The following is a 115343-nucleotide window of genomic DNA, read 5'->3' as shown; positions in this document are numbered from 1 at the left end:
GTTAAATATAGATATTTTTCATTCTTTAGACGTAGCTACTAGTGGCTAAAATTACATCTTTACAGAAACTCATTATTTGCAAATAAAAATATGCAGAAAAACAGTTATTTGATAAATTTATGTATTGTTTTTAGAAAAATCAACTTCTAGATAGATGTGAAAACTGAGGACATTACTGCTTGATAATTTCTTATACCCAGTTGCATTATCACAGCTAACTGTTCAGATATTGCTTAAAGATTCTTGTTTCCAGTTATACATTTTAATTTTGAAAATAAAATTTAGAAGATTCTAAGACGTTTTTTAATAAATTTAAGCTAATTAAAGCTATGAATTGATTGCTAATACAATTCGCTATGATGATACACTTAAGATTTTTAAACGTGGACGCGCAACGGTGAAACAGTCCTGTAGGCGGGTTTCCTGCCGTAGGGAACTGTTGTTAGTGTAGCGTTAGCGAGCTTGCGTCTCGCAGAGAGCGTCTCTCTTTGGGAGAAGGGGAGACGCTAGCGCCTGCCGTAGGATGCCCGTTCGCCTTGGTCTCCTTTAGAAGAAGGGCTGTAGGGAGAAGGACGCATTCGCGTTGGCGTAGCCTCTCGTAGAGAAGCGTCTGTCTGCGACACACTGCGCGAACGAAGAGAAGGACACAAAGGAAGAAGGAGCAATTATTAAGTGCAAGCTTATGGAAAATGGGTATAAGATAGTAAAATACCTAAGAAGCAAAATTTAGGATTATGTAATAAATAGGTATAGTTTTTCGAGTTAAACCAAAAATGTATTTAATCTATAAATTCATTTTTGCAAATAAACTATTACCCATGAATAAATTTTTACCTTGGAGATTTATAGTAGTCAATAAAATATGGTTAAAGTAATATATATGAAATTTATGTGCAACTTTAATAATTAACTATGGCTAGATGAGATATTAATAGATAAGAGTTTTTTAGTTATGTGAGTGATAGCATCAGCGTACCCATATGGGGAAGCAAGCTACGCAAAGCTTCTCTACAAGAAGCTTAACGAAGTTATCGCCCACCCAAAGACCTAAGACGAAATGAAACTACAGCGATTCATGCTTTCATTACCAAGCTTTGATAACCAACGGCTGATTTTTCATGCAGCTCGTCAGACTCTTCGTAAAGCTGAAATGGCCCGCCTTGTGGTGCATGAATGGCTCAATTATCATGATTTTGAGCTAGAAGAGTGGAAAACCAAAACAGCATCTGAGCTTGGGATTAGTACTAGTGAATTTGAGCGAAAGCTATTAGCTGCTGCTCAACGTCAAGGAATTATGAGGAAAGTAGACGATGAACCTGATTTAGAACCAAACTTTGTAGAAGTTCCTAATGTAGATTCTGATTCTTGTAGTCAATTACAATCTATAAATGAGCAAACATCAATTTAAAATTTTGAATTTGCGTTAACTTGCAAATTCATGCTCAATCAGCATTCTACCTAGCCAGACATATCTAGTTGCATATAAGTTGCTTATCAATTGCGATGAACCAATTATCAGTCTAATATAAGCACAAATGGCAATCTTATAGGATGAGTAGAAGTTGGATAACTTTTCTGGATGAAATTATCCAAGCTGAAGCCACTCAAGAGTCTATATTGTAGGCTTTGAACCCTTCATAACTTATTTGTCAAGAAAAATATTCATTCTAAAATCTGATTTTAAGTTTCCTTAATTATAGAGAAACTGAATCTTTCAACATATCTACATGGTACTAGCAAAATAGTGAAGATGAAGTCATGGCTGCTTCTAAATTTGAAGCTGTCTTGGCACAGTTGCAAGACGAAGTAAGCAATTGTGAAAAGGCTCTTTTAAAGCTCATACAGGTGAAAAAAAATATGCTTGGAAATGTACCCCAAACTAGCAAAATAAAGGCGAAACGTCAGCAAACAGATATTGCCATTATTGGGATGGCCTCAATATTCCCCCAATCTAAAAATTTGCAGGAATACTGGGAAAAAATTATTCACAAAGTTGATTGTATTACAGATATTCCTGCTTCACATTGGAATGTAGAAGATTACTACGATCCCAATCCCAAAGCAGCAGACAAAACCTACTGCAAACGGGGGGGATTTCTCCCCGAAATTGATTTTAACCCGATGGAATTTGGGATGCCGCCCAATATTCTAGAAGTCACAGATATTTCACAGTTGCTAGGTCTAGTTGTTGCTAAAGCAGCAATGGAAGATGCAGGCTACGGCGAATCTGGGCAGTTTAATCATGATCGCACTGGTGTAGTTTTGGGTGTAGCTTTAGGAAACCAGTTGGCTGTTCCATTGGGTGCGAGATTGCAGTATCCAGTTTGGGAAAAAGCTCTCAAAAGTAGTGGCTTATCCGATGAAGATACGCAAAAAATCATTGAGAAAATCAAAAGTGCATATGTGCAGTGGGAAGAAAACGCCTTCCCTGGAATGTTAGCTAACGTAGTTGCTGGACGCATCGCTAACCGCCTAGATTTTGGTGGGATCAACTGTGTCGTAGATGCCGCTTGTGCTAGTTCTTTGGGTGCGCTAAAAATGGCAATTAGCGAACTAGTTGAGCATCGAGCCGATATGATGCTCACTGGTGGAGTTGATACCGACAACTCGGTTTTTGCCTATATGTGTTTCAGCAAAACTCCGGCTGTCTCGCAAAGCCAGAACGTCAAACCATTCGATATCGGCTCTGATGGGATTATGCTGGGTGAAGGTGTCGGGATGCTAGTGCTGAAGCGCCTTGAGGATGCCAAGCGAGACAATGACCGAATTTATGCAGTCATCAAAGGCATAGGCGCTTCCAGTGATGGTCGTTATAAAAGCATTTATGCACCGCGTCCAGAAGGTCAAGTCAAAGCCTTGCGTCGTGCTTATGAAGATGCCGGAATTTCCCCTGAGAGTGTCGGCTTAATTGAAGCACACGGCACAGGAACTATGGTCGGAGATCCAGCCGAATTCGCATCTATTAAAGAAGTTTTTGGCGAAAATAATCCCAAAAAACAACATATCGCCCTCGGCACTGTCAAATCACAGATTGGACATACAAAAGCTGCTGCGGGTGCGGCAAGTTTGATCAAAACAGCTTTAGCTTTGCACCACAAAGTATTACCACCCACAATTAATATCACTAAACCGCACCCTAAACTAAATATTGATAGCTCGCCGTTTTATTTAAATACGGAAACAAGACCTTGGATTAGCAGCGATGCTCAGCCAAGACGTGCTGGAGTGAGTGCTTTTGGCTTTGGTGGCACAAATTATCACGTTGTTTTAGAAGAATACCAAAGCGATCGCCCAGCGTCACAAAACCTTGCTTATCGTTTACATAACAGTCCGCAGTCGGTGCTGCTATTTGCTTCAACACCAGAGCAGTTGTTGTCTCGTTGTCAACAAACCCAACTGAAATTGCGATCTGATGCTGGAAACCAGCATTATACAGAACTGATTGCGGCATCTAAATCTTTAGAAGTTCCGCTCACTAATGCCAGAGTTGGCTTTGTTGCCGAGTCTCTCGCCCAGGCTTGCGACTTCTTGCAGATAACTATTGATTGGTTAACAAACAAGCCACAAACAGAATCCTGGGAGCATCCCCAAGGGGTTTACTACCGTAAAACTGGGATGGCGACACAGGGAAAAGTAGTGGCTTTGTTCTCTGGGCAAGGTTCACAGTATTTGGAAATGGGTCGGGAAATCGTAATTAATTTCCCTGAGTTGCGGCAGACTTATGCTCAGATGGACAGCCTTTTTCACGAAGATGGATTGCAACCAGTGTCAGAGGTTGTTTTTCCTACTCCTATGTTCGAGGCAGAGCAAAAAGCTGCTCAGATAGAAGCATTGCAGCGTACAGAATATGCACAACCCGCGATTGGGGCTTTTAGCGCAGGTTTGTACAAGATATTGCAACAAGCTGGGTTTAAGCCAGATTTTGTTGCTGGACATAGTTTTGGAGAACTAACGGCTTTGTGGGCTGCGGGTGTTTTGAGTGAAGAAGATTACTTTTTCTTGGTGAAAGCTAGGGGTCAAGCTATGGCTGCACCACAAGACCCCCAGTTTGATGCAGGAGCGATGCTGGCGGTGAAAGGAGATGTCAATCAGGTTGCAGAACTAATCAAGAATTTCCCGCTAGTCACCATTGCTAATTTGAATTCTCATCATCAGGTGGTGCTGGCTGGGACAAAAGCTGAAATTGCCAAGGTGCAAGAAGCTCTCAGAGCGACAGATTTTTCTACCGTCTTATTAGGAGTTTCCGCAGCTTTTCACACTCCACTAGTGGCTCATGCACAGAAACCCTTTACCAAAGCAATTGAGCAAATTACATTCAAAAAACCACAAATCCCGGTTTACACCAATGTCACAGGGAAACGTTACTCAGATGAGCCGCAAGTTATTCTAAAAATCCTTAAAGAACATCTGATAAATCAGGTGCTGTTTAAGCAGGAGATTGAAAATATTTATGCTGAAGGCGGTCATTGCTTTATTGAATTTGGGCCGCGAAATATTCTTACCAGCTTAGTAAAAGATATCCTAAGCGATCGCCCCCATATAGCAGTAGCATTAAATGCTAGTCATTCCAAGAGTAGCGATCGCACTCTGCGAGAAGCTGTTATGCAGTTACGTGTCGCTGGTTTGCCTTTACAAAATTTAGACCCTTACCAGCTCGAACAAAAAATCCCAACAACTTCGGCTAATAAGGTCTTAAATGTCCGCTTAGATAGCACTAACTATGTTTCGCAAAAAACGAAACAAGCCTTTGAAACAGCGCTGCAAAATGGGCATCAAGTGAAATTGGCTCCTACCGACGCCAATCAACTAGCAACAGCGAATATTTTAAGCACACCAGTTGCTACAACTCTCAATGGTCAAGGAAATCACTCGCTCTCCAACTCATCCGACCAACTAGCAGAGAAGCCAGTAACTAACGGTCAAGTCATCTCTATCAAGGACTTACCATCAGATGGGCTGGATCTCAAGCCAGTGCAACCAAGCCTAGAACCGCCTGTGAATTATCAACGAGCTATAGACAGCTTAGAGTACACCCTTATAGAATTCAATCGCCATCAACGTGATATTTTGCAGGTTCATGAACAATCTTTGAAGCATCAAACGGAATATACCAAAACCTTTTTCCAACTGATGCAGCAACAGCATTTGTTGTGGGGAAATGTTAAATTCACTGAACAACAAGCTGAAACTCAGCAACTTGCACTTTCTAGCTCAGAGCGCAGCATGATGCGACTCCACGATCATCAAGCTGAAACCCTCCGCATCCATGAGGAATATCTGAACTATCAGCAGGGATACACTCATAACTTTTTCCAATTGCTCCAGCAACAGTATGAGCAGTTGATCGCTGAGGATGTGACCAAACACCAAGTTATGTGGGGAGCAGAGCAAAGCGATCGCTCTATTATGGTAAAAGCGGTATCGGTTGCTGTACCTCACAAAGAATTAGCCACAGACTCTGAGCCAGCTTCAACTAATGGTCATGGTACAAATAGTAACGCGAATCATCAAGCAAAACTATTGCAGGATATAATTGCGCCCATCAAAGCAGGGGAGCAGGCGACCACCGAGCGTAGCCGAGGTGGAGCAGAGAGCAGGGAAGCAAGAGAAGAAATTATTTCCCCATCCCCCTCATCTCCTCCAGTTCATTCCATTGATAAAGCTACCCTGAGTCAAACTCTACTGAGCATCGTGACTGATAAGACAGGCTATCCAGTGGAGATGCTGGAGCTAGACATGGATATGGAGGCCGACTTAGGTATTGACTCGATCAAACGTGTGGAAATCTTAGGAGCATTACAAGAAATATATCCCGATTTACCGAAGCCGAATATGGAAGAACTGGGAGAACTACGCACCATTGGGCAAGTTGTGGAATATCTGCAATCTCGAACTTCGCCAAATCTCTCCGTAGAAGTTAAAATTTCTGCCGTTCAGGAACTGCAAACTGAGAACAGAGAACTGAAAGAAGAATCTACCCAGTCTCTAGTCCTCACTGTCCAATCCTCAGTTACCAGCCCTCAGTCCCCAGTCTCCAGTCCCCATTACCCCTTATCCCCAAAGGGGGCCCCACCTTCCCCAGTCCCCAATCCCCAATCTCCAGTCAGCGAAATTGTTCCATTCAATACAGCACCAGAACTAATAGCAAGTAATGAATTCGCTGACTTGAGCCAAATCTTGTTAACCATTACCAGTGAGAAAACAGGCTACCCAATAGAGATGCTGGAACTGGAAATGGACATGGAAGCAGACTTAGGGATTGACTCGATCAAACGGGTGGAAATTTTGGGAGCAATGCAAGAAATGTATCCCAATTTGCCTAAACCGAATGTGGAAGAACTGGGCGAACTACGCACTATTGGTCAAATAGTCGAGTATCTTCAACAGTTAGTTGGAGGTGAAAAAAAAAAGTTTCAGTCTGAGTTTGACCAACTACCCTTAATAGATACGAATATTCCACGGCGTACCGTCAAACTCAAAACTCTACCACGACCAGATTATTTGGATTTCACTTTACCAGAGGGACACATCGGTTTAATCACCGATGATGGTTCCCTCGCTACTTCTAAATTGGCTCATTCTCTGCTCGAACAAGGTTGGAAAGTGGTGGTTTTAAGTTTCCCCCAATCGCTTATCCCCCAACGATCGGCTTTAACCGCAGGCGTAACTCGTGTGACACTAGCAAACTTGAGTGAAGAACATCTCCAAGAACAACTGCAAGCGATCGCAACTAACTACGGAAAAATTGGGGCTTTCATTCATCTACATCCTGTATTTGCGACAAATGACAACGCCCCGGTTTCTTATCTTGAACAAGAAAAGGCGATTGTTAAACAAGTATTTTTGATGGCAAAACATCTCAAACCATCTTTGAATGAAGCAGCGCGTCATGGACGTAGTTGTTTCTGCACAGTCGCCCATCTTGATGGAGCCTTTGGGTTAGATTATAAAGTCAATTTTGGTGCGATCGCTGCTGGTCTATTTGGTTTGACTAAGACTCTGAGATGGGAATGGCCAAAAGTATTTTCTCGTGCGATCGACCTCAGTCCAGCTATTAATGCCAAACAGTCAGTAGAGCATATCGTTGCTGAACTTCACGACCCCAATCTTTACATTGGCGAAGTTGCTTACGGTTCACAAGGAAGAGTCACCCTTATCGCCAATTAATTTCTTCTCTCTGCGCTCTCTGCGTCTTGGCGGTTGAAAAAACGAACCGCCAAGGCACAGAGAAGCCAGTGCGTTGCGGGGATTCCCCCCGTTGTAGCAACTGGCGCGACACAGAGAAAGACAGGAAATAAATAATTTGATTCTGCAAGTTTTTCCCGAGGATTTATGACAGCAATAGCCCCAATTCGTCCATCATCTGTGTTTGTTGTAAGTGGCGGTGCTAAAGGAATTACGGCTGATTGCGCTATTAAATTAGCACAGCAACAACCTTGCAAATTCATTCTTCTTGGTCGTTCTGAACTTCTAGAAACCGAACCAGATTTTGCTCAAAATTGTTTTGAAGAATCAGCATTAAAAAAATGCATCATGGAGAATCTTCTTGCTCAGGGTGAGAAGCCCACACCCATGAATGTACAAAAGATATATAACAAAATTAACTCTAATCGCGAAATTAAAAAAACTCTCTCTTCGATACAACAAACAGGAGCGACAGCAGAATATATTAGTGTCGATGTCACAGATACACAGGTACTACAAGAAAAACTTGCTGCTGCTGTCAACCGTCTAGGCACAATTACCGGAATCATCCACGGTGCTGGGAATTTAGCCGATAAATTAATTGAAAAGAAAACTGAGCAAGATTTTGAAAAAGTCTACACAGCAAAAGTTCAGGGTTTAGAAAACCTACTTAATTGTGTTAACGCTAATCAACTTGAGCATTTAGTTTTGTTCTCTTCAGTCACAGGATTTTATGGAAATATTGGACAGACTGATTATGCAGTAGCTAACGAAATTCTCAACAAGTCAGCGCATTTAATTAAACAAAACTATCCTGCTTGTCATGTAGTGGCAATTAATTGGGGCGCTTGGGATAGTGGAATGGTTTCATCAGAACTCAAAAAAGCTTTTGCTGAGCGAGGAATTGAAGTTATTCCTGTAGAAGCTGGGACACAAATGCTAGTTAATGAACTGCATCCTACACATCATGAAACTACACAAGTTGTTATTGGTAGCCCAATTATTGCTCCTGCTGTACCTTTAGACTCAGAGTTGCAAAATTATCGTATTAGTCGTTGCATAACACTAGAAGAAAATCCATTTTTATACGATCATATGATTGCTGGTTATCCAGTATTACCAGCTACCTGTGCTATGTCCTGGATAATTAATGCCTGTGAAGAACTTTATCCTGGCTATAGATGTTTTGTTTCTAAAGATTTCCAAGTATTAAAGGGAATTATTTTTAATGAAACTTTAGCAAAAGAATATATCTTAGAATTGCAAGAAGTATCTAAAACTAATTCCGATTCTGTCGAATTTCAAGCTACAATTTTGAGTAATAATCCTGAAGGGAAAACCTATTATCATTTCCGCGCCCTGACTAAACTGGTTCGAGAAATACCAGCAAATCCTATTTATGAATCAGTGAATCTTGCTGAAGATAACATTATCACCACTATCGGCGAAGGCTTTTATAAAAGTGGAGATTCTTCATTATTTCATGGGCCAGCATTTCAGCAAATTAGAAAAGTCTTAAATATTAGCCCCGAAAAAATTACTGTCGAATGTTTTTGGAAACAAATCACAGACCAGCAACAAGGACAGTTTCCTGTCAAATGGCACAATCCTTATACAACTGACTTAAGTACCCAATCTTTATGGATTTGGTTGAGCCATTTTCATCAGCAAGTTTGTTTACCTGGAAAATTGACAATATCTGAACAGTTTGCAGTTACTCCATGTAATGAACCTTTTTATGTTTCTTGCGAAATCACTGGCAAAACAGAAACTAGTGTGACTGCAAATTTTATTCTCCACAATCGTCAAGGAAAAGTATATACACGCATCTTACAAGCTAAGGCAGTCGTGTTACCTATAGAATCCTTAAGGCAAAAGTAATGACTCTTGAAAATTACTTGTTATTTAGGAGTACTATTGTAATTATAAATCACTGGTAATAACCTTTCTTCCCCCTCTCTCCTCTGTGTTCTCTGCGCCTCTGCGGTTCATTCAATAAAAATATTTTTCACAAAATAAACAACCACCTTTTATAAAGATATAAGCAGTGGAAAAAATAGCAATTATCGGATTATCCTGCCTCTTTCCTGATGCTAATAACCCGGAAGAGTTTTGGCATAACCTTACAGAACAAAGAGACTCAATATCATCTGTTAGTGTTGATGAGATGGGAGTAAATCCCAGAAATTTTTACAATGCTGCGAAAGGTCAACCAGAAACAATTTATTCCCTAAAGGGAGGATTCATTCGTAACTTTCATTTTGATGCTAGCGAATATAATTTACCATCAGATTTAGCAGAAAGCTTGGATAATACGTTTAAGTGGTCGCTGTATGCAGCTAAACAAGCAATTGTGCAGAGTGGCTATTGGGGAAATCAAAATATTCTCTCCAAATGTGGTGTAATTTTAGGTAATCTGTCGTTCCCGACAAAAGCCTCTAATCAATTGTTTGCACCAATTTATCAACAAACTATTGAACCTGCGATCGCCGAACTTTTACAGCAAGAAAACTTTCGTTTAGGAGCTTTCCCATCAGCGGCGAAACCCTCCCCATATAATGCAATGATCTCAGGCTTTCCAGCAGCATTAATTGCTAAATCTCTATCTTTATCTAGTACCCACTTTTGTATAGATGCTGCCTGCTCATCATCTTTTTATGCTATTAAATTGGCATCTCATTATTTGCGATCGCACAAGGCTGATTTAATGTTAGCTGGTGCAATCAGTTGTTCAGAACCATTATTTTTACGAATGTTATTTTCTGGTATTCAAGGTTATCCAGAAAATGGTATTAGTTGTCCCTTAGATAAATCATCTAGAGGATTAATTACAGCAGAAGGTGTAGGAATGGTATTGCTAAAACGATATAGTGATGCCATCAGAGATGGTGATAAAATCTTAGCAACTATCTGTGGTAATGGACTCTCAAATGATGGTAAAGGTAAGCACTTGCTTAGTCCTAGCTCTCAGGGACAAATTTTAGCATTTGAGAGAGCTTATGCTGAGGCACAACTAAGTCCTAAAGCAATTGATTATCTGGAGTGCCACGCTACAGGTACTCTACTAGGAGATACTACAGAATTTAACTCAATCGAAACTTTTTTTGGTCAACATCAAACATCACCTTTGGTAGGTTCTGCTAAAGCAAATGTTGGCCATTTACTTGTTGCTGCGGGCATGGTGAGTTTAACGAAGGCAGTTTTAAGTATGTCTCATGGTTTTATTCCAGCAACTATAAATGTTACTGAACCTCTCGGTTCTGAAAATAGTGTAATTTCCGCCAAAAATATTGTGAGAAATACCACGGCATGGCCAAACAAGATTGGTAATAAATACGCAGCTTTAAGTGCTTTTGGTTTTGGTGGAACTAACTCTCATTTGATTCTTGAACAAGGGGAAACTTTAAAATGATTCTTGAACAAGAAACCATCAGCGAAATAGCTGAAACGGTGCAATCAGCCAAAATTGCTATTGTCGGCATGGATGCCTTTTTTGGTGAATGTAATGGCTTAGATGCCTTTGAACGTAGCGTTTATAATGCTAAACAGCATTTTATTCCCTTACCGCCCCAAAGATGGCACGGAATAGAAGCGCAAGAGAACTTACTTAAAAAGTATGGGTTAACAGATGGAAAACCACCTGTGGGGGCATACATTACAGATTTTGAAATTGATACTTTAGCTTACAAAATTCCCCCGAACGAACTAGAAAAGCTCAACCCACAACAACTGTTACTGCTGAAGGTTTGCGATCGCGCCCTTAAAGATGCGAATATGAAACAAGGGGGCAATGTCGCTGTTATTATTGCCGCCGAAGCAGAACTGGCTGTACATCAGCTACAGCAAAGATGGAATTTATCTTGGCAGATTCAGGATGGTCTCAAGGCTGCGGAAATTGGCTTGTCTGGTGAGAAAGTTACTCAATTGGAAACCATTGTCAAAGATAGTGTCCATCATCAAGTAGATGTTGCTGAATATTTGAGTTACATCGGCAATATCATGGCGAGTCGGATTTCTGCGCTATGGAATTTCACGGGGCCAGCATTCACCATCACGGCGGTAGAAACTTCAGCTTTCAAAGCTTTAGAAGTTGCCCAAATGCTACTGACGACTGGGGAAGTGGATGCTGTAGTTATTGGTGCTGTTGATTTGGCAGGTGGGGTGGAAAATGTCTTGCTGCGAAGCCAATTTGCCAAAATTAACACTGGTATTCATACCTTAAGTTATGACCAGAAGGTTAATGGCTGGATGGTTGGCGAAGGCGCAGGTGCAATCGTCTTGAAGCGTCACGAAATCACCCGACAAAATAATGAACGCATCTATGCAGTTATTGATGCCATTAGTTTCGGGCAGAGTTATTCAAATTCTATAGATGCGGAAACTATTAACCAAACCTGTAATCAAGCTTTCCAGATGGCAGGTGTTCAACCCACAGAGGTTAACTATCTAGAGGTTTCTGGTAGTGGCATTCCTCAAGAAGACGAAGCCGAAATTACAGGTTTACTCCAGGCTTATCCAGGCGGCACAAATGACCTTAACTGTGCGCTTGGCAGTGTCAAAGCTAATATCGGTCATACTTATGTAGCTTCAGGAATCGCCAGCCTGATTAAAACCGCGCTGTGTCTCTATTACAGATATATTCCTGCCACCCCCAATTGGTCTAGCATCAAAACTCCAGAAGTTTGGCAAGCCAGTCCTTTCTACGTTCCTACAGAATCAAGACCTTGGTTTCTCAACAAAGATGGTACACGCAGAGTCGCAGCAATTAATGGTATCGGGTGTGATGGAACTTCTGCCCATTTAATATTATCAGAAGAATCCAACCAACAAGAGCGCAGCAGCACATATTTAGAGCAAATTCCATTTTATCTTTTTCCACTCGCAGCAAACGCTAGCACAGATTTACTCAAGGCTTTAGAGAATCTTCAATTAACTATCGAAAATAGTGACTCTTTATTAGTTACTACTAGTCAAACCTTAGCTAGTTTTGAGAAAGTTTCAGCAGCAAAGTATGCTATAGCAATTATAGGACGCAACAAAAAAGAATTGCTCAAAGAAATCGAATCTGCTCGCAAGGGCGTGAATAAAGCTTTTGAGGATGGCACAGATTGGCTAACACCTTTAGGTAGTTATTTTACTGCTAAACCACTAGGAAAAACAGGCGAAATTGCTTTCGTTTATCCAGCAGCCGTCAATTCTTATATTGGTATTGGTCGCAATCTTTTCCGCCTATTTCCCAAACTCCATGATGATGTAATTATCAAAAGTCTTTATAAACGCGCTGCCGATGTTGTTAAACTGGTGTTTCCTAGAAGCTTGAATAAGTTTTCAACGAAGCAACTGGAAACACTCGAAAAGCAATTGTTAGATGATTCTTTGGTAATGTTTGAAACAGAAATGATCTGTGCCAGAATCATTACGACAATTGTTCAAGATTATTTCCGTATTCAACCAAAATACGTGTTTGGCTATAGCCTTGGTGAAACTAGCATGATGGTTGCTCAAGGAATTTGGAGTAATTTTCATCAAGGAAGTAATGCCTTTAACTCATCACCTCTTTTTAAAGACAGATTATCTGGTTCTAAAAGTGCTGTATTAGAATATTGGGGATTACCAAAAACATCTGCATCAATAAACGATAATTTTTGGATTACCTATGTTCTCATGGCTAATCTATCTCAGGTTAGAGAATGTATTAAACATGAGCAACGCGTTTATTTAACTCAGATTAATACACCAGAAGAAGTATTAATTGCTGGAGAACCAGCAGCTTGTGAACGAGTAATTAAAACTTTAGGTTGTAATGCTTTTCCGGCTCCCTTCGACCATGTAATCCATTGTGAGGCGATGCAATCGGAGTATGAGGAATTGGTAAAACTACACTCTTTACCAAGCCAAAATAGTCCAGATACTGTTTTTTATTCAGCTGGTAATTATCTACCTATTACACTCGATAGTAGCGAAATAGCTCGCAGTGTGAGCAAAGGGTTATGCCAACAACTAGATTTTTCTCGATTAGTTAATCGTGTCTACGATGATGGGGCAAGAATATTTATTGAAGCAGGGGCTGGCAGTGTTTGCTCTCGATGGATTGATAAAAATCTAGAAAATAAAGAACACATTACAGTATCACTTAATCGTAGAGGTGTAGACGACCATACTTCTATTATTAAAGCCCTTGCTAAACTAGTTAGCCATCGAGTTAGTTTAGATTTATCGCCATTGTATAGTGTTGCACAAGAAATTAGCAATCAAAATAAATCAACTATTAAAACAGTTAACTTAGGTAGAAAATCAATTATTGATAATATTTTGAGTACCGAAAATCGGAAAATTTTTCAAGATTCAGTAGGGGATTTGAGAGGCGATCGCTCCAATAATAAGTATGAAAATATCGCTAATGTTCCAGAAATTAAAATCATAGATTTTCTGAATAATCCTGATCAGAATGAGCAGCCAAAAATTAATTTTTATAATCAGCCACAAGAAAACACTATGAAAAATATTGTTGATAGTAACGAAGTTAAAGAACAATTACAATCTTCTGAATCAGATGCAACACAACAGCAAATTTCTCAATCAATTTCGTATCCTGTTACTATACCTCAATCTTTAGTAAATCCAGTTATATCGCCTAATCTACTTAAGACTCAATGTCAAAGGTTGAGCGCCAACAATTCTAGTATTACTAAAGCCCACGCTAATTTATTAGAAGCAAGACAAGAATCTAACAAGCAAATAAGCCAAATCATTCAATTACAACTAACTTATATCCAACATTTGCTCAATCAATAGACATCTAATAAAATTTACTTCTTCTTCTCTGTGTCTCTGCGCCTCTGCGTGAAAATAATCCAAATTTAACTACCATGACAACTGTAAATACTTTAATAAGTAAACACGATAATGGTCTGAAATTTTCTACCCATTTCTATAGTCAAAGCCAACTTTGGAAAGGTGATTTAGATTCTATAGCTTTTGAGCAAAAAGCCATTAAGAATAAATTTTTGATATTAACTCAACCTTGTTACATCGTTAAAGTTGGCGGAAAAATTGGTGTAACTAATGACGGTTATTTATCACCTATTAAAAATGGGACAACAGCAGAAGTAGAACTGCTGACATTTGTGCCACCAATTAGCATTCAACAACTAGGAGACCCCAATTTTCTCTCTTTTCATGGAGTGAAATATGCGTATGCTACTGGTGCAATGGCAGCTGGTATTGCTTCTGAAGAAATGGTAATTGCACTCGGTAAAGCCCAAATTTTGAGTTCTTTTGGTGCTGGTGGTTTAAGTCTAGACCGTTTGGAAGCCGCTATTAACCGCATTCAACAAGCCCTTCCTCAAGGCCCTTATGCTTTTAATTTAATTCACAGTCCCAGTGAACCAGCAATTGAGCGCCGTGCTGTAGATTTATACTTGAAATATCAAGTCAGAACCGTAGAAGCTTCAGCATTTCTCGACTTAACACCGAACATTGTTTATTATCGTGTTGCTGGGCTTGGTTTAAATGACGCCAATCAAATTGAAATCAAAAATAAAGTCATTGCCAAAATTTCTCGTCGAGAAGTCGCTACGAAATTTTTACAACCAGCACCAGAGAGAATTCTTAAAGAACTTGTTGAAAAAGGCTTAATTACTGAGTTACAAGCTAATATTGCCGCTCAAGTGCCGATGGCTGATGATATTACCGTCGAAGCTGATTCTGGCGGTCATACAGATAACCGTCCCCTGGTTTGTCTGTTACCTTCTATTATTAGTTTGCGGGATGAAATTCAAGCCAAATATCAATACGAAACACCGATTAGAGTTGGAGTAGCTGGGGGAATAGCCACACCACAATCAGCCTTAGCTGCTTTTATGATGGGTGCTGCTTATGTAGTGACAGGCTCGATTAATCAATCATGTGTTGAATCTGGAACTTCTCAATATACGAAACAATTGCTAGCTCAAGCCGACATGACTGATGTGATGATGGCTCCCGCAGCAGATATGTTTGAGATGGGAGTAAAACTTCAAGTACTAAAAAAAGGCACTCTGTTTCCTCTACGAGCGCAAAAATTGTTTGAGTTATATAAAACCTATAACTCAATTGAAGAAATTCCTACCCAGGAAATAGAAAAATTAGAAAAGCAAATTTTTAGAAATAGTCTAGAAGCGGTTTGGCAAGAAACAACTAATTATTTGTCGCAGCGTAATCCCGATAAATTACTCAAAGCAACTAACAATTCTAAATTAAAAATGGCTTTAATTTTTCGTTGGTATTTGGGATTATCTTCTCGCTGGTCTAACTCAGGCGAAAAAGGCCGAGAAATTGATTATCAAATTTGGTGTGGCCCTGCAATAGGAAGCTTCAATGATTGGGTAAGAGATTCTGACTTATTTGACCCAAATAATCGCAGAGTCGTTGATGTTGCTCACCATATTATGACTGGAGCCGCATTTTTATACCGCATACAAAGTTTAAAAACACAAGGACTTCAAGCTTCAGATGATTACAATCGCTATTCACCAGTAATTTCTCCTAATTTGTTGAATAATGATTGAGTATTTATAACCTACATTACGCAGGTAAATTCAATTCAGAAAAATCCTGATTTTGATGAAAAAACCTGTAGACATATAAGTTGTGAATCTATTTACTTCTTAAAAATGTGGGTTATAGATTAATAATTCTATTGTTTAAATAAAAAATACTAATGATGATTAACAATAGAAAACTCAGTCGTATTGAGCAGGCTATGGAAACCTTAAATAGCCGTGCTACAACTTGGAATATATTGACTATTAGCCGTATCAATGGGCCACTAAGTAAGGAAATGGTTAGACAGGCTTTAGACATAGTTCAATGTCGACAGCCCCGTCTTAATTATCGGATTATTCGCTCTATGAATAGTCTCTACTTTCAAGCCCAAGGGACAGCAAAAATTAGCTTACGTGTTGTAAATAAATTAGAAGAGGAGCAATGGCAAGAAGTAGTTTCTGAAGAGATGAATGAAGAAATCGATAGTAGTAAAGGGTTATTGCGAGTCGTACTTGTTCCTATCTTAAATAAAAGTAATTTAAGTTACTTGATTACAACAGTACACCATGCGATCGCTGATGGTCTATCATGCATTCAACTTCACTCAGAAATCTTAACCTATTGTCATAAAATTGAAGATGGTGAAATAATTACCCCAGTTACTAGCTTACCTTTGCTTCCATCCAGCGAAGAACTGCTGCCTAAATGGACAAAGGGTTTAAGAGGTAGTATAAGTAGCATAATGTTTTTGTTGAGGCTATCGTTTCAGAGAATTTGGTATCGACCAAAAACATTAGGTTTTGAAAAATACGCACCTATTGTCAAGCGTCGCTCTGATATTATTCATAGACAAATTAGCCAAGAGTTAACCCAAAAGTTTGTCAATCTTTGTCGTCAAGAAAAGACCACAGTTAACAGTGCTTTATGTGCAGCAATGATGTTTACAGTAGCACGAAAAATAATTAAAAATAATACAAAAAGCATACCAGTTAGCTGTTTAACATATCTTGATTTAAGGAGACATATTAAACCTCGAATCAGTGACGAAGAAATGGCTGTATTAGCTTCGTCTCTTATGGGATTTTATACTATAGAGCGAGATACTTCTTTTTGGGAATTAGCCCGACAGGTGAAACAAAAGCTGGAAGCTAGTATTAAGCACGGCGATTTATTTAAGGTAATGTTAATTGCTAACCATCTTATCAATTATTGTTTCATTCAACCCAAGGAAGTAGCTGCTACAGTATCCCTTTCCAATCTTGGCAAAGTAAACATCCCCAAAACTTATGGTGTATTTGAACTAGAAGAAATCAGTTTTGCTGCTTCGCATTCTTTATATGCTGGTATGTTCGTTACCCATGCCTCAACTTTTCAAGGAAAAATGCTGTTAAATTTCGTATTTTCTCAGCCTTCAATTAGTCAAAATACTATGGAGATTCTTATAACCGATTTCCTATCTTGTATTTTCGAAGTTTGCAATTTAGATGGCAATCCTTATTTTACTTAAAATAGGTGTGTTTATTACTCTCCAGAATTATCAATAGTTGGTATTTATTACTAAACCTCTTGTGTTAAAAGACATATTTTTATCTAGAACATAAGTAAAAAATTAGTAATACAATTTCACTCATTTCAGTATAGTTCAATCTCTTTTCATCCAGTTCAGAGGTTTATAAATGAGTCAACCTACTTATAATTCAACAAAGAAGGCATACACAGCAAAAGAAATTCAGGTTTGGTTAAGTACTCAAATTTCTGAGATGCTGGGAATTACACTCAATGAAATAGATGTCACAGCACCTTTAGATAGCTACGGCTTGGATTCAGCCCAGGGGATGCTCCTAGCTTCTAAAGCAAGTAAATTATTAGGATTTAAATTGTCTCCCTTACTGTTATGGCATTACCCTACAATTGAATTACTTTCCCAGCGGTTAGCTGAAGAATCTCAAAATTCTGATTTAGAAATATTTGAAATTTAGAAGCTATTTATTAACAAAATATTTATAAGGCTGTCTCGTAGTAGAAAGCAATTTAAGATAGCCAAAATAAATATTTTTACAGGAATACACAATTTATCTCGGTGCATTACGCAGTTTATATCGCTTTTGATTTGTATAAGTTGGTGGACATATTATTGCTGTCTCTCTACAGCCAAGCTGTGTTTTATCAAATTTAAGATTGCTGTAAAAATTTACTAAATTCAATATCTATTGACTCGAACATTTCGTTGCAGAGTAATTGCATAAATCCAGATATCGCAACATTTAAACTATCTATTGGCAAATTGCAAAAACTATGGAAACAACTGAGATTTTAGCAAATCTTAGACAACAAGGTGTAGAAATTTGGGTGGAAAATGAAACATTAAATATTCGTTCACCTAAAGGAGTGCTAACACCAGATATACAGACACAAATTGCAGCAAATAAACCTGAAATTTTGGCATTTTTGCGCGATCGCCATCTGGCTGATTCTTCTATTATGCCATTTGCTCAGGGTTTAAGTTTGCCAACGATTGGTCGGTTAATTGGAGAAGTCGACGCAGACTTCAATCAAGAATTCAAGCAACCGATTATAGACGCGAGACTAATGGCCCAAAGGTTAATGGTTACTTTTAGACCTCTACCCAAAGGATACAAAAATACAGAGATAATCAAGTTTAGAGATGAGCTAGAAAATAAGTTGCAAGGATATAAAGTGAAAGTTATACCTTGGGAACAAGCCACAATAGACTTCCACTATGAAATCAAAATACCGGGTATAAACTGGAAAAAGAGTATTAAAACTAAAGTAGTTCAAACTGGAATTAATGCTGTCATTGATGTCGATAGACCGCCTTCTTTAAGAAGTGTAGCAGAAACATTTACCGCCGAGAAATTGTATCAATTATATTCTCGTTTTGTTTTGAAAAATCGAAAAATGTCGGTTTCAGGAATTGGTCGATTAATCGGTTGGGCTGAAGAATGTGCAGCTAAATATGTTGAAGATCCAACTAATACTCAAATAATTGTACTCACAGATTTAGAGCAGAATTTTGTTGATTCAAAAACTTCATACCAACAGAAAATTAAAATTGGCTTAAATACTCTTGTCAGGACATTTTCAGAAATTGTAATTGGGGTTTCTGCTTCCAAATTTTCTATTTTAAATATGAATTTGTCTGATTCACTTTTCTCTAGGGATGAAATAGACAATTTTGTCTTAAAATCGCTTATTCCTAAAGTTTATGTTCCTATATTACCTTTGCCGTTAAGCAAATTTAAATTAGAAAAGTTTCACCCTCCTGAATCAACTTATGCCAAAAAGTTAGTTAGCTTAAGTAAGCAGCTAGCAGATACAAATCTTTTTCCGCCTGGCTCTAAGCTAACTGAAGTGATTAAAAGACAATCCCATAGAGATATTGTTAACATCATCGTTAATGGTAGAACTGGCGTTTCTTACGGCTTTGTAGCTTATGCCGAGCCACCATCTTATATTGGTGAAATTGAAATAAACGAACACGAGTGGCAAAACCTATCATCAGTTACCGGATTCAGTATTAATGAAGTCCGTCAGAATGCGATAGGGAGACGCTATTTAAAAACTCTAATAGGAGCAGAATATAAATACAAGCAAATTCCTGATATTTGGATTTTAAGCGCTCGTTCTGGCTCAAATAAAATTAATTTGAACCTTGAAAGTGACATCTTGAGAATTGGTTTAACAGATAGGTTATTACTACAGTTACCGCAGGAAATTGATCCACAAGTAGTAGATATAAAACCTTCTTATGATGTCTATGTAATGGTTGCTATTAGTCTAGCTGCTGCTTTGTACACGCCAGAATTAATTAAAGATGGTGCGCCAATTATTCATTTCCACGGCTACCCAGCATTTGAGTGGTTTAAACCTAATGAATACTGCGTTGGAGTAGATAACCCCTCAGTACCTTGTGGAACCTATGAATCAGGAGTATTCAACTTTCTGGGTATTGCTAGCTTGGCAAGTCAACAGATGAAAAATCAGGCGTTAATTAGTTTGGTAGAACCAGATCATGGCACAAATTTCATAGCCCATGATTTGGAGTATCTAGTCAAAAGATTGAAGACTGGTTGTGCAGAGGGACAAATTGAATTAGGTGGAAAACATTTTGCTTCTCTAAAAGCGAAGCTAGGCGAATACGGAATTGACAGCAGAATCCAGCAGTCTTCACCAAAAAGCTAAATTCAGAATTTTCCCTTCTTTTTCAACAAAGCTTTTTACTTACAGCACACTAACAAACTTAGTCTCTAATTGTTATGAACCTATCTGAAAAAAGGCTTCTGATATCGGGAATCGGTGGCCCTATCGGCTTGCGGGCTGCTGAGTTAGCTATAGCCAAAGGCATCAAAGTTCGTGGTTTAGAACGTTCCGCAGATAAAGCCGAAGCAGCGCAGAATTTGGGTGCTGAGGTAATTTTAGGCAGTATCACCGACTCTGCTATTGCCCAAAAGGCTTGTCAGGGAGTGGACATTGTTTTACATACAGCAGCAGTTGCCAAAGAAACTGGGTCACTCAAGTATTTTCGTGAGATAAATGTTGGTGGCACGGTCAACATAGCTAAAGCTGCCAAGAGTGCTGGTGTAAAAACCTTAGTTCATCTTTCAAGCGTTTTAGTGTATGGCTTTAAATATCCCGATCGCGTCACAGAATCTGGCCCCCTCTCTGGCGAAAATAATCCCTTTTGCCAGTCAACAATAGAAGCTGAAACAGCACTATTTCAACTGAATTCCCCACCAGATTTTGGCATTGTGATCATTAGATCAGGAGATGTTTATGGCCCAGGGTGCATCCCTTGGATAGTGCGACCGCTGCTGTTGATGCGCCAAGGATTATTTGCTTATGCTAACGATGGTCGTGGAGTGATCAATCATCTATATATAGATAACTTAATTGATGCGATCTTTCTGGCGATCGCCAAACAAACATACGGTGAAATCTTTAATATCACCGATGGCGAAGAAACTTCGTGGAAAGAGTATTTTACACGTCTTGCCGAAATTGGCGATGCACCAGAGCCGATTTCTCTACCAGCGAGTGTCCTTAAATCTGTACTTTGGCAGCAAAATTTAGCCAATAAGCTTTTAGGTAAGAAAAACGCTATTCTCCCTGAGTCAATAGATTTTGTGACTCGCCCTTACGCTTATTCTATTGCCAAAGCCCAAAGCATATTAAGTTATCAGCCAAAAATCAACCTAGAAGAGGGAATGCGACGCACACAGGAATGGTTGGAACAAACTAATATCCAAGAGTTGATTGAGCAATGAAATTAGACATTGCTGGTTAGAAGTTGTCTCTCCAGCAGCGACTTGGGGAGCCGCAACTGAAAGGTTAGAAAACTTGAAAATAAATTAAGAGCGTCTACTATGACTCATTTTGGGGTTCTCTGTTTGGCATCAGCTGGTCACCTTAACCCAATGACCACGTTGGCTCGTGAACTACAACAGCGCGGACATCGTGTAACTTTATTTGGAGTTCCTGATGTTCGACCTCAAGCACTAATAGCAGGAATAGAATTTTGGCCGATTGGCGAGTCTGAGTTTCCGGCGGGAAGTATGCCCCAATTGTTTGCACAATTGGGTAAGTTGAGCGGATTACCTGCAATGCGTTACACCGTCAATTGGTTCAAGCAGGTATCTACTATGACTTTCCGAGATGTCCCACCAGCAATTAAGGCGGCTGGTGTAGAAGCATTACTCATTGATCAAGCGGTCGTCGGTGCAGGGAGTATTGCAGATTTCTTAGATATTCCCTTCGTCAGTGTTTGCAATGCCCTAATGTTCAATCAAGAAGAAGGTGTTCCGCCCTTTGTCACACCCTGGAACTATAATCCATCACTATGGGCGTTACTACGCAACCGAGTCGGATACTCTGTATTCAATCGCATCCTGCAACCAATCCGCAAAGTAGTAGAAGAATTTCGCCAAATCAAAAATTTGCCTGCATATACCAGCTATGATGATGTCTACTCGAAGCTGGCTCAAGTAAGTCAGCAACCGCGCGAGTTTGAGTTTCCCCGCCGCGATTTGCCCCAGTCATTTCATTTCACTAGCCCTTTTATTGATGCAGCTTGTCGAGAACCTGTATTTTTCCCTTTTGAAAAGTTGACAGGGCAACCACTGATTTACGCTTCGATGGGAACATTACAAAATCGCCAACAACATATTTTCCGCTGTATTGCTGAAGCTTGTGTGGGGTTGGATGCCCAATTGATAATTTCTCTAGGTGGCGCTCTTAATCCAGAATCTCTGTTAAAAATGCCAGGAACGCCTTTGCTCGTTTCTCATGCACCCCAACTAGAATTACTTAAAAAAGCCACTCTGACTATTACTCATGCCGGACTAAATACCGCCCTAGAATCTCTCAGCAATGGTGTGCCAATGGTTGCCATTCCCATTACCAATGATCAGCCAGCTGTAGCAGCCCGCATTTCTTGGATTGGTGCGGGAGAAGTTTTGCAGCCATCAAGCTTAAGTGTTCCTAAATTAAGAGCAGCTATCAAGCGAGTATTGAGTAAAGTTTCTTACAAAAACAATGCAATTCGGTTACAAGAAGCTATTCATCTAACCAAAGGAGTTAGCAAGGCTGCTGATATTATTGAACAGGCCATAACTACTGGAAAACCTGTCTTGGCTCAACGATATCTTCAGCAGGCAGTTTTGTCTTCAAATAATAAAGCTTTTGCAAAAGTCGATTAATAAGCTCAACAGCATTCAAGTTGCATCTGTTTACAAGTAACCGAATTTAAGACGAACCATGAAAGACAAACATAATCTTCTCCAAAATCTATTGGGCAAGAGTAACTCTATTGCATTGAGCGAAGATTTAGAGAACCTTCCTTTCACATGGGAACGCCTAATTCCCAAACAGTTAGCCAATGATTCAGCAAGCCAAAAGCTTTTTGATATTCATTCGCGACGCTACGAGATTGCCGCGCGTTACGTAAAAGGTAAACGGGTTTTGGATATCGCCTGCGGTACAGGATACGGCAGCCAAATACTTTGTCGCGCAGGTGCTTCTGCTGTTGTAGGGGTCGATATCTCCCCTACTACTGTGCAGTACGCTAAGAAGCATTACCAAGAGCCTAATGTGCAGTTCGTCCACGCCGATGCTGAACAGTTTGAGTGGCCAGATTTGTTCGACGTTATTGTTTCCTTTGAAACGATAGAACACGTTCCCCATCCCGATAAGTTACTCGCTCGCCTCCGTAGCCTGCTGGCTGTTGGGGGCGATTTGCTGCTGTCAGTACCACTGGGTGAAACCCGACATCTTGACCCCTACCATCTCCATGCTTTTAGTCAGGAGGATGTATTTGCATTACTGAAGACAGCTGGCTTTGTGGTAGACCAATATCATTGTGATAATTTTCAATTAACTCGAAGTGATCTTCTTCACTGGAGAGAACTTTATCCAGCAGCCAGACCATCTCTACGCGAGCAGTTTTTCACTCGTAGGGGATGGCATATCCTACGTGACTTTCTTTTTAAAGGCGCTATTAATGTGCCTGAGTTAATGATTGCTGTCCGATAAATAGTTAGACATAGCAGTTTTCAAACCAGCTTAAATAATTCATAACTATCAATTTCTCATGAAAAGAGAAGTTAACATCCAGGAGACAGAATATTCTGTTTCCTGAATTTTGTTTTCAAAATGTACTATGGCAATAAGTTGCATATAGCTTGCAATTGAGTATTTCATTAATGTAATATGAACACAAATCTCATGAAATAGAAAATTACTAGCGTTATCAAATAGCTAATGCTATTTAATTACTACTCCAACGTTATTAAAAAAGTGCGCCTTAAAATAATGTGAGAAAAGCACTTTTAGAAATACAAGAGGTATTTATTTGGAATCAATATCAACGCAGGGCAAACGCATCTAAAGTATAAGAATCCTTTAATAGCAAGGGTTTCGGCGTTTTTTAATTTAGCCTATTTTTTCATCAAGATCCATGCCCAGCAAAGGTTTCAGAAATACCGTGCGTTCGCCCTGAATATCAACGTCTCTTCATGGTACTTTCAATACTATTTACAAACCATTGCAATTAGGGAAAGCGCTAACCTCTTACAAATTCCTGTTCTATGCGATTTTCGGTTATTGGCTGAGTTTGCGAACTGATATGGCGATCGCATTCCATAAAAGCTGAATTTTAAATTAGAACTACTCTATTATTTGTGTTTTTGTGGTTTTAACAACCAAAGCGATCGCCTTGACGTCTCGCAGAGACTGAAGGTGGTAGCAAAGGCGATCGCTTCGTAAAATCTGTTTAACAGATAGCTCAAAAACTATGATGCATTTACCCAAAAATCTGCCGTGTTAATTTTACCATTGCGATTGAACTGCACCCAAATTTTATATGTTCCTGGCTGAGGAAAGTTTGTCACAAACTGCACTTGTCCATCTGGGGTATTTTTTACAGCATGAGCGTGGATATAATCAGATACTAGTATTGGAAATGAGCTTTTAATAATAACTAAATGCCCTTTCTCTCCTAAGTAGGGTTGTAAATCTTTAATCGGCTGATTATTAGCATTATCTTTTAAATCAAATATTAAAGACACTTCCTTACCAGCCTTAATAGTTGGTTCAGAAGACTTGAAATTTACTTTAGTATTAGAGACTATCTTACTATTATCAAATTTTTCTAAATTTTTAGGTAGTGGAACTGAACCAGGAATTGTCAGTTTCATTAATGACACTGATTCATTTTGTCCTGATGGTTTATAATCGCTGATAAGTGTATAGTTGCCAACACTGGGAAAAGTAGCATTCACTTCAAATCGTCCATTACCTTTGTAGATAGGATGAATGTGATCAAAAGATTGTAAATCATCTCTAACTACAATTAAATGCATCAGATTTTCCTGAAAAGTGTCAAAATTATTGATATTCTTGCCGCTAGAGTCTTGGATATCAATCACTAAAGAAACAGGCTGATTAGGAGTAATATTTTTAGAAGTAGTTAATTTAGCCTGGGTAGCAGTTTTTGAGTTATCTTCCTGATGTGGATTTTCTGTTGAATGTTCATGAGGAGTCTGAGTCAACTCACTACTAGAAACCTGTGCTTCACCAGATTTCGGAACTGAGGAGCAACTTGAAGTAAAAAATAAACTAGCTACTACAATAATTTCTGTAAAATATCGCTTCATGATTTGCTTCTTATTCAATATCAATCTCCGCTTCAATTAAGATTAAATGTTTAATTTTGCCACTGTAAGTTAAAAAAGCACAGTTATTTTATACTGGAAAGTTATGATTGCCGGAAGCCGACGCTCACAACTTTCTGTTGTGTTTTAGTGGCTTTGTGATTTTAGCCAGACACGCCTAAACTAACGTCTAATATCCAATATTCCTTGATCAGCATCTAAAGTTACTTCTATACCAACTGGTAAGGCTGCATTTGGGGCATCGTGACCAAAAGGTAAGTTAGAGACTATGGGAATTCCTAAATCACCTAAGCGATCGCGCAAAACTTCTTCTATGCTAAAGCTAGGCACGTTAGGCGGCGCTTCACAGCGAGTAAAGCCCCCCAAAGCAATCCCACGAACTTTTGCCAGTACACCACTTAAACGCCACTGTGTCAGCATTCGGTCAATGCGGTAGGGGGCTTCTGTGACATCTTCAAGTGCTAGAATCACACCATCAAGATTTGGGAAGATTGGTGTACTTAAAAGATGAGTTGCTACTGTCAAATTACCTGGTAACAAAATTCCTGTAACAACGCCACCGCCCCAACCACAGCCATTGAGAGGTTTGAGGGGACGACCTTCGAGCCAATTGAACAATCGCTCAATTGACCAATCTGGCTCATCTGCAAACGTGGTCAGTACGGGGCCATGTACGCTAGAAATTCCTACTGTATAGAGGCTCCAGAGAATAGCGGTGATATCAGAAAAGCCAATTAGCCACTTTGGTGTTGCCGAGTTTTGTTGCCAATGCCAATTTTCTAAAATGCGGGTACTGCCAAAACCACCTCTAGCAGAGAGAATACCGCGACAATCGGGATCATTCCATGCTGCTGCTAATTGATTACGGCGGTTTTCATCTGTCCCAGCTAAGTACCCCCATTTATCATCTATCTTAGGGAAGATTTCTATTTTATAGCCACGCGATCGCCAAATTTCTAAACTCCGCCCAAACGCCTCTAATTCTCGTAAAGCACCACTAGGGGCAATAACTCGTAGTAGGTCTCCAGGTTTGAGGGGTGCTGGCAGGATTTTAGATTTCATCAATGATCCGTTAGTCGTAAAAGTTACAAATAGAGATTTTTAATCATAATCTACGACTATAGCGGTTCTTGATTACCTGCGATATATTCTTAGTTTGAAAATTGGGCATGGGGCATTGGCCATTGGGTATTGGACATTAAATTATTCTTCCCCGACTCCCTCATTTCCTCACTTTCCCAGATTGCACGGAATCCCAAATTAAATCAAGGTTTGCTTGGGCTTTTTTCAGTGCTGTTTCTGGAGATGCACCTAACATAGTGGCTTCAATAGCACGACCAAGACTGTCAGACAAGCGGCTATAGCCAGGAATTATTGGTCGAGAACCTGATACAGATATTTGGTCAAGAAATACTTTCAAGACAGGTTTTTGCTTAATAAATTCTTGGTAAGCTTGACTTTGGGCTGATTGGAGGTTGACTGGTAAAAAACCTGTTCCGATACTCCATTCTGTTTGGAATTCTTCACTTAAAACATATTCCAAAAATTTGAGTGCGGCTTGCTCTCTTGCTGGTGTGGTCTTCATCAAATACAGATTTCCAGTGGCTGTAACTGTAGCGTGCTGCACATTTGCAGGTATGGGAAATACTTGATAATCAACGTTGGACTTCATTATATAAGTCCAAGGGCCTGTAATCTGCATAGCAACCCGACCTGCTATAAAAGCATCTTCTTCATAACCCCGTTCTGGAGCAGAAAGAGTTGCTGAACCATCTTTTATTAGGTCTTGCCAAAATTTTAAGGCTGCGATCGCTCCCGGATTCGTCAAATTTGGGCGATTATTTGTGACAACTTCTCCCCCAGCGCTTAATAAAAAGGGAAACCAACTAAAGACAGTCCATTCTTCCTTACCTAAAGGCAGCAAAATTCCGTATTGTTCTGGTCGATTGTCGCCATTACGATCTATGGTCAATTTTTTAGCGACTTGTCTTAACTCTTCCCAAGTCTTCGGAGTTTGGGTAATTCCTGCAGCTTGGAAAAGCTTAGGTCGGTAAAAAATGCCCACATTGCTTGTGTAGAGTGGGATTGACCAAAGGTGAGCGTTTAATTCTAATTGCTCCCAGATGTTGGGACTAATTTCCGACTTCAAGGGCAATTTATCTAACCATTCTTCTAGAGGTAGAATGGCTCCTAGTTCTACAAACTGACCTGTCATTTGAGGATCAAATGACAGAATATCTGGAGGTGCATTGCCGACAACTGCTGTTAAAATTTTCGGCAGTTGAGGTTGACCTATAAAGATAGATTCAACCTGGATATCAGTATGAGTCTGATTAAATTTATCTACTAGTTTTTCAAACACATCCCGATTAGCAGGAGGATTAATTGATTGCCATAGGCTCAGATGAATTACTCTATCATTCTTCTGTGCTGTTATCTGACAACCAGATAAAAGTATGAGACATATACTAATAACAATTCCCAGAACTGAAAGCCGCCAAGCAAAAGTCTTAATCTGAGATTGGAAAAGTGTAAGGTTCATACTAAATAGTTAGCCAACTGCGTCAAATCCTTCGTGAAGTAATTTCAACTGATTGTACTTTCTTGACTATTACTAGTATTTTCAATTTTAAAAGTACAAAGTTGACTCTGCTTATCATACAAACAAGCATCTTCGTGATAAGGGGTAGTTAAAACTAGTTCAACACCAGTTAAATTAAAAGGCTCTTTATCTAAAAAAACTCCAGAATTATATAGCAATCTAATATCAGCCCCCGTTGTTATATCTAGGTTTGGTATACAATTTAATTTATTAACTGGATGGCTTTCGGTAATAAATACATATTTATATTGAGAGACTTTATCTAAAATTCTCTTAACATCTTGATTAGATAAATGCTGTAAAACTTGGCGTATTAAACATATATTTCCTTGCGGTAAATCTTCCTCTATAAGATTAAGAGATACAAAATTTATATCTTTATTAGCATATTTTCTTTGGTGATTTTCTATTAATTCTGGTACTATATCTACACCTGTATATTGATATTTAATTTCAGAGGCTGCTAGTTTTTGTAAGAGTTGCTGCCCAACTCGAAAATCACCACATCCCAAATCTACAATTTTAATATCTTCCACGCTATTTTTCGCCACAAAATCGGCAATAAATTCACAATAAGCACGAGATAAAGTATTATCTGAACCTTTGCCTGAGTAAAATTCTCCTAAACTTCCGCCCCAGACATTATTAGCGTATACTGCCGAAAATATATCAGATGTTGAGATTTGATGAGATTGTTGCATAGCTAAGTAATAAAAATTTATCTAATACTTTCAAATAAATCTACAATGAGTATTCACTTTTGTCTAGTAACTTTTTAGTATTTTGACTACAAAGGCACATTTGCAGAAGAAGTTAGAATCTCCTGCAAAGAGGGATTGTGACCTGCTACTGCTGATTATAGCCTTATTGCAGAGAAGGGTAGACTCCTAAATTGAAAATTTTGTATCGCGCAAAACTTCACTTTATCTGATATTCTTCACTAAGCAACAGTAAGTTGCAATTTCCTAGAACTTTACCCGCAAGAATAAGGTTTACAACCTTGTATTTTTCCTATATAAACAAATAAATCAACTTTATGACTAAAATATCAGTCCCACCTTTTTTAAGCAGTCATTGGAAAGATTCATTTAGCTTAAAACAGCATCTACAGGAATTTTTACATCTAGATTCCAAAACACTCGATATCAAGTTAGAAACTGGTCAGCAAAAAATGGCCAATTTAGCTCACAAAGATTTTGATTGGTCAAAAGCTGCTGCTTTTTATCGAGATAAAGTAGGAGAACTTTATTTATTTGAATTGGGAGCGTGGCATTTAGCAAGTTATGACTATATTGAAAATACGGTGCTATTGATTATAGATCATGCTCAAGGACAAGTGTTAGATTTTGGTGGTGGTATTGGAACTCATACAATTGCTGCTGCCCTTTGTCCTCAAGTTGAACAAGTGATCTACTGTGATATTAATCCTATTAGTCGTGAATTTGTTCAATATCGAGCCAAACAATTAGGATTGAGCAAAAAAATTATTGTTTGTGAGCAGATACCTCCAGAAGAGACTTTTGATACCATTGTGTCCTTTGATGTTTTAGAACATTTACCAGATCCTAGCCAGCAATTGTTAGAATTCCATGAAATTCTCAAACCTGAAGGTAAAATAATTCTCAATTGGCATTTCTTTAAAGGTGTTAATCAAGAGTATCCCTTTCATATAGATGATCCTCAAGTAGTTAACACCTTCTTCAATACAATTCAAAGTAACTTCTTAGAAATTTTTCATCCCTATCACATTACAGCTCGTTGCTACCGTAAATGGATTTGAATTTAAATGTCTAAAATTTTGTAGAACCAATTTTCAAAGCGATCGCCAAGCGCTTTGAGAGAAAATTCTGTTTCTGCTTGCTGGCGACAGGCGTATCGGTCAATTTTATCAAGGCGAGCGATCGCAGCTATCAAACCAGCAACACTATCGGGTTCTACCAAAAAGCCAGTTTTACCATCTTGAATAATTTCCGATGGCCCACCCCGACGATAAGAAATTACTGGTACTCCACAAGCCAGACTTTCAATTGCCACATTTCCAAATGCTTCCACCCAATGAGGTGTCATCAATAGCGCCCGACACTGACGCAATACCTCTTGCATTTGATTTGTTGATAAAAATCCCAGGTATTCTAAAGGTGCATTTGGGTAATCTCGGTTAATTTTTTGCCAGTATAAATCATCCTGGATTTTCCCCATAATCTTCAGGGGAACATTTGTAATTTGTGAAGCTGCTACCGCATCCTCTAAACCTTTTTCTGGCGCAATTCTACCTACCCAGGCTAATTGTTGCTTTGGTTTGCTGCAAAAATCATATAATGATACGTCAATGCCGTTACTTAAAAGAGGATACTGCTGTTCAAGAGCAAAAGTAGCGGCTTGTGCTTGAGTATGGAAACCAATTGTCCTAGGAAATTGCTTTGCTACTTGTTTGATAATTTGGTCTAGGGGATTATTTAGTGAACCCATGCTAACTAAATGAGCGATCGCACAGTCAAAGAAAGGTGCCAGGTAGAACGGTAGCCAATCGTAAGCAAAGTTGACAATCAAATCATAGTCACCCTGAACCTGACGAGCATAATCCCACATATTCGCCAGCAAAGAATTTTCTGGCATAGTAACGGGGGCTGTGCGTTCTTGAGTTTGGGCAATAATTTGTAAATTGCCAGGAATTTGCACTAGGGGCAGATCATTCCAGGTAGAACCTACGGGGGCGACAATTTGGAGTTGATGACTCCGCCGAATCATTTCTTGGGCAATATTATATAGAGTTAATTCCACACCGCCACCGATTCCACTACCAAGGGGGCCAACGGGAGTAGAAACAAAAAGTAATTTCAGAGTTTTGACAGAAACAGTCATCCGCAGGCAATATGAACAGTTAATTTATCTAAGTAAATCTTAAACTGTAGGAGAGGATTTACATCTGGCATTTGTAGCTGCTAATTGTCTGGCTGTCGATGCTTTTTATGAACAAGCTCGCTTTAGGAGATCAAGACGATGGCAAGCCTAGATTACGTCCACATTACCACCGTAATTATTATGCGGCTTTTGTAGTTGATTATGACGGGTATCGCATAGAAGCCGTTTGTCACGAACCAACATAAGCTTATCTTCGCTTCAATGTTATTTGGATTCTAATCTACTTAAGGTAGTATCTTTATCTTGCCAAGCCATATAGCACGAGTCCTACAACTCTTGAGATTTCCCTTGTGATAGAGGCTTTTTAATTCACTAAAATACAGACTTACTGTAACAAACCTTCTTGAACAATCATAGGTAATTCTGCTTTCACAGACTCTTCGCAACAACAACCTGCAACTCCATCCGTTGGTTTGAAATCAGGTAGAGTTAATAGAGATGCTTTGGAAAACAAAGGGCATGAGGGCAATTGCCATTGTACAGTTGATATATTCAAATCTTTGATTAATCCAGTATTGATATCTAGTACCCAGCCATGAACTGTAGGTGCATTTTGGTTATGCAATGCTTTACGCATAATGGAAGTTTGATACAGATTTTTAACCTGTGCCAAAACATTAATTTCTGCTAGACGATTCAAACGTTCTTTTCTTGTTGGCAAAGCATCAATTTCATCTTGTTTTTGAAAATAGAGTTCTCGAATTGGATTCACCCAGTTATCAATAATTCCGGTTGTAATCCCTTCTAAAGCCGCCTTAATTCCACCGCAATCATAGTGTCCACAAACAATAATGTGTTTAATATGGAGATGAGCAATTGCGTATTCTAAAACGGCTAAAAAGTTAATATCTGTTAGAGAAACTTGATTAGCAATATTACGATGTACAAACAACTCTCCGGGTTCTGTGCGGGTAAAATTTGTTAAGGGCAGACGACTATCAGAACATCCAATGTAAAGAAAAGGTGGTTTTTGTCCGTGGGCCAACTTTTCAAAGTAAGTTGGGTCTATAGCTAGTTTTTCGGCAACCCAAGCCTGATTATTTTCCAGGACTTCGTTAATGGTGTGATATTTCATGAATATTTGAGAGAATCGCCTGTAATAAGTATTTTATATAATTTATATTTGTAAAAGTTTAATTTTTTAATATAATCTTCAGCTAGAAAAATTTGCATTGTAAAAATCAACTCATACTCACAACAGATTAGTATGACAAGGCAAAAGTAAAAATAAAGGACACTCTTTTTATAAGCATTTGATTATTTTGTTACCAATGTGTCGAGAAAATGAATAATTTTACTGTTGTTTAAGTGCTTAAAAGTTCATCTCTTAGTCACCCTTACTTACAATTTTTTTCGCTAACCATCTTGACAAATCCTGTTTGAGATGGAATGAAACAGCCCTGCCTTTATAAGGGGAGATTAAGGGGGGTAATTCAACTTGCCAAGGGAAGACTACAGAAGGGTCTTTTTATATGCATCTTCATACATAATTGGGATAAAACCGATAGTACTAAAAACTCTATGGTCAGAAGATTAAAATTTAGCGTGTTGCTGCTGGCAGTTGTAGGAAATATAGCTTGGTTATCTAACGCTAAAGCCGATTTTAACGGCAAATTAACTATAGAAATAGATGGATTGAAAAATAAACAAGGACAAGTCTGCGTTAGTATTTTTGCTAACAGTCAAGGGTTTCCCAATAATCGTGATCGCGTTTTACAAAGGCAGTGTACTAAGATTGCCGAAATTCCCTTGCAGATTAGCTTTGAGAACTTAAAAGCAGGTAATTACGCTGTTGCTGTAATCCACGATCAGAATAATGACCGTACCCTTAATCGTAATGACCTTGGTATGCCGACTGAAGGTTTTGGCTTTTCCCAAAACCCAGAAATTCGCACCAGTGCGCCCAAATTCGGCGAAGCAGCATTTTTAGTAGCAGGGCCGAACACCAATATCAAAATTCAGTTGAAATATTTTTAGACTTATTAAGAATTCAGGAGTCAGGAGTAGAGACGCGATTATACTCTTACGAGAAGCCGCTCTTCGAGGGTCTACGCGTCTCTACAGGAGTCAGAAGAAAATTCTGAATTCTGGATACTGAATTCTCAATTTTGTACCCTGATTTCTTCTTCAATGTTGTGAATCTTTATGCGAAGCTTCTGGTAAACTCTGTTGTTCGCCCAAGCTACGCATTCGATTCATTTGAGTCAAAGCATACCTCGCTGTTGCCTGCACTTCGGCATCAGGGTCTTCTAGGGCATGGCGCAACATCTGAGCCATTTGATTCATCATGTCATAAATACGAGTCAGGTCACGAATCGCATTTTGACGCACTTGTGGGCTTTCATCTTGCATTGAGATTGCTAAAGCACGGTTCATAGGTTTGAGTGTACGGCCACCAATTTCCGCCAAAGCAGCCAAAATTAGGCTGGTTTGTTGAGAATCTGCGTTAACCATCAACTCAACTAGTGGTTGAATTGCCCGTGAGTCTCCCTGTTGACCCAAATCCCAAATAGCCTTGCGCCGTTTTGTCGAATCGTTACTGTGTAAGTCTTTGATCAATTCATCAACAATATTGATTTTAGCCAGTCGCGAAGTTGTTGCTGGTGGTAGCAATTTCGCACTAGGTAGTGGTATAAATCTTTGTGAACTGGTTACAGATGTAGGATTGTAGTGTCCATTTCGTGTGTTGTCTAATTCAGATAACTGCCGCGTATCTGGGACTTTGTTAACTTCACCCAAAGTTTCAGTTTCTAAAGTTGGGGACTCTTGTTCTTTTTTCACCTGACCAAAGCGTCTAATCAGGTAAAGGATGGCCCCAACACTTCCCAAAAAGCCAAGTCCCAATAATGACCACCAAATGAAACCTCTCTCGGTTGGCTGAGGTTTAAGAGTTGGCTGAGGAGTTGGGGAAAAGGCAACAACCCCAGAAGTGACGACTGGAGATGGAATAATCGAAGAGGTGACAGACTGATTTTTGACTGCAAAAGCCGCTTGCAGACTCCGTTGAGTTGCGACATCAGCAATACCATCTACTCTTTTTAAAGCCTTTGCTTTCTGGAATTTAGCTACAGCAATTCGTGTACTTGCTCTGTACCGTCCATTCACCACACCATTAAAGTATCCTAACTTCTTTAATTGGGTTTGCAAAGACTGTACACCTGCCCCTTTACTACCAGTTTTAAGCACAACAGGAGATTTAGAACTGGCTTGCCCAACTACGATTTGAGATGCTGGGGTAGGTGTGGCTGTACTTGCACGATTTGGGTAAAAACCCAGGCAAGAGAAACAGGTAAATATCAAGATTGAGGAATGGCGTAGCCTCATATTTGGAAGTTGCAGCCTGAACGTACTTTTTAAGTCATGGATATAACAATAACTGTAAGTGGTCTAAATGTTAACTTCTAACGTGACAAAAAAAATCCTGTCAGTAGAGACGCGATTAATCGCGTCCGTCTGTACAAGAGTTTTCCAGATTAGGGCGAAATTTCTGGTTCAGATTCTCTGACAGTTAGTGATACGGGATTTAGCTTCTTGGCTGATGCTTCTAAAATTGGTTGCTGATGTGTAGGAGATTTTTCGTTGATAGTAACTGTATTATTTTGCCCAGCTAAGATATCGCGTTGATTAATAAGATAAATACTGATTAAAGTCAAGGATACTCCTACCCACTGCAAAGGGCTAAGAACTTCTGAGAGGAAGAGATTGCCAAACAGTAGGGCAAAGATGGGGGTGAGGAAGGTGAGGGAACTTAAGCTAGTGAGACTGCCGCTAGAAGCAAAGTAGAAAAATAACCCATAGGCGATCGCGCTGCCAAATACGGTAGCATAACTCAAAGACACCCAATCAGATATTGCTAAATTCTGCCACTGCTGGGACTCTACAACTGATGAAATTCCCCACAATGGCAACCCACCTATAATCATGTGCCATCCCGTAGCAGTTACCGGGTCGGTATATCGACACACATACCGAATCAACACTGTTCCCACTGCCATTGATAGTGCCGCTAACAGCATTAACCACTCGCCACTAGCAAACAAATCTTGCCAGTTACCAAGTGTGATATTTGCACCTGAACCTAGCAAATTGAAAATCCACTCATCCGGCAAGCCAATTAAACTAATACCTGTCACTCCCAGTCCTAGCCCCAGCCATCCCCAAAAACCAATGTGTTCTTGGAATAACCACAACGACAACAAAGCAACAGCTAAGGGTTGTGAATCAATCATCACAGAACCCAACCCAGCAGTAGTTCTAACTAATCCTTCTGCCAAAAAACCTTGAAACAGCGTTCCATCTACCAAGGCAAATAAGCTAATCCATAGCCAGGCAGCCCAACCCTTGGGCTGGGGTCTACCCATGAATGCTGCTACGATTAAAATTAACACCCCAGCTGGTAGCAAACGCACACCTGCCATGAATAGAGGTGTGGTGTGAGGTATCACTCCTTTCATCGCCACCATCGCCGTCCCCCACAGGAAAAACGGGGCGATTAGCAGTAGAAAGGCAAAGGGCATTTGAGAGACACTGAGTTTCGGCTGCATGGGCTTGCTGATGCCTTTGTTTAACAAGTGCAAATATTGCTTTACCCAATTTTACCGAATTATGTCGTTTTGTGAAGGCAAGAGTACTCAGATGTAGCTGAGTTTACCTATGGCTGTGCAAGCTTATTTTAGTGACGCAATTAGTAACAATGTGTCAAAATATATACTTAGATATTATTCTATCAATTATTTATACGTATTTTTTATATTAGTGGTTATGTAAATGTTTTTTTTGAGGGCAAAATCAAGAAGCTCATTATTACTTATAGTACTGTGTGCATTTGGTATATCATTATTACTTGCATTAATTCATATTACATTGACAGGAAATCCTGTTCTTACCATAGTAGGGTTAACTTTCTTTTTTTCAGGCATATTTTTACATTTTAGGAATCAAAATGCAGTTAAAATTCAACCTATATTACCCCCAATAAAGGAAATAACCCCAACAACGAATAATCAAAGAACAATTGATACAAAGGGTGGTGATTATAATGAAAGTGTTGGAAGGGATTATATTAGAGGAGATTATATTGGGCGTGATTCTATAAGTAAAAATATTCAAAATATTACTATTGGAAATAAAGAAGTAGAAGTTAACCCTAATAATATTGTTGAGACATTTGATAAATTCAGGGATATTTTGACGCAAAGTATAACTCAAAGCTCAAATGCATTAGAAGCAATATCTGAGTTTGCAAAAGAATTGACTGAAGAATTACGCAACCATCCAGAAGTAAAAGTATATTTTGGTGTGGATGAAAATATTAGCGTACAAGAATTAGTAAACCAAATTTTCATATATTTATTTACTAAAGCTTATGACCAAATTAACGAAATTAATCAAATTACTCGAATTGCCCAACACGACCAAAATCAAAAAATAAATATTGCCAATGGTTCAGAATTTATAGAACATTTTGAATATCGTGGAAATAATGAATATGATATTTTCTACAGAGGATATACTATTCATTTATTTCAAGAAAAACTTAAACGGTGGCTTTATAGAATTAAAAGAAGTGATTCATCTATTTTTGTTGAACACAGTAAACATTCACGTAATATATACTTTGCGATTGGAAGAGCTATTGACCAAATAGATAATGAAATTGACATGAATTGGAAAAATAGTATAAATAATCTTGAGTAAATTAGTTTAACTACTAAATAGTTAATTAATCCATATTACTGGAAGTTGCCCACCTTTATTATTGCCTTCGCAGGTTATAGCAGTGTTGCAAGTCTGCACCTATTGCTACAAGTCATAATATCTCGACTTAGGAAAACGTAAAAAAGTTTGTATTAGCAAGAGAAATAATCTACGTAAAAGTAACTACAATATACGAAACCACTTTTTCTAGGGTAATAAACTTATGACAGGCGATCGCACCATTAATACTGGCGGCGGCAACTACAACGAAAATATTGGGCGCGATTACATCCAAGGTAATTACTACGCCGCAGGACAACCGCAAAGCCTAATCCAAGCCGCAGCCGAAATACAAGCGTTGCTCAAACAACTAGAGACTAGCTATCCTGCCGACACACCAGCAAGAGATATGGTAGTGGCAACAGAAGTAGTTAAGCGCATCGAAAGCGACCCAACTTGGAAACAGCGAGTTATAGCTGCTGTTAAAGAAGGGGGGTTGGCGGCATTTGAAAAAGCGATTGATAATCCGGCGGGGGCATTTATTACTGGAGCGATTAAAGGCTGGCAGGAAGTGAAAAATGTCTAATGAGTTGATTACCACGCTTGCAAACAGATAGATATGACCATGACAGAACCGCAAACGCCAGAAGCGAAAGATATACAAACGAGCGGTGGTAATTACAATGAGTGGATTGGGAAGCACTATATTCATGCAGAAACAGTACATCTCTATGAAACTGCTGTTAACCCAAGCACTCCATATTAAGATACTGTCCAATCTTCTAGTTGCAAATTAGGAACTTTTTCAAAATCCTTGCGGTTACGTGTAACTAAAATAGCATTCATTGAAAGCGCGATCGCCGCGATACGTAAATCTTGTGTACCAATACGGATTCTTTTACCAATCAAGTCTTCGTAATAATTGAAAGCATCACGGTTCAATTCAAGTATTTTGACATTTTTAAAAAAGTCTAAATTAGCTTGTAGATTCGCATAAGCTAATATCAATTTATCAGATGAGGAAGCCTGTTTAATAATTTTAAACCTCCCTCGCAGTTGTTCTTCGGCTGTAATTATTGTTATGGCAATATCTTCAGCATTGGCTGTATTGACACGCTGTGTTATGCTTGGATGCCGCCGTTGAAAAAGTGAGACACAATCAGTATCAAGTATCCACAAACTCACTTAGTTTGATCCTCTGCATCAAATTGCTGATAATATTCCTCCATTTCTGTATCTAGTTCACGACGATAGGCTTCTATATGTTCCTGCACCTCATCAAATTGCGGATCATCCTTAAACATACCCGCAAATTTCATCCAAGGATGTTCGGTTTTAGGAGGTTCCATTTCCAAAGTAACTATTTCCGCTTTCTCCAAACGTGCTTGCAAACGCTGAATTAGCGTTTTTATGGCTTCTTCTTTAGTAGCACCGGAACTTTGAAAATCTGCTAAACCTAACAAGGTTGCTTTAACTGTGCCATCTGGTTCATTTTCAATCAGTACTTCGTAAGTTAGCTTAGGAGTCTTCTTAGGAGGAACTGTCAAAAAGCCTAAATTCATAATATTATTTGTCTCAAGTATTGATATTGATCATAACTCCCAAAGGTAGTTAAATCCAAGCTATCAGTAGGTGCGTTAACTAAATAACGCACCTTAATTTTTAGGCAAAAGTAGCAACTGTAGATTTTTCTAAATTTGCTACTAATTTCACACCAAACTCCGCCTCAAATACTATTTTGTTGTAATCCAAACTCCAGAGTTCTAAAGCACAATCGTCATCAGATTGAGATGGAAAAATTAATAAATTGACCTTTTGAAACTCTGGATAATACTCACATTGCACTTGGGCGATCGCACCAATCTGTCGTCTATCTAATGCCACAGCCAATCTTAAGATAGCGCTCAATTGACTGACCATTTGCCGATGGTGTTTCGTTAACAAATTCTGATAGGTTTCATGTTTTTTCTTGGGTGGTGATTTGCGATGATAACGGGCTAAATTGGCAATGATTTCTATCTCGGTTTCGGTATAACCAAGTAATTCACCATTACGAATTAAATAGTAAGAGTGCTTGTGATGAGATGAATGGCTAACATAATGACCGCAATTATGTAGTATTGCAGCTGCCCATAGTAATTGCCGCTCGTCTGCTCCCCAGTGGTGTAAGGTACCTTGCGTTTGGTCAAATAAACTATGGGCAAATGCTGCCACGCGATCGCTATGCTCTAAATTAATGTGGTACTTGTTAGCAAGTTTTATGACATTTCGCTCGCGTACTGAACTTTGATAGCGCAGTTTATCTTCAATTAAACCGTGGGTAAGCATCCAGTCTACAATCACACCTTCCCGGAGAGAACGCTCACATACTGTCACTGACTCAGCACCCAAAAGGGTCATTGCTTCCTGTAAAATTACTGCACCAGCGAGTATCACTTCAGCCCGCCTATCTGGCATTCCAGGTATTGCAGCCCTTTCTGAGTGACTCAACTTCCGCAAACGAGTTACTAGTTCCCGTACATCTTTGACGTTAAGCTGGTAACCATTAAGAGTAGAAGGGATAACACCTGACTTTTCTCGTGCATGAACCATCGCTAAGGTTTCAATCGTGCCAGATGTACCTACCAAACGGGGAGATTCACCAAATTGGAGGTTTGTCAGCACTTCATCTACAGAACGTTCTAAAATCCCCCTTGCATAGGCTTGCAGATACTGAAATTCAGAATTGCTGATGGGGTCAGTGTGAATTAACTCGCTAGTTAATCGGACTGCACCGATTTTGGTACTGGTGAGAGTACGCGGTTCATGACTATCGCCCAAAATTAATTCTGTGGAACCGCCGCCGATATCAATAATCATGTGGGGCTGGTTATTAAATTCCATCCCCGACAGCACACCTAAGTAGATTCGTCGCGCTTCTTCTTGACCAGAAATCAAGTCCACACTTAAACCTAACTCCGCTTCTACCTTGTGCAGAAAATCTTTGCCATTAGGGGCTTCCCGCACGGCACTAGTTGCCACTGCAACGATAGTTTCAACGTTTAAAGTTTTGGCAACTTCTTGGAAGCGTCCCAAGGCAGCGATCGCTTTTTCAATGATCTCTGGTTTCAGATTCCCTATAGCAATATCGCGATCGCCCAATCTCACAGTTTCTTTTTCTCTGGCGATAATGCTAAAAGCTGGTAGTGTCGGGTCAATCTTTACTACTACCATGTGCAATGAATTTGTTCCCAAGTCAATGGCAGCAATAATCCTGTGTTGCTCAACTGCTGGAGTTGGAACGCTCTCCCAGCTAGCTGAAACTAAATTCAGCATCTAGTTTTCTCTCTTTAAGAAGGATGGTAAAAATCGGGATACTCGGCACTGGTATGATGCACAACACTCGTATTCTCAGGTTAATCTGATGGCGATGCTACCTGAGATAGAAATACTTACCCTGCTGCTGACAACTAAAGTGCTGATTTTAGATGTATATAAAATCAGCACTTTATATTCTAATTTTACAAATCGCAATTAAAGATATTCTATATATGTAAAGATGCGCTAATTCATCTAACTAAAGTAAAGTTCTTGATTTTTTCTTAATTTTTATGTGGAGAACGCCAGAACGCAACCAGGAACCTGTTTGGCTCGTGATTATCCGGCTTTTGCGGTGGCATAAACCAGAAGGACGGTTAATTTTAATGATTCCTGCCCTTTGGGCTGTGTTTCTGGCAGCCGCTGGTAAGCCACCTTTACCCTTGGTCGGTGTCATCGTCTTGGGTACTCTCGCCACGAGTGCAGCAGGGTGTGTTGTCAATGATTTGTGGGATAGGAATATTGATCCAGAAGTGGAGAGAACACGCGATCGCCCTCTCGCATCCCGTGCTTTATCTGTGAAAGTTGGTATTGTTGTCGCTGTAGTAGCAATGGCTTGTGCTGCGGTTCTGGCTTTTTATCTTAATCCCCTCAGCTTTTGGTTATGTGTGGCAGCAGTACCTGTAATTTTGCTTTATCCAGGTGCAAAGCGGGTGTTTCCAGTGCCGCAATTGGTGCTTTCAATTGCTTGGGGTTTTGGTGTGTTGATTAGCTGGAGTGCAGTAACGCAAACCATTTCCCTACCAACTTGGATACTTTGGGGCGCAACTGTACTGTGGACATTGGGATTTGATACGCTTTACGCCATGAGCGACAAGGAAGATGACCGACGGATTGGCGTTAATTCTAGCGCTCTATTTTTTGGTAATTACGCCCCCACTGCTATTGGAATTTTCTTTGCTGGCACAATTCTATTACTGGTTTGGCTGGGCGTTTCTATCCACCTTCACCTTGCCTTCTGGATTAGCTTAGTACTTGCTACTGCTGGCTGGGTTTGGCAGTACTTGCGATTAAGACAGCAAGACTTACCTAACCCTGTTTATGGTGAGATGTTCCGGCAAAATGTCTGGATTGGTTTTATATTACTTGCGGGGATGATTGTCGGATCTTTTTAAGAGGATGTTTGAAAAGTCATGATTGATGTATCAAATATTTTTTACCCCACCCTAACCCTCACGCCACTTGCTCCACTTGGGGAAACCCCAAGACCGCAGTGGCTCCCCTTATAAAGGGGAGGGAACTGGATCTTTCGGTTTCCCCCCTTTACAAACGCGATCGCTACTCCTGCTGATTGGATTTATCTCAGAGGGAACTGGATTTTTCGGTTTCCCCCCTTTACAAGGGGGGATTAAGGGGGGTAATTAAAATCACAGCCAACCACTTGTAAAACATTCTCTAAGATGCGATCGCCTACTTTTCATGCTCTGAATTCATCAAGCACCTGTGTTGTAGCCTGATGGGTAGAAATAATGGCGATCATTTATTTAACTTAAATTCATATTCAGCAAGCAAAAAGGTATATTACTTTCTCAAAAGTTCATATTCAATAAGCAATATGCTTGATTGCTTACTCAAAAGCCTTGATTGCTTTCTCAAAATGTCTGATTGCTTTCTCATTTCGGTAGATTCAGCAAGTAAAAAGGCATATTGCTTACTCAAAATGCCTGATTACTTTCTCATTTCAGTATATCGCGTACTCATTTCAGTAGATTCAGCAAGCAAAAAAGCTTATTGCTTTCTCATTTCAGTATATCGGGTATTCATTTTGGTGTTTTCCGCAAGCATTTAGATTTATGGCTTTCTCAAACCCCAGTTTGCTTTTCTCTTTAAGTAATTCACGCATTCATTCAGGTGTAAGTTTGAGCCGAAAGCTGGCGTTCTGTTCATTCAGCAAGAATCTTTCAACGGCTTACTAGTGACTCTGCTGGCTCGTTGGTTAAATATTTTAAATATTCAGGTTCGCCAAGGTATTAAAGCCATGAACCAAACATTGCAAACTAAAGCTGAACACATTACTCAAACTACGACAAACGCATATTAGCAAAGTGGTCGAGTAGCAAACGGTGGATAAACCGATAACGGCCACCGACTTGTTGAATTAAGCGACGCTCTGCTGCACGGTTGAGAAATTTAGCATAGTTCCAAGGTATGTAGCCACTGCGCCAAAGTACCAAACGTAGGGAAACGTGCTGTATACAGGCTAATCCCCCACCGGATAATAATGCAATAATAAAAGTAAGACTTTGCGACAAATTTAAAATTAAAGTAACGTCATTAAGTTTAAGAAAATTAAGTAAAAAGGGTTGCAACCAAAGTTGGCTAGAGAAAAAGAGAATATTAAATATAACTGTGATGAAAAGCGTGTTCCTGAACGACGCCCAAATACCTTGATTGGGTGTAAATTTAGTTTTTAAATCAGCCTTTAGTCCCTCAACTAGCCCATAAGTCAGCCCATAAATCAGCCCTAAAATCAGCCCTAAAATCAGCCCTAAAATCGGCCTATAAATCAGCTCATAAATCAGCCCAGAACTCAGCCCTAAAATCAGCCCTAAAATCAAATTTTTGATAAAAGTATTAATTCCTATTTTTGTCACCGACAATTGAATTGCTTCGACTGATTGAATGGAATAATTCCCAGAACTCAGCCCAAAAATCATCCCAAAAATCAGCCCAAAAATCAGCCCAAAAATCATCCCAAAAATCAGCCCAGAACTCAGCCCAGAACTCAGCCCAAAAATCATCCCTAAAATCATCCCAAAAATCATCCCTAAACCCAGCCCTAAAATAAATTTATACAACCACCTTTGCTGACGATTTTGTAACCAATCTGGCTGCATATTCTCAATCAAAAACTCCGTCTGCGTTCCTCTCAATCGCTTTCCTAAAAATGCTAAAAAATGTATATTTTTCTTTCGCTGCGGTTCTCCCTTCCCCACAGGCAGCAAATTAAACCTACGCTCGATATAAGCATCAAATAAATCTTGCTTTGTCTGTATTGCCCTTCCTTGATACGCAATCACCATCATTGAGAGTAATAATGGTGTCCTTGCTAATTCCAAAAATTCCGCGTTTATCTGAATTTCTTGCCATAAATCAGGTCTATTCAACTGATTTAAATAATCTTGAATCTGTCTGTCCGACAACTGCTGCAAACAAACCGCACCATGTAACAGTGTAAGCTGTTCTTCTCCTGCGTGATATTCCTCTTCCCGACAGCAAACAACCAAATCCCGCTTTGCATCCTCACCCAAATATTGATTAATTGCTTTGATGCACTTTTTCTGTCGTTCTAACCCCAACTCATCCAACCCATCCAACAACGGCAAAATATCACCCCGTTCCAACCAAAATCGGCTGATTCTAGGTGTTACATTATATTCTTCCTTGAGTTGAATAATTAACCAATCTAGAATTTTGACGTTATCATCTCGCCATGCCGAAAGTTCAAAGATAAAAGGCATTGGGGCTGTATCATCTCGCTTTGCTGTTTCCAATAATTCCTCTGCCAAATTTAGCAGTGTCGTAGTTTTCCCGCCTCCTGGCTGTCCTAAAATTAATAGCCTGCCACCGATATCTATTCGCTGTAACATTTCCACCATGCGATTGATTTGCTGAGGTGGACTTGTATTCTGGTTTGCAGAGATTGTATACAAGGGTTGCAGTGGGTTTCGTCCGACTCTTTGCGGTTGCTCTTGTTTGTCTAGCTCAATCATCAGCGACAAATGCAGAGAATCTTGCGATCGCTTTTTAACCTTTGTTTCTTCTGCTTCCAGTAGTCGCGGTCTTAAAGTTGGGTCAATTTGTTCTGGTACGTCTTCTGGCTGCTGATATATTCCCCATATCATTAACAGCGTCATAATAATCACAGCACCAAAAATTAATAAACCTTTATGTGGGAAATCTGGAATTCCAGGTAATTGGTTAATTAAATAAGCGATTACATTTGCGGCAATCAGACTAAAAATGGAAAAAAATATCCGATTTTTGGACAGCTTGTTCATGCAGGGGATTTGAAAGCAAAGACTACTTAGATTGATTATCCCTATGTTTGAGTATTACTGCTGACAGCCTTGGCGAATAGAATTTGTGGCTATACAAACAAAGCCCACCTTTGTGGGCTAAAAGAAAATCAAACTTTTTATATAACCCACGCAAGCACAGAGAAGTCTGAGCGGAGCGGAAATTTCCTGGTTATGGTGAGTTGTCCTTGACCATCTTTCCAAGTCCTTAATGAAAATCTATTTCATTAACTGAAAATTTAGTGTAAGCTGTTGTCTAAGTTTATTGAGTTTAATTCTCAACAAGTAAGAACTAAATCACAACTTCCACAAGTCCGCTATCAGTAGAGCAAGACCTTACTGATGCGCCTTGGTAGGCGGGTAATGCTTGCCTCACCAACTTGGCGCTCACTCAAAAGCGATTAGTAGTTAGTCAAATTTACTGACTAATAATCGTTAATCCAGATGCTAATGATTTTTACCAAGTAATTGTCATGTCTCAGAAATCAAATGCCCTGTGGTTAAATACAAGTCCTAGTTTGCAATACTTTGCTGAACCGTTGTTGTTTGAAATGTCTCACTCAGTGAGAATGAAACAGTGGGAATATTGTCAAGACCAAGATGAGTCAAGTTCTCTAGATATAGCTGTTCTCCGACTCCATAATTATCTCCAATCGTGCGATCGCACAGTTCACCTAATTGGTCATGGCACTGGAGGATTACTAGGGCTACTCTATGCTCGTCGATATCCAAGAAAAATCAAGTCTTTAACGCTGTTAGGCGTGGGTTTTGATGCAGCCGTTGATTGGCAATCACATTACTATATGCATTGCCAGCACTTAAGTCGTCAAAAAACTCTGACGACGATGGTTTACAACCTGTTTGGCTATCACGATGAACGAACTATCAACCGTTTAGTAAAGCTGTTGAAACGTGACTTAGATTGTTCTCTCTCTCCAAACTCTCTGTTTCAACGTTTGCGTATACCTCCAAGTTCAGTCCCAGTACCTTTAATGGTTTGTGGTGGCTTGAACGACATTATTGTCGAACATGATGCATTGCAAGGATGGGAACCGTATTTGAAAAAAGGCGATCGCTTATGGTCGTGTCCAGAAGGAGGACATTTTTTTCACTTCTTCCAGCCTCAGCTAGTAGGAGAACAAATTCTTAACTTTTGGGAATCTTTACAGCCCTCAAATTCAGTTTTTTCTGCTCTTAAACTTGAAAGCAGAATAAAGGCGTCAGAAGTCAGGATTCAGAAATGACAATAAATTGAGGATAAATAATGTTGCAAATCTTTGTCAGTGAAATTATCAAGCGAAGCGCATTTTCTATAGCAACACAGATAGTTTTATGATTGAACCAGCAAATCACTGTATCTTTAAAACTTCTGAATTAGCTTTACAATAATTTTACAATAAACCCGTATTTTCCCGGTGTACACGAAGTTTTCGAGAATATCTATTGAAGTAGCTTCGCAACACTACGAATTTAGTTTAGTAGTTGGGTATATGACTATGAAATTCAGATTCACCCAACTCGATGAAGCGATCGCATTTTGTCAAAGTCGCCATGATATTTCTATTTTCTCTTGGTAGCCTTGGTATTATCGGGGGAAGTTTTTTTCTAAGAAAAGCTTTTAGCAGTACCAGTGAGTCAGAAATCATAACTGATACATCACGCTATCAAGAAATCCGTAATCAGCTATGGGGTAATAATGACGACATTAAATATTTTCCTCATGAGATTCCTGCTGATGCTAAGAATGTCCATATCGCTTACTCTCCGGGATTATTACAAGGAGGTAGTTATTTTCAAGCTAGGCTAAAAGAGCCACCAGAAAAGATCCAAAAATTACTTACACAATATAGAAATATTGCCAAGCACAAATATATAGGTGGTGACACTAACGACCATATAAACCTACCAAATGGTGTGCCAACAACTTTTTTTTACACCAGTGACTCTGCTGTTGAATCTTTTCCAGCTACCTATGAAATATTAGTATTGAATGCACAAGATAGAGGTAGTGCAGGATTTAAGTGGAATCATGGTGATAGCTATGGAGTAGCAATTGATAAATCAGCTTCAGAAATTATCTATTGGGGTGAAAAATGGTAGAGACGCGCCATAAAACGTCTCTACTAAAATTTTGACTGCTATGAGAAAAATTATTATTGGGGTGATGGGGTCTGGAGAGAAAGCAACAGCAAATGATTTGCAAAATGCCTATGAACTCGGCCAAATTATTGCTAAACAGGGATGGGTTCTACTCACAGGTGGGAGAAATGTGGGAGTGATGGATGCAGCAAGTAAAGGTGCAAAATCTGGTGATGGTTTAACTATTGGAATTCTTCCTAATAATAATCGAGATGGAATTTCTCAAGCAGTGGATATTGCTATTTTCACAGATATGGGAAATGCGAGAAACAATCTTAATGTTCTCAGCAGTAATGTGGTAATCGCCTGCGGGATGGGTACAGGAACTGCTTCAGAAATTGCCTTAGCTTTGAAAGGAAATAAGCCCGTAATTCTGTTGACTAACGATGAAGAAAGCAAAATTTTTTTCAAAAAGCTGTCGCCAGAAAATGTTTACATTGTAGAGACTGTGGAAGATGCGATCGCCACTGTCAAAACAGTTTTATAAATGAAACAGCTTTACAAAAATAAATTAAATTTAATAAAAAAACATTCTCTGTTAGAAAAGTCTTTGGTAGTAGAAGTGGTTAACCTATGATTTATTGAAATTAATATAGTTAAAACAGCTTTCCCTCTTCCGGTAGAACTGTCATTAAGTAGTCTAGAGTATTTAATTATAAAAGGAACTACACAGTTTATATGTAAACGTGAGAGGAGCTAGCTTATATATTATGTATATACAGAAAACACAACTTAGAGAAGAACGAGTATTAGAAGGGTTACAGATACTTGTTGCTGACAACCAGCCAGATGATCTAGAGTTGCTGACTTTTATTCTTGAAGAAGATGGGGCTTCTGTTGTCTCAGTGGCTTCTTTATATGAAGCGATAGAGGCCTTATCATATCAAACCTTAAATATTATATTCGCTAGTATTAATTTGCTGAAAAATTCTACGCTGCTAGCAAAAGTAAAAGCTCAAGCGCTGGAAACAGGGAAAGAAATTTTGACAGTTGCAGTATTGGATACAAATAGATGCACTTACCCTAAAACATTTTTAGAGATGGGTTGTCAAACATATATATCCACGCCGCTTGACCCCACCGAAGTTGTAAGCTTAGCTGCCGCTTTTACGCAACGGTTATAAGAAACTACTTGGTTCTTTCAGTATTTTTACTATTTAATAGTAAAGCTTGTAACTATAGCAAGTCAGCAGAAACAGAGATAAACGCTGGATTATACCTTAATTATCGGCACTGAGTACTCAAATTAAGATATTGCGAGTAAATGCAACGGTAGTAATCGCCAAGCGATCGCCTTGCTAGGGGCAAGGAGACAGGGGAGCAGGGAGCAGGTGAAGCAGGGGAAGCAGGGGAGAAATAACTTACCTTGACTCTTGGCTCTTATACCAATTCACGAAAATCTTGATAGATATACATTTCTTTTAGGGACACGGCATTGCCGTGTCCCTACCAAAGTATTTGTATCATTCTTCAAGTGAAATGGTATTAGCTCTGGATTCCTGACTCAGCACTCTTAATGCCCAATGCTCAATCCCCAGTCCCCAATCCCCACAGTGCATTACTAAAAACCGTTACACTTCATTGCAAATTAAGAAGATAGACTGAACAACATGATAAGTAGTAATGATGTGAAGAAACAGCAGAGCATTAGCAAAGGAGAACATAGTGGCAATGGAATCAAATTTCTTAACGGGCGCAGTTGTACCAAATGAAGATTTCAGCGAATATGTTGCCCACCTGCAACTTCATATGACCTTACAAGCTCGTAATCTGGTTCCAACCCTGAAGCAGACTCATCAAGATAGTCGCCAGCAATTACTCCATCAGACCCAAGCCAATTTTGAAAAGCTAGTTTCTCGGCAAGGGTCACAATCTATATAAAATTTAAACAAAATTAAAATAAGATAGAAGCAGATATTGTTGGGTAAACGCCAGTGGTGTTCTCACAAGGTCTGCTTTTTCTGCGTTTTTATAAGTATATTAGTTACGAAAATCACTCTTTTGGCGCAATAGCCGGAAGCGGAAAGCCGTTAAGATTATTGCAGCAGTATCTCACCGAGAGCAATTTAGTTAAGGCGAAATGGCGGCTCGAATCAAAATGACCTCAATACTTCCCCGAAATCTCAGCGTTGTCATCCGACCAGTCCAATACCGGGATCTGGACGGAATTGAGCGCTTAACTCAAGAGTCATTCGCAACCCTAACTCACAAGGGATCAGGTTTTGCCATACGCCAAATGCAATGGTTACGCCGTTGGTATGGATTACTCAAATTTTTGAGTTGGTTTCCTAATCCGCTACAGTACCGCTTTTGCGGCTATGTAGCAGAGCAAGGACGGATGCTGCTGGGGATGATTCAGGTGTCACCGTTTAACCGAACACGCAGCACTTGGCGAATTGATCGAGTGATGCTAGAGCAGGGTGCAGATAAGCAGGGAATCGGCTCGCAACTTTTGCGCCATTGTTTTGAATCGATTCTGGAAGCTCGCACCTGGTTACTGGAAGTCAACGTCAATGACAAAGAGGCGCTGGCGCTGTACCGACAAAATGGATTTCAACGTTTGGCGGAAATGACATATTGGGAAATTGAAGCGGAATTACTGGCTGAGTTGGCACAAGGAGAGCCAGACTTACCCAATCTCTTACCAGTGAGTAACGCCGATGCCCAGCTACTATATCAACTAGATACGGCATCAATGCCACCTTTAGTCCGTCAGGTTTTTGATCGCAACACTCGCGATTTCAAAACGAGTTTGTTTGGCGTGTTAACTGATGCCGTCAAGCAGTGGGTAACCAAAACAGAAATAGTGAGTGGCTACGTGTTTGAACCCCAACGTAAAGCAGCGATCGGTCATTTTCAAGTGCAACTTGATCGCAAAGGTGAAGTTCCCCATGTAGCAACGCTGACGGTTCATCCAGCTTACACTTGGCTGTATCCAGAATTACTGTCTCAGTTGGCTCGCATTGCTCAAGATTTTCCGCAGCAGGGTTTGCAACTAGCGTCTTCAGACTATCAGCCAGAACGAGAAGAGTATTTAGAGCGAATTGGGGCAAAACGTATAGAACATACGCTAATCATGTCTCGTTCGGTATGGCACAAGCTACGGGAGTCGAAATTCGTCTCTTTAGAAGGAATTCAGTGGACTGATATGCTGCAAGGTCTACAACCAGCACGTAAACCAGTACCAGGTGGAATGTCATGGTTACAACCAGGAAAATCGCCATCAGATAGACCATTGCCAGCCAAGTCAGAACCTCTGAACTTTTCGGGAAAAAACACAAGTATGGAAGCATCTTGCCAGCCAGAGTCAGCAGATGCAGAGCAGGAGAAGTAGGTGTTACCCCAAGAACAGCAAAAGTCGTTTATCTCAGCATTGGGTTTAGATTTGGGTCGCAAGCGGATTGGTGTAGCAGGATGCGATCGCACGGGTTTGATTGCCACAGGCATCACTACAGTTGAGCGCACATCTTTTGACCAAGATGTTGAACAAATACGACAAATAGTTAATGAACGCGAAGTGCAAATCTTGATTATTGGCTTACCTTATTCAATGGATGGCTCCCTGGGATTTCAGGCACGTCAAACCCAAAAGTTTGCTACAAGACTTGCTAAAGCGCTGAAACTGCCTCTGGAATATGTGGATGAGCGATTAACTTCATTTCAGGCAGAACAACTGCTAATAGCTGAGAATCGTTCTCCATCACGCAATAAAGGTCTGATTGACCGAAAAGCAGCCTCTTTGATTTTGCAACAATGGTTGGATATTAGACGTGCCGGTTCACACCCTAGCGTAGTAGCTGTTGAGTATTGATACCTTTTTACATGATATTCTGAAAACGATTACCCAGCAGTTGTAGCTACGTTTCAAGCTATTTGGTTGACATTTTCTGTCATTCAACAGTTAAACGATTACCACATTTGCTGACATTTATTAAAGTTTTACAACTCGGCTATGTTTTCCTCTGAATTTCCTGAAGAAAATGATAACGCTCATGCGGGTTCCATCACTTTAACCGATGAAAAGGGGCGATCGCTCGAATGTTATATCGAGCATTCCCTTGAGGTAGATGGGCAAGAATATGTTTTACTTCTTCCTGTAGACTCACCTGTAGAGATTTTTGCTTGGCAAGGTGAGGAAGAAGAAGAAGAAGCTCTGCTAGTAGAAGATGATGCCGTCATTGATCAACTTTTTACCACAGCCCAAGCTGTACTATCTGAGCAAAACCTGATTCTAAAAAATACAGCTTATGCTCTGACGGTTGCGGGTGATTTACCACCAGTTGAAGAGTCAGAACTTTTTACCTTAGAAATCGAAGACGACGAGGCAGATTTAGAGCCAGAGCAACTACAGCTACTCTCTAGCTTCTATCACGAAGATCAGGAGTATGCAATTTATACGCCTCTTGATCCACTGTTGTTTTTTGCACGAATAACAAAAGCAGGTACACCTGAATTACTTTCACCAGAAGAGTTTCGTAAAGTTCAACCGCTGTTAGAGGAACATCTCTTTAATGAAGTTGAATAAAATTAAAAATTCGTCTTGAAAAGTTTGCTCAACGGGGGAAACCCCCGCACGCAACTTTTCGCAAAATTAAAAATAAAAATGTAACATTTTAAAATTTTTAATTGGGAATTTTTAATTATAATCGTAATCTACCTAAACCTCTTGCCGATAGCCAAGAGGTTATAACATACAACGCTTCATAGAATGTAGAAGTGGTGGAACTTTGGGGTGCTGAAAATGAGTTATAGAACTTGAAGTTGAGTAAATTGAAGAAGTCATTCAACACCCGCATTGATAAAGAAATAGATTTATATGCCAATGTAGAACCTTTACAGCCAAGCGAGAAACTCACAAATACTTAACAAGAAACTGTGGAACTAGTACCGCTACGCGGAATTCGTAATTACGAATTACGTTTTCACAAAGGTTTCAGGCATTTTCAATTGATGGTTTTTTTACGCCGTGCTGAACTAGCTTTAGCAATTAATACTGAAAAAGCTCGTTCAGAAATGATTATTACACCAATATTGTTGGAAGTTAAACGTAGGGGAAGTTATCCAATTAGTTTATTTTCGGTAACAGATTTTAATGTAGATGTAGAAAAAGGACTAAAGTACAATTATTTCATCTACAAGAAAGAAACAAAGCTAGTAAAATTTATGGCGCGGTAACAACCGGGGATATTTGGAAGTTTTTGAAGTTAGAAGAAAATTACGTATATTATTGATTTGAATAACTATTACATTAAAACGATAGACAAAAATTTAGGTATTTTATCTCAAAGTGTTCGGCGAGATAAGGGAGAATAACTAATAACTAATGCTTCATACTTAATGCCCCTTGCCCAATACCCAAAGCTCAATTACTGCTGACTATGACTTGGAACAATATCTTACAGCCTGACTTGATTTTAGAAGGTTCAGTGTTGAACCTAACGCCAGACATTATCCAAAAATATGGGCTGAAGGGGCTGGTTTTAGATGTAGATGAAACCTTAGTACCTTTTACAGTGGGAGTTGCTTCCCCAGAATTACAACAGTGGGTGGAGCAAATTCGTGCCTGTGTTGCACTGTGCTTGGTGAGTAATAACCTAAGCGAAGCACGAATTGGTGGAATTGCCCGCTCTCTTAACCTGCCTTACTACTTGGGTGCAGCCAAGCCCTCGCGGCGCAAAATCAGAGCAGCACTTACAGCCATGAATTTACCAGTGCATCAAGTGGGGATGGTAGGCGATCGCTTATTTACTGATGTCATCGCAGGTAATCGCTTGGGAATGTTTACAATCCTTGTAGAACCGATTGTCCATCCAGACGCTGCTCTCCGTTCTCATCCAATACGCAACTTTGAAGTCTGGATATCCGAAATTTTAGGAGCCTCTATTACTCCTAAAAAAACAAAAATTCACAAACCTTGACAAATCATCAGGAAAGTAAATCTAAAGAAATGATTAAAAAAACTTACCCAAGCGAAAAAATCGGGGATTATAAGTGTTAATAACATGGGGTCAGCAAAAAAAGACCTTAACTCATAACAGATAAATATAAACCCGTAAAGCGTCAGCCTTCACTTATAGAGGGACTGGCGCTTTACAAATTGAGTTAGGAGTTAGAAGTTATGAGTTATGAATTCAATTTAACTCCTAACTCCTAATTCATAACTTCTAGCTTTTTAGATGCCCAAAACAATTGTTGTTAAAATCGGTACTTCTAGCCTGACTCAACCAGAAACAGGACAATTAGCACTGTCTACCATTGCTACTTTAGTGGAAACACTTTGTTATTTAAGACGCCAGGGGCATCGAGTGATTTTGGTTTCCTCTGGTGCTGTGGGGGTAGGTTGTGCGCGGTTGGGTCTAACCGAACGCCCCAAAGCGATCGCGCTCAAACAGGCAGTCGCAGCAGTTGGACAAGGCAGATTAATGCGCGTATATGATGATTTATTTACTACCTTACAACAGCCAATTGCTCAAGTATTGCTAACTCGCAGCGACTTGGTACAACGCAGCCGCTATCTCAATGTTTACAACACCTTTCGGGAACTCCTGGGATTGGGGGTAATTCCCGTAGTGAATGAAAATGATACGGTAGCAGTTGAAGAATTGAAATTTGGTGATAATGATACCCTTTCGGCATTGGTTGCCAGTTTAGTAGAAGCAGATTGGCTATTTTTGCTCACAGATGTAGATAGATTGTACTCAGCAGATCCGCGTTCTGTACCGGATGCCCAACCGATCGCTTTGGTTAGTAGTATTAAAGAATTAGCTCAATTGCAGATACAAACAGGCTCTCAAGGCTCTCAATGGGGTACTGGTGGGATGGTGACCAAAATTTCTGCGGCGAGAATTGCGATCGCGGCTGGTGTGCGGACTGTAATTACCCAAGGGCGATTTCCGCGCAATATAGAAAAAATTATCCAAGGTGAACCTATAGGTACACACTTTGAGGCGCAACCAGAACCGACTTCTGCCCGTAAACGTTGGATAGCTTACGGTCTTGTACCAGCTGGTAAATTATATTTGGATGAAGGTGCGATCGCGGCAATTTCTCTAGCGGGAAAATCCTTATTGGCGGCTGGAATTAAAGCAGTAGAAGGAGACTTTGACACACAAGATGCTGTGCAATTGTGTGATATCAAGGGTGAAGAAATCGCCAGAGGAGTTGTAAATTACAGCAGCGATGAACTGCAAAAAATTCGCGGGCGTCATTCGCGAGAAATTCCTACAATTCTAGGTTATGACGGTGCTGAAACCGTAATTCATCGGGATAATTTAGTTTTGATTTAGTAAAGTTATAGCAATTGCCAGGCACATGAAATACACCCCACCCGCGCTGTCGCGCACCCTCCCCAAAGCATCGGCTACCGTGTATACACAAATCAAATTACCCCCCTTAATCCCCCCGATGCATTGGTGGGAAACAAGAAATCTAGTTCCCTCCCCTTTGCAAGGGGAGGGTTAGGGTGGGGTAAAAACTTGGTTAATCAGCTATTTTAGACTTGTGTATACACCGTAGCTTACCAAGGGTAGCCACTGCGTTGGGCGGGCAATGCCGACTCTATAAACTACCAAAATCGCTATTTCACTGTACCAGTACAAAATTGTAGCCAGTACTAGAAGAACAAGATTGGCTTGATTCACAAGGCTCAACTTTGACTAAAAAGACTCCACCCTGGCGTTGACCTGATGGCGAAAACTGAATTTTTCCGGTTGCTCCTGTTGCTGAAAAATTAGGATTGGACAACGCTTTTTGCAAACTCTGGCGGGTGATACCCTCTTTTAAGCCAGCAATAATTACTTGCATAGCATCATAAGCGATCGCAGTTCGTGGACTTACCTGTCCGCCCCAAAGTTTAATAGCTTTATCACCAAAAGAATTGTTTCCACCAGCATTATTATTAGCATTCTGATGCCAAGGTACAGGCAGTACTATCCCTTTGACATCTCCTTGCCCAAACTTTAAAAGTTTTTCGCCATACATCTGTTGGGAACCAAAAAGAGCAAGCCTACCTTTATTTTCTCTAGCCACATCGATAGCTGCATCGATTTTGTCTGGTCTAGGATTTAATAGTAAGGCTTCTGCACCATCAGTTATGGCTTTAGTGATAAAATCACTGGCTCTAAAATTTTGAGCTGATAAATTGCATTCTGTGTCCGTAACTTTGCCACCAGCTTTAGCAATGAAATCAGCGTATTGTTTTTTAATTGCCTGACTTCTTTCTGCTTGTGCCGAATCTAAGCAAATAGCGACATTTGTTCGCCGTTCTTTTTTAACGATATATTCGGCAATAGCTTGAGTAAAGTTGTCACGATCTGGACTTGCATAAAATACGTATCTTGTCTGTCCAGATTGTGTTTGGTCTTGTCGAGATTGCGTTGTTGGACTTCCAGGAGAAATCCTGACCAAACCCTTATCGTTATAAATTTTTTCGTCGCGGCCAAATCCTACGACTGCTACAAGGCTAGAGTCTTTAACAAATTGATCATCTAGCTCTTTTATCTTGTCAAATTTATCAACACTGGCAATTTGAATTGCCAACGGTAAACCCTTGATTCCACCACTATTATTAACTTCATCTTGAGCTTGCGCCACTCCGCGTAAAAGCTCTTTCGCCTCATTTAAAGTCAGACCAATTGGTGCTATAACCGCAACTTTTAAAACTTGCGATTTAGCAATTTTGGCGTTATTCAAATAAATTAATGATTCTGGGTCATTACGATTGCTTTGCAGAGATGATTGAAATTTAGTGACAGCAGTGGCAAAATCATTAGATGCAAAAGCTTGTACTCCTGCTTCTTTATCAGCAGTTTTATCTGCCGTCACTAAAATTTTTGCACCTAAACTGACTCCTTCCGGAAAAGGGGAATTTGGTAGTAAAGGTGAAGGTGGGTCATACATTGCATTTTTTGAAATACTCGATGAAAATCTCCCTACTATAAATAAAATACCTGCTACCATTACTCCTGCTATACCCAGAGAAACAAGTAACCTAATATTTTCTTTTTTATTATTCATAAATTATTACCCAAATTAACTAAATTAATTCTTGAATTTAAATACCCGTCTTGATTAATCAAAAGTATTGCGAAATTAATTTGTTCATTAGTTGAGAAATACCCAAAATAATAAATGATAGTAAGCCAGCAAGAATGACTAGCAATACGACAATCAGTATTCCATTGGGGCCTGATTGCAGAGGATTAGCAATTCGGAGATTTTGGAATACAACTACAATGAAGATGTTTGTAATTACGGCAATAATAAATAAATAAATTTTTTCAAACAACGAGCGAGATTGACTAAAGAGCAACACCCCTAAAATTATTAGCCATAATCCAGAGCTAAGCCAGATCGTGCTGATAAAACTTAAAAGAGCGATCGCCACGAATGAACTACCAGAACCAGCGATTATTGCTCCGGGTAATAATTCTTTAATGGAGAATGGCGGTATGTATACAGTCGCTTGCTGGTTAGCAGTATGTTGGTTTTTCACCTGTTGTGGTGAAGCCTGCTCTTTGCCCTTACCTGAAGGCTGAGTTTGTGGCTGTGGTGCCGAGATGTAATGAGGTGAAATTATTGTGGGAGGTACACTCATCTGTGAAGGCAGAGAGTTTAAGTCTTGTAATACTGCTTGCACTGACTGATAACGCTGTTCATGGGTTTCTACCAAAAACTTATCAATAATCAGCCCTAATTCCTCACTTATCTCTTGTGACAAATGCTGTCGCCAATTAGAAGTCCAGCTATAGCCTTGTTTCATCCACAGTTGTGAGGGAGCAACATTTGTCAGCATATGAAAGCAAGTTATTCCCAAACTGTAGATATCGCTGGCTGGATAAGCTTCACCTACCTGAATTTGCTCAATTGGTGCATATCCCAAAGAACCGATGATTGTTCCTGGTGAACCGTTTACTGATTCTGTCTTTTGCTTTGCAACACCAAAATCAATTAGCACCAACTTACCATCATATTGACGGCGAACGATATTTTCTGGCTTAATATCTCGATGAATCACCTGTTGTTGATGTATTGCCCCAAGTACAGGTAACAAATCATTCAAAAGTTGACGAATCTTTATTTCATCAAACATCCCTTGCTGGTTTAATTCCTGCAAAAGATTTTGCCCTTCAATAAACTCCTGCACTAAATACAGATAGTCATCTTCTTTAAAGTAGGCATACAAAGTGGGAATTTGATCATGTTTCCCTAGTTCTTGGAGGCGTTTTGCTTCTCTCTCAAACAACTCAGTCGCTTTTTTCTGTGCCTCACTACCACGACCATTATAAAATTGAGAACGTACAAGCTGCTTGACAACGCATTGTTCATTCAGCTTGTCTATATCCTCTGCAATATAGGTGCAAGCAAATCCCCCTCTTCCAAGTGGTTTGATAATGCGGTAACGATTTCGTAGTAGTGATACCAACCCTGTCCCGCAACTTAGACAGAAGTTTGCCTCATCAGGATTTTGAGGATTAGCGCAATCGGGATTGAGGCAGCAGATCATATAATTATCGCTGTCATTTTAATTGTTATTAAAATATACCTCAAATTCAATAGAACTACTATGAAAATAAGGAGCTACTGTGTATTTTTAAGAAAATTTACCAAACTCCGCCAAATCTTTGTGCTTTTGTAATGGGTAGTCCGCTCAAGTCGGGAAACCTGCCCTGGTCTTATTGGTTCTTTCTCCAAAATCTCTCTAGCATTTTGTGTCATATAAGATCCTGCTATCAAACGTTCGACATCGCTAGTTTCGTTCCGCCAAAATCGAGAGCTAAAATCAATGTCATAGTTTTTATATTCTTCCCATACTACCACAACGTCTAGTTTCTTTCTCTAGAAAGATGTTTGCGATCGCCATAAATTCAACACTAAAGAAAGCTGTACTATTTAGAAATTCATGACTACCGATCCAGATCCATTTTTCGATTTAACTGAGGCTAAAGAACCTCCTCGCTCTCTTGATATTGAGCATGAAGCGGCTCCTATTGAACCAAAAGAAGTTAGCAGAGATGTCCAGCCAGACCCTCTTCCTGGTGATTTTAACAGCCAAGAGGAAAGCACAGAGGATATTGAAAATAGTCCAATAATTACTGCCAATCTTTCGGCTGGCTAGCTATTTGAAACCTCAATTATGAACATTGTTGGCTCAGTCAGGGCAAACACATCTGAATTTTTCCAAAATATAACTACTACAAGTACGGGAATCTAAAATTTAGATAAGTTAGCCCTGCTGAATTATTTAGGAAATAAGACTATGCCTAAAATAGTAGATGTCGATTTTAATTCTGTTGATGTAGAGTTATTTCTGCAAGAGATGACTACAACGCAAATAGATACTGTAGTTGGTGGTTGTTGGCAAGCTAAAAAACCTAATCCTTGTGTTTGTGTAGTCATTATTCAGGGAGGTATAAATAATGTAAAAAATACCTATAAAGCTCCAGGTGCAATCGAAGGTAAGAATGTTAACAGCGTAAACAATTCTGGAAAAATTTACATTAATGGAAGAGAGATAAAATCAAAGTCATAGCTTTTTAATCGCCTCTTTTTGAGCCAAGTATGTCGTCAATAAACTGTTGCAATTTCTCATAATGTGAGCCTTTCCAATAAATGCGATCGCAATCTGGACAGCGGTTAAAATTATCAACCTGCTGCACATTTTTTGGCAGTTTTTCAATAATAGATTGCTTATCTACAGATTCTAATAATCCGTTGCATCGTAAACAACGTTGAAAAGGTGATACTAATTTAAATAAGTCAAAGCGTTGCAGTATTTCCAAGGTTTGTTGCTGAGGGTTAGTATTTCTTACATAATATCCATGTATCACCAAACTACGCATCAACAAACCTTTATCACGCGTCAAGAGAATCCGTTCTTGGCAAGAGGAAATATTTGCTAATTCTTCATCTTTGTAATCATTGCGGTATAGAGTATCAAAGCCTAAAAGTCGTAAAGATGTTGCTAGCTTACCTAAGTGAATATCTAAAACAAACCGGATAACACTAAGCGATTTTGGTAGAACAGAAACACTTGCTGTATTAATCTCCCTAGCAGAAATTGGATAAACATCAATATTATCTCTATCCTGGACAATATAAGAAAAATTTACATATTTTCCATTAACTTTTATACAATCAACTTCAGGATGAGGGACGCCCAAGGCCTCAATCATGTCTTTAATTGAGGCTCTCTCACCAAAAAAATGAGCTATTTTTATTTGCTTTTGATGCCGTGGTAAAAAATAATTCAATTCTGCATAGAAGCTAAAATATGCAACAGCCATAGTATAAATCTTTAGATTACTTAGGGCTTATTCTTTTGTTTCCCCTTCTTCATAATCAGGAGAACTTGCCTGAACTGCTTGTAATAAATTATTACAATTGCGAAAGTTTATCTTTAGTATTGAAAGTATAAATGCTCATTTTAGTTAGACTCATCTAGCATAGAATACTTGCTAGCCTTTATTTAACTAGCTTACAGGAATTCATAACTTGTATTAAGCTTCACAAAATTTATCGAATACTTGCATTTGTTATTGAGTTTAGTTACAATTAAGCTAAATAACTTAAATGTGATTGATAAGAAGTTAGATTAGGTAGTAGAGCAAATACTAAATTTGCCAGTGCTGATGTATGTAACACCACCTAATCTTGAATGTTAGCTTCTTAATCTAGGCTGTAAGAGTAAATTAACCATTTACTCTTAATTCGGCTATTCTTATTTTTTTCTAAAATTATTGAGAAATATTTGCAATATGTATAGATTGATAGATACATTAAAGGCAGATAGTGTGAAAGAATTCAGGAAATGGTTTGCTAATGCGATCGCTATTGATCAAGTGTTCCTGAATTTAGCTTTAATGCATACCTTGCAAAGGTGGCGTAGAAGTATGCTTTTATGCGTAAAGACAGGATCTGTCGCTAGCAATGCAATTCAAGATAACTTCAGCAAAACTTTAAATAAGTACCTTGCTGTTTGCAATATTTGCCATTGTAATATTAGCCACACGGTTACTAGAGAGAGATTGACTATCGGATACTCTTAAGCGATCACTCAGATGTTGCTAAAAAGTTTTCCTTTTTTGAAGAAGGCTACGCAACATCGCTCAGAGTTGAACATATTTGATTTTTACCAGGAAACTTAGTTGAGAAAAGCTGAGTTTCAGCGAGTAAAAATTTCTGAATAACCAAGCCATCGCGGATACAGAATCAAGGTTGTTGATACGGAAAAATCTCTCTTTGGGTTATTGCACCCTATTATAGAGAGTTTATTAACCGGAAATAAGTTTCCTGAAAAGGATGTTATAAAGTGGCTACTTGGCTTTAAATAGTAAATGCATATTGTTCTTTTTTAGCTTCTAAAGTTCAAGAGATTGTCGCCAAGAATACAATTTTAGGTTGTGCCTATCCTTTGTCCATAAAATAAATTAATGAGTACAGTTTGATGGATACTTTTTTTTGTTCTGACTATTCACGCCAAACAGGAGAAGATATTATTGGTAGCGCGACCAATTATCAAACTTATGTTTTAGTTGAGTGTCCTCCACCTTGGATGTCAGAAGCCTTTAATTCCAAATGGGTTCCAAGGAATTTGAGGATTTTAGTAGAGGAAGTGAAGCGTGCTAAGTTACCGATTAGATTCCTCTTAATTGCTAATGATTCATCGCATAAAGTAGACGATACAACTGTTTTAATTTATCAAAGACAGGAGGGGTTGAGTAATGGATATCGCAAGCAAGAGTTTAAACTGGCAAATATTGAGCAAGTAGCAGCAGTTGTCCAAAAATGGTTATCGGGTATAAGTTCTGCCTCAGAAGTTAACACTAGTGAGACTAGAGATATTTTAGTTTGTACTCATGGTAGCCATGACAAGTGTTGTGCTAAATATGGAAATCCCTTTTACTTCAACGCTATCGCTACTATTTCTGATTTGTACTTAGATAATGTGCGAATTTGGAAGTCAAGTCACTTTGGTGGACATCGTTTTGCACCAACAATTATAGACTTGCCAGAAGGAAGATATTACGGTGTTCTTGAGCAAGATTCCTTGAAAGCGATTTTGACTCGAACTGGCGACATTCAATGCTTAAATAAAATCTATAGAGGCTGGGGAATTCTGCCTACCGCGCTTCAAATTTTGGAAAGAGAACTAATCCTTCGCCACGGATGGGATTGGTTTAACTACAAAGTTGCAGGCAAAATCCTAGAGCAAAGTTTAGATAATAATACAATTTTAGCTGAGCTAACTTTTGAAAATACTTCTGGTTCTGTCTACACTTACCAAGCTAAGCTTGTAAAAGATAAATGCCAGAGTCAACGAGTCAAAAGTTCTTGCCATGCTACACAAGAATTAGAAGTAATTAAATATGCTGTTGCTAGTCTTGGGGTTACCTCTAGCAAGTTAGTAACTTATAGTGTGTAAAAATCTGGTTTTTATATCTATACAGTTTAGTTAAGATTCAAAATCAAAATTTTATGTAACGTGAATTCAACAGAATTCGACAGATTTAATGTACCTTAACGCAAATTTGACAAACCTCTCCCTGCCTTGAACTAAAGTTCAAGTCTGTCCCTCTCCGACTCGGAGAGGGACGGTTTTGCGTAGTAAAATCTCTTAATTTTGTAAGCAAAATGTCTGTTTGTCTTCTCAAACCCCAGTTTGCGTTCTCATTTTGCTTAAATGCTTTCTCAAACTGGGGTTTGCTTACTCATTTCAGTAGATTCAGCAAGCATTTATAGATATTGCTTTCTCAAACTGGGGTTTGCTTACTCATTTCAGTAAATTCAGCAAGCATTTACAGATATTGCTTTCTCAAACTGGGGTTTGCTTTCTCATTTCAGTAGATTCCGTAAGCATTTTGGTATTTTCCGCAAGCAAAAAGGCATATTGCTTGTGTCTCTACTAACGTATTTGGATTATTCTGAAAGTTACATGGTATAAGATACCATTTGCTTTTACTTTCTCTGCGATCGCTCTCACTAAGATTGAGTGTAATGAAGAGCAAATGCTCTTGCAGCTGGTGTCAACCAGTAGGTGTTTTTCTTCCAAGATGAAATTTTGTCGCTCAAAAGCTTATTCTGTCTGGCTTTGAACTCTGTTTTATCAATCTTGAGGTTGACACCCAACCTGCTAACCCTTGCTGGAACTGCTTTTACAATGATTAATCCTTCTCGGTGTCTTGACAACCAAACGCCGAAAAGCTATCTTAGTTTCGGGTTGACACTTTTGAACCTTGAAAACCAAATATATCAACGCTTCTACACCCCAGCAGTTTAAATTCATCAAAATCCCTATTAGGGATTGAAACGCTGGAACACCTATATAAAGAGCCTAGCGCACCGTTTAAATTCATCAAAATCCCTATTAGGGATTGAAACCTTGGGGGAACATTGACATTCATAACTGTTTGTTATACAAGGTTTAAATTCATCAAAATCCCTATTAGGGATTGAAACTTGTTAACCACTCACCTTCCATCTTTGCAAATGGGTTTAAATTCATCAAAATCCCTATTAGGGATTGAAACTAGAACCAAAATTGATAGTAGCAGCTTGATGAAGGTTTAAATTCATCAAAATCCCTATTAGGGATTGAAACCTTTTTTTATGTAGCATCTACCAAAGCAATTATAGTTTAAATTCATCAAAATCCCTATTAGGGATTGAAACAATTCTGGATACTCACTGACTTTCATAAGAATGAAGTTTAAATTCATCAAAATCCCTATTAGGGATTGAAACAAGTTCCAGTATTTCTTCAATGGAGTCTTTCGCGTTTAAATTCATCAAAATCCCTATTAGGGATTGAAACGTGATTGATTCAACAACTACCCCGGACACAGTTTATGTTTAAATTCATCAAAATCCCTATTAGGGATTGAAACATTCCTGATATCTTCGGGGTTGCGATTGCCAGCGTTTAAATTCATCAAAATCCCTATTAGGGATTGAAACATGCGATCGCCTTTATCCTCACGAAAAATTCAAGGTTTAAATTCATCAAAATCCCTATTAGGGATTGAAACTCACCGCCCATTTCTTTCTCACTTGGCATCCCTCAACTCACGTTTAAATTCATCAAAATCCCTATTAGGGATTGAAACCACGAAGGATTAGAATACTGCCTTAAGGTTAGGATCGGTTTAAATTCATCAAAATCCCTATTAGGGATTGAAACGGGCCACTTGGACTTGAGTTGGGAACAACTAGCGTTTAAATTCATCAAAATCCCTATTAGGGATTGAAACTTGGAGGGACACACCGCAGTAGAAGCGGCTAAACTGTTTAAATTCATCAAAATCCCTATTAGGGATTGAAACTAGGCAGAGTAATCGTGCTATTTGCGTTTGAGGGAAGTTTAAATTCATCAAAATCCTTATTAGCTTTAATTTAGTAGTGGCGTGTCAAGGCTAAAATAATGCAATAAATAATTGCGGAAAACCCTATTTTTAATGCAAAATACGAGTTTTATAATGCACTGTTTTAGCTGTGCCACGCCACTACTGGTGCTAACATTACACACAACTAATCGAATTATCCAAAATCTTAGAAAACCTCACCTGTCCTTACAGATATGCCCTGCTTCGTAATCAGAGAGACAGGTTCTGCTACGCAAAACCAGAGTGAGATTTTGATTTATGGGTTTTAGGGTAAATATCAAGATTAAGCCATATTTAGCACTTTTCGCAGCAGTACTTGGTCTTCTAACTTGGCTTTTAAACGACCATTTTCGACATCTCGAATCCAGCTTTGGCTTTTACCTGTAAGCTTTGCTAATTCTCTTTGGGAAAGATTCAAATTTTTTCGCGCTTGCAAAATCTGTTCACCCAGCAAGTCGCCTGTAATTTTAGACTTCCTTCTGCTTTGAACAGTTCGCCGCTGTTTCTTTTCCGATTCTGAAATTTGCTGTTCCCATTCTGCTGGCAGTTCAAAGGCCAAAATCCGTGCATTCATTAGCAGATTCCACTTGCCACGGGGGCCTGCATCTGTGAGGCGAGTTTCACCACCACCATCATTAGTCCAAAATTCTAATGCTTCATCTGGATCTTCAGGTAAATCTACTAACTTTGCCCACAAAGGTTGAATTTCTGGCGGATAGGTAATTGGATCGAAAATTGGTTTCATTCCGTAGTGGTTGAGAACTTCTAAATCGCTTTCAAAAGTTCGCAACAAACGCTTGCGTTCATCTCGTTGTCTGGAAGCAAGAGCCACTTTTTCTTCACCGTAAGCAACACGTAGTAAGGTAGGAACAGTGATGCGTTGTTCTTTACCCATTTTGGTTTTAAACAGTAACCAGAGCATTAGTCTTACTGCTCCTTCGTGTTGCTGCCAAATACTCATAACTGTGGTTAACAGTGTTTTAGGTAAGCTGCCGTATTGATAGAATGCGGTTCGCTCTTTACACGCTTGTTTGTTTAAGAAATACTGCGCCCATATGCCGGCTTTTACTTTAAAAGTTAGTCCTACGAGATATTTGCATCCGAGATTGTCTTCTTGAAAGTGGTGTTGAACATCTACCAAGTGCCATAAGCGACTACCTGTAACTGAAAATCCCTTGACTCGGCCTTGTTGAGGCCAGTTAATAGAAATGAGTAGAGAGCAAGCTTGCTGAACGATATTTTTCATTAAAGTCAGCTTGGCAGGTTTGTTCAAGTCTTTGCGTTTCTCCAACCCTAGATATTTCTCAATTTGCCGCTCATCGATGGTAAACTCTTGCTCCCAAGGTTGGTCTAAGGCTGTAGCGTAAGCTGCAAAAATCAGATGGATGCAAGCAGCTTTAATATCTAGTCCTTCTATTGCTGTTAAATCTGTTGCCCGATCGCTCACTTTAAATGGATCTTGGATATGAAAGGCGATCGCACCCCGACCTTGATTAACTTGTCGCCCATAACATAAGTAGCCCTCTTCATCAGTTTCCCAATGTAAAGAAGTTCGTTGCGCTAGTACATTACAAGCTTCCCAAATGACAATTGCCGAAGCAAATGGGTTATTCTTTCCATTAGAAAACAAATCCAAACTGGTAGCATCTCTCGGTTCAACTTTGCATCTACCTTTTTTCGCCTGCCAAGGAATAGGAGAATTAGTTGGACAAGCTATTACACATTGTGGTTCTGAGTAATAACCCTCGCAATTGTTACAAAGATGAGGGTCGATCCAGTATTCATTGTTTTCTATTTTGATTGCACCCGTAGGACATTGGGGACGGCAATTGTCACATCCAACGCAACTGTTGTTAGGAATTGTATAAGGCATAAGGCTGCTTCCCACCTAATCGTTGAGATGTCTGGCTCAGGTCTCCCCTGGATGTGTCCTGTTTATTCATGAATCGCTACCAAATTATTTGTTAGGCAAGAATAATCTTTTCCTACCCCACTAACTCCCCACATCCTTATTCTGACTTCGCATCCAATTGGAGGTTATTTAAGGCTTTTTACTGAGCCTATTATTACTTATTTATTTAATAAATATTTCATAAAGACATTAATAAGTTTGTTCACAATGAGCCTAGAACTACTTCTTAACATTTATTTCAAATAGGTACTTTGTGAACATTTCATTATTACCTGAGAAACCTTAGCCAAAGACTTTTTACTAACCATTTACCCCTACTATGAATAGCTTACAGCGAATTTATTAATAATTTTAATATTTAACTGATATTAACATTCTGCTATAAAGGTTACATTTCTTTTCGTGAATCAACTATCCTTGATTATGTAAGTTAAGACGAAAATAAAATGTTTTTTTCGCCAGTATTTACATAGATATTTAAATGGGAACTTAATCGATAATTATTGCCTTAAAAAATACATAACGCAGAGATGAAAATGTAATAAATAAACATAAAAATATGTATATAAAAATACGGTTTTAGATACATTTATTTGCTGAAAACTAGGAAGATTTGCGAAATAGTCTCATTATCTGATAGTTCTTGAATTACAAATCCTATTAGTAGGGAGGTAGAGCTAGTCAGCTTAAGCCCTGGCGAATGGAATTCGCGGCTATACAAACCAAGCCCTTTCGGGTTCGGGGGTGACGCTCCTAACGTCGCTAACGCTACGCTATCGCAAGACGCTCCTTTGTCGCTAACGCTGCGCTAACGACGGAAACCGCCAACTCTTGGAGACGCTCCGCGTATCGCTAAAGCGAAAGCTCCGCTAACGCATAGCATCTCCGATATGAGAAGGCGCTAGCCTCTCACGAGTGGGAGAAGACTGCGACCCCCTCACCGCCTACGCGGACTAATGGAAAATTAAGGGTTTGAAACCCACGGAGGTGGGTTTTGTATTTCGACCCCGCTCAACACAAGTTTGTGTAGACGCGGTTTCTAACCGCCCATTTCGCTGTGCGTCTCTACAGTAAACCGATGTTACACCCAATTAAAAACTGCTATGAGATATTAATTCACAGAATTTTTTTGATAGACAATGCTGTGACATGTGCCAGAAAAACACTGTAATCAACATCTATTTATCATATCTATTGCTAGTAAGTTTCATTTATTAAATCTAAACTAAAAAGCAAGAGAAACTTGTGCTTAAAGTTATTAAAGTTTGATGAGAAAAAGTTCATTTTTTATTAGCAAAACTAAAAATTATTAGGTTAATATGATGATTAATGTACAAACAGATTACTAGGCAAAAGCGGCGAGGATTTATTCATGGCACAACTAACAGGATTGACTTACGGTGGTAAAACTTGGACACCTAAATTTGCTCAAGTAATTGATAAAGACAAATGTATCGGCTGTGGCAGATGTGTTAAAGTATGCGGCTATAATGTATTGGATCTGAAAGCACTGAACGAAGAAGGCGAATTTGTTGAAGATGAAGATGATGAAGAAATTGAACGGAAAGTAATGACAGTTGCTTATCCAGAAAATTGCATCGGTTGTGAAGCTTGTTCTCGGATTTGTCCCAAGAACTGCTATACCCATGCTGTATTAAACAATTAAGGTTCTTGAAGCTAGTCAAAATTGTTGTTTGTTCTGGAGGTTCTGTTCTTAGAAAGCGCGATGTACCAAGCAAGGTAAATAGAGGGGAATACTAAATATTTACCGTAACTAAGCAAAAAGTTCACAGTAAACAAATCCGTAAATCGTCAATTGTTAGTTATTAACAAATTTAAACTTGCTGCTAATACAGCCTAATCAAAATTAGGACTAACAGTATCCTCTAAGAACAATTAGCTTTTCTGTTACCAGAGGGGCTGCATTTGTCATCGGAGTTGAAATATAATTTACTATTTTTTGGGGGAAAGATATGAAAAAATCTGGAAGTTTCCCCCATTTTTTTGTGAGTGCGCGTTAGAAAGTTAATAAGTGAAAAAAAGGGATTGGGGACTAGGGACTGGGGACTGGGTACTAGGAAATGTGAACTAAAGATAAATCTTCAACCCAAATATCCAATTCCCAGTACCCAATCACCAGTACCCAATCCCCAGTACCCGATCATCAATTCCCAGTACTTTAAAGACGTTTTACAGAGCAGGTACTATGTATGCAACAAATTCCTGTTTCACTATGGACTCTGGTTGCTGGGATAGTAGTTACAGCTATCAGTGTTTGGATTGGTCATAATCACACTCTACTTCCAGAACAAGCATCACTACAAGCGCCTTTGGTAGATGAATTTTTCAATATCATGTTTACCATTGCGATCGCTCTCTTTTTGGTAGTAGAAGGAACGATTGTGGTTTTTTTGATCAAGTATCGTCACCGTCCGGGAGATGATACCGATGGTGCGCGAGTCGAGGGTAATGTTCCTTTAGAAATCTTTTGGACAGCAATCCCAACATTAATTGTCCTGTGCTTAGGCATTTACAGCGTAGATGTTTTCAACCAAATGGGAGGCTTTGAGCCAGCAGGACATCCTCATTCTTCGGCTCATGCTTCTCATATGAGTGGGAGTGCGATCGCAGCTACTCTAGATGATGCCTCCCAAGCAACAACCGCACCAACAATCGCCCCAACAATTGGAATCGGTGCATCTCCCAAAACCCTAAACAAACCAGCGGACTTGGTTGTGAATGTCAAAGGGATACAGTTTGCTTGGTTATTCGACTATCCTGAAAGTGGCATTTCCTCTGGAGAATTACACGTTCCAGTCGGTGCTGATGTCCAGCTCAACCTTTCAGCACAGGATGTCATTCACTCGTTTTGGGTTCCCCAATTTCGATTAAAGCAAGATGCGCTTCCTGGTATTCCTACAGAACTGCGATTTGTCGCTACTAAACCAGGTACATATCCCGTAGTTTGTGCTGAACTATGCGGTGGTTATCACGGTTCCATGCGGACACAAGTAGTTGTCCATACGCCAGAAGAATATAAAAGCTGGCTGACAGAAAACCAAATTGCTCAAAAGGAAAACTTGCAACAAGTTGTTGCAATTAACCCAGCCAACTTATCTACATCAGAGTTTCTCGCTCCCCACGTTCATGATATGGGGATTAGTGCAGCAACTGTTGAGTCATTAGTCATTGGTCAGGAGAGACGCGATTAATCGCGTCTGTACAAGAATCAAGAGTCAAATTTAATTACTTTGCTGGCTCTAGACTCCGCATAGCGGTAAAAAATTATGACACAGGTAGAATTTCCCCGGAATACGCCACCAGAAAAAGATAAACCGGAAACTCTGGTAGTTGCCCACACTTCCCATCCCCCTGCGTGGAAATGGTACGACTACTTTACATTTAATATTGACCACAAAGTTATTGGTATTCAATACCTAGTAACGGCGTTTGTGTTCTATTTAATCGGTGGATTGATGGCGATCGCTATTCGTGCCGAACTAGCAACACCAGATGCAGATGTATTAGATCCGAATCTATACAACGCTTTCATGACTAATCACGGGACGATCATGATCTTCCTGTGGATTGTTCCGAGTGCGATTGGTGGATTCGGTAACTATCTAGTGCCGTTGATGGTTGGTGCTAGGGATATGGCTTTCCCGAAGCTGAATGCGATCGCCTTTTGGTTAAATCCACCAGCTGGATTACTGATATTAGGTAGTTTCATTTTTGGTGGTTCACAATCAGGTTGGACAGCTTATCCACCTTTGAGTATAGTTACAGCGCCCATCGCGCAAACTATGTGGATACTTGCGATCGTTTTGGTGGGAACTTCTTCAATTTTGGGTTCACTGAACTTTGTGATCACCATCTTGATGATGAAGGTTCCCAGTATGAAATGGGATCAAGTACCCTTATTCTGCTGGGCAATCTTAGCAACCTCCATCCTAGCGCTGCTTTCCACACCTGTATTAGCAGCGGGTTTAGTTCTGCTGTTGTTTGACATCAACTTTGGCACTTCTTTCTTTAAACCAGACGCAGGCGGTAACGTTGTTATTTACCAACACTTGTTCTGGTTCTATTCTCACCCGGCAGTATATTTAATGATTCTGCCCATCTTCGGCATTATGTCCGAAGTAATTCCCGTTCACGCCCGTAAGCCCATTTTCGGATATAAAGCGATCGCTTATTCCAGTGTGGCAATTTGCGTTGTCGGTTTGTTCGTCTGGGTACACCATATGTTTACCAGCGGCACACCCGGTTGGATGCGGATGTTCTTCACTATCTCAACCTTAATCGTTGCTGTGCCTACTGGCGTCAAGATTTTCGGTTGGGTTGCTACTCTTTGGGGTGGTAAAATTCGCTTCACCAGCGCCATGCTGTTCGCTATTGGCTTGTTATCCATGTTCGTCATGGGCGGCTTAAGCGGCGTGACGATGGGAACAGCACCCTTTGATATGCATGTCCATGACACATATTATGTAGTCGGACACTTCCACTACGTCTTATTTGGTGGTTCCGTGTTTGGTATCTACGCAGGTATTTACCACTGGTTCCCCAAAATGACCGGACGCAAGCTGAACGAAACCTGGGGACGGATTCACTTTGTCCTCACCTTCATCGGTACTAATCTGACCTTTTTACCGATGCACGAGTTGGGTTTGCAAGGAATGCCGCGGCGCGTAGCCATGTATGACCCCCAATTCATCGACCTGAATCAGCTTTGTACCTTTGGTTCATTTGTTTTAGGGATATCAGTAATTCCCTTTGCCATCAACATCATTTACAGTTGGAGCAAAGGAACTTTGGCGGGCGATAATCCTTGGCGTGCTTTGACTCTAGAATGGACAACCAGTTCACCACCTTCAATTGAGAACTGGGAAGTTTTACCTGTTGTCACTCATGGCCCTTATGACTACGGTCAGGATGTGGAACTACAGCCAGCAGTAGCCACACCAGAAGTTAGTGCCTAGATAGGACGAGACGTTGCATCGCAACGTCTCTACCTGACATTTATTCATCAGGTCAACAGTATGACTATAGCGACGACTACTACAGAACATCACGAAGAACATCATCCAGATTTAAGAGTCTGGGGATTGTTGACATTCCTCGCTTCTGAATCCCTAATGTTTGGCGGATTTTTTGCCACTTATTTGTTCTTTCGAGGTACTACAGAAGTGTGGCCTCCAGAAGGAACTGAAGTTGAACTATTATTGCCAACAATTAACACCATCATTCTGGTATCCAGTAGTTTCGTGATTCACTGGGGTGATACCGCGATTAAAAAGAATGATGTCAAGGGAATGCAAAAGTGGTACATCGTTACCGCCATCATGGGTGTAATTTTCTTGCTGGGTCAGGCTTATGAGTACGCAAGTTTAGGATATGGTCTGACTACCAATGTTTTCGCTAACTGCTTTTATATCATGACTGGCTTCCACGGTTTACACGTTCTTGTGGGAGTGTTATTGATATTAAGTGTAGTATGGCGATCGCGTCGTCCTGGTCAATATTCTGCAACCAATCATACTTTCATCGAAATGGCAGAAATTTACTGGCACTTCGTAGATATCATCTGGATTGTTCTCTTCACTTTGGTGTATATTCTTACGTTGTTTTAGGGAATTGGGGACTGGTGACCGGGGACTGGTGACTAGGTATTAGGGAAAGGGAAAGAGCTAAAGCAAAAATTATCTCTTTAACCTTATTCCCTTCTTTCCCAGTACCCAATCGCTAGTCCCTAGTCCCCAATCCTCAAGGAAATAATTATGCAAGCTGATACTAATCGATTCTCGTGGTTTGAAGTTCCAGATGATATCAAAAAGTTATTAATATTGGCAGCACAAACCTGGGAAAACACCTCTGAATCAGAAAAGTATATTCAAGAAGCTTTAGCTAAAACTGGGGAAAATACCGATGTTTTGGTAGCAGCATATAGATTTTTCTATTATAAAAATAATTATGTTCTAGCATTGCAAACAACAGATAAGTTATTAGATAAAATTAAAGAAGCAGAAAAATTTCCTGATGATTGGGATGAGCTTCAACCTATATTAGTCAATCGGCAAGAAGACCCCCAAATCAGATTGTACTTGAATGCCTATGCTGCTTCTGGATTGGTACTAGCAAAGTTAGGAGCGATAGAGCAAGCTACAAAAATAAGTGCCAGAGTCAAAGAAATTGCCCAAAACAATGACTTTGGAGCGGGATTTTTGCTGGATATTTTGACTCGTCCAGCGGAAGAAGATGATTAATTAACAATCAACAAGCAAGGAAGTTTGAATAGTCATGAGTAATTGGTTATCTAGTGCATCATATTCTTTTCGCTCACTGGGATTAACTACTGATCCTAATAATGTTATTTCCCCAGTGCTCACCGTACCTTCTCTACCTGCTTCCACAACTATACCTACCATTTATCCGCCAATAATTATCTTACCTTCATCTTCTTCACTGTCCTTTTAAAGGTTATGAAAGGTAAGGACTGGCTACTAACTGGAGACGGAGACTATCAAGCCTGTAAATCTGTAAGAGCGTGGGATTTGCTGCGGGAGAATTATCGCTTTTATCGGTTTTTAACTGAACTGGAAGATGTTCTCAATAATGCAGATGATGAATCCAGCCGTCTTCCAGATATTCGGATGCTCGTCAGGCGTTTAATTACGAATTCCTACTGGGTACGAAGTCAATATTTAGAGCCTTCTGCCAAAACAGGAACTTCGGTTCTACTCCTATACGATGAATTAGGTTTTCCCTTGACAGTGCAAACAGTAACATTTGCACCAGGAACCCTGTCAAATATTCATAATCATGGGACATGGGGAGTTGTAGCGGTGTTAAAAGGTCAAGAAAAAAACACTGTTTGGCGACGCACCCACAGCCCAGAATTTGAGGACAAAATTGAACCATCAGGAGAGATAACACTATTTCCAGGAGATATTATGAGTTTTACTCCTGGTGCAATTCATAGTGTGCAAGCAGTGGGTGATGAACCTACTGTGACTTTTAATATTTATGGCGAAACTGATCCAAAAGAGCGATTTGAATTTGATTCAGTTACCCATAGTTCTAGGAATTTCTAGTAGGGACGCATAGCTGTGCGCCCCTACAAACGACACTAGGAGGCAGTTGAATGGCAAGAGTAATTTTCTATAGTAAACCGGGCTGTAAAGGTGGTATTAAACAAAAAGTATTGCTCACAGCAGCCGGTCATGAAGTGGTAGCACACAGCCTATTATCAGAACCTTGGACAGTTGAACGGTTGCGCTCATTTTTTGGCGATCGCCCCGTAACCGAGTGGTTTAATCCTTCTGCACCCAAGGTAAAATCTGGTGAGGTGGTTCCTGAAAAACTGGATGAACAAACTGCCTTGTTGCTAATGTTGCAAGACCCTTTGTTAATTCGTCGTCCTTTGATTGAAGTAGGCGATCACCGCGAAGTAGGTTTTGATACTGAAAAGCTTGATGCTTGGATTGGCTTAAAGCCTGTAGATGAATCCTTACGAGCAATCAGCGAAAGCCTGATGAGCCAAGACTTGCAAGGTTGCTCTCACGGTCATGGTCATCACGAACATGATCATGAACACCACCAAAAAGGTGGCTGTAAGAATCATTAATTTATACCAATTAAATTAATGATTGCAACAAATCCTTTGCTAGAGACGCGATAAATCGCGTCTCTACAATGGTTTATTTAACGCACGCCAGCAGTTTCTAGTGTCAAATCTTGAAACATGGGTGTGCTGAGGTAACGTTCGCCAAAGGAAGGCTGAATCATCACGATTAAACGTCCGGCATTTTCTGGACGTTTACCTACTTGAATGGCGGCAGATAAAGCAGCGCCAGAGGATATCCCAGATAATAATCCTTCTTCTTTTGCCAGGCGTCGTCCAAGTGCGATCGCTTGTTCATCGCTGACTCTAATCACTTCATCAACTAGTTCTAGACGCAGCACATCTGGGACAAATCCGGCTCCAATGCCTTGGATTTTATGTGGCCCGGCTTCACCACCAGAGAGTACTGGACTGTTGCTGGGTTCAACTGCGATCGCTTGAAAACTTCTTTTGCGTTGCTTGAGTACTTCGGCAATCCCGGTAATTGTCCCGCCAGTACCTACCCCAGCAATCACAATATCCACTTCGCCATCAGTATCCGTCCAAATTTCTTCGGCGGTAGTGTCGCGATGAATTTTGGGATTAGCTGGGTTGCGAAACTGTTGCAGCATATAAGCATTAGGAGTGCTAGCTACAATTTCTTCGGCTTTGCGAATTGCCCCGCGCATCCCCTCAGTCCCTGGTGTTAACTCTAGAGATGCACCATAAGCTCTCAGCATAGCTCGCCGTTCTTGACTCATCGTCTCCGGCATTGTCAAAATCAAACGGTAGCCACGCGCCGCTGCTACCATCGCTAGCGCAATTCCAGTATTGCCTGAAGTTGGCTCTACTAAGATCGTTTTCCCTGGCTCAATTGAACCCTCTGCTTCTGCTGAGAGTACCATGCTTACCCCAATGCGGTCTTTAACCGAAGCCGCTGGGTTCATGCCTTCTAGTTTGACAACTATCCTCGCCACTACTCCCTCAGCTTGAGGAATCTTGTTTAGCTGAACTAAAGGAGTTCGTCCAATCAGTTCTGTGATATCTTTAGCAATTCGCATGAATTAACTCCTAGAATTCTAAATCTTATGGAGGGTATTTACTTATAACAATAAGCTTTTGTTGATTTACTTTGCAGTTTCGTACAAGTTGGCGCATAAACTATATATTTTAACTAAATCACCCTATTTAGATGTTTAAGAAGAACTTTTGTGATATGTTCTCTATGCTTACTTGCTCCAGCCTGGAGTTAGCTTAACCATACTCAGATTTTACCATTCCCCAGCATCAAGGAACTGGCATTAGCAGAGAACGAGTGTCACCCATAGGGCTTTTCGTAGACATCGCTTTTTCGGCTGAGATGATATTGCCCAGACGGTTCCTTACTAACCAAGGATTGTAGAAAACAACCTGGATGATGGGCAAAATTTTTAACATTACTTTTAATATTTCGTATTTAGTCAGGAAAAGCAAATTTATTGAAATAACTTTAATGGTTTTTATTGATTATTAGATGTATATTTGCCAAAAGAGACAAATTTATTTTTTGAGTACAAACTTTTTTGCTAAATAATTGAGCGAAAAAACACTCCTATGTCAATGGCTGCATTACTTTAAAGCTGAGTACTCCAAATACTAGAACCCTACTCCATAAATACTAGAACCCCACCCTAAAAATACTAGTACCCATACCCCAAGAAATTTTTATAATACTTATCAGGTAAGAGTTTCAGGCTTTGAGTACTCTTGTAATATATTTAATAATCTTAATCTTGCTGGGGTAGACTGTTTTGTGAAGAGGCGACTGATATAAAAGCTATAGGATTTACGCAGAGATTCCCCTCTACCCCCCAAAATTCCTAGACGAAAGTCTAGTGAACTAGGGGGGACTTCTTAATCCCTCTTTTAACAGTGAAATGGAGCCACGTTCTAGCATCTGAATACATTAGTTTTGGTCTCATAGTTCTAGTGATCGTGAAAAATTTGGTAATTTGTCAGCCATAAACATCATAACAACTGACAACCCATTATTCTAAAAATTACCGATTACACATATCTTTAGTTATCAGAACTGTTTGAGCATAAAAACAGCTATTTACTTAGATAAACAGCTAAACACATTTCCTTATACCAATTCTCCAGAAAAAGGCTATAGATTCAAATATATAAATTCAAATTAAATCTTAGCTTTTTAATTACGAATTACGTAGCTTGCTTCTCGCCTTCTCTTCGAGGCCAAGGCGATTGACGAGTATTACAAATTACGAATTATTAATTGGTATTACTGGGTGCATACTACCTAGCAAGGGAGAGGCAAAATGAGAGCGAAACTTTTAAATGTTCTCACAGTTTGTATAGTTACTTTAGCAGTACTTTCTCCAGAGCTAGTAGTATTTGACATAGTTTGGGAGCGACATTTAGAGTTTGTAAAATCTCAGAATTTAGCCTGTGAAGTTAACAAGAGTAATACAAGCAATTGCCCAAGGAGCAATGGCAAAGCTAATCGTACCTTTACTCCCCAAACCAAAGGTATGCATTCCTATCAATATCAAGCTAGCATACAATCCTCTCAAGGCAATGTGGTTAATCAAATGTTAACTATTGCTGAGCAATATAAAATTGCCGCTATCTTGCAATGGTTTTTCTTGTTGACCCCTATTTGTATTGGGCTAGGAATCATTTTTTACGATAGGTATCTTGTTTATCGTGCTGCTGTTTTAAAAGAACAAGTTGAAATGCTAGAAAAACTGTGGCAGCAAAGTATCGAGCAGTAATCACTGGGAAGTCAAGAGTCAATAGTCAATAGTCAAGGGTCAAGGGTCAAAGCTGATTACTACTTTTATTCTTGACAAACCAAAAAAGCTTCAAAATCAGCACATTCTAAATCAACAAAATCACCATGTCAGAACAACGCCAACAATTATATTTCAACTTAATTGATGAGTTACTCAGATGCCCTAATGGACAAGAACCAGAAGTTTTGGAATCTAAACCAGAATTAGTTGATGCTGGCTTCGTAGAGACAATGTTACAAGTAGCAACTATGTTTGCTCACGAAGGTAATCAAGATGGCGCTCAGTTTTTATTCTTTGTTGCGCGTGAATTAGCTAAACAATTAGGATTATATCCTGAAGTTCCTGAAGTTTCTGAAGCTACCAATAAGGAGTAAAAATGCTATTGACTTCAACTGATGCAGGACAAATAGCGTTAGAGCTGCTTATGGCAGATTGGAACATCTCTGAAGAAAACAGAGAGTGGTTTACAATCTTTAACTCTCGTCTCATTGGCGAAAGTTGGTATGTTGTAGAACTAGGTGTCGAGGGATTTCCAGATAGATGGTTTATGCAGGTTTATGACACTGGAGTGTGTGACCCAAATTATACATTTATTTCACCAATCCGTGGTTCAGAAGGATTCACGGATTTGATAAATGTACCAGATATCGTAGCAGAAGTTTTAGTTTCGGAACGCAATGCTCGATAATAACAATTAAAAATTTAAGATTAAGAATTCAAAATGATTGAATTTTGAACCCTCAGAGGATAAAAATCCTCAATCATTATTGATAAACAAGAGCTGAGATTTATTTGATAAGTCCCAGCTCTTTTACTGTAGGTGCAAAATCTGAAAAGTTTAAGGCGGCTTAAATAAAGTACACTTCTTTAAAGTTTGCTACTATTTAATATTTTATTTGGAATAAATAAGATAGTTTGTCATATTTAAATGACAAAATTATGTTATATTAAATAGCGTGATGGACGCTACAGAATTATCAGTTCAAATGATTGCTGAAGACATCCTAGCTAAAGAATTCACAAGAGTCGTCAACCATTACTACCCACAAGTTGGGGAATTACTGGACGGGTGTTATGTGAAAGTCATCACCTGTTTCTGGGGACGACCTGCTAGACGCTTGCAATACATAGGAATTTATTGCTCTGACGAAATGATTTCCTGTGTGCAAGCCAAAAAAGAAATACTCAGAGAAGTAGCAGACAACATGGGTTTAGTGCAGGTAGTCTGCATGAATGCCAAACGATTGTTACGCGACCCCATGTCAAAGCTGAAGCAAAACAATCCACAAATGTGGTTGGAGTTGCAGTGGATTGCCACCTAAAATCGTAAAGCAAACAATGAAAACTGGAATTTTCTGCAATTACGAAAATCCTCACCAGGATGCTCGTCGTGCTATTTTTGAGCAAATCACACTGGTGAAGCAGGCGGAGAACTTAGGTTTTGCGGAAGCCTGGGTAAGTGAGCATCATTTCACTGAATTCAACCTCAGCCCTTCTATGTTGGTGTTGATGGCACATCTAGCGGGAGTGACCTCAACTATCCGATTAGGCACAGCGGCGGTATTGCTGGCGTTTCATAACCCGATTACAGTGGCAGAAGACATTGCTACCTTAGATAATCTGTGCAATGGAAGATTGTTGTTTGGAGTGGCTAAAGGTGGGCCATTTCCCCAACACAACAAGCATTTTGCCACACCAGCCAGTGAATCTCGTGCCAGGATGCTAGAGGCAATGGCGTTGATTCAAAAGCTTTTATATGAAAAAGATGTATCATTTAGCGGGCAGTATTATCAATGCGATCGCCTGACGATTTACCCGAAGCCCTTGCAGGAAAAAATTCCAGTGTATGTTGCCACAGGTAGTGATGACGGTATAGAATTTGCCGCCAAAAATTCCTTCGGCCTAATGGGGGGGCCACCGTTTTCTCTACCAAGATTGAAAGATACTGTTGCCAAATATCGAGCTTTAAATTCCAGTGGTGCGGATAATCTGATGTTGGCACGCTTCTTTTATGTTGGGAAAACATACGATGAGGCTGTGAGTGAAGCGTTGCCTTTCATCCGCAAATTCAGCGAGAAAATGAAAGCCAACTCGTCTCAATTAATGCAGACTAGTGCGAATGCCAATCAAAAACCATTTGATCGCACAAATATCTGTTTTGATGAAGACTATTTGATTGAGAACTCAATTATCGGTGATGTGGAGACTTGTCGTGACAGAATCAAAAAATTTCAGGATGAATTAAACTTAGGGACGCTGGCACTCAAACCCTCATCTTTTGATTTGCGAAAAAACCTTGAAAGTTTAACGCGCTATAACCAAGAGGTGCGGAATTATGTCTAAACTATCTTTGCTTCCTCCTGATGATTTGCCACCAGTTGAGGTGACAAAAGAGGATGGAATGCTGCATTTAGAACTAGAACGATCTACTGGAAGATGCTTTTATCAAGCTTGCGATCGCATTACGCGAATACTACTATCTAATTGTCAGTGGTATCTCACCACAAATGGCCCTACCTTGATACTAGTAATTGACTGTCCAGACATAGTATCTTACTGGCATATAGTCAGCAATATAGCTCCGTTAGGGAATAAACTAGAGCGGTTTACCAGTAACGCTAAAATCCGGGTTTATCCGCCTATGGGTAAAGGAATGCCCTTTGAAATCGGCGTAAATGAAATCTCGGCGTATCGAGATTGGCTTTAATCGACAAATAAATAGTTTGTCTTTTTATCTCACGCAGAGGCGCAGAGACGCAGAGGTTTTCTTAGCGTCTTTGCGCCTTTGCGTGAGGTTATAATTAAGAAATTCAACCTGGGCAAATCGGATGGATTGGCAGATACTGGGGTATAGCTGCTGGTATTCAACAGGAGTTATTGGCTTGGTATGATAAACAAGGCGATCGCTATTTAACAGCAGAAGAACGGGCAGAACAGTTAGTACAGTATTTGCGCTCCCTTGGTATTGATCCTGATAATCTACCTAGTGAGTAATTTTAAAGCGATCGCCAAATTATACTCTTGCTCAGCTTGTAAAATAAATATTGGAGGCACTGCAAAAACCTGCCCAATATGGTAAGTTTAGCGAGTTAGCGGCGAAAACTGATGATTAGTAATTTTCTGAGTGACAAAAAGCAACTTTTTGACAGTTGGGCATCAAGCTATGATTGGCTTTTTCCTTCAATATTCTACCAAGCCATCCATAAACGGTTGCTCTCAAAAGTTGATTTACCACCTCAAGCAAACGTGCTTGACTTAGGCTGTGGTACTGGACGCCTGCTGCAACGCCTAGCGGATGAATTTCCTGATATACGCGGTACGGGATTGGATTTTTCTCCCCAGATGTTGCGGGTAGCAAGACAGAAAAATTCTCACCATCCGCGTTTAATCTATGTTGAAGGTAAAGCAGAGTCTCTTCCCTTTGCCGAGGGTCAATTTAATGCAGTATTTAACACTATAAGTTTCTTACATTATTCCCAACCAAAACAAGTTTTAAGTGAAGTAGCACGCGTGCTGACTCCTGGTGGACGCTTCTACTTAGTTGATATAACCACCAGTAAAACAGCATCTGAGTTAGCAGCAGCTTCTCCTGCTAAAATCAGATTCTACAGCCGAGAAAGTCGTGAAGCACTAGGCTCTACTGCCGGACTATTATCTATAAGTCACCACTATTTACTAGGGCCTGTCTTACTAACAATTTTTGCTAAACCATCATTAACTTAATTAATAAAAGCACTTTTAAGCATTGCTTAATTTGCGTATAAATGATTTCAAACTCATTTATCTCTCTGCGTCTTTTCTGCGTTCGCGCAGCGTGTTGCAGACAGACGCTACGCGAATGCGCCTTTGCGTGAGATTTTCATACCTTATTATTAAGCCAAGCATACCACTTCTCTAACCCAATTCCTGTAGTTGCAGAAACCTGAAAAATCTGAATTTGAGGATTTACTTGCTGAGCATATTGAATACACTTTTGCACATCAAATTCCACATAAGGTAGCAAATCTACTTTAGTGAGAATCATCATCTCACTAGCACGAAACATATGGGGATATTTTATCGGCTTATCTTCTCCCTCTGTAACTGAAAGAATTACAACTTTTGCCTGTTCACCTAAATCAAATAAAGCTGGACAAACCAAATTCCCAACATTCTCAATCATCACCACTGAATTCAACGGCGGATTAAGTTGCTGTAATCCCCTGTCTATCATTGATGCATCTAAATGACAGCCTGTTCCAGTGTTTATTTGAACAACCTTACAGCCTGTTTCTTTAATTTTTTGAGCATCATTAGCAGTTTCTTGGTCGCCTTCAATCACGCTAATAGATAATTGATGCTTTAAATCATTAATAGTGCGAGTCAACAAAGTTGTTTTACCTGCACCAGGAGAACTCATTAAATTTAAGGCTAAAATATTTCGCCCTTTGAACCAGCCGCGATTTTGGGCTGCTATCAGATTATTTTTAGCTAAAATATCCTGTTCTAAGGATATAGTTGTGCCATGTACTTTGGCATGAATTTGAGATGTTTCGCTGTGAGAATGGGTGACAACAGTCCCATCAGCTAAAGTATGTGTGTGATGGTGTTCAACTTCACCCGTTTCTAAATTAGTAATTTTAGTTTCGTCTTCATCAGAACAGCCACAGGTTACACACATAATTCCTCAATTTCAATTTCCTTAATTTTTAGTTCTTCACCAGTTATTAAATCTAATCGCCCACCACATTTACAAATACCAAAAGGCTTGTCTAAAGAAATTTCCGTATTGCATTGACGACATCGCGCTAACCCAGGAATTTCTCTAATTTCTAATATTGCCCCCTCTAAAGCTGTACTTTGAGTACAAATATCAAAACAAAATTGTATAGCATCAGGCATAATAGCTGAAAGCTGGCCAATTTCTAATACTACACGTTGAACTTTTGAGCCTTTGGCGTGTTCAATGACAATTGCTACAATATTTTGGGTAATTCCTAATTCATGCATAAAAAATTTATTAAAAATTAACAAATTCTTGGCAACTGTTCGCCCACTAGCATATCAACAATACGTTCAGCGCCAAAAGCTGTTTTTAATAAAACAATCCCTGGAGGTGAAGGAATAACTTCACCGACAATACAAGCATCTTTACCTGCTGGGTGGGATTGCATTGCTGATAAAACATTCTTGGCATTTTCCCGTCCTACCACTACTACTAATTTACCTTCATTTGCCAAATACAACGGGTCTAAACCTAAAATTTCACAAACTCCTTTGACCTCTTCGCGTACTGGTATAGACTGTTCATCGAGACGAATTCCTATATTAGAACTGAGGGCAAATTCATTTAATACTGTTGCTAATCCGCCGCGTGTTGCATCCCGCATAGCATGAACTTTGGGGCAAACTTGGAGAATAGTTTCTACTAAACTATGCAGCGGCTGACAGTCACTTTCTATATTAGTTTCTAATGCTAATTCCCCACGCGCAATTAAAATTGCTGTCCCATGATTACCCAATTCACCATTAATAATTACTGCATCTCCAGGTTGAATATTATGGGCAGAAATGCTAACCCCTTGGGGAATGACACCAATACCAGCAGTGTTAATAAATAATTTATCCGCAGCACCACGATGTACAACTTTTGTGTCACCAGTAACAATTTGCACACCAGCTTTTTGTGCGGCTGCTTTCATACTTGTAACGACACGCCGTAAGGTTTCGATAGCAAATCCTTCTTCTAAAATGACGCTACAGGTGAGATATAGGGGTTTAGCACCACTGACTGCTAAATCGTTGACTGTGCCGTAGACAGCTAATTCTCCGATATCACCGCCGGGAAAAAACAAAGGGTCTACAACATAAGAATCAGTAGTAAAAGCTAGTCTGTCTCCATGTTGTAAAAGGCTGATTAAATTAAAAGTTGCTTGGTCTTCTAGTTGGGAAAGAATTGGATTATCAAAACTATTAACAAAAACATCGCTAATTAAATCGCGCATGGCTTTACCACCACTACCATGTGCGAGGGTGATATGGGTATCTTGCACTTTCCCTTGGTGACGGCGGTGTTGTTCTATTTTTTGAAATAATTGATTTTTGAGAGGAAAATCCATATTTATGTTTGCTTCACGCAGAGACGCGGAGGCGCAGAGAGTAAGAGTTTAAAGTTAAGGAATTTTGCAAGCAGTTTGGTATATATTCTTAATCCAAAGACATACCACAAGCGGGGAGAGGTTCTTGGGTAATTTTTGGTTTTTCAGTTGTTGTTTTCTTGCCAATGGTAGAGAGTCTGCCATATTTGTAATAGGCTGCACAAGCACCTTCAGAAGATACCATGCAACTACCAATTGGTGTTTCGGGTGTGCAAGCTGTACCGAATACTTTACACTCCCAAGGTTTTAATACTCCTTTGAGAATTTCTCCGCATTGACAAGCTTTATGATCGGCTACTTTGATATTAGGAATGGTAAATTTAAGTTCGGCGTCAAATTGGGCATATTCAGGATTCATTTTTAAGCCTGAATAAGGTATTTCACCTAAACCGCGCCAATCAAAACTATCCCGCACAGCAAAAACTTTGTTGATGGCTTGCAGTGCTATTGTGTTTCCGGCTTTTTGCACTATTCGATTATATTGATTTTCAACTTCGCAACGTTTTTCTACTAACTGCTGTAATAGCATCCAAATTGATTGGAGAATATCTAAAGGTTCAAATCCTGAGATTACAATTGGCTTATGATATTGTTGGGAAATAAATTGATAAGGGTCAGTGCCAATTACCATACTGACATGACCAGGGCCGACAAATCCATCTAGTTGCAAGTCGGGATTATTTAATAGCGCTTGAAGGGCGGGAATCACGAGGACGTGATTGCAAAACATACTAAAGTTATGAATTTCTTCGGCTGCGGCTTGCAGGATGGTAAAAGCGGTGCTGGGGGCGGTGGTTTCAAAGCCTAAAGCGAAGAAGACTACTTCTTTGTTGAGGTTATCTTTGGCAATTTGTAGGCTATCTAGAGGCGAGTAAACCATACGGATGTCTGCACCTGTAGCTTTGGCTTGCAGTAGGCTGGTTTTGGAACCGGGAACCCGCATGGTATCGCCAAATGTGACCAGGATAACGTTAGGATTTTGGGAGATTGCGATCGCATCATCTAATCTCCCTTTTGGCATGACACACACTGGACAACCAGGCCCATGAATTAATTCTAGGTTGTCGGGGAGAATTTCTTCGATACCATATTTAAATATGGAATGGGTATGCCCGCCACATACTTCCATGATTTTGATTGGTTTTGCTAGTTGCTGGCATAATTTAGCGATTTGGCGGCGTAAGGCTTCGGCTTTTTCTGGTTCGCGGAATTCATCTACGTATTTCATAAAATAATGGGGATTAGTTTTTTTAATGAACCGCCATCGCGCAGCGTCTCGTAGAGAAGACGCAAAGACGCGAAGAAGAAAGGCTAAGTTTTAATTAATTACTAAGTTCTGCTAGTTCTTGTAATAGTTGTAATGTTTCTGCTGCTTGTTGTTCGTTAATTCGATTCATGGCAAAGCCAACATGAACTAATACCCAATCTCCAATACAAGCTTCGGGAGGATGTTGTTCGTTAACGATGCAAGCAATGTTTACTTGGCGTTTTACACCTGCAATATCTACAATTGCTAATTTATGGTTAACGTTAGTGATTTCTATAATTTTTCCGGGAATTCCTAAGCACATTGCTATTGTCCTATTGAAGGATAAGTGAACCGTAGAAGCGCAGAGAACGCAGAGGAATAAAAAGAGATTTATACTGAATATAATGTTATTAAAGCTTTAAGTAGAGGCAATTAATTGAGCAGCTGTAATCACGGCTTGTCCTAGAGATATACCGCCATCGTTAGTTGGAACTAAGCTATGAGTTAGTACATTGATTCCTAGTGTTTGCAGGTGTTTAGTAACTTGTGTTAGTAAAATAGTATTTTGAAATACTCCTCCAGTTAATGCTACTTGAGTAATCTCATTTTTTTTACAAAGAATATTAGCCATTTCCGTAATAGCCTTAGCTAAACTTGTGTGAAATTTAGCAGCTATAATTTCTTGTGGAATCTGCTGCTGTAAGTCATCTAGTAAGGCTATCCACATTGGGCTAGGGTCTATACAATAAATACTATCTGAAAAGATAAAATTAGAAGAATAAGTTAGAGTTTCTTTATGATTGTTTAACCTATTAATATTGACAAGTGATTCCATTGCGATCGCAGCTTGTCCTTCATAGCTACATTCTTCGGGATAAATACCGATAGCCGCGGCCACGGCATCGAACAACCGCCCTACTGAGGATGTTACAGGAGAGTTAATGCCCTTTTCTATAAGTTGATTGAGTAGCTTTAATGGCTTGTGATTAAGCAATTTTACTATTTCTAAATCACTGTATTTCTCTTGGCAGTTATCCCAAATATCAGCGGATATTAATTGAGCATAAGTATTACGCCAAGGCTGATAAATTGCTTGTTCACCACCAACCATTGCTACAGGTTTAAATGTTGCTAGGCGTTTAAACTTACAGTAATCTGCTAAAAGAAACTCTCCGCCCCAAAATGTACCATCTGTACCATAACCTAATCCATCTAAAGCAATACCTAAAACTGGGGGTGAATCTAAAGGAATGCCATTTTCTGCCATACAAGCTGCTATGTGGGCATGATGATGTTGGATAGGATACAGTTTTATTTGATTAGCAGATGCGAGTTCTTTACCAAGTTTGCTAGAAAGATATTCAGGATGTAAGTCAATGGCAATGGCTTCTGGTTGATGTTGAAATAAGTTTAAGTATAAATTTAGCGCATCTTGATAAGCATTAAAAGCCGCAGCATTCTCTAAATCTCCCAAATGTTGAGAAAGAATCGCTTCTCCTTCTCGTAATAAGCAAAAAGTATTTTTTAACTCACTTCCCATTGCTAAAATATTCGGGATGTTATGAAATCCGGAAGGTAAGTTAATAGACGCTGGTGCGTATCCTCTAGCACGGCGAATTATTTGTACTTTATCACTAGCTACTCTGACTACTGAATCATCTATCCGGTTAATAATCTCTCGATTGTGAAATATAAAATAATCAGCTATCTGCCTTAAATTTTTCCTTGCTGCATCATTATCAATACATTGCGGTTCATCAGAAAGATTACCACTTGTTAAAACAATAGGGCGATTCATTCGCCGCAGAATTAAATGATGTAATGGAGTATAAGGCAGCATAAATCCGAGGGTATTCTGCCCCGGTGCAACTGACGATGCTATGGGATGCTGAGTTAAGAATGAGGAGTGAGGAGTGAGGAGTTCTTTGTTTATCCCCAGTCCCCTTTGCTGCAATAAAACAATTGGTGCAGCGGGACTTGTTAATAATTCCTTTTCTTTGGCATTAATATTGCAATATTCTGCAATTATCTCAATATCCCGCGCCATTAAAGCAAAGGGTTTATGATACCGCCTTTTGCGCTGACGCAGTTTTTGCACAGCCGTTTCCTGTGTAGCATCACAAGCCAGATGAATACCACCTAACCCCTTAATTGCTACAATCTCACCTTTTTGCAACAGGGTACAAACAGCATCGACATCATCCAGCATTGAGAACATGGAAGCGGTAACAGGTTTACCATCGGCGCGTTCTAACCACGCTGTCGGGCCGCAAACATGACAAGCTACAGGTTGGGCATGAAAACGTCGATTTTCTACATCGTGGTATTCCTTTGCACATTCTGGACAAATATCAAACGCAGACATACTGGTATTGCATCTATCATAAGGAATGGCACGAATAATACTCAAACGAGGGCCGCAATGAGTGCAGTTAGTGAAAGGGTAGCGATAAAAGCGGCTAAAGGGGTCGAAAATTTCTTGTTGACATTGTGGACAGGTAGCAGCATCAGGGGCAATTTCTGTTTTGATTGTATTACTGATGCTAGTAGAAATTATAAAATCATTAAAGTTAAATTCACCTTCATAAGGAGTTCGTACCAGTTGATTAATTTTGGCTAACGGGGGACATTCTTTTTGTAATTTGCCAACAAATTCTGTTAAAGCTGCTTCACTACCAGATACCCGAATTAATACACCTTGACCGTCATTACAAACATCTCCACGTAAACCACAGGCTTTAGCTAGACGATATACTGTCGGGCGAAATCCTACCCCTTGAACCGTACCATAAACTCTAATTTCTTCAGTTGCCATAGTTAAACTGCCATAGCAAAATTCGGTTATTTCCAGAATCAGCCACTACCGCAGTTTTATTAACAATTTTGATTCCATAACACCAATTTAAACTATCGCGTTTGGGTAGCCCAAAATTGCGATTTTCACCTTTGCTTTGAAAATCTTTTTGTCCAGCCAAACCATCTGCGATCGCACCTTGTAGTGATAAAATTGATTCTGGCTTTCTCCAACCTAATAATCGAGAATTAGCTGTATCTGCAACAACTAACCAATTATCAGCAACTCCCACACCATAAGGCATACTCAAACTACTAGCATTAGGAAAATAAACTCCTTGATTCATTTCTACACAATTAAAGTTTTTTTGTCCTAATACCACTGCACAAGGGGCATTATTTTCTGTTGGCATTCCCTGCCAAATCATCACGCGATTATTCCCTGCATCAGCAACAACTAAATTTTCATCCCAAAAGGCGATATCGTGACACCATCGCATACTCGTAGCAGTTGGAGAACTCCCGCCGTTTTCGTTGCGAGATATCATATCCGGTTGTCCCAACACTAAATCAGCAGGTTGGCCGTTTTCTGTTGGTAATTGATGCCAAATTAATACTCGTCTATTACCCGTATCAGCAATAAATAGCCGCCCTTGATGATAAAAAACACCGTAAGGCCAGTGCATTGTATTAGCAGACGCTGCTTGACCTCCCCTGTTTGGTTTGTTGTTGGTAAAATTCGCTTGCCCTAATACTAAATCTGCTGGAACATTACTATCTTCGGGTAATTTTTTCCAAATCAAAACCCGATGATTCCAAGCATCTGCTACTGCTAAACCTTCTCCACAGACACAAATACCAGTTGGGACGCTTAAAGTTGTTCTTCCGGGTTGATTTTTAGCATTTTGTCCTTCATGATAAAAGTCAGGTTGCCCAATTACCCAATCAGCAGGTTCACCATCCTTAGTAGGTAAATTTTGCCACCCCAATAATCGATGATGTCCTGTATCTGACACCCACAATGCCCCATTTGGTAACAAACAAGCACCACGAGGCCCAAACATTGTTGTGGGACTTGGTGCTATAGGTATTGCTAATTGTTGCGGTTCAATAATATTGCCTAAAATTACATCTGAACCATTGGGTAAAATTTGAGGAATAGCTGGAGTATTAATCTGAAGATTTTTATGCATGAATCGGTTTAAAACCGCTAATGTAAACGCCAGTAAGACTATTTTTCTTAGAGTATGCAGATAGACGCTGATAATTATTTAAAATCATCAGCGAGTATTAACCTGTATCCCAGATTGCAGTTTTAGATTATGGGTGGCTCATTTTTGTAACTGTACAAAAACCTTGTCACCTTTAATCTGTACTGGATATGAATGGAGAGAAATCTCAGGTGTTGTTAAACATTGACCTGTTTCTAGATTATACTCAAAGCCGTGATAAGAACAGGTTATAATACCATTTTCAACCTTACCCTGGTCTAAGGGATAACCTAAGTGAGCGCAAGCGTTACGGTAGCAAGTAACTTTAACACCTTGACTATATAAAATTAGCGAATTATCACCAATTTTTACTATCATTACACCAGATTCGGGTATTTGATCAGTATTCGCCACTTTTAGCCAAGTAGAAGTAATCTGTGAAGAGAATGGACTGGTTAAATTAGAATTGGTGTTCTTGACAGCAGAGTTATTATTGGCCGCAATTACTTTGAGAATTTCAGGACAATGTTTTTTTATTGCCTGTTCGACTCCTTGAGATAAAGTCAGCGTAGAAGCCGGACAACTACTACAAGTTCCTATTAATTTGACTTCTACCGTGTCTGGCGGTTTTATTGCCACTAGTTCTATATCACCATTATGACTTTTTAACGCTGGGCGAACTTCTTCAAGGGCTGTCTGAATACGTTGTGAAAGAGGTAACTTTACTAGTTCGTGATAAAGCAGTACTGCATATACGACTTCATCAGTAGCAGCATGACGCAAAGCTGACATTGATTCTTGTTTGAGGGTTTTAATCAAACGCATAAAAGCTTCTTTATGCAAAGCCTCAATTGACCTTTTTAACCCTACTGCTACGCACCTTTGGCTTTCATCCCAATCGCTTATAATTGCCTCAAAGCGGTTGATTTCTTGAATTAATTCTTCCAGTTGAGTCATTAGTTATTAGTCATTGGTCATTAGTCACTTGTACTGAGCGACTCGTGCCGAGCGGAGCCGACGTAAGTCGTAAAGCCTGCGGCATAGCTACGCTTAGAGCGCAGCCTCTCGTAGAGAAGTATTGGTCATTGCTTATTAGTCATTGGTCATTAGTTAATAATAAAGAACAATGACAAAAAACAACTAACAATTCACTTCATTTTGAAATCTTTGAGGAGAAATGGCATAATTATGCCCGTGGCTAAACTAGATACTGTTATTAGTAAACAAAAGGGAATTTCAACTTGTGCAAGTGACACTAGTAATAAAGAACCTATACTCACAGCGATCGCAGTTTGCTTGATAAAATGTATGGGGTCACGCAGTAGCTTACCTTTAAAAAACAATTTGGCAGAAAACCACCCTATTTCTAACATTATCCCTCCTAATAATTTGTGAGAAAATTCAGTACAACTAGCCCTAAGAGTACAGCGGGAATTACTCCAGCTGGAGCAAATAATGCACCTAGCATTGCTGAAAATTGATAACCTATATCTTTACCAGCTAATAGCATTCCGCCAATAGCACCGCCAACCATAGATAAAACTGTGGCTATGACTAACCACACGAATCCTGTTGCTATGTTTATCTCACCAGCCACTAAGCTGGTAAGAAATGCACTAACATTAGGGTTAGCTAAAATGTCTTTCATCCTATGTTGTTCTCCTAATCAAGGTTAGAATTTAGGAGTGAGAATTTACAGCAAATCTGCTGTGTTTATGAAATTAAACAAATTCACTCACTCATAAATTTTTATTTCAGCTGCAACTTCTTGCAGTGCTTGAGCTACTACTTCTGCTTGCTCTATCTGTTGATGTTGGCTGAAAATTGCTAACGCTTGTTGATAGTAAGTGTACGCTTGCAAAAGATTTTGAGAATTACCTGCTTCTGGTTTTTCTGGATCATCGGGCAAGTTGAACAAGGCGTTAGCTTTGTTAGAAATTGTGTTAGCGTATTCTAGAGGTGTATCTTTGGCGTTACGCACTTTTAGCGCTTCGTCATAAGCTGCGATCGCCCGCAAATTATTCTCTACAGGATGCGAACTTACTAAATATTGCAAAGCATTACCCAAATTGTTTTGCAACATTGCATATTCTCTCGGATGGTCAATCAAATTAATATGCTTCAACGCTACTTCAAATGATTGCACTGCTAACCCTTGACGCAAGTATTCTCGTTCTGATGCCATTGGCATAGAAAGGTAAGCGATCGCAATATTGTTATATAAAATCGCGTACTCCTGCGGGTAATCTTCCCAGGTAAACGTCCGCAACGCCTCATGATAAGCTTGGATGCTATCCGTTATCCGTGCCAAATTAAATGGCACTAGCGATTGCAACACCAGCCCAAAATTCATCTGTGCTTCTGCCGTTTCCTCTGGCGAAGCTAATTGTTGTAAAATCGGCAACGCCTCTTCATAACCCACTTTCGCTTGCAGTAGTAGTTCAGTCCCCACATCCGGTATTGCCTGTAACGTCCCTGCCATCCCCACCTGGGATCGGGCTTTCAACAGGGGAAACTCCTCACCACACATCTCATACGCCCGGTAATATAGGGAAACTGCATTCCGCAAGTCTTGGGCAGTTTTGGGCTTTTTTTGAAAGCCTTGTGCCATCTCGATCAGCATCTGAATTTTTTCTTCTATAGTTGCTGACTCTGATGTAATGGCTGCGATCGCTGCCTTGACGCCTGAATCTGTAATGCTAGGGTTCATAATTAGCGTACTCTAGCCGGTTGGGGAATCGAGTCTGTTAACGCCCACAAAACAACGGACGCGAAAACGCGTTCCATTAGGAGCTATGTATACCAAACCGATTTACGCAGATTTTGAGTCTCCACAAGAGACACCTTTTATTCCCCAATCTCAAATCTTCTCTTCAATGTTCCTTATTAACTGGATATTAGAAACATCAAAGCAGAGAAGCTACAGTTTCAATTGCCAGGTATTTCTACCAGAAATCTAATGCTTGCTCCTTGGAAGTAAAGAATCAATTTTTTTAATATAAAACACCCTAGTTCCAAAATTCTAGGGGGAAATTGCCAATATTAATGTCAGCTTTAAACACCTGATATTTATTAATAATTTTTTGTATCATCAGTTAACACAATCCAAATATTCTTTATTGAATTGTTGACATACATATATGCAGGATTTCCACAGACAGCTTTTGTGACACAGTAAGATGTGTAAAATATACTCATCAATTGTAAAACTAGCTCCCTTGAAAACAGACAGTATTTTTTATCGGATCTTTCAAAGTATCCCCAGCACCTTCTTTGAACTTATTAACCAACCATCGCAACTAGCTAGTGCTTACCAATTTTCCTCAGTAGAAGTTAAACAACTAGCGTTTAGAATCGATGGCGTCTTCCTCCCCAATGCAGCAGAGTTACCTATCTATTTTGCTGAAGTACAATTTCAACCAGATAAAAAGTTCTACTCACGTTTGTTTACCGAAATCTTTAACTATCTCGACAAAACTGAATTAATCAACAACTGGCGTGGTGTTGTTATCTTCCCCAACCGCAGCGTTGATACTGGAGATACCGAAAGATATATTGAATTACTTACCTCACAACGAGTGACTCGCGTCTATCTTGACGAATTAAGCTCAATTGAGGCATCATCAATCGGCATAGAGACAGTTAAACTCATCATCGAACCAGAATCAACTGCACCAACAAAAGCTATAGAGATAGTAAACACCGCCCGACAGCAAATCCCAGATGTCGCTACTCAGAGGGAAATTATACAATTGATAGAGACGATATTAATCTACAAGTTGCCGCGATTGAGCCAAGAGGAGATAGGAAAAATGTTTGAATTAAGTGAATTAAGGCAAACTAGATTTTACCAAGATGTTTTTGCAGAAGGTAAACAAGAAGGTAGACAAGAAGGTAGACAAGAAGGCAAGTTAGAAACTATACCCCAGTTACTAGCGCTGGGTTTAAGTATTGAGCAGATAGCTCAAGCGTTAGGTTTGGAGGAACAAGTTGTTAGGGAAACTGCACAACCAAAATCCTAATTTTGCTGTATTTGACTACTATTGTGGGCGTTTAAAGGAGGCGATGTCTACGATGATGCTCCGCCTACGCAGATTCCTATCCGAGGGCGATCGCCTTTTTCATACACCACCAATAAAGTATAAGATTGTACTTTGTTAAGTGAAAATCCTAAAATTGTTCTTAATAACTCCAGAGTTCTAACAGTAATAAATTAATGAGTCGGGGTTGTTCAAAATCAGCAGTTAAAAGCAGAAATTAATTTTACTTTTACTGTTTTTTTAGTTGTTAAAGTTGTTACAAACATAACAGACATTATCCTTTAAATTGAGTTTGACGGTATTTCGGTTATTGTTAATGATTAATTCTTTTTTAATGAAAGAGAATTAAATAAAAAAATACCTTATGTTTAAAAATAAACATTGAGAAACAGGTGAGACTTTACAAGCTTTGTCACCTACATCATGCATGGTAAACAATAGAAAAATACTTAGCTAATGACTAACGTACTGTGGCTGCAAGGTGGTGCTTGTTCAGGCAACACCATGTCATTTCTTAACGCCGAAGAACCAACAGTTTGCGATCTAATTGCTGACTTTGGCATCAAAATGCTTTGGCATCCATCTTTGGGATTGGAACTAGGCAACAACTTGCAAAGACTGCTGCGGGATTGCATTTCCGGCACAATTCCCTTAGATATCTTGGTATTTGAAGGTAGCGTTGTCAACGCCCCCAGCGGCACAGGCGAATGGAATCGTTTTGCCGATCGCCCCATGAAAGACTGGTTAGCAGACCTCGCCAAAGCTGCTAAATTTATCGTTGCTGTGGGAGACTGTGCCACATGGGGAGGAATTCCCGCCATGTCACCCAACCCCAGCGAATCCGAAGGCTTGCAATTTCTGAAGCGTCAAGAAGGCGGTTTCTTAGGGAAAGATTTTCTCTCACAAGCCGGATTACCTGTAATTAATATACCTGGATGCCCAGCGCATCCCGATTGGATTACGCAGATATTAGTTGCGATCGCCACTGGACGCATAGCTGACATAGCCTTAGACGAACTGCACCGTCCGCAAACCTTCTTCAACACCTATACTCAAACAGGTTGTACTCGTAACGTCCACTTTGCTTACAAAGCATCAACCGCCGAATTTGGTCAGCGTAAAGGATGCCTATTTTACGACTTAGGTTGTCGTGGCCCCATGACTCATTCCTCCTGTAACCGCATCTTATGGAACCGCGTCTCCTCCAAAACCCGCGCTGGGATGCCTTGTTTAGGTTGTACAGAACCAGAATTTCCCTTCTTTGACCTCAAACCCGGAACCGTGTTTAAAACCCAAACAGTTATGGGTGTTCCTAAAGAATTACCGCCAGGAGTGAACAAGAAAGATTACGCCTTACTCACAATGGTTGCCAAAGACGCAGCCCCAGCTTGGGCAGAAGAGGACTTTTTTACAATTTAGTCATTTGTTATTTGTCCGTTGTCATTTGTCTTTTGTAAATAACCTAATGACCAATGACCAGTGACCAGTGACCAATAACCAGTGACCAATGACCAATGACCAATGACTAAGGACTAATGACCAATGACAATTCAATCATTAGATATATCGCCCGTTGGTAGAGTAGAAGGCGATTTAGATGTCCGAGTTGATATTGAAGATGGGCGGGTAGTCAACGCTTGGACTCATGCCGAACTCTTCCGCGGATTTGAAGTTATTCTCCGTGGCAAAGACCCCCAAGCCGGACTAATTGTTACACCTCGTATTTGTGGAATTTGTGGCGGTTCGCACCTGACTTGTGCATCATGGGCATTAGATACAGCTTGGGAAACAGAAGTCCCACGCAATGCAATCTTAGCTAGAAATCTGGGTCAAATTGTCGAAACAATTCAAAGCATACCCCGTTACTTTTATGGTTTGTTTGCTATTGATTTGACCAATAAAAAATACCGCAACAGCCGCCACTATGACGAAGCTGTTAGACGCTTTGCCGCCTTCACAGGCAAATCTTACGAACTAGGCATAACAATTTCCGCTAAACCCGTAGAAATTTATGCATTGTTGGGCGGACAATGGCCCCACAGCAGTTATATGGCAATAAATTGGGGAATTGCTTATAGAGTCAGGGTTTGTCGGGATAGATGCAATCATTCCCTGGCTTTTCCTTAAATCAGACGGTTCTGAGGTGGCATCTAGCAGCAAATCTATTTATTTTTCTCTGCTCAAAGTTATTTAGTTTTGTCAGACATTACCTAATTTTTCCTTAATCCGAGATTGGCGATCGCAGTTAAGGGAAGTACAACTCAAGTAGTTAAGTATAATTATTTTCTTACCTTTGAAGTATAAACCCAATTTATTACCCATATAAATACGCAAATAGTAATATAAAAACTCAAATAATTACATACAAGCTTCAGTATAAAAGTATTTATTTGTTTGGATATTGAGCGATCGCTTTTCTCAAAGATGTTTAACGGTGAAATCATTAAGTTTTTAGCAGAAATACATGGTATCATGAAACAATTTGGCAAAAATGCACTCGCCACCTATGAATTACAGAGACTATATTACAATTGAACCCAATAAACGCGGTGGTAAGCCTTGTGTACGTGGCTTGCGAATTACAGTTTATGAGGTGCTTGAATACCTAGCTTCCGAGATGACCGAAGCAGAAATTCTTGATGATTTTCCCGATCTAACGCGAGAAGATTTAAAAGCTTGTATTGCTTATGCGGCTGACCGTGAACGTCGGCTTATGATTTCTCCATTATCAGCATGAAATTACTGTTTGATGAAAACTTATCCCCTAAATTATCCACTCGTTTGAGCGATCTTTTTCCAGGCTCGCTTCATGTTCGGGATGTAGGCATGAAAGCAACAATAGACCCGATAGTTTGGAATTATGCAAAAGATAATGATTTTATGATCGTCTCAAAAGATGCTGATATGCACGATCTGAGTTTACTGTTTGGAAATCCCCCAAAAGTCATCTGGCTTAGACTTGGAAACTGTTCTACCTTACAAGTTGAAAATTTACTGCGTCGGGAGTTCAGCACGATCAAATTATTTTATGAAGATGAAAATTCATCATTGCTTGCCCTCTCATAATCGCACTCAAAAATTTGAACTGCGTTGAAGTTAGTAATAAGGTGCGTTACATTCCATTAACGCATCCTACAAGAGCGGCAGTTAAACATTGGCTTTTAAAAATCCCTTTTGCAAGGTCGGCTCTAACACATTGTTAGACGGCTTATATTTATAATTGAGTTTGAGTGCATTGCAAAAGCTATTGAGGAGATTTAGCAAAGCATTATAGTAAGCGTAAGCATTGTCTCGTTCATCTTGGAGACGGGCATATAAGGTTAGCTCTGGCTCTAGGGCTAAGTGATCTTTAGGGATATCTAAACCGGCTTCAGTTAACCGCGTTGCCGCGATCGCAACTAGCAATGCTCCAATTGTATTGCACTCACCATTGTGAAGATCCCTGAGTCCAGGCAAGATTATCTCGGCTCCTGGCAACTCATTGAGATTCATAATTGATCCTCCTCCGGCTTCTCTTCAAAACGTTCAATAAATTTCTCAACTCTGCTTCTAAGCATATCAGGGTTAAGAGAGGGGAATCGGATTAATTCAGGTTCAATTGCTTCAAAAGCATTCCATAGTTCATTCAAAGAAAATAATTTCTGTTAATACATATTTTTATTGATTTATTTGTTTGGTAATTGAGCGATCGCTTTAAGTCTTAGAAAGTAAATCAAACGACAAATCCTGATTTTTTAGTTGGTTTTTAATTTTGGTCACGATCGGCATTACTTTAGATACGTTTGCCCTAATAAGCTTTGCGTTTCACCCTCTTCTCACCTTCTCGATAAACCCATTCAGGTATTTGTGGGCTATCAATTCTAACTTTTGCAAAATCGTCATATAACTGATTAATAGATTGCTGCAATTCTTCAGAAATGTTATTATAGCATTTCTTAGTCTAGTGAAGTACAGTAGCAACAATGGGCAAACCAATTATAAATATCATTTAATGTGACTTGACTAAAAGCAGTTTCAATCGCTTTTGCTAAATCTGGATAACTCTTAGAACCAATAGAACGTAATAGATTTTTAATTTTTGACCAACAATTTTCAATAGGGGAAAAATCAGGAGAATATGGTGGTAAATAAATCAACTTAGCTCCAGCGGACTGGATTATCTTTTCAATCTCTGCACCTTTATGAATTGAACAATTGTCGATGATTACATAAGCACCTTCCCAAAGTTTTGGAACTAATTTTTGAGAGATATAAGCCTCAAATGTGAGTCCATCAGTTGCACCTAAAATGCTATATTGGCTAATCACCCCTTTCAGAGCGATGGCACCAATTATAGAGACATTTTTACAACGTTTTTGAGGTCGTGAACCATGCGCCATGAGTACCTTTTTTAGAGCGAGCCGAGTGTCTTATTAAAGATAGATTAGCTCCTGCTTCGTCAATAAATATGAGGTTTTTAGCTGGTATACCCTGAAGTTGGAGCCAGATTGTACTCTTAATGATTGAACTCTTTCAGTTTCTTTTTACGAGGCGTGTAATGTTTTTTTAAGGCTGATTTCCATCTTCTGTAACATTCTATCTACTGTAGAAATACCAATTATGACTCCTGTTTTTTCTGCCAAAATTGAGCGAATTTCTGATAAAGTAGCATCATTATTGGCTTCTACTATTTCTTTGAGAATATTAAATTGTTCAGAGTTGAGTTTTGGTGGTGTTTGTTCCGTCCTGACTTTAGGTGCGATACTACCTGTTTCTCTATACTGTTTTAGTAATTTCTCGATAAAACTTAAAGTTACACAAAATCTTTTGGCTAATTGACGTTGTGATATTCCCCCTTGTAAATATGTATCAAGAATTTTTTGGCGTAAATCGAGGGAATATGCTTTCATTTTTACCTTTCACTAGGATACGCACCTTTATTTGATTAAGTGTACTTCATTAGATAGATAAACGCTATAGGATCGCTGATTCTATTATTAAGCCTCCTTACACGCGCTTCAAAATCAATAAATCTTTCCTTAGCTTTCCTATGTTCAGTGAACATAAATGTACAGGGGTGTCTTATTCGCTCAACTTCCGACGGCACTAGTTAAGGAAATTAGGGCGAAAGTTGCCCGACGTTACATGGATGCCTTCTTGGCTCAACTGCCTATTGAGCCTAAGCCTGTTTTATGGAAGAGGGTACCGAGGGTATCCATCATAGCCAGATCCCATCAAAATTCCATTGACTTACTCTCAGCTACTCTTGGCGACATTGCTGAGCTTCCACGCAACCAGCATCCTGATGTAGCCATGACCCTTAACAACATGGCAACGCTGTGCATCGTTTTGGAAGCCTACACCGATGCTGAGTCTTACTTCCAAGTTGCCCAGAACATTTTGGAAAATGCAGACCCTAACTTTCCTAACTATCCTGTGATGGCTATTATCCTAAAGAACAATCTAGGTAAGCTGTATCAAGGGCAGAAGAAATTTTCTGATGCTGAACGTTCATATAAAGATGCCTTGAACCTTCAGGAAAAGGTAAACCCACGTCATTCTGATATGGCTACTATCCTCAACAACCTAGCTTTACTGTTCATGATTCAGGAGAAGTATCGTGATGCTGAAGACTACTACAAAAGCGTCTTGAGCATCTGGGCAAAAGAGAGCTATCCTGTCGCTAAACTTGACTATCAATATGACTATAAACGTGTCGAGTCTAGATGGTTCAAGAGAAGGGGCTTAAAGGTGATTCCCTTATTTTTGCATTATTATTGGTAAAATTAACCATATATAAGAAAATTTACCTGAAAGCATTGCATTCCTCTGGATTGTTAGACATTCTCTGAGAATTTCAACTTTTCCACTTCAAATTTCAACCTTTCATTCTCCATCCGTAGCGTCAATATTTCATTTTTCTGCAATTCAATTAATGACTTTTGACTAATTACCTCACCAAAGGCTTTTTTCCGGTTTTCAATCCCAAACCATCTTTGATAGGTTTTTGTATGTTCATCAACAGTATGACCTAAGTTGTCTGCTGCGGCTTTGATGGGTATTCCTTGAAGATGCGCTCGAATCGCGCAAGCATGACGCAAATCGTAGGGTTGAAACTCAATTCCGACTTTTTTAAACCATCTGGATATATCTCTCCGCATCCAATTAATATTTTGCACAGATGCAATTTTTGTCACTTTTTTTTCTAAAATCTTTAATGGTTTGGGATTGTGTAAATCAAATAATTCTATCCATTCAGGCACAAAGGGGATAACTTCTCGATATCCAGTTTTTGTATTTTTATTGACTTTCCAAGTATGGTCGATATTTTGGGGAGACATCCACCAATCAATATCTGGTTGCACAAATAGTTCCCTTGGTCTTAACCCAAAGGTTGTCAACATTCCATATACCCAACGCCACATTTCCCAAGTGTCAATTTCATCACAGATGTTTGTATTTTTGCGGTTGAGGGCGAATTTTTCAAATAGGTTAAAAGAACACACTATTTTATCATCGTCGGGGATTTCTCGATGGGCTGGGGTGACATTATCCCGTGTCACGTCAAGTGAAAATCCCAACTCAAAGGTTTTAATAAAAACAGAAGTAACTGCAATCACTTCATTTTTTTTATTTCCCTGAAATGAATTAATAATTTCCTCACAATTATTTTTTGTTGCCAAAGTGTTTAAAGGAAAGTTTCTTTTAATAACAGATATATAGTTAGCAAAAGTATTTTGACTGGTTATAGTTTTCTGACGGGTTTTATAATATTTTTCCTCAAATGTATCTAATAATTCTCCAATGCTTTTTATTTCTTGCTTTTCTCTAGATTTTATTCCTAAATACTTCTCATTCCACTCGAAAGTATGGCGAGCGATTAATTTACCCAACTCGTAACTTTCCTCGATCGCAGTTTTCAGCCCCTCTAAATTTGCTGGTATCCCTAGAGACAAGTCATACTGCTTTTTTTCCTTACCTAAGCTGCAATCGCCTGGTTTTAACGGTAGGGTAGCTCGTAACTGTAGAGAATTGCCAGTTTGTTTAATGCTAACTTTAACTCTATCTCTTTTTAAATTACTATTAGCTTCGACTAACTTCTGCTCAAAAACTGCTTGATACTGTAGTTCTGTTGCTTTAATTTTCGCCATTGTTCCTTTGTAGCTACCGTCTGTGGTGTTGTGCGGCTCAAAATCTGCAAAAATATCGGCGAACAAATCCCTTGAGTCTGCGTTTGCATCCTCATGTGTAGATGGGGGATATGTCTGCGATATGAAATTGTGGCGATCGCAATTACCCTGGTTTTGATTTTGCCCGCTCATTCCCTAAATATTCCCTTATTTATAAGCTGAAATGGTGAAAATAAAATGTTATTGTTGAGCAAAATCACTTTACACAACAAGTTACTCACGAACATTTTTACCATACCACTAGTTGCCACAGCAGTTATATGGTTCCCGGTGGCGTGATGTGCGCCCCCACGTTAACAGACATTACCCGCGCTTGGGCGATTCTAGAATATTTCCGCACTAATTGGTTAGAACCAGTGTGGTTAGGTTGTTCTTTAGAACGCTACGAAGAAATCCAGACTTATGATCAGTTCATGGATTGGCTAGATGAAGACCGAAATCATCGAGATTCCGATTTGGGTTTTTATTGGCGCATGGGTTTAGATATCGGTTTAGATAGATATGGTGCTGGTGTTGGTAAATATGTGACTTGGGGATATTTAGCCCATGAGGACAAATACCAAAAGCCCACCATTGAAGGGCGAAATGCTGCGATGATCATGAAAAGTGGAGTGTACGATAGTTTCACTGACACTCACACCTTGATGGATCAGTCTTTTACCCGCGAGAATACAACTCACTCTTGGTACGATGAGGAAACAGCAGATATTCATCCAAGCGATCGCACAACTAAACCCACTGCCAATAATGCAAAAGACTTTGATAATGCATATTCTTGGGCGAGTGCAGTCCTTCACAAAGACTTTGGACGCTTGGAAGCTGGGCCTTTAGCGCGTCAGTTAGTTGCTGGTGGCAAACATGGCGAATCTTGGCAACACTACGACGGGTTTATTCTCGATGTCTTCAAGCAGATGCGTGGTGCTAATATTCATGTGCGTCAACTTGCACGAGTTCACGAAATTGTCAAGTTATATCGCCAAGCGGAACACTGCTTGCGTGAGTTCAAGCTAAATGATCCTTGGTATATTAAACCAACAGAAAAAGATGGCAAGGGTTGGGGTGCAACGGAAGCTGCGCGGGGTTCCTTGTGTCACTGGGTTGAAGTGGAAGGCGGTAAAATTAAAAACTACCAAGTGATTGCTCCTGGGACTTGGAACATCGGCCCCCGTGATAGTGAAGGTATCCGTGGCCCGATTGAAGAAGCTTTAATTGGAACACCCATTTACGATTCTAGCGACCCGGTGGAAGTTGGTCATGTGGCGCGATCGTTTGATTCTTGTTTAGTGTGTACAGTCCACGCGCATGATGCTAAAACTGGTGAAGAACTAGCGCGTTTTCGGACTGCTTAAGTTTAAACGCAAAGTGGCGCGAAGGTAAGCGCGGAGGTACGCGGACAATTTTATATCGTACCTCTATCTTACTTTTAGATAGTAGTATTTACTCAATGGTTGTTAACTCTTTTTCAAAATCATCAACTAAATTAGATTGTCCTTTTTTGTCTATTTCCTGCATAATGATTCTTTTGGAAATTTCTCGACTAACAACTTTTGCTCTTTCAGAGAAAAACTGCTCATAATCATCGTTCCAAATTCCAAAATTATCTAAATTCTCTATTAAATGAGTTTTCATAGTAGTCTCCAAGTCATGATTTATTACTTGAAATTTAGCCATGTACTTTGAAGGCGCATTTGCCTTAATTTCCCTTTTGTTCAAAAAGTCGTCTACTATGGTGATGTTTAGAATATGGTTGATGTACCAATCTAAATAATCCTGTTTTTTTAAATGTGCTTTTGGAAAAAAGTGATGATAATTTTTGCTATTTGCTTGTTTGAGCCAATAGTTACTGACATTGACGATAGCGTTATCATTAAATGACTTTGGTTGATGATACACATATATACACAATATTGCTTTAATATAACTTCTAGACGTACTAAACCAACCATTATCCTTAATAAATTCTGCTGAAGTATCAATTGACCAGTCATAGCTAGGTAAATCTCCAGCAAGAATTTCATCTATTCTTTTTATATCTTGTGCTAATTTACTTTCTACAGAAGAAGAATAGCGTCCAGATAAAGAACATCTCCAGAAAAAATCCTCTAGATATTTCTGTTTATCATCAGTTGGTTTATCTTTGTGGTGAAAGAAGAAATATGAAAAGGGAATGATTAAGGCATTATATGGAAGTAACTGAGAAACCGGGATACGATAAAAATTTCTGAAATACTCTACACTGCGTTCAATAGAATCTATTGCCTTATCCCAAACATCAATAAAACTATTCTTGTCAAGTTTTAATATGACTTGTCTTTTACACTCCTTAGAAAGAATGATTGAAACGACTTGTAGTACAGTAGCATCTGAGATAGTCTCATAATTGAGGGGCTTGAGATTTTCTATCAACTCTTGAAATTTTTCTGTTAAATCAAAATTTTTCTCATAATCAAATGTTTTAGCAGCCATAATCTCAAATAAAGACAAAGCTTGACCACTAACGTTAATTCTTGTAAAAATCTCTGTGGCTATTTCTATCGGTGCATCCTTGACCTGAATTATTGAATACTGATAGCTTTCAACCCTATTTTTATAAGCTTGAATTTTGTCATGATAGTTCTGAGGATATGCTGCTAAAAGCAAAAAACTCCCTTTGAGTAAATTGAGAATACTAATCAAACTTTTCTCATCTTTACCCTCAATATCAGTAATGGCTATTTGATCGGAATCTTCGGCTTCTAAATCGATGAATATTTGTGAGAAATTATCTGATCTTCCGTCTTCTCTGGTTAAAATAACGCCTTGCAGACTAGCAAATAAGCTAGTTAATCGCTGCTGTCCATCTAAAACGTAATCAACAAACTCACCTGGCTTTGGTTCTGGTAAATCTAGCTTACCAATGTTTTTCACTGAGCGAAGACGTTCATTAGTGCGCCAAAAAATGAATGTGCCAATGGGATAACCTTTGATAATGCTGTCAATAAGAGCAGCAGACTTCTGCATTGTCCAAACGAATTCTCTTTGAAATTGGGGAATTTTAATTTGACCATTTTCAATTTCTCCTACCAAAGTTGAAAATGTTTTGGTTTGAGGTTCTGGTAGTTTCATATCGCACTCCTAGACAAATTTTTTGATTTTGGCCGCTTCATCATAGCCTTCGCAATCAACTATGTCAGCAAGGTGAAGCAAAAAAATAGTATCTAATTGTTTGATGGTTGTACGTATAAACCAAGTGTTGACGAAAAGCGATCGCTTTTGCACCACTATCACCAAAAAACTAAACTTAGTTTACAGATTTAGTTTAATTTTATGGAAACCGTAAATATTCATCAAGCTAAAACGAATCTCTCAAAGCTGCTGTTACGCGTAGAACTTGGAGAAGAAATTATTATTTCTAACCGAGGTATTCCAATAGCCAAGTTGGTTCCGTTTCGCTCCTCATCAAATTGACTTAATAGTTTAGGGCAGGATAAAGGGCGTTTTGTAGTGCCAGATGACTTCAACGCTCCTTTACCAGAAGAAATTTTGGCACTTTTTAGGTTTATCTCACTTGCATCGCTCTCGTCATAGATTCAGACAATTTCGAGTAAAACTTTAACGGGGTTGCTATGGTGCGATCGCCTCAACTATTATCACTGTTTTTACTGAACTTGCAAGGAAACAACTATCGTGTGCTTCCTTGTGCATTGCTTCAACCTGTTCCTCTGTGGGCAAATTATCTTTGATAAACTTTACCTGTGGACGAAGACGGACTTTCGTGATTGCAAGTTTTCCATCCTCATTTTTGTCCATTGTGCCAACTGCTTGATCAATGTAACTTTCAATAACAAACTTATTCTTGGCGGCAATGGAAAGGAACCAAAGCATATGACAGCTTGACAGAGAAGCGACAAAAGCTTCTTCAGGATCGACACAGGCAGGATTAGAATACGGTACAGGCACAATATGTGATGAAGCAGAAGCAGGAACCTCGACTCCTCCATCAAACGTCCAAGTGTGTTCCCGACTGTACCTGTTGTCAATAAATTTTGCTTGGCTGCGTTTCCATTGAATGATTGTAATATACTCAAACATTTTTAACTTTCTAGTACTTCATTTCCTATTTAATACAATTATTAACTAAGTCTTTATACATCTCGTGAATTGCATTAGAGTTTAAACCTGCGTTTTCTACACAAAAATGACGCTCTTAGAACATTTTGGCTTGAAACACGGACAGATGGACTCTAAACTACTTCTTTATCGAGGTTTAACTATTTATTTAACAGTCGTAGCGTAACACACTAAAACTTACAGAAACATTGCGATAGGCTTGCTTTAAAGCACTTCAAAAAACAGAAATTTACACGGTAAGCTTGTGTCTGATTTAGCGCTAGACAAATACCTCCCCCGCCTTCCCGAAACAGCATTGCAAGAGTTTACAGAATGGTGTGTTTTAGAGCAGGCAAAAGCCGCAGGATTTAATTTAACCCCAGATAGAAGTAAGTTAGATAATTTGCCGCCTGCCGATTACATTCCGAAACTTATTGATCAGTTCATGAAAGTTAAACCAGACCCAATTAAAGCTGGTTTAGTAGCAGTAATTGCCGGACAGCAGTCTGACAAACATGGTTTGTCAGGATTGGCAGCTCTAGTTGATTTTGTCTCACTTTATGTCAAGTATTTAATTCCTAAAGATGGTAGTACTCCAGAACAGGCAGATGCAATATTAACTCAAGCATCACAACATCAGTGTGAAAAGCTTGTTGAAATTGGCAAAAAACATGGTGTAGAGTTTTAGTTTTCTGCTGAGGAGCTTAATTCTTCTGAGGCTTTGTCTGTGTCATGAGGCAAAGCCTTTTTGTTAATAATCATCTGACCTAAATGTGAACCAATACGGTTCGGTTAAGGGAAGAGACGCGATAAATCGCCGTCTCTACAAAGGACTGATTATTGTAAAGACGGCGATTTATCGCGTCTTTGTGATCTATAACTTTCATTAAAAAACCTTATCCGAACTGTATTGAAACGTGAACAAGGTAGCTGGAATAATCTATTTAGTTTCACCCAGTACTTTTTAACTACCTAATAGAATCACTATTATCTCATGCTAACCATTATTGGTTGCGGTAATCTTAATCGTAGTGATGATGCCGTTGGTGTAATCATCGCTCAACGCTTACAAAAATATCTAGCTGAAAATCCTCACCCTAACGTGCGTGTCTATGACTGTGGAACCGCAGGTATGGAGGTGATGTTTCAAGCTAGAGGTAGTAAACAATTAGTAATTATTGATGCAAGTTATACTGGTTCCGAACCGGGTGCTGTGTTTAAAGTCCCTGGTAAAGAATTGGAAGCTTTACCGGAACCCAGCTACAACTTGCACGATTTTCGTTGGGATAATGCTTTAGCTGCTGGACGGAAAATCTTTCAAAATGACTTTCCGCAAGAAGTTACAGTTTATTTAATTGAAGCAGCAAATCTTGATTTGGGACTAGAGTTAAGTCCTGTTGTTAAACATTCTGCTGATTTGGTTTTTGAAGAGGTAGCTGCAATTATCAGACAGAATAATGAGTAGTAATTTTAAATTCCTAACTCCCAACTCTTAACTCCTAACTATTCTTTTAAGCCCAGTCGCGGTAAACCGAGAGTTCATCAACCCTCATCTCAAAAGGTACGCCTTGACTTTCTGGTGGACAAACCCGAATTTTTGCACTGTTGATAATTTCGTGGAGTAATGTCCCCATTGGCACGATTTTTTGCAAGACACGCCAGTTAGTTACTTGATCGGGACATTCAATTACTAATGTCATAGCGTTGGCGTGGGTTGTGACATACCAGCGACAATTAGATAAGAGATTTTGAATCGAGCGATCGCAAGCTTCGTAAAAATATTTACTAATAGAATACTCTAATTGTTGCCGTAGTATAATATCCGCAGATGTCGGCTGCATCGGATGAAAGTCATCACCATTAAAATAGTACTTTCTTCTGCTCATTTTTTTTACATTCCTTCTTAGTTTCCAATTGCCATTGCATAGAGAATATCTTTTGTTGTTTCTAAGAATCTTTGCGTCTCGTCATCATAATAAGCACCAATTCCACTACATTGAATTCCTACATAATTGCTAGCCAGATAAACTCTTTGTCCAAGAAAACCAGCTAGTTGCATAGCAGTTTGATAATTTGTATAATCAGAAACAAAAAATAAAGTTACAGCACAATCTCTTGCGATCGCTTGATTAATGCATAAGTAACCTGTCTTTTCGCTGAAATCACCTGCTTTCAGTAAATGCGTACCTTGATATAACCCAGGCGACATTCCCTCGACTCGATGTACAACCGAGTAAATTTCTATCTCTTCATAATTTTCTGTCGGTATTGGCTGCTGAAGTTGCTGCCATATATATAGATATTCTTCTAAAGAAATTAATTGTTTCCGGAAACGTCTAACAGAACGCCTATGCCAAATAGTTTGATAATATTTATTTTTGTCAAAATTAAACGTAGGCTGTTCTAGTTGCTGCTGGCGACTTGTTTGCACAGATGTTGTTTGATAGCTATCTTCAATAAACTGATTAGCTTCAAAATAATCTGTGCCAGAAACAAAAGGAACTTTCAGTCTTAAGTTTCTGACTTTATTGTCTTGTACTTCACCTGAGATTACACAAGCAGTAATAAACTCTTTATTCTCAAAGCCTAAATCTCTATTGAGAGCGAGCTTATCAAAGTCAAAAACTAATTGTATATCTTTGTTGTGGAGATAAGCTGAAGCAGCAACAGCACCTAAATGGTGTCCGCTATCTAAAAAGCAATATCTCACACTCCTATCTTGATATTTCCAGCTAGACCTATAATAAACACAACTAATTAAAAAGATGAATCCATTGATACGTTTGTTCGGTATAATATAACTCTCTAACCCATCGTCGATTAATTCATAGATGAGTGTTAGACAATTATTCTCAACTTCTAGATGATATATACCATCTATTATTCCTTCTATGCCTCGAATCTGTACGTAAACTTCCGTAGGATACAGAGCGCCTGCTGATGGATTTACCCGCAGTTTATAAGGCTCATCCTTATAAGCTTTTTCAATAGTTATCGCACTAGTTAAGTAGATAAAAGAATGAATCGGATTATTGAGATTTAATTTCACCCTTCGATAAAACTTTGGATAAAATTTAAATGAAGCTGGTTGAGTTGAAGCATCTACATAATTTGGATTAATTTGTACAGACAAGTAAGAATGCTTAGTCAAATCGTGATAAGCTTTGCCTGATATCTTACTTTGTGGCATTTTTCAGTACCCTTAAAACTTCTAGGTTGCTAGCAAAATCTATTGCTTTATAGTCGTCTAAGTTTTTTAAATCTAAGTTAGGATTATGCTGTAAAAGCAATTTTACAACTTCTGTTTTACCTGCTGATGCTGCATACATTAAAACAGTTGCACCATTATCATTTTGGTTGTCAATATCAATCTTGGCAGCAAGTAGCAGATTAATTAAATCGTAGTGATTACCAAAACAAGCAAACCACAGAGCATTGTTGCGATCGTTATTTCTTGCATTGATATCCGCGCCAGCATCAATTAGTTCTTTGACGACTGTATAGACTCCTTCTCTTGTGGCTTTCATCAAAGCTGTGTCGCCATTATGCCCAGGCTGATTTAAATCATCAGGATTATAACCTTGTACTAATAGCCATTGGGTTGTTAGTTTACTCAAATCTTGCCTGTTTGCTTGACTCATAGTGTTGTTAATTCCAAAAGTTTGAAGTGTTTTGCTACTATAATTAGGCTGAAAAAGCATAATGGCGGGTATTACCCACCATTATTTAGAAACTATATAAGTAGCTTTGTTTTAAGCTTTTTAGTTAGAAAATCCATGCTCTAGATGGTACTAATAACCTAATTAGGCTATTAAATAGTATTTACTGCTTTTTCTGGTTTTGATGCGCCATGAAAATCAGCTTCTGTTTCCAGTTGTTCTACTAAATCTTAAGTTTCAATCGTTAGTTGAGAATCTGCATTATAGTTAGCAGCAACTTAGCTTATTTATATATTATCACTATGATAATTTTAAATTATAAATCATTTATAAAGATACCCATACACATCTGAAAAAATCTTGAAAATAGTGTATGAGGCTATATTTTTTACAGTTTAATAGCATGAATTAGAGTACTAGCTAATGGAAGTAATAAGATGAGAAAGTAATAGCTAGCAATTAAGCATATTACTTACAAGAAAAAATTATAACTATCAATAGTAATTAATCACAATATTTTAGTAGTATTTACAACTAGAGAACAGTGATGTATACTAATAACTACGCCTACGGAATTCATCATCAATACCTCAAATCCCAACTTTAATAACATAGTTTTACCAAATCTCGCGCTTCACAAGACAGAAAGATTACTAAATGCTACACTTTGATTTGCTGTGACTTATTCATTGTTATTAAGAAATCTCAAAGAATTAGATTTTTATAATTATTATTTGATACATTGTTTAAGTACAAATAACTACAAAACAGACGGAAAATGGAAATTAGCGCTCGTAATTCTCTTAAGGGTACTGTGAAAAAAGTTGTACCTGGTTCAGTTAATACTGAGATAACTTTAGAATTAGCACCAGGAGTAGAGCTGGTGTCAATAATCACAAAATCATCAGCGGAAAAGCTGGGGCTTGCAGAAGGTAAAGAGGCTTATGCTGTGATCAAATCATCAGATGTCATCGTTGCTGTTGATTGAAAAATAACCAGCTTGCTTTTCGTTGCAAATCGTTCTACTTGCGATCGCAATTTATATCATATCCAGTAAACTACTCGTGATATGCCATTGCAAGTGCAACATAGACGCGCTAGCGGCTTCCCGTTCGCCTTGGTCTCCATCAGGAGAAGGGTAGTCACAAGATTGTTTCTCTATGAGATGCGTGTTACCCTACGCTAAAGCCTAACGGCGAACTAAATTGGCTTGCGTTCAACTGGATATGATATTAGTTTCATATCTTTAAATTAATGACCTCACTCCTAAAATAAAGTAGTTAAATAAGGAGTGAGGTCAATAAAATATATAAATGTTAATTATCTAAAAGACGGATATAAATAGCACGAGTAGCTTCTCTATCTAGTTTTAAAATTGTGCTTCCTACTTTTATAAGTAAAGATGGAAAGCGTTGTTTGATAGATATATAGCGGTTCCCAATTGCATGGAATACAGACCTAACCCCCAGCCCCTTCCCTTCAAGGGAAGGGGAGTAAGATTCAAAGCCTCTCTCCTTTTAGGAGAGAGGTCAAAACTGTACTGCACCCAAGCGAGAACCGCTATAGTAAATCCAGATATCAACCCCATCGCTGTAATTTTTTTTAAAATTGTTTCATCCTGACTTTTACAGAAGGCAATAATTTCTCGTTCTCCTTTTATTAATAATTCTAAAGAGCAGCCAGTTACAGTAAATGGGTTAAACATTAGAATTATAAATTATGAATTATGAAGGGAAGAAGGAAATATTTTTTATCCTTCATCCTTCATCTTTTACTTAGTTGCGAAGAGTAGCAACTAAACTAAATAATCTAGACGAGATAGGGTTCTTGATGAGTTTTAATTGTGCAATTAGAACGAGGATAGGTTACACAAAGTAAAGCAAATCCTTTAGAAACCTGTTCGTCATCTAGGAAGATTTGATCATCTTGATTAACTTCACCCTCAACAACCTTGCCAACACAACTAGAGCAAGAACCTGACTGACAAGAGGACGGCAAATCAATATCGTTTTCGAGTGCAGCGTCTAAAATTGTAGTCTCTTCGTCAACTTCAATTATGGTGTCGATTTCTTGCTTTTTGTTGATTAGTCTAACTTGGTAGGTAGCCATTTTCCGATTCTCCTCAAACTTTATACGATTAGATTTAATTCCCGAAGCTCTTAATCTCTATTTACGACTCTTTGAGATGTTGTGCGGAGTGGGTCTAAGGTTAAACTTGGAGCTAATAAAACTGAAGAAATTTTTCACACCAGTGCAGCACAGCAAAAATAATTTAGACAGTTAAAAATAAGTCAAAAAGTAGATGATATGCTCATAATTACTTTCTGCTTTTTGCTTTCCTGTCTTCAAACACTAGTGTCTTTCTAAATCTCAATTGGTATTAGCTACAAGGTACAGCGTCAGGCGTGCAATCACCTGTTTTGAAGGACTTTCCACAACCGCAAGTATCAGTAGCATTGGGGTTAATGAACTTAAAGCCGCTTTCCATTACCCCTTCAACGAAGTCAACCACAACTCCGTCTAATAAAGGCGCACTTTTGGCATCAACGTAAACCAGCACTTTGCCTTGCTGAATTACGACATCATCTGGTTGTGGTTTGCTGGTGATATCGATCGCATACTCGTAACCGCTGCAACCACCATCTTTCACAGAGATGCGGACACCTTTAGTTGCGCCATCAGCATCGGGAGCAGAACCTCGTAAGAACGCCCGCAAATGAAATTCTGCTTTTTCTGATAAAGTAACAGTCATCGAATCTCCTGAGTTGTAGCGATTATTTCTTTTGATTGCAGGTGTGTGACCAAATTAGCTATTTTGTGCAATGGTGGTGGCTTCCACTGAATTAGATTGCCCGTATCTCCAAGGTGCATTGTTACCGCATACTGGACAAGAGCGATCGCGATAAGATCGGCGCTTGGCAAATTCCATCCGGCTTAAGTCAATGGTCAGCAATTGCGATAATAGAGGCTGACTAAACCCAGTGATCAACTTGATAGCCTCTAGCGCTGTTAGACAAGCCAGTGTCCCAGAAACAGCACCTACAACTGAAAAACCGCGCCGATCCCAATCAGGCTTTTCAGGAAACAGACAAGACAAACAAGGAGTCACACCAGGAATAATCGTAGTTAGGTAAGCTTCCATCCCGTCCATTGCAGCTTCCACCATTGGCTTACGCCAGCGCACACAAGCTTCATTCAACAGATTGCGCTCGGTAAAATTGTGAGCGCAATCCAGAGCCATATCAGCAGATTGCACTAACGCATCGACATTTTCCGGGGTGATATATTCATGAACTGCTTCCACTTGGACATCAGGGTTAATAGCGTCCAGAGTTTCTTTAGCTTTGAATACCCTTGGCTTACCTACCCAATCGTCCGTCATCAAAACCTGACGATTCATATCATCCAGCCGTAAGTCACCACCCCGGACTAGGATTAGCCGCCCAACGCCCGCTACTGCTAAGTAAAGCGCCGCCGTACCGCCTAATCCCCCCACACCTGTAACCAGAACTGTCGCTGACTTCAGGCGCTTCTGTGCTGCTTCGCCAAAATTCGGGAGCATCATTTGGCGACGATAGCGTTCTAATTCGGTAGGCGTCAGGTTTACCAATTTTTACCTCCTAATCAGAAGTGATTTCTGTCAGTGTGACTACATTTTTCGGCTTGTCGTTAAACACCTTGAACAGCTTTTGTTCGTGGGGTGTTGATTCAATAAATACTTGATAAGCTTTTTGCAAAGCCACACAATATTCATTGAGTCTTTCTTCTGGACTCAAATTAGGAGAATTATCATCAATTTCTTTCATATATTGAGAAAACTTTTTCAATATATGTAGACGATTCACATTCACAAATTGTTGGTCGTAGGGCAGATTAAAAAATTTAAAAAATTCTTCTGCATCTACGAGATGTTTGAATTCTTCAATAGTTCCAGTCATTTAGCACTCTCCAATTTTTTCAGCTGTTGCTTAAGTTCATCTAACTGGTGATAGATTTCATAAGTAGCAGCTGCAACATCCATGAGTTGTTGATAATCTGTTGGCAGGCCTTCTGCTAAATCATGCAGATCCATTTTCATTTGGCCTGCTTTGCTGTTGAGGCGTCTAATTTGGCCTTTGAGTTCTTCAATACTTGTTTCTTTCGCTTGCACCATCAACCACTCCTTTTAAAGTGCTGAGTGCTGAGTCCTGAGTAAATAGTGAAGAGTTAGAAGCTAGGAGCTAGGAATTAAGAATCATATAACTCATCACTCATAACTTATAACTCAGCACTCAACACTCTTATAGTTTGCCAACTTCGGGGAAGCGCTTCGCTAAATCAATTCCTTTGTGGATGTAGTTTTCTCCCTCTTCTGCTAATTTATCCAGCGAGTCAAAGCCAAAGCGATGAGCATCTCGCAAAGTTTTCACAGCTAGCAAAAGACGACCAGAAAAAACTAGCGCCCAGCCAAATCCTTCATGGCTCAAATCAACTACAACTTGGGAGATTAGACCTGTCTCCTGTTCAATAGCAGCGGCTACAGCTCTAAAAAATGCCATAATCCGTGCTTGAGTAATCGGATCGACTTCACCCTCAACGGAAATTTCACGTTTCTTTTGTTTGGTGACGACAAAGGGTTTAAGAATTAATTCGTCCGACCAACTCCGGTAAACTCCATAAGTATCTTGACCCCGGATTTGTTTGACTAATACCTTAAGGAAAGGTGAGTTCAAAACTTCGGTTGTAGCAGTTCCGTTAACACTATTATTTGTGGTCATACCGTTGCTTCATTTTCAACTTCATCGGCAAAGTTCGAGGGTTTTTGCTGTAAAGCTTTACGCAACCAAGGTGGAGGATTACCTTTGAGAGTTTGCACTAACTTATTTAGTACTTCAGTAATTTCTTCCTCTTCCGATCGCGCCTTAACTGGAGTGACACCTTTCTTAATTAGACGAGCCGCAGCACTCCCGCCAATTGCTGTTACGTAAACAATCGTACAGTCAACGATCGCGTCAAGTTTTGGGGTGATTTTATCCTCATTACCATCTTCTTTGAGGTCACCTTCAAAATTGAGAGTTTCTACGAAGTGATATCCCTCATCAGAAATTTCGTAAACATCAATCATTCTTGCCCATCCGAAGTGAGCATTAATATGAACTCTGTCACTAGTCGTAAAGGCAATTTTCATTTAGGTTCTCCTCTATTTAAGAAGAAGTCAGAATTCAGAATGCAGAATTCAGAATGCAATAACATTCTGTATGCTGACTCCTGAAGGACTGAATTCTTTCCAATTCAAAATTCTGCACTCACAATTCCTATTTCTTGTAAATGCTTAACTCTTGCTTCTTCAGCCTCTAAAAAGAGGTTGCCAATACCAAACAACAGCTCCATTGTGCCTCGATAGCCCACTTTGGTAAACTGACCATTACCTAAACGGTCATAAATCGGCAGACCGAGACGATACAGAGGAACAGAAAGGCGTTTGGCGATCGCACCTAAATTTGAGTTACCAATCAGCAAGTCAGAACCGCCTGCTAGACTCTCAAAGTCTTCCAAATCGCCAATAGTGACGCTTTTAACTGGGAGTTTTTCGAGTAGAGGCGATCGCGTGGTTGTCACCACAGCATGAATCTGGCTTCCCATCGATTGCAAGAAATGCACTGTTGACCACAACAAGTCTGGTTCTAATGCTAAAGAAACTCGCTTTGCACCGAAGTAAAAGTGAGTATCTAGCATTGCATCTTGCAACTGACGACGTTGGCGGCGGTATTTTTCCGGTACACTGTTACCGCTCAGAATCGCCAATGCTTGTAGAAACTCGTCTACTGGCTCTAATCCAGTCAGTTCGCCAAACACCTCATAAGGTGTGTTAAATCGCTCTTCTAGAATTTTGGCAGCACCCCGCATACTCTCGCCCAATGCTAGGGTGAAGGCAGAACAACCTACTTCTTTTAGCTGCTTTAGAGTTGTGCCGCTGACTGTCACGGCACTATAAGCATCTTCCAAGTGTCCATCAAGAGAAGCACCAAGATCAGGTACAAAGATTGGAACCATTCCAAAGGCGGTAACCATCTCTTTGATTTCCTGGACATCTCCTGGTGTGAAGGCAGAACCTGCCAAAATCGTCACTTGTTCAGTTTTGATTCCACCTGGTCGAGGGATTTCCTTAACTATGCTCTCGACAGCAACAGCAAAACCGTCTTGTAACGCACCTTTAAAATCTGGGGTGGGTGCAAAAACGATCGCTAAGTGATTTAGTTCGGGATGGCGATCGCGAATTTCTTTAAGGAAACCCTCGATGTCATCTCCTCTAGTTTCCGTCAAACCCGTGGTGCATAAACCAATAATTTCTGGGTTAGCCTTTTCTACTAGGGTGAGAATTGCCTGTTCCACATTCTCTTCACCACCCAAGATAGTAGTGACTTCCGTCATCGCTGTTGTAGCCAGAGGAATTGCTTCCCGGAAATGCCGCACCAGCACAACTTTAGCGAAAGCAGTACAACCTTGAGAACCGTGGAATAGGGGCATCGTCCCTTTCAATCCCAAAAAGGCTAAGGTTGCACCCAAAGCTTGACTTTGTTTGAGGGGATTAACTGCAAGTGATTTGTTCGGAACATTCACGATCGCCATTAAACTACCTCCTCATCCCAAGGAGCCGGCTTACGGATTTGTTCCCAAATCGGGCTATAAAGAGCTTCATACAATTCTCGTGCCATCTCGATCATCCCTACATAGCCTGCATAAGGATGGTGACGTTCTTGGTTGATGTCCAGGAAAGGAATCCGCGCTTTTAGAGCAGTGTATTGGTTACGACCACCAGCAATCAGCATATCTGCGCGAGTATCTTTAACCAACTGTAGCAATTCTTGAGCGTTGCCCTTTTCCAACATGATGCCATCGTTGCCGATCAACTTCTTGATTTTGGCTTTATCTTCTTCAGTACTTTTTCTTGTACTGGTAGCAACAACTTCAATGCCTAAGTCTTTAGCCGCCGAGATAATCGACCAACTCTTGACACCACCAGTATACAAAACAACTCGCTTACCTTTGAGTCTAGCGCGATAGGGAGCCAGAGCCAAATCCAGAGCAGCAGTTTCTTCAGCAATCAGCTTTTCTGTACGCTCTTGCAAGTCAGCGTCGCCCAACTTCGCAGCGATGTTTCGCAGACAGCGGTTCATGTCATCAATGCCGTAGAAAGACTCTTCAATATAAGGAATGCCGTAACGCTCCTCCATCTTTCTCGCCATATTGAGCAGCGCTCGCGAGCAGATCATCACATTGAGTTTGGCACGGTGCGCGTAGCGAATTTCATCATAACGAGCATCGCCCGTGATTTTAGATAAGATGCGGATGCCCAATTTTTCTAACAGCGGCGTTACTCCCCACATTTCCCCGGCGATATTGTACTCGCCGATTAAGTTAATATCATAGGGCGTTGTTTGTTCCGGTTCTGCTGTTCCAACGACATATTCCAGCAAAGCTTCACCGCCAAAACGGTTACCCAGGTTTTTGCTACCAATAAATCCGGGAGCAATGACTGGGATCACAGGAGTACCAATTTTCTCAGCAGCAGCTTTGCAAACAGCATCAATATCATCGCCAATTAGAGCAGTCACGCAGGTAGCGTAGACAAACACCGCCGCTGGTTGATAGCGTTCTTTGACTTCCAGAATTGCTTTGTAGAGCTTTTTCTCGCCACCGAAAATCACATCATTTTCGGTCAAGTCAGTGGTAAAACCCATCTTATAAAGTTGGGGGCCAGAGGAGAGACTACCACGACTACCCCAAGAATTGCCAGCACAGGCGATCGGCCCGTGAACTAAATGGGCAGCATCGGCAATTGGCACTAGGGCAATCATTGCACCATCAAAGGCACAGCCCCCTTGAGCTGCTCCTGGTTGTGCTTGTTGCGTACAAGACTTATTTTTCTTTTCTGCTTTATGCTGGTTATGTTCGCATCCTGACTCACTAAGCAGCTCGTTAACTTTGCCTTGGGTGATTTTCATCTCTCTTCTCGTACTGGATGGCAGTTGTTCTTTGTCATTTGTCCGCTACTTCGCAGAGTCCAGCGTCAAAAATCCAAAGTAATTAATTTTGATTCTTGACTCTTGTACAGACGCGATTAATCGCGTCTCTACGACCCTTGACTAACAAATGTATTTTGTAACATCCTCTCCACATACATCGGAGAGATAAGATAAAGCTCGGAAACGCAATCCTACAAATTCGTCATATAAAGGATTGAGTTTACACAGCGGTGGAATATCCAAAGTCCGCCCAAATAAATTAATTTTTCGCTCAAAAGGACAACAACAAGGAATTGTTTGGCAAATTAGATGAGCGATACGATTATTTTTAACCTGAATTCCGTCCACAAAACGACGTAAAGGATTGAGGAGATTGCTAAGTTTTCCTGGTTTTTTGTAGTTAGGTGGATGGTAATTAGGCTGAGGATGAGTATGAGTATGATTGTGGGTGTGGTTGATAGTTTCCATAATAGTCACATTAGGTAAATGCTATGAATAGGAAATGGGTACTGGGTACTGGGGATTGGGTATTGGGTACTGGGAAAACTCTTTTTCTTTCCCAGCCCCCAGTCCCTAATCCCCAGTCCCTAATCCCTAGCCGCTAAGTTCTAACGAATCAAGTCGTAAGAAATATCGGTCTTGGATGGAATGTTGGTGTTGCGATCGATTTCTTCAAACAGGGTATTTACAACCCAGTTGAGGAGATTAATTACACCTTGGTAACCGATGGTGCTATAACGGTGGTAGTGGTGACGATCCATGATGGGATAGCCGATTCTCACGAGGGGAATCTTGGTATCGCGCCACAGGTACTTACCGTAAGAGTTACCAATCAAGAAATCTACAGGTTCTGTGAACAATAAAGAACGCAGATGCCATAGGTCTTTACCACCCCAGATGGTTGCGTTCTGTCCAAAAGGACTAGAAGCTAGCAATTCTCTGAGTTCTGCTTCAAATACTTCGTTGGTGTTGTGAACCAGAATATGCACAGGTTCAGCACCCAATTCCAGCATAAAGCCAACTACGCTGTATACTAAATCTGGTTCGCCATAGATAGCAAAGCGCTTGCCGTGAACCCAAGAGTGGGAGTCAGTCATTGCATCAACTGCGCGACCGCGTTCAATTTCCAATTCTTCAGGAATTGGTATACCACTTAGTTCGCTGAGTTTCATCAAGAACTCATCAGTACCCTTGATACCCCAAGGACGGGAAACTACAGTTGGTTGCTTCCACTCTTTTTCAATGTACTCGCGGGTTTTAGCGGTTGAGTGTGCTTGCAGAGCAATTGTAGCTTTACCATTAATTGAGTCTGCTGCATCTTCCAGTTTTGTACCACCTGGATACATATCGAACTCACCTGTGTTAGGTGAATCCAAGTAGTCACTGTTGTCAGCTAGAATGGTGTATTCAAAACCGAACAAAGAAGCAATCCGCTTGATTTCCCGGTTATTGCCTACGTAGGTGTCAAAACCTGGGATGAAGTTGATTTTGCCGTTGCTGGTTTCTTTCTTCTGACCTGCTGTCAGGTTAGAAAGAATTCCCTTCATCATGTTATCGTAACCAGTGATGTGGGAACCAACAAAACTGGGGGTGTGAGCGTAAGGAACTGGGAAATCTTGGGGAACTGAACCTGCACTCTTAGCGTTGTTAATGAACGCTTGCAAGTCATCACCAATTACCTCTGCCATACAGGTGGTGCAGACGGCAATCATCTTGGGCTTGTAAAGAGTGTAGGAGTTTGCCAAGCCATCAATCATGTTTTGCAGACCACCGAACACCGCTGCATCTTCAGTCATTGAAGAAGATACACCAGAGAATGGTTCTTTGTAGTGACGGGTTAAGTGGGTGCGGAAATAAGCAACGCAACCTTGGGAACCTTGTACAAAGGGAAGAGTGCCTTCAAAACCAACAGCAGCAAAGATTGCGCCTAAAGGTTGGCAACCTTTAGCAGGGTTAACGGTTAAAGCTTCACGAGCGAAGTTCTTTTCACGATAATCCCAGCTCTTTGTCCATTCTGCAACCCGTTTTACTTCTTCAGGGTCGTGGCCGTTTTCAAACTGCTTTTTGTTCTCGAATAATTGTTGGTATTCCGGTTGGTGGAATAGCTCTACGTGGTCTTGAATCTTTTCTGGATTCTGAGGCATTTCTGATCTCCAAGCTTGCTGATGTCGTTACTAGTCGAAGAATGAGGATTTTTGGCGGATTAGAGAGAGTTTGTAGAGACGCGATACATCGCGTCTTGATAGAGGGAGTGAGAATATAACTCAAAACTCAGAATGCAAAATGCAAAACTAATATTTGAACTTTGAATTTTGAATTCTGAATTCCCAGCTCCCCCTGGGGTTTTAGCCCCAGGCTATCCCTACTTTTCTCTCTAATTTAATTAAGCGGTAGCTTTGGCTGTAGCTTTAGCTTCTGCTTTTTTGTTCCAGGGAGCGCCGATTAATCCCCAGGTTGGGCTGTTGAGCGCCAAATCCATGTCACGAGCGAAGATAGCGAAGCCATCATAACCGTGATAAGGGCCGGAGTAATTCTTTTTATGGTTTAATTGCTTTAGACAGCCTAATGTTTGCGACAAGCAATGTCAGGATTAAACATTGTTCGCTGATAACACATTTATTTTTAGGCTAAATATAGGCTAAAGCAACAGCAATGCATAACCAGGGTAAAGA

Annotated in this window: 104 protein-coding genes, 5 pseudogenes and 1 CRISPR repeat array (1 of these 110 only partly in view); of the genes and pseudogenes, 60 read left to right on the top strand and 49 right to left on the bottom strand. The window is 39.6% G+C overall.

Annotation, left to right across the window (positions count from 1 at the left end; all coding sequences use genetic code 11):
- Window positions 1–1075: 1075 nt before the first annotated feature.
- The 12 genes and pseudogenes from WKK05_RS22575 to WKK05_RS22520 form a co-directional block, all read left to right on the top strand.
- Window positions 1076–1288, top strand: a pseudogene (locus WKK05_RS22575) (hypothetical protein); the annotation flags it as partial.
- 470 nt (window positions 1289–1758) lie between these two features.
- On the top strand, window positions 1759–7167 hold the full coding sequence (locus WKK05_RS22570) for a beta-ketoacyl synthase N-terminal-like domain-containing protein (RefSeq protein WP_341525311.1): 5409 nt from the start codon (window positions 1759–1761) through the stop codon (window positions 7165–7167).
- A gap of 165 nt (window positions 7168–7332) precedes the next feature.
- Window positions 7333–9066 (top strand): SDR family NAD(P)-dependent oxidoreductase, encoded by a 1734-nt coding sequence (locus WKK05_RS22565; protein ID WP_341525310.1) that lies wholly within the window; start codon window positions 7333–7335, stop codon window positions 9064–9066.
- A gap of 166 nt (window positions 9067–9232) precedes the next feature.
- Window positions 9233–10597: a polyketide synthase gene (locus WKK05_RS22560; protein WP_341525309.1), complete on the top strand. Its 1365-nt coding sequence runs from the start codon at window positions 9233–9235 to the stop codon at window positions 10595–10597.
- Window positions 10594–13980: a type I polyketide synthase gene (locus WKK05_RS22555; protein WP_341525308.1), complete on the top strand. Its 3387-nt coding sequence runs from the start codon at window positions 10594–10596 to the stop codon at window positions 13978–13980. Before WKK05_RS22560 ends, WKK05_RS22555 begins: the two co-directional genes overlap by 4 nt.
- 74 nt (window positions 13981–14054) lie before the next feature.
- A complete protein-coding gene (locus tag WKK05_RS22550) occupies window positions 14055–15734 on the top strand; it encodes a PfaD family polyunsaturated fatty acid/polyketide biosynthesis protein (protein WP_341525307.1) in 1680 nt (559 codons plus the stop codon).
- Window positions 15735–15889: 155 nt separating this feature from the next.
- Window positions 15890–17218: a condensation domain-containing protein gene (locus WKK05_RS22545; protein ID WP_341531159.1), complete on the top strand. Its 1329-nt coding sequence runs from the start codon at window positions 15890–15892 to the stop codon at window positions 17216–17218.
- Window positions 17219–17387: 169 nt separating this feature from the next.
- On the top strand, window positions 17388–17690 hold the full coding sequence (locus WKK05_RS22540) for an acyl carrier protein (protein ID WP_341525306.1): 303 nt from the start codon (window positions 17388–17390) through the stop codon (window positions 17688–17690).
- Window positions 17691–18006: 316 nt separating this feature from the next.
- A complete protein-coding gene (locus WKK05_RS22535; protein WP_341525305.1) occupies window positions 18007–19914 on the top strand; it encodes a hypothetical protein in 1908 nt (635 codons plus the stop codon).
- Between the two features lie 74 nt (window positions 19915–19988).
- Window positions 19989–20996, top strand: a complete 1008-nt coding sequence (locus WKK05_RS22530) for an NAD-dependent epimerase/dehydratase family protein (protein WP_341525304.1) — start codon at window positions 19989–19991, stop codon at window positions 20994–20996.
- Window positions 20997–21095: 99 nt separating this feature from the next.
- Window positions 21096–22427, top strand: coding sequence for a glycosyltransferase (locus WKK05_RS22525; RefSeq protein WP_341525303.1), 1332 nt, complete (start codon window positions 21096–21098; stop codon window positions 22425–22427).
- Window positions 22428–22485: 58 nt separating this feature from the next.
- The gene (locus WKK05_RS22520) at window positions 22486–23259 is read left to right on the top strand and encodes a class I SAM-dependent methyltransferase (RefSeq protein WP_341525302.1); all 774 of its coding nucleotides are present in this window, start codon (window positions 22486–22488) and stop codon (window positions 23257–23259) included.
- Window positions 23260–24017: 758 nt separating this feature from the next.
- On the opposite strand, the gene WKK05_RS22515 is transcribed toward WKK05_RS22520, so the two are convergent.
- From WKK05_RS22515 to WKK05_RS22500, 4 genes are all read right to left on the bottom strand, one after another.
- Window positions 24018–24881 (bottom strand): hypothetical protein, encoded by an 864-nt coding sequence (locus WKK05_RS22515; RefSeq protein WP_341525301.1) that lies wholly within the window; start codon window positions 24879–24881, stop codon window positions 24018–24020.
- A 180-nt stretch (window positions 24882–25061) separates the two neighbouring features.
- Entirely contained in the window at window positions 25062–25961 is a 900-nt protein-coding gene (locus tag WKK05_RS22510) for an LD-carboxypeptidase (protein ID WP_341525300.1), read from the bottom strand.
- Window positions 25962–26121: 160 nt separating this feature from the next.
- Entirely contained in the window at window positions 26122–27441 is a 1320-nt protein-coding gene (locus WKK05_RS22505) for an ABC transporter substrate-binding protein (protein WP_341525299.1), read from the bottom strand.
- Between the two features lie 44 nt (window positions 27442–27485).
- Entirely contained in the window at window positions 27486–28202 is a 717-nt protein-coding gene (locus WKK05_RS22500) for a class I SAM-dependent methyltransferase (RefSeq protein ID WP_341525298.1), read from the bottom strand.
- 335 nt (window positions 28203–28537) lie between these two features.
- On the opposite strand from WKK05_RS22500, the gene WKK05_RS22495 reads away from it, so the two are divergent.
- A complete protein-coding gene (locus WKK05_RS22495) occupies window positions 28538–29281 on the top strand; it encodes a class I SAM-dependent methyltransferase (RefSeq protein ID WP_341525297.1) in 744 nt (247 codons plus the stop codon).
- A 2-nt stretch (window positions 29282–29283) separates the two neighbouring features.
- Here the strand turns inward: WKK05_RS22495 and WKK05_RS22490 are convergent, their stop codons facing one another.
- Entirely contained in the window at window positions 29284–30363 is a 1080-nt protein-coding gene (locus tag WKK05_RS22490) for a glycosyltransferase family 4 protein (protein ID WP_341525296.1), read from the bottom strand.
- A 107-nt stretch (window positions 30364–30470) separates the two neighbouring features.
- Here WKK05_RS22490 and WKK05_RS22485 point away from each other — a divergent pair, with 107 nt between their 5' ends.
- The gene (locus tag WKK05_RS22485; RefSeq protein ID WP_341525295.1) at window positions 30471–30608 is read left to right on the top strand and encodes a hypothetical protein; all 138 of its coding nucleotides are present in this window, start codon (window positions 30471–30473) and stop codon (window positions 30606–30608) included.
- A 140-nt stretch (window positions 30609–30748) separates the two neighbouring features.
- Here the strand turns inward: WKK05_RS22485 and WKK05_RS22480 are convergent, their stop codons facing one another.
- Window positions 30749–31498 carry a carbonic anhydrase gene (locus tag WKK05_RS22480; protein WP_341525294.1) on the bottom strand — a complete coding sequence of 250 codons (750 nt, stop codon included), beginning with the start codon at window positions 31496–31498 and terminating at the stop codon, window positions 30749–30751.
- 446 nt (window positions 31499–31944) lie between these two features.
- Here WKK05_RS22480 and WKK05_RS22475 point away from each other — a divergent pair, with 446 nt between their 5' ends.
- A complete protein-coding gene (locus WKK05_RS22475; RefSeq protein ID WP_341525293.1) occupies window positions 31945–32400 on the top strand; it encodes a DUF2141 domain-containing protein in 456 nt (151 codons plus the stop codon).
- Between the two features lie 150 nt (window positions 32401–32550).
- Here WKK05_RS22475 and WKK05_RS22470 read toward each other — a convergent pair whose 3' ends face one another.
- Both WKK05_RS22470 and WKK05_RS22465 read right to left on the bottom strand, forming a co-directional pair.
- A complete protein-coding gene (locus tag WKK05_RS22470) occupies window positions 32551–33747 on the bottom strand; it encodes a peptidoglycan-binding protein (RefSeq protein ID WP_341525292.1) in 1197 nt (398 codons plus the stop codon).
- A gap of 149 nt (window positions 33748–33896) precedes the next feature.
- Window positions 33897–34967 carry a DMT family transporter gene (locus WKK05_RS22465; RefSeq protein WP_341525291.1) on the bottom strand — a complete coding sequence of 357 codons (1071 nt, stop codon included), beginning with the start codon at window positions 34965–34967 and terminating at the stop codon, window positions 33897–33899.
- A gap of 319 nt (window positions 34968–35286) precedes the next feature.
- On the opposite strand from WKK05_RS22465, the gene WKK05_RS22460 reads away from it, so the two are divergent.
- From WKK05_RS22460 to WKK05_RS22450, 3 genes are all read left to right on the top strand, one after another.
- Window positions 35287–36120 carry a hypothetical protein gene (locus tag WKK05_RS22460; protein ID WP_341525290.1) on the top strand — a complete coding sequence of 278 codons (834 nt, stop codon included), beginning with the start codon at window positions 35287–35289 and terminating at the stop codon, window positions 36118–36120.
- A gap of 223 nt (window positions 36121–36343) precedes the next feature.
- A complete protein-coding gene (locus tag WKK05_RS22455) occupies window positions 36344–36706 on the top strand; it encodes a hypothetical protein (RefSeq protein WP_341525289.1) in 363 nt (120 codons plus the stop codon).
- A gap of 33 nt (window positions 36707–36739) precedes the next feature.
- Complete coding sequence (locus tag WKK05_RS22450) at window positions 36740–36886, top strand: hypothetical protein (protein ID WP_341525288.1); 147 nt, start codon at window positions 36740–36742, stop codon at window positions 36884–36886.
- On the opposite strand, the gene WKK05_RS22445 is transcribed toward WKK05_RS22450, so the two are convergent.
- From WKK05_RS22445 to WKK05_RS22435, 3 genes are all read right to left on the bottom strand, one after another.
- On the bottom strand, window positions 36883–37305 hold the full coding sequence (locus WKK05_RS22445; protein ID WP_341525287.1) for a type II toxin-antitoxin system VapC family toxin: 423 nt from the start codon (window positions 37303–37305) through the stop codon (window positions 36883–36885). The genes WKK05_RS22450 and WKK05_RS22445 overlap by 4 nt on opposite strands.
- The gene (locus WKK05_RS22440) at window positions 37302–37682 is read right to left on the bottom strand and encodes a hypothetical protein (protein WP_341525286.1); all 381 of its coding nucleotides are present in this window, start codon (window positions 37680–37682) and stop codon (window positions 37302–37304) included. The genes WKK05_RS22445 and WKK05_RS22440 overlap by 4 nt, the downstream gene beginning before the upstream one ends.
- Before the next feature lie 100 nt (window positions 37683–37782).
- Complete coding sequence (locus tag WKK05_RS22435; RefSeq protein WP_341525285.1) at window positions 37783–39435, bottom strand: Ppx/GppA phosphatase family protein; 1653 nt, start codon at window positions 39433–39435, stop codon at window positions 37783–37785.
- A gap of 275 nt (window positions 39436–39710) precedes the next feature.
- Here WKK05_RS22435 and WKK05_RS22430 point away from each other — a divergent pair, with 275 nt between their 5' ends.
- Window positions 39711–40592: a 4-hydroxybenzoate solanesyltransferase gene (locus WKK05_RS22430; protein WP_341525284.1), complete on the top strand. Its 882-nt coding sequence runs from the start codon at window positions 39711–39713 to the stop codon at window positions 40590–40592.
- A gap of 906 nt (window positions 40593–41498) precedes the next feature.
- Here the strand turns inward: WKK05_RS22430 and WKK05_RS22425 are convergent.
- Window positions 41499–43478: an NACHT domain-containing protein gene (locus tag WKK05_RS22425; RefSeq protein ID WP_341525283.1), complete on the bottom strand. Its 1980-nt coding sequence runs from the start codon at window positions 43476–43478 to the stop codon at window positions 41499–41501.
- Window positions 43479–43969: 491 nt separating this feature from the next.
- On the opposite strand from WKK05_RS22425, the gene WKK05_RS22420 reads away from it, so the two are divergent.
- The 11 genes from WKK05_RS22420 to proB all read left to right on the top strand — a co-directional run bounded on the left by WKK05_RS22420 (window position 43970) and on the right by proB (window position 52921).
- Window positions 43970–44740, top strand: coding sequence for an alpha/beta fold hydrolase (locus WKK05_RS22420; protein WP_341525282.1), 771 nt, complete (start codon window positions 43970–43972; stop codon window positions 44738–44740).
- 277 nt (window positions 44741–45017) lie between these two features.
- Entirely contained in the window at window positions 45018–45596 is a 579-nt protein-coding gene (locus tag WKK05_RS22415) for a hypothetical protein (RefSeq protein ID WP_341525281.1), read from the top strand.
- A 40-nt stretch (window positions 45597–45636) separates the two neighbouring features.
- The gene (locus tag WKK05_RS22410) at window positions 45637–46122 is read left to right on the top strand and encodes a TIGR00725 family protein (protein WP_341525280.1); all 486 of its coding nucleotides are present in this window, start codon (window positions 45637–45639) and stop codon (window positions 46120–46122) included.
- Between the two features lie 223 nt (window positions 46123–46345).
- A complete protein-coding gene (locus tag WKK05_RS22405; protein ID WP_341525279.1) occupies window positions 46346–46759 on the top strand; it encodes a hypothetical protein in 414 nt (137 codons plus the stop codon).
- Window positions 46760–47306: 547 nt separating this feature from the next.
- Window positions 47307–47516, top strand: coding sequence for a hypothetical protein (locus WKK05_RS22400; protein ID WP_341531158.1), 210 nt, complete (start codon window positions 47307–47309; stop codon window positions 47514–47516).
- A gap of 199 nt (window positions 47517–47715) precedes the next feature.
- A complete protein-coding gene (locus tag WKK05_RS22395; RefSeq protein ID WP_341525278.1) occupies window positions 47716–48969 on the top strand; it encodes a GNAT family N-acetyltransferase in 1254 nt (417 codons plus the stop codon).
- Complete coding sequence (gene ruvX / locus WKK05_RS22390) at window positions 48970–49446, top strand: Holliday junction resolvase RuvX (RefSeq protein ID WP_341525276.1); 477 nt, start codon at window positions 48970–48972, stop codon at window positions 49444–49446.
- Between the two features lie 141 nt (window positions 49447–49587).
- On the top strand, window positions 49588–50160 hold the full coding sequence (locus WKK05_RS22385; RefSeq protein ID WP_341525275.1) for a DUF3727 domain-containing protein: 573 nt from the start codon (window positions 49588–49590) through the stop codon (window positions 50158–50160).
- A 350-nt stretch (window positions 50161–50510) separates the two neighbouring features.
- A complete protein-coding gene (locus WKK05_RS22380; protein ID WP_341525274.1) occupies window positions 50511–50810 on the top strand; it encodes a hypothetical protein in 300 nt (99 codons plus the stop codon).
- Window positions 50811–51013: 203 nt separating this feature from the next.
- On the top strand, window positions 51014–51553 hold the full coding sequence (locus tag WKK05_RS22375; protein WP_341525273.1) for a YqeG family HAD IIIA-type phosphatase: 540 nt from the start codon (window positions 51014–51016) through the stop codon (window positions 51551–51553).
- Window positions 51554–51811: 258 nt separating this feature from the next.
- Window positions 51812–52921: a glutamate 5-kinase gene (gene proB, locus WKK05_RS22370; protein ID WP_341525272.1), complete on the top strand. Its 1110-nt coding sequence runs from the start codon at window positions 51812–51814 to the stop codon at window positions 52919–52921.
- A 295-nt stretch (window positions 52922–53216) separates the two neighbouring features.
- Here the strand turns inward: proB and WKK05_RS22365 are convergent, their stop codons facing one another.
- The 3 genes from WKK05_RS22365 to WKK05_RS22355 all read right to left on the bottom strand — a co-directional run bounded on the left by WKK05_RS22365 (window position 53217) and on the right by WKK05_RS22355 (window position 56453).
- Complete coding sequence (locus WKK05_RS22365) at window positions 53217–54650, bottom strand: ABC transporter substrate-binding protein (protein WP_341525271.1); 1434 nt, start codon at window positions 54648–54650, stop codon at window positions 53217–53219.
- 58 nt (window positions 54651–54708) lie between these two features.
- Complete coding sequence (locus tag WKK05_RS22360) at window positions 54709–56139, bottom strand: serine/threonine-protein kinase (RefSeq protein WP_341525270.1); 1431 nt, start codon at window positions 56137–56139, stop codon at window positions 54709–54711.
- 74 nt (window positions 56140–56213) lie between these two features.
- Window positions 56214–56453: a hypothetical protein gene (locus WKK05_RS22355; protein ID WP_341525269.1), complete on the bottom strand. Its 240-nt coding sequence runs from the start codon at window positions 56451–56453 to the stop codon at window positions 56214–56216.
- Between the two features lie 82 nt (window positions 56454–56535).
- On the opposite strand from WKK05_RS22355, the gene WKK05_RS22350 reads away from it, so the two are divergent.
- The gene (locus WKK05_RS22350) at window positions 56536–56751 is read left to right on the top strand and encodes a hypothetical protein (protein WP_341525268.1); all 216 of its coding nucleotides are present in this window, start codon (window positions 56536–56538) and stop codon (window positions 56749–56751) included.
- A gap of 141 nt (window positions 56752–56892) precedes the next feature.
- Entirely contained in the window at window positions 56893–57165 is a 273-nt protein-coding gene (locus WKK05_RS22345) for a hypothetical protein (RefSeq protein ID WP_341525267.1), read from the top strand.
- A gap of 4 nt (window positions 57166–57169) precedes the next feature.
- On the opposite strand, the gene WKK05_RS22340 is transcribed toward WKK05_RS22345, so the two are convergent.
- Window positions 57170–57919 (bottom strand): Mut7-C RNAse domain-containing protein, encoded by a 750-nt coding sequence (locus WKK05_RS22340; protein ID WP_341525266.1) that lies wholly within the window; start codon window positions 57917–57919, stop codon window positions 57170–57172.
- Window positions 57920–59079: 1160 nt separating this feature from the next.
- Between WKK05_RS22340 and WKK05_RS22335 the strand changes: the two genes are divergently transcribed.
- The gene (locus WKK05_RS22335) at window positions 59080–60057 is read left to right on the top strand and encodes a sucrase ferredoxin (protein ID WP_341525265.1); all 978 of its coding nucleotides are present in this window, start codon (window positions 59080–59082) and stop codon (window positions 60055–60057) included.
- Between the two features lie 849 nt (window positions 60058–60906).
- A CRISPR array of direct repeats spans window positions 60907–62027; the repeat unit is 37 nt; unit sequence GTTTAAATTCATCAAAATCCCTATTAGGGATTGAAAC.
- A 270-nt stretch (window positions 62028–62297) separates the two neighbouring features.
- Here WKK05_RS22335 and WKK05_RS22330 read toward each other — a convergent pair.
- Window positions 62298–63887, bottom strand: coding sequence for a helix-turn-helix domain-containing protein (locus tag WKK05_RS22330; protein WP_341525264.1), 1590 nt, complete (start codon window positions 63885–63887; stop codon window positions 62298–62300).
- A gap of 1411 nt (window positions 63888–65298) precedes the next feature.
- On the opposite strand from WKK05_RS22330, the gene fdxB reads away from it, so the two are divergent.
- From fdxB to WKK05_RS22290, 8 genes are all read left to right on the top strand, one after another.
- Complete coding sequence (gene fdxB / locus WKK05_RS22325) at window positions 65299–65592, top strand: ferredoxin III, nif-specific (RefSeq protein ID WP_341525263.1); 294 nt, start codon at window positions 65299–65301, stop codon at window positions 65590–65592.
- 544 nt (window positions 65593–66136) lie between these two features.
- Complete coding sequence (locus WKK05_RS22320) at window positions 66137–67138, top strand: cytochrome c oxidase subunit II (protein ID WP_341525262.1); 1002 nt, start codon at window positions 66137–66139, stop codon at window positions 67136–67138.
- A gap of 75 nt (window positions 67139–67213) precedes the next feature.
- Complete coding sequence (ctaD, locus tag WKK05_RS22315) at window positions 67214–68902, top strand: cytochrome c oxidase subunit I (protein ID WP_341525261.1); 1689 nt, start codon at window positions 67214–67216, stop codon at window positions 68900–68902.
- A 60-nt stretch (window positions 68903–68962) separates the two neighbouring features.
- Window positions 68963–69553, top strand: a complete 591-nt coding sequence (locus WKK05_RS22310) for a heme-copper oxidase subunit III (protein WP_341525260.1) — start codon at window positions 68963–68965, stop codon at window positions 69551–69553.
- A gap of 147 nt (window positions 69554–69700) precedes the next feature.
- Window positions 69701–70186 (top strand): hypothetical protein, encoded by a 486-nt coding sequence (locus WKK05_RS22305; RefSeq protein WP_341525259.1) that lies wholly within the window; start codon window positions 69701–69703, stop codon window positions 70184–70186.
- Window positions 70187–70220: 34 nt separating this feature from the next.
- Window positions 70221–70397, top strand: coding sequence for a hypothetical protein (locus WKK05_RS22300; protein WP_341525258.1), 177 nt, complete (start codon window positions 70221–70223; stop codon window positions 70395–70397).
- A 5-nt stretch (window positions 70398–70402) separates the two neighbouring features.
- Window positions 70403–71014, top strand: coding sequence for a cupin domain-containing protein (locus WKK05_RS22295; RefSeq protein ID WP_341525257.1), 612 nt, complete (start codon window positions 70403–70405; stop codon window positions 71012–71014).
- 50 nt (window positions 71015–71064) lie between these two features.
- Window positions 71065–71547: an ArsC/Spx/MgsR family protein gene (locus tag WKK05_RS22290; protein WP_341525256.1), complete on the top strand. Its 483-nt coding sequence runs from the start codon at window positions 71065–71067 to the stop codon at window positions 71545–71547.
- Between the two features lie 77 nt (window positions 71548–71624).
- Here WKK05_RS22290 and cysK read toward each other — a convergent pair whose 3' ends face one another.
- A complete protein-coding gene (gene cysK, locus WKK05_RS22285; RefSeq protein ID WP_341525255.1) occupies window positions 71625–72584 on the bottom strand; it encodes a cysteine synthase A in 960 nt (319 codons plus the stop codon).
- A gap of 1257 nt (window positions 72585–73841) precedes the next feature.
- Here cysK and WKK05_RS22280 point away from each other — a divergent pair.
- The 7 genes from WKK05_RS22280 (at window position 73842) to WKK05_RS22250 (ending at window position 78041) form a co-directional block, all read left to right on the top strand.
- Complete coding sequence (locus WKK05_RS22280) at window positions 73842–74297, top strand: hypothetical protein (protein WP_341525254.1); 456 nt, start codon at window positions 73842–73844, stop codon at window positions 74295–74297.
- A gap of 125 nt (window positions 74298–74422) precedes the next feature.
- Window positions 74423–74692: a hypothetical protein gene (locus tag WKK05_RS22275; RefSeq protein WP_341525253.1), complete on the top strand. Its 270-nt coding sequence runs from the start codon at window positions 74423–74425 to the stop codon at window positions 74690–74692.
- Window positions 74693–74694: 2 nt separating this feature from the next.
- Window positions 74695–75006: a hypothetical protein gene (locus tag WKK05_RS22270; RefSeq protein ID WP_341525252.1), complete on the top strand. Its 312-nt coding sequence runs from the start codon at window positions 74695–74697 to the stop codon at window positions 75004–75006.
- Between the two features lie 271 nt (window positions 75007–75277).
- Window positions 75278–75640, top strand: coding sequence for a hypothetical protein (locus tag WKK05_RS22265; RefSeq protein WP_341531157.1), 363 nt, complete (start codon window positions 75278–75280; stop codon window positions 75638–75640).
- 16 nt (window positions 75641–75656) lie between these two features.
- Window positions 75657–76661 (top strand): LLM class flavin-dependent oxidoreductase, encoded by a 1005-nt coding sequence (locus tag WKK05_RS22260; RefSeq protein ID WP_341525251.1) that lies wholly within the window; start codon window positions 75657–75659, stop codon window positions 76659–76661.
- The gene (locus WKK05_RS22255) at window positions 76654–77025 is read left to right on the top strand and encodes a hypothetical protein (RefSeq protein WP_341525250.1); all 372 of its coding nucleotides are present in this window, start codon (window positions 76654–76656) and stop codon (window positions 77023–77025) included. Before WKK05_RS22260 ends, WKK05_RS22255 begins: the two co-directional genes overlap by 8 nt.
- A gap of 398 nt (window positions 77026–77423) precedes the next feature.
- Window positions 77424–78041 (top strand): class I SAM-dependent methyltransferase, encoded by a 618-nt coding sequence (locus WKK05_RS22250; RefSeq protein ID WP_341525249.1) that lies wholly within the window; start codon window positions 77424–77426, stop codon window positions 78039–78041.
- Between the two features lie 136 nt (window positions 78042–78177).
- Here WKK05_RS22250 and hypB read toward each other — a convergent pair whose 3' ends face one another.
- From hypB to WKK05_RS22195, 11 genes are all read right to left on the bottom strand, one after another.
- Window positions 78178–78978: a hydrogenase nickel incorporation protein HypB gene (hypB, locus tag WKK05_RS22245; protein WP_341525248.1), complete on the bottom strand. Its 801-nt coding sequence runs from the start codon at window positions 78976–78978 to the stop codon at window positions 78178–78180.
- The gene (hypA, locus tag WKK05_RS22240; protein ID WP_341531156.1) at window positions 78969–79307 is read right to left on the bottom strand and encodes a hydrogenase maturation nickel metallochaperone HypA; all 339 of its coding nucleotides are present in this window, start codon (window positions 79305–79307) and stop codon (window positions 78969–78971) included. The genes hypB and hypA overlap by 10 nt, the downstream gene beginning before the upstream one ends.
- 17 nt (window positions 79308–79324) lie before the next feature.
- Complete coding sequence (hypE, locus tag WKK05_RS22235; RefSeq protein ID WP_341525247.1) at window positions 79325–80416, bottom strand: hydrogenase expression/formation protein HypE; 1092 nt, start codon at window positions 80414–80416, stop codon at window positions 79325–79327.
- An 88-nt stretch (window positions 80417–80504) separates the two neighbouring features.
- Window positions 80505–81683 carry a hydrogenase formation protein HypD gene (gene hypD / locus WKK05_RS22230; RefSeq protein WP_341525246.1) on the bottom strand — a complete coding sequence of 393 codons (1179 nt, stop codon included), beginning with the start codon at window positions 81681–81683 and terminating at the stop codon, window positions 80505–80507.
- 94 nt (window positions 81684–81777) lie between these two features.
- A complete protein-coding gene (locus tag WKK05_RS22225; RefSeq protein WP_341525245.1) occupies window positions 81778–82026 on the bottom strand; it encodes a HypC/HybG/HupF family hydrogenase formation chaperone in 249 nt (82 codons plus the stop codon).
- Between the two features lie 96 nt (window positions 82027–82122).
- Window positions 82123–84519 (bottom strand): carbamoyltransferase HypF, encoded by a 2397-nt coding sequence (gene hypF / locus WKK05_RS22220; RefSeq protein ID WP_341525244.1) that lies wholly within the window; start codon window positions 84517–84519, stop codon window positions 82123–82125.
- A complete protein-coding gene (locus WKK05_RS22215; protein WP_341525243.1) occupies window positions 84509–85690 on the bottom strand; it encodes a hypothetical protein in 1182 nt (393 codons plus the stop codon). The genes hypF and WKK05_RS22215 overlap by 11 nt, the downstream gene beginning before the upstream one ends.
- Before the next feature lie 138 nt (window positions 85691–85828).
- Window positions 85829–86665, bottom strand: a complete 837-nt coding sequence (locus tag WKK05_RS22210; RefSeq protein WP_341525242.1) for a NifU family protein — start codon at window positions 86663–86665, stop codon at window positions 85829–85831.
- A 191-nt stretch (window positions 86666–86856) separates the two neighbouring features.
- The gene (locus WKK05_RS22205; RefSeq protein WP_341525241.1) at window positions 86857–87081 is read right to left on the bottom strand and encodes a hypothetical protein; all 225 of its coding nucleotides are present in this window, start codon (window positions 87079–87081) and stop codon (window positions 86857–86859) included.
- 8 nt (window positions 87082–87089) lie between these two features.
- The gene (locus WKK05_RS22200) at window positions 87090–87356 is read right to left on the bottom strand and encodes a hypothetical protein (RefSeq protein ID WP_341525240.1); all 267 of its coding nucleotides are present in this window, start codon (window positions 87354–87356) and stop codon (window positions 87090–87092) included.
- 87 nt (window positions 87357–87443) lie between these two features.
- A complete protein-coding gene (locus tag WKK05_RS22195) occupies window positions 87444–88418 on the bottom strand; it encodes a hypothetical protein (RefSeq protein ID WP_341525239.1) in 975 nt (324 codons plus the stop codon).
- A gap of 508 nt (window positions 88419–88926) precedes the next feature.
- On the opposite strand from WKK05_RS22195, the gene WKK05_RS22190 reads away from it, so the two are divergent.
- The 5 genes and pseudogenes from WKK05_RS22190 to WKK05_RS22170 all read left to right on the top strand — a co-directional run bounded on the left by WKK05_RS22190 (window position 88927) and on the right by WKK05_RS22170 (window position 92814).
- A complete protein-coding gene (locus WKK05_RS22190) occupies window positions 88927–89730 on the top strand; it encodes an Rpn family recombination-promoting nuclease/putative transposase (protein ID WP_341525238.1) in 804 nt (267 codons plus the stop codon).
- Window positions 89731–90204: 474 nt separating this feature from the next.
- Entirely contained in the window at window positions 90205–91167 is a 963-nt protein-coding gene (locus tag WKK05_RS22185; protein ID WP_341525237.1) for a hydrogenase small subunit, read from the top strand.
- A 123-nt stretch (window positions 91168–91290) separates the two neighbouring features.
- Window positions 91291–91800 (top strand): annotated as a pseudogene (locus WKK05_RS22180) (nickel-dependent hydrogenase large subunit); the annotation flags it as partial.
- Window positions 91801–92254: 454 nt separating this feature from the next.
- Window positions 92255–92485, top strand: coding sequence for a DUF433 domain-containing protein (locus WKK05_RS22175; RefSeq protein ID WP_096534637.1), 231 nt, complete (start codon window positions 92255–92257; stop codon window positions 92483–92485).
- Window positions 92482–92814, top strand: a complete 333-nt coding sequence (locus WKK05_RS22170; RefSeq protein WP_341525236.1) for a DUF5615 family PIN-like protein — start codon at window positions 92482–92484, stop codon at window positions 92812–92814. The genes WKK05_RS22175 and WKK05_RS22170 overlap by 4 nt, the downstream gene beginning before the upstream one ends.
- Window positions 92815–92895: 81 nt before the next feature.
- Here the strand turns inward: WKK05_RS22170 and WKK05_RS22165 are convergent, their stop codons facing one another.
- Complete coding sequence (locus WKK05_RS22165; RefSeq protein ID WP_341525235.1) at window positions 92896–93240, bottom strand: hypothetical protein; 345 nt, start codon at window positions 93238–93240, stop codon at window positions 92896–92898.
- Window positions 93241–93683: 443 nt separating this feature from the next.
- A pseudogene (locus WKK05_RS22160) lies at window positions 93684–94637 on the bottom strand (IS630 family transposase).
- 157 nt (window positions 94638–94794) lie between these two features.
- On the opposite strand from WKK05_RS22160, the gene WKK05_RS22155 reads away from it, so the two are divergent.
- Window positions 94795–95511, top strand: a complete 717-nt coding sequence (locus tag WKK05_RS22155) for a tetratricopeptide repeat protein (protein ID WP_341525234.1) — start codon at window positions 94795–94797, stop codon at window positions 95509–95511.
- Between the two features lie 53 nt (window positions 95512–95564).
- Here the strand turns inward: WKK05_RS22155 and WKK05_RS22150 are convergent, their stop codons facing one another.
- Complete coding sequence (locus tag WKK05_RS22150) at window positions 95565–97049, bottom strand: site-specific integrase (RefSeq protein ID WP_341525233.1); 1485 nt, start codon at window positions 97047–97049, stop codon at window positions 95565–95567.
- A 116-nt stretch (window positions 97050–97165) separates the two neighbouring features.
- On the opposite strand from WKK05_RS22150, the pseudogene WKK05_RS22145 reads away from it, so the two are divergent.
- Window positions 97166–98266 (top strand): annotated as a pseudogene (locus tag WKK05_RS22145) (nickel-dependent hydrogenase large subunit); the annotation flags it as partial.
- 88 nt (window positions 98267–98354) lie between these two features.
- Here the strand turns inward: WKK05_RS22145 and WKK05_RS22140 are convergent.
- On the bottom strand, window positions 98355–100022 hold the full coding sequence (locus WKK05_RS22140) for a DUF262 domain-containing protein (RefSeq protein ID WP_341525232.1): 1668 nt from the start codon (window positions 100020–100022) through the stop codon (window positions 98355–98357).
- A 201-nt stretch (window positions 100023–100223) separates the two neighbouring features.
- On the opposite strand from WKK05_RS22140, the pseudogene WKK05_RS22135 reads away from it, so the two are divergent.
- Window positions 100224–100484, top strand: a pseudogene (locus WKK05_RS22135) (type II toxin-antitoxin system Phd/YefM family antitoxin).
- Between the two features lie 36 nt (window positions 100485–100520).
- Here WKK05_RS22135 and WKK05_RS22130 read toward each other — a convergent pair.
- Window positions 100521–100988, bottom strand: a complete 468-nt coding sequence (locus WKK05_RS22130) for an OsmC family protein (protein WP_341525231.1) — start codon at window positions 100986–100988, stop codon at window positions 100521–100523.
- A gap of 283 nt (window positions 100989–101271) precedes the next feature.
- Here WKK05_RS22130 and WKK05_RS22125 point away from each other — a divergent pair, with 283 nt between their 5' ends.
- Together WKK05_RS22125 and WKK05_RS22120 are read left to right on the top strand one after the other, a co-directional pair.
- Window positions 101272–101694: a hypothetical protein gene (locus WKK05_RS22125; protein ID WP_341525230.1), complete on the top strand. Its 423-nt coding sequence runs from the start codon at window positions 101272–101274 to the stop codon at window positions 101692–101694.
- 306 nt (window positions 101695–102000) lie between these two features.
- On the top strand, window positions 102001–102471 hold the full coding sequence (locus tag WKK05_RS22120; protein ID WP_341525229.1) for a hydrogenase maturation protease: 471 nt from the start codon (window positions 102001–102003) through the stop codon (window positions 102469–102471).
- A gap of 46 nt (window positions 102472–102517) precedes the next feature.
- Here the strand turns inward: WKK05_RS22120 and WKK05_RS22115 are convergent, their stop codons facing one another.
- The 3 genes from WKK05_RS22115 to WKK05_RS22105 are packed head-to-tail and all read right to left on the bottom strand — an operon-like array spanning window position 102518 to window position 104647.
- Window positions 102518–102892 carry a hypothetical protein gene (locus WKK05_RS22115; protein ID WP_341525228.1) on the bottom strand — a complete coding sequence of 125 codons (375 nt, stop codon included), beginning with the start codon at window positions 102890–102892 and terminating at the stop codon, window positions 102518–102520.
- 17 nt (window positions 102893–102909) lie between these two features.
- Complete coding sequence (locus tag WKK05_RS22110) at window positions 102910–104196, bottom strand: nitroreductase family protein (protein WP_341525227.1); 1287 nt, start codon at window positions 104194–104196, stop codon at window positions 102910–102912.
- The gene (locus WKK05_RS22105) at window positions 104183–104647 is read right to left on the bottom strand and encodes an ankyrin repeat domain-containing protein (protein WP_341525226.1); all 465 of its coding nucleotides are present in this window, start codon (window positions 104645–104647) and stop codon (window positions 104183–104185) included. The genes WKK05_RS22110 and WKK05_RS22105 overlap by 14 nt, the downstream gene beginning before the upstream one ends.
- A gap of 796 nt (window positions 104648–105443) precedes the next feature.
- On the opposite strand from WKK05_RS22105, the gene WKK05_RS22100 reads away from it, so the two are divergent.
- Entirely contained in the window at window positions 105444–105653 is a 210-nt protein-coding gene (locus WKK05_RS22100) for a molybdopterin-binding protein (RefSeq protein ID WP_341525225.1), read from the top strand.
- 821 nt (window positions 105654–106474) lie between these two features.
- Here WKK05_RS22100 and WKK05_RS22095 read toward each other — a convergent pair.
- The 12 genes from WKK05_RS22095 to WKK05_RS22040 form a co-directional block, all read right to left on the bottom strand.
- The gene (locus WKK05_RS22095) at window positions 106475–106774 is read right to left on the bottom strand and encodes a 2Fe-2S iron-sulfur cluster-binding protein (RefSeq protein ID WP_341525224.1); all 300 of its coding nucleotides are present in this window, start codon (window positions 106772–106774) and stop codon (window positions 106475–106477) included.
- A gap of 271 nt (window positions 106775–107045) precedes the next feature.
- Window positions 107046–107417 (bottom strand): iron-sulfur cluster assembly accessory protein, encoded by a 372-nt coding sequence (locus WKK05_RS22090; protein ID WP_341525223.1) that lies wholly within the window; start codon window positions 107415–107417, stop codon window positions 107046–107048.
- Window positions 107418–107471: 54 nt separating this feature from the next.
- A complete protein-coding gene (locus WKK05_RS22085) occupies window positions 107472–108275 on the bottom strand; it encodes a HesA/MoeB/ThiF family protein (protein WP_341525222.1) in 804 nt (267 codons plus the stop codon).
- Window positions 108276–108285: 10 nt separating this feature from the next.
- Complete coding sequence (nifW, locus tag WKK05_RS22080; RefSeq protein ID WP_341525221.1) at window positions 108286–108603, bottom strand: nitrogenase-stabilizing/protective protein NifW; 318 nt, start codon at window positions 108601–108603, stop codon at window positions 108286–108288.
- Window positions 108600–108818, bottom strand: a complete 219-nt coding sequence (locus WKK05_RS22075; protein ID WP_341525220.1) for a CCE_0567 family metalloprotein — start codon at window positions 108816–108818, stop codon at window positions 108600–108602. The genes nifW and WKK05_RS22075 overlap by 4 nt, the downstream gene beginning before the upstream one ends.
- 127 nt (window positions 108819–108945) lie before the next feature.
- On the bottom strand, window positions 108946–109422 hold the full coding sequence (locus tag WKK05_RS22070) for a NifX-associated nitrogen fixation protein (RefSeq protein WP_341525219.1): 477 nt from the start codon (window positions 109420–109422) through the stop codon (window positions 108946–108948).
- Window positions 109419–109832, bottom strand: a complete 414-nt coding sequence (gene nifX, locus WKK05_RS22065) for a nitrogen fixation protein NifX (protein WP_341525218.1) — start codon at window positions 109830–109832, stop codon at window positions 109419–109421. The genes WKK05_RS22070 and nifX overlap by 4 nt, the downstream gene beginning before the upstream one ends.
- Window positions 109833–109936: 104 nt before the next feature.
- Window positions 109937–111274: a nitrogenase iron-molybdenum cofactor biosynthesis protein NifN gene (gene nifN / locus WKK05_RS22060; protein WP_341525217.1), complete on the bottom strand. Its 1338-nt coding sequence runs from the start codon at window positions 111272–111274 to the stop codon at window positions 109937–109939.
- A complete protein-coding gene (gene nifE, locus WKK05_RS22055) occupies window positions 111274–112650 on the bottom strand; it encodes a nitrogenase iron-molybdenum cofactor biosynthesis protein NifE (protein WP_341525216.1) in 1377 nt (458 codons plus the stop codon). The genes nifN and nifE overlap by 1 nt, the downstream gene beginning before the upstream one ends.
- 141 nt (window positions 112651–112791) lie before the next feature.
- Window positions 112792–113139, bottom strand: a complete 348-nt coding sequence (locus tag WKK05_RS22050; protein ID WP_341525215.1) for a Mo-dependent nitrogenase C-terminal domain-containing protein — start codon at window positions 113137–113139, stop codon at window positions 112792–112794.
- A gap of 140 nt (window positions 113140–113279) precedes the next feature.
- The gene (gene nifK / locus WKK05_RS22045) at window positions 113280–114815 is read right to left on the bottom strand and encodes a nitrogenase molybdenum-iron protein subunit beta (RefSeq protein ID WP_341525214.1); all 1536 of its coding nucleotides are present in this window, start codon (window positions 114813–114815) and stop codon (window positions 113280–113282) included.
- Window positions 114816–115054: 239 nt separating this feature from the next.
- Window positions 115055–115249, bottom strand: a complete 195-nt coding sequence (locus tag WKK05_RS22040) for a nitrogenase molybdenum-iron protein subunit alpha (protein WP_341531292.1) — start codon at window positions 115247–115249, stop codon at window positions 115055–115057.
- A 74-nt stretch (window positions 115250–115323) separates the two neighbouring features.
- On the opposite strand from WKK05_RS22040, the gene WKK05_RS22035 reads away from it, so the two are divergent.
- Window positions 115324–115343 carry the 5' end (the start) of a site-specific integrase gene (locus tag WKK05_RS22035; RefSeq protein ID WP_341525213.1) on the top strand. It continues 1399 nt past the right edge of the window, so the window shows 20 of its 1419 coding nt (coding positions 1–20); the start codon lies at window positions 115324–115326; its stop codon lies off the right edge, out of view.

Source organism: Nostoc sp. UHCC 0302 (assembly GCF_038096175.1).
Taxonomy (GTDB): domain Bacteria; phylum Cyanobacteriota; class Cyanobacteriia; order Cyanobacteriales; family Nostocaceae; genus UHCC-0302.
This window is presented reverse-complemented; position numbering and strand designations above follow the sequence as displayed.

Excerpts from the sequence above, each read along its gene's own strand:
- WKK05_RS22570 (WP_341525311.1), top strand. The coding sequence starts at position 1,759 with ATGGCTGCTTCTAAATTTGAAGCTGTCTTGGCACAGTTGCAAGACGAA.
- WKK05_RS22565 (WP_341525310.1), top strand. The coding sequence starts at position 7,333 with ATGACAGCAATAGCCCCAATTCGTCCATCATCTGTGTTTGTTGTAAGT.
- WKK05_RS22555 (WP_341525308.1), top strand. The coding sequence starts at position 10,594 with ATGATTCTTGAACAAGAAACCATCAGCGAAATAGCTGAAACGGTGCAA.
- WKK05_RS22550 (WP_341525307.1), top strand. The coding sequence starts at position 14,055 with ATGACAACTGTAAATACTTTAATAAGTAAACACGATAATGGTCTGAAA.
- WKK05_RS22545 (WP_341531159.1), top strand. The coding sequence starts at position 15,890 with ATGATTAACAATAGAAAACTCAGTCGTATTGAGCAGGCTATGGAAACC.
- WKK05_RS22540 (WP_341525306.1), top strand. The coding sequence starts at position 17,388 with ATGAGTCAACCTACTTATAATTCAACAAAGAAGGCATACACAGCAAAA.
- WKK05_RS22535 (WP_341525305.1), top strand. The coding sequence starts at position 18,007 with ATGGAAACAACTGAGATTTTAGCAAATCTTAGACAACAAGGTGTAGAA.
- WKK05_RS22530 (WP_341525304.1), top strand. The coding sequence starts at position 19,989 with ATGAACCTATCTGAAAAAAGGCTTCTGATATCGGGAATCGGTGGCCCT.
- WKK05_RS22525 (WP_341525303.1), top strand. The coding sequence starts at position 21,096 with ATGACTCATTTTGGGGTTCTCTGTTTGGCATCAGCTGGTCACCTTAAC.
- WKK05_RS22520 (WP_341525302.1), top strand. The coding sequence starts at position 22,486 with ATGAAAGACAAACATAATCTTCTCCAAAATCTATTGGGCAAGAGTAAC.
- WKK05_RS22515 (WP_341525301.1), bottom strand. The coding sequence starts at position 24,881 with ATGAAGCGATATTTTACAGAAATTATTGTAGTAGCTAGTTTATTTTTT.
- WKK05_RS22510 (WP_341525300.1), bottom strand. The coding sequence starts at position 25,961 with ATGAAATCTAAAATCCTGCCAGCACCCCTCAAACCTGGAGACCTACTA.
- WKK05_RS22505 (WP_341525299.1), bottom strand. The coding sequence starts at position 27,441 with ATGAACCTTACACTTTTCCAATCTCAGATTAAGACTTTTGCTTGGCGG.
- WKK05_RS22500 (WP_341525298.1), bottom strand. The coding sequence starts at position 28,202 with ATGCAACAATCTCATCAAATCTCAACATCTGATATATTTTCGGCAGTA.
- WKK05_RS22495 (WP_341525297.1), top strand. The coding sequence starts at position 28,538 with ATGACTAAAATATCAGTCCCACCTTTTTTAAGCAGTCATTGGAAAGAT.
- WKK05_RS22490 (WP_341525296.1), bottom strand. The coding sequence starts at position 30,363 with ATGACTGTTTCTGTCAAAACTCTGAAATTACTTTTTGTTTCTACTCCC.
- WKK05_RS22485 (WP_341525295.1), top strand. The coding sequence starts at position 30,471 with ATGAACAAGCTCGCTTTAGGAGATCAAGACGATGGCAAGCCTAGATTA.
- WKK05_RS22480 (WP_341525294.1), bottom strand. The coding sequence starts at position 31,498 with ATGAAATATCACACCATTAACGAAGTCCTGGAAAATAATCAGGCTTGG.
- WKK05_RS22475 (WP_341525293.1), top strand. The coding sequence starts at position 31,945 with ATGGTCAGAAGATTAAAATTTAGCGTGTTGCTGCTGGCAGTTGTAGGA.
- WKK05_RS22470 (WP_341525292.1), bottom strand. The coding sequence starts at position 33,747 with ATGAGGCTACGCCATTCCTCAATCTTGATATTTACCTGTTTCTCTTGC.
- WKK05_RS22465 (WP_341525291.1), bottom strand. The coding sequence starts at position 34,967 with ATGCAGCCGAAACTCAGTGTCTCTCAAATGCCCTTTGCCTTTCTACTG.
- WKK05_RS22455 (WP_341525289.1), top strand. The coding sequence starts at position 36,344 with ATGACAGGCGATCGCACCATTAATACTGGCGGCGGCAACTACAACGAA.
- WKK05_RS22450 (WP_341525288.1), top strand. The coding sequence starts at position 36,740 with ATGACCATGACAGAACCGCAAACGCCAGAAGCGAAAGATATACAAACG.
- WKK05_RS22440 (WP_341525286.1), bottom strand. The coding sequence starts at position 37,682 with ATGAATTTAGGCTTTTTGACAGTTCCTCCTAAGAAGACTCCTAAGCTA.
- WKK05_RS22435 (WP_341525285.1), bottom strand. The coding sequence starts at position 39,435 with ATGCTGAATTTAGTTTCAGCTAGCTGGGAGAGCGTTCCAACTCCAGCA.
- WKK05_RS22430 (WP_341525284.1), top strand. The coding sequence starts at position 39,711 with ATGTGGAGAACGCCAGAACGCAACCAGGAACCTGTTTGGCTCGTGATT.
- WKK05_RS22425 (WP_341525283.1), bottom strand. The coding sequence starts at position 43,478 with ATGAACAAGCTGTCCAAAAATCGGATATTTTTTTCCATTTTTAGTCTG.
- WKK05_RS22420 (WP_341525282.1), top strand. The coding sequence starts at position 43,970 with ATGTCTCAGAAATCAAATGCCCTGTGGTTAAATACAAGTCCTAGTTTG.
- WKK05_RS22415 (WP_341525281.1), top strand. The coding sequence starts at position 45,018 with ATGAAGCGATCGCATTTTGTCAAAGTCGCCATGATATTTCTATTTTCT.
- WKK05_RS22410 (WP_341525280.1), top strand. The coding sequence starts at position 45,637 with ATGAGAAAAATTATTATTGGGGTGATGGGGTCTGGAGAGAAAGCAACA.
- WKK05_RS22405 (WP_341525279.1), top strand. The coding sequence starts at position 46,346 with ATGTATATACAGAAAACACAACTTAGAGAAGAACGAGTATTAGAAGGG.
- WKK05_RS22400 (WP_341531158.1), top strand. The coding sequence starts at position 47,307 with ATGGAATCAAATTTCTTAACGGGCGCAGTTGTACCAAATGAAGATTTC.
- WKK05_RS22395 (WP_341525278.1), top strand. The coding sequence starts at position 47,716 with ATGGCGGCTCGAATCAAAATGACCTCAATACTTCCCCGAAATCTCAGC.
- WKK05_RS22385 (WP_341525275.1), top strand. The coding sequence starts at position 49,588 with ATGTTTTCCTCTGAATTTCCTGAAGAAAATGATAACGCTCATGCGGGT.
- WKK05_RS22375 (WP_341525273.1), top strand. The coding sequence starts at position 51,014 with ATGACTTGGAACAATATCTTACAGCCTGACTTGATTTTAGAAGGTTCA.
- proB (WP_341525272.1), top strand. The coding sequence starts at position 51,812 with ATGCCCAAAACAATTGTTGTTAAAATCGGTACTTCTAGCCTGACTCAA.
- WKK05_RS22365 (WP_341525271.1), bottom strand. The coding sequence starts at position 54,650 with ATGAATAATAAAAAAGAAAATATTAGGTTACTTGTTTCTCTGGGTATA.
- WKK05_RS22360 (WP_341525270.1), bottom strand. The coding sequence starts at position 56,139 with ATGATCTGCTGCCTCAATCCCGATTGCGCTAATCCTCAAAATCCTGAT.
- WKK05_RS22350 (WP_341525268.1), top strand. The coding sequence starts at position 56,536 with ATGACTACCGATCCAGATCCATTTTTCGATTTAACTGAGGCTAAAGAA.
- WKK05_RS22345 (WP_341525267.1), top strand. The coding sequence starts at position 56,893 with ATGCCTAAAATAGTAGATGTCGATTTTAATTCTGTTGATGTAGAGTTA.
- WKK05_RS22340 (WP_341525266.1), bottom strand. The coding sequence starts at position 57,919 with ATGGCTGTTGCATATTTTAGCTTCTATGCAGAATTGAATTATTTTTTA.
- WKK05_RS22335 (WP_341525265.1), top strand. The coding sequence starts at position 59,080 with ATGGATACTTTTTTTTGTTCTGACTATTCACGCCAAACAGGAGAAGAT.
- WKK05_RS22330 (WP_341525264.1), bottom strand. The coding sequence starts at position 63,887 with ATGCCTTATACAATTCCTAACAACAGTTGCGTTGGATGTGACAATTGC.
- fdxB (WP_341525263.1), top strand. The coding sequence starts at position 65,299 with ATGGCACAACTAACAGGATTGACTTACGGTGGTAAAACTTGGACACCT.
- WKK05_RS22320 (WP_341525262.1), top strand. The coding sequence starts at position 66,137 with ATGCAACAAATTCCTGTTTCACTATGGACTCTGGTTGCTGGGATAGTA.
- ctaD (WP_341525261.1), top strand. The coding sequence starts at position 67,214 with ATGACACAGGTAGAATTTCCCCGGAATACGCCACCAGAAAAAGATAAA.
- WKK05_RS22310 (WP_341525260.1), top strand. The coding sequence starts at position 68,963 with ATGACTATAGCGACGACTACTACAGAACATCACGAAGAACATCATCCA.
- WKK05_RS22305 (WP_341525259.1), top strand. The coding sequence starts at position 69,701 with ATGCAAGCTGATACTAATCGATTCTCGTGGTTTGAAGTTCCAGATGAT.
- WKK05_RS22300 (WP_341525258.1), top strand. The coding sequence starts at position 70,221 with ATGAGTAATTGGTTATCTAGTGCATCATATTCTTTTCGCTCACTGGGA.
- WKK05_RS22295 (WP_341525257.1), top strand. The coding sequence starts at position 70,403 with ATGAAAGGTAAGGACTGGCTACTAACTGGAGACGGAGACTATCAAGCC.
- WKK05_RS22290 (WP_341525256.1), top strand. The coding sequence starts at position 71,065 with ATGGCAAGAGTAATTTTCTATAGTAAACCGGGCTGTAAAGGTGGTATT.
- cysK (WP_341525255.1), bottom strand. The coding sequence starts at position 72,584 with ATGCGAATTGCTAAAGATATCACAGAACTGATTGGACGAACTCCTTTA.
- WKK05_RS22280 (WP_341525254.1), top strand. The coding sequence starts at position 73,842 with ATGAGAGCGAAACTTTTAAATGTTCTCACAGTTTGTATAGTTACTTTA.
- WKK05_RS22275 (WP_341525253.1), top strand. The coding sequence starts at position 74,423 with ATGTCAGAACAACGCCAACAATTATATTTCAACTTAATTGATGAGTTA.
- WKK05_RS22270 (WP_341525252.1), top strand. The coding sequence starts at position 74,695 with ATGCTATTGACTTCAACTGATGCAGGACAAATAGCGTTAGAGCTGCTT.
- WKK05_RS22265 (WP_341531157.1), top strand. The coding sequence starts at position 75,278 with ATGGACGCTACAGAATTATCAGTTCAAATGATTGCTGAAGACATCCTA.
- WKK05_RS22260 (WP_341525251.1), top strand. The coding sequence starts at position 75,657 with ATGAAAACTGGAATTTTCTGCAATTACGAAAATCCTCACCAGGATGCT.
- WKK05_RS22255 (WP_341525250.1), top strand. The coding sequence starts at position 76,654 with ATGTCTAAACTATCTTTGCTTCCTCCTGATGATTTGCCACCAGTTGAG.
- WKK05_RS22250 (WP_341525249.1), top strand. The coding sequence starts at position 77,424 with ATGATTAGTAATTTTCTGAGTGACAAAAAGCAACTTTTTGACAGTTGG.
- hypB (WP_341525248.1), bottom strand. The coding sequence starts at position 78,978 with ATGTGTGTAACCTGTGGCTGTTCTGATGAAGACGAAACTAAAATTACT.
- hypA (WP_341531156.1), bottom strand. The coding sequence starts at position 79,307 with ATGCATGAATTAGGAATTACCCAAAATATTGTAGCAATTGTCATTGAA.
- hypE (WP_341525247.1), bottom strand. The coding sequence starts at position 80,416 with ATGGATTTTCCTCTCAAAAATCAATTATTTCAAAAAATAGAACAACAC.
- hypD (WP_341525246.1), bottom strand. The coding sequence starts at position 81,683 with ATGAAATACGTAGATGAATTCCGCGAACCAGAAAAAGCCGAAGCCTTA.
- WKK05_RS22225 (WP_341525245.1), bottom strand. The coding sequence starts at position 82,026 with ATGTGCTTAGGAATTCCCGGAAAAATTATAGAAATCACTAACGTTAAC.
- hypF (WP_341525244.1), bottom strand. The coding sequence starts at position 84,519 with ATGGCAACTGAAGAAATTAGAGTTTATGGTACGGTTCAAGGGGTAGGA.
- WKK05_RS22215 (WP_341525243.1), bottom strand. The coding sequence starts at position 85,690 with ATGCATAAAAATCTTCAGATTAATACTCCAGCTATTCCTCAAATTTTA.
- WKK05_RS22210 (WP_341525242.1), bottom strand. The coding sequence starts at position 86,665 with ATGACTCAACTGGAAGAATTAATTCAAGAAATCAACCGCTTTGAGGCA.
- WKK05_RS22205 (WP_341525241.1), bottom strand. The coding sequence starts at position 87,081 with ATGTTAGAAATAGGGTGGTTTTCTGCCAAATTGTTTTTTAAAGGTAAG.
- WKK05_RS22200 (WP_341525240.1), bottom strand. The coding sequence starts at position 87,356 with ATGAAAGACATTTTAGCTAACCCTAATGTTAGTGCATTTCTTACCAGC.
- WKK05_RS22195 (WP_341525239.1), bottom strand. The coding sequence starts at position 88,418 with ATGAACCCTAGCATTACAGATTCAGGCGTCAAGGCAGCGATCGCAGCC.
- WKK05_RS22185 (WP_341525237.1), top strand. The coding sequence starts at position 90,205 with ATGACTAACGTACTGTGGCTGCAAGGTGGTGCTTGTTCAGGCAACACC.
- WKK05_RS22175 (WP_096534637.1), top strand. The coding sequence starts at position 92,255 with ATGAATTACAGAGACTATATTACAATTGAACCCAATAAACGCGGTGGT.
- WKK05_RS22170 (WP_341525236.1), top strand. The coding sequence starts at position 92,482 with ATGAAATTACTGTTTGATGAAAACTTATCCCCTAAATTATCCACTCGT.
- WKK05_RS22165 (WP_341525235.1), bottom strand. The coding sequence starts at position 93,240 with ATGAATCTCAATGAGTTGCCAGGAGCCGAGATAATCTTGCCTGGACTC.
- WKK05_RS22155 (WP_341525234.1), top strand. The coding sequence starts at position 94,795 with ATGTACAGGGGTGTCTTATTCGCTCAACTTCCGACGGCACTAGTTAAG.
- WKK05_RS22150 (WP_341525233.1), bottom strand. The coding sequence starts at position 97,049 with ATGAGCGGGCAAAATCAAAACCAGGGTAATTGCGATCGCCACAATTTC.
- WKK05_RS22140 (WP_341525232.1), bottom strand. The coding sequence starts at position 100,022 with ATGAAACTACCAGAACCTCAAACCAAAACATTTTCAACTTTGGTAGGA.
- WKK05_RS22130 (WP_341525231.1), bottom strand. The coding sequence starts at position 100,988 with ATGTTTGAGTATATTACAATCATTCAATGGAAACGCAGCCAAGCAAAA.
- WKK05_RS22120 (WP_341525229.1), top strand. The coding sequence starts at position 102,001 with ATGCTAACCATTATTGGTTGCGGTAATCTTAATCGTAGTGATGATGCC.
- WKK05_RS22115 (WP_341525228.1), bottom strand. The coding sequence starts at position 102,892 with ATGAGCAGAAGAAAGTACTATTTTAATGGTGATGACTTTCATCCGATG.
- WKK05_RS22110 (WP_341525227.1), bottom strand. The coding sequence starts at position 104,196 with ATGCCACAAAGTAAGATATCAGGCAAAGCTTATCACGATTTGACTAAG.
- WKK05_RS22105 (WP_341525226.1), bottom strand. The coding sequence starts at position 104,647 with ATGAGTCAAGCAAACAGGCAAGATTTGAGTAAACTAACAACCCAATGG.
- WKK05_RS22100 (WP_341525225.1), top strand. The coding sequence starts at position 105,444 with ATGGAAATTAGCGCTCGTAATTCTCTTAAGGGTACTGTGAAAAAAGTT.
- WKK05_RS22095 (WP_341525224.1), bottom strand. The coding sequence starts at position 106,774 with ATGGCTACCTACCAAGTTAGACTAATCAACAAAAAGCAAGAAATCGAC.
- WKK05_RS22090 (WP_341525223.1), bottom strand. The coding sequence starts at position 107,417 with ATGACTGTTACTTTATCAGAAAAAGCAGAATTTCATTTGCGGGCGTTC.
- nifW (WP_341525221.1), bottom strand. The coding sequence starts at position 108,603 with ATGACTGGAACTATTGAAGAATTCAAACATCTCGTAGATGCAGAAGAA.
- WKK05_RS22075 (WP_341525220.1), bottom strand. The coding sequence starts at position 108,818 with ATGGTGCAAGCGAAAGAAACAAGTATTGAAGAACTCAAAGGCCAAATT.
- WKK05_RS22070 (WP_341525219.1), bottom strand. The coding sequence starts at position 109,422 with ATGACCACAAATAATAGTGTTAACGGAACTGCTACAACCGAAGTTTTG.
- nifX (WP_341525218.1), bottom strand. The coding sequence starts at position 109,832 with ATGAAAATTGCCTTTACGACTAGTGACAGAGTTCATATTAATGCTCAC.
- nifN (WP_341525217.1), bottom strand. The coding sequence starts at position 111,274 with ATGGCGATCGTGAATGTTCCGAACAAATCACTTGCAGTTAATCCCCTC.
- nifE (WP_341525216.1), bottom strand. The coding sequence starts at position 112,650 with ATGAAAATCACCCAAGGCAAAGTTAACGAGCTGCTTAGTGAGTCAGGA.
- WKK05_RS22050 (WP_341525215.1), bottom strand. The coding sequence starts at position 113,139 with ATGGAAACTATCAACCACACCCACAATCATACTCATACTCATCCTCAG.
- nifK (WP_341525214.1), bottom strand. The coding sequence starts at position 114,815 with ATGCCTCAGAATCCAGAAAAGATTCAAGACCACGTAGAGCTATTCCAC.